Here is a 115,343-nt window from a genome sequence, read left to right as displayed (position 1 = left end):
AGGGCGGCGCCCGGTTCCGGTTCGGCCGGGAGGGGCAGCTCGCGCAGGTCGAGAGGGGCGTGGTGGCCGGTGAGGACGGCGGCGTCGGTGTGGGTGGGCAGCGCCATCTTTTTAGTCTACAGTCGTGGAAGAAAAAGTCCAGGGCGGGAGGAAACCATGACGGCACACCGCATCCGCCCGGCGGACCTGGTGGTCCACGGGGGTCTGGTCCGCACGTTCGACGCCGCGGGCACGGTGGCGGACGGCCTGGCCGTGCGGGACGGCCGCATCGCCGCGGCGGGGGACGTCACCGGCCACATCGGACCCGGCACCGAGGTCGTCGACCTCGCCGGCCGCACGGTGCTGCCCGGCATCAACGACGCGCACCTGCACGCCACCTGGCTCGGCGCGCGCTGGCCGCACCCGCTGCTCGGCGCTCCGCACGAGGAAACCCCGGTGGTCACCGCCGAAGACCGCCGGGCCGCCATCCTGCGCGCCGGGGACGTCTGCGCGGCGCTCGGCATCACCAGCTACACCGAGCCCGGCCTCGGTCCGGGGGAAACCGGGTGCTTCTCGGCGGAAGTCCTCGACGAGTACGCGGCGCTGCAGCGTGAAGGCCGGCTGCGGGCACGCGTCACCGTGCTGCGCCTGTTCGGCCTCCTGGACGGCGCCAGTTCTCCGGCGGACTTCGAGCGCGGCCTGGCGACTTCCGTGCCGGAGGCGGATCCGGAGTGGCTCGCCGTGCCGGGAGTCAAGATCTTCGCCGACGGGATCCCGCCGATGCACACGGCGTGGACGCACCACTGCTACGCCGACGGGACGCACGGCGCGCTGCTCGTCGACGGCCTCGATGACGAAGAACGGGCGAACTCGCTGACGGCGATGATCACCCTCGCGCACGAAGCCGGTCTGGTCGTCGGCGTCCACGCGACCGGCGAACGCAGCATCGAAGCCGCCCTCGAGCACTTGCGCGGCGGCGACCACGTCGTGCACGGCGATCTCGTCACGCCCGCGCAGCTGCGGCGGATGGCCGCGCGAGGGGTCGGCCTGACCACGCAGCCCGCGATCGCCACCGCGATGCGGCCGATGGTCGCCACGGCGCTCGGCCGCGACGTCGCGGCGAAAGCCTGGCCGCTGCGGGAGATCCTGGACCTCGGCGTGCAGCTCACGCTGAGCAGTGACGCGCCGGTCGTCACCCCCGACTGGCGCGTCCACCTCGCCGCGGCGGGGGAGCTGCTGGGCGCGCGCGGCGTCACGCCCGGGCTGACCACGCGGCTGCTGCGGTGTTACACGACCGACGCGGCGCTGCAGGACGGCTCGGCAGCGTGGAAGGGGACTCTGGAACCGGGCAAGGTGGCCGACTTCTGCGTCCTGGCCGCCGATCCCGTCGGCACCGCGCTCGCCGACCTGCCGTCGGTCGCGGTCGAGCTGACCGTGACCGGCGGCCGGATCGTCCACAAGGGATAGTCAGGTGAGCAGCTGTCCGCCGTCGACCGCGAGGCTCACGCCGGTGATGTGCGCCGCGCCCGCCAGGAACACCACGGCGGGCACCACGTCCTCGACCGCGGCGATCCGGCCCAGGGGGATCCGGGCCTCCCAGGCCGCGCGGGCCGCGGGGTCGGCGGCGAACCCGGCGGTCATCGGCGTGAGCACCGGCCCGGGCGCGACGGCGTTGACCCGGATCCCGCGCGGTGCCAGCTCCAGGGCCGCGGACCGGGTCAGCGCGTCCACGGCCGCCTTCGTGGCCTCGTAGTGGCCGAGCCCGGGTGTCGGCTGCCGGGCGCCGATCGAGGAGACGTTGACGATCGCGCCGCCCGCGGTCATCCGCGCGCCGACCGCCCGGGTCATCAGGAACGTGCCGCGGAAGTTGACCCGCACGCACCGGTCGAAGACCTCGACGTCCAGCTCGGTTATCGGCCCGCCGCCCCCGGCCAGCCCGGCGTTGTTGACCAGGACGTCGATGGGGCCGAACCGGCCGGTGACGAGCGAGACGGCCGCGTCGACCGACGCCGGGTCCGCGATGTCCAGTTCGACGTGTCCGGCGCCGATCTCCCGGGCGGCGTCGTGCGCCGCGCGGGCGTCCACATCGGCGACGACCACCCGGTCGCCATGGGCGAGAAACGCTTCGGCGGCACCCCGGCCGATTCCCCCGGCGCCGCCGGTGACCACCACGATCCGTGATTTCATTCTACAATCGTAGACGAAAGAAGTGCTGGGACGAAAGGAAAACCCGTGAGCGTGCTCGGAAACTCGGTCTTCGGCCTCGGTTCGTGGAACACCTGGGACCGGATGGACTTCGGAGACGCGGTGCGGCTCGTGCGGACCGCCGTCGACGCCGGCGTCACGCTGTTCGACGTCGCCCACTACGACTTCGGCCCGCATGCCGAGAACTCGCGCACCGACGTCCTCTTCGGCGAGGCGGTCCGGGAAGCCGGGATCGCCCGCGACGACTACGTGCTCTGCGGGAAGCTGTGGCTCTGGGACTACCCGCGCAGCGGCTTCGCCGAGCAGCTCGAGACGTCGCTGGGCCGGATCGGCACCGACCACGCGGACCTCGTCGTCGTGGGGGACTACCGGGAGCGCCCGGACATCCCGCGGGTCGTCACGGAAGTGGCCGAGCAGGTGCGGGCGGGGCGGATCGGCGGCTGGGGCGTCAACAACTGGCTCGCCGCCGACCTCGACCTCGCGTACGCGTTCGCCGCCCGCGAAGGCCTGCCGGCTCCGGAGTTCGCGCAGCTCAAGTACTCCATCGCCCGCCGCTCGATGGCCGAAGGCGAGTACTACGGCAAGCACATCGCGAGCGGACGTCTGGTCCTGCAGGCTTCGGACGTCTTCGAAGGCGGCGTACTGCTGGGGAACGCGGCGCCGGCCCGGAAGATCGGTGCCGACGTCGGCGGGATCCGCCAGTCCATCGTGGACGCCGCCGCCGAACTGGGCACGATCGCGGCGGATTTCGGCGCGACCCGGGCGCAACTGGCGTTGGCGTTCTGCCTGGCGTACGCGCCGGTGGCGAACGTCCTGTTCGGAGTGAGCCGCGAGTCCCAGCTGGCCGACAACCTGGGCGCCCTCGAACTGGCGCGCGAGCACGGCTCGGAGATCCGCACGGCGGCCGACCACCTCTGGCTGGACCGCGAGGTCGACCCCGCCGGCACCTGGTGACGGCGAGGGGCGGCACTTTCACGTGAAAGTGCCGCCCCTCGCCGTCAGGGGGTGTCGAGGAAGGTGAGGGCGGCCGTGCGGAAGGGGAAGCCGCGCAGGGCGCCGCCGTGGTCGCCCGGGACCAGCACCAGGTCGCTGCCCGGCACCAGGGGGACCAGGGTTTCGATGCCCTGGCTGACCGGGTCGTCCCGGCCGGCGACGAACCGGGTCGGCACCGTGATCGTCCCGGCGCTCGGCGCGAACGGCTCCCGGCGCAGACCCTCGACGCAGTGCGCGAGGGCGACCGGGTCACGGCCCGGCGCGGTGATCATCCGCGCGATCGCGGCGGTCAGCGGGTCAGCCGGGAGCTTGCCGCCACCGGCGAACGCCAGCGCCGCTTCGACGTCGACCGCGGCGAACGGTTCGTGCGGGCTGAGCCCGGCCAGCACCAGCCGCCGGACCGGCAGCAGCGCGGGCAGTTCCCACGCCAGCCGTGCGCCGAGCGAATAGCCGACGACGTCCACCTCGGACACCTCGCCGACCGCCGAAGCCAGTTCCTTCACCACCGCCTGCGGGGTCGCGTCGGCGGGCGCCGGGCTCGAGCCGTGCCCGGGCAGGTCGGGTACCACGACCGCGCGGCCGGACGCGGTGAGGGCGGCCGGCCAGCCCGTGCTGACCCAGTCGGTGTGCCCGTCGGAGGCGAACCCGTGCAGCAACAGCACCGGTGGCCCGGCGGGCGGGCCGCTGGGGGAGAACCGGCGCACGGCCGGGGAAGTCGGGAGCGTCAAGGAAGTCCTTCCGGCTAGGAACGGCGGAGCCGCTGCAGCTCGCCGAGCGTCCGCGCGCGGGCGTCGACGGCGAGCCGCAGCGCGGAGCCTGCGAGGTTGAGCAGGAACACGCAGACCATGATCGTCACGCCCGGCACCACGACCAGCCACGGCGCGGTGACCAGGTACGACCGCCCCTCGGCGATCATGTTCCCCCAGGTCGGGGTGGGCGGGGCGATGCCCAGACCGAGGAAGCTCATCGCGCCGTCGACCAGCATCGCGGCCGCCGCCAGGATGACGACCTGCACCAGCGCCAGGGGCAGCACGTTGGGGAACACGTGCACCAGCAGGATCTTCCGGCGGCTCATCCCGGACACGCGCGCGGCGCCGATGTACTGCCGCCCGGCGACGCCGAGCACGCGGCTGCGGATCACCCGCGCGGTGAACGGCGTGAAGATCACCGTGAGCGCGATCAGCTCGGTCCAGATGCTCGCGCCGAGCGAGATGGCCAGCGCCATCGCGAGGATGATCGCCGGGAACGACATCCACGCGTCCATCAGTCGCATCAGCACCGCGTCCGCCGCCCGGTAGAAGCCGCTGACCAGGCCGATCACCATGCCGGTGACCGCGGCGCACAGCGTGATCAGCGCGGACAGCCCGAGCGACGCGCGGCCGCCGGACACCAGCCGGGCGAACACGTCCCGGCCGAACGAGTCGGTGCCGAGCGGGTGGGCGGCCGACGGCGGCAGCAACCGGTGCACCGGATCGGTCGCGCTGACGCTCGGCAGGAAGAACGGCAGCACCACGACGGCCAGCACGATCAGGCCGAGCAGCACGGAGACGACGAGCAGCGTGCGGTTCCTCATGCGACCCGCACCTTCGGGTCGAGCAGCGCGTACGACAGGTCGACCAGCAGGTTGACCACGACGAACAGCACCGCGACGAACAACGTCACGCCCTGGATCAGCGGGAAGTCGCGAGTGGACACCGCACCCATCAGCAGGTGACCCAGCCCCGGCACGACGAAGATCGACTCGATGATCACGATCCCGCCGACGAGCATCGCGAAGTTGCTGCCCAGCTGCGTCACCAGCGGCATCAGCGCGTTCGGCAGGACGTGCTTCAGCAGCACGCGCCGCTCGGGCAGGCCCTTGACACGCGCGGTGCGCAGGTAGGCCAGCGGCAGCTCGCCGAGCACGCTCTCGCGCAAGGTGAGCACGAACAACGCCGTCTGCCCGATCACCAGCACGGTGACCGGCAGCACCAGCGCGGGCACTGCGGCCACCGGGTCGGTCAGCAGGTCGTGGTAGCCGCTGGAGGGGAACCACCGCAGCGTCACCGAGAAGACGAGCACGAGCACCAGCGAGATCCAGAAGTCCGGCATCGCCATGCCGAGCGCCGAGAGCCGGTCGAGCGCGCGGACCACCGGGTTGCGCGGTGACACCGCCTGCCACGCCGTGATCGCCACCGACAGGAAGAAGCTGATGACCGTCGACAGCACGGCCAGTGTCAGCGTCGGCACGATGTGGGCGGCGACCACGTCGAGCACCGGCCGGTGGTAGGTGATCGACGTCCCGAAGTCGCCGCGCAGCACGTGCCCGGCCCAGCTCAGGTACTGCTGCCCGAGCGAGCCGTCGAGGCCCAGGCTCGACCGCAGCGCGGCGACGTCGGCCGGGCGCGCGGTCGGGCCGAGGATGGCCTGGGCCGGGTCACCCGGGATGAGCCGGATGACGAAGAACATCATCGTGCCGACGATGACCAGGATGATCGCCAGGTCGCGCAGCCGGCGCAGCAGCACGGCGGTCATGCGGCCAGCCAGGAGTTCCAGAAGACGCGGTAGAAGTCGCCGTAGCCCTTGAGCCGCGGGGTGTAGGCCGCGTAGAGCTTCGACTGGCTCAGCGTGATCACCGACAGCTGCTGCCACGTGAAAGCCTGCAGCTTGTCGATGACGGCCTTCGCCTGCTCCGGCGTCGTCGAGGCGGTGAACTCGGTCATCAGCCCGTCCAGCTCCGGCGACGAGGAGCCGTTCAGCGTGCCGAGGGTGAGCGCGGGCATCTGGGCGGGCGAGGTCAGCGACGAGTCGAAGAACAGCGTCGTGATGTCCCAGCCGCCCGGGTCCTTGGTGAGCGTGCCGAGCATGGTGGCGAAGTCGTAGGTGTCGATCTTCGCCTGGAGCCCGATCTTGCCCAGCTCGTCCTGGATGAGCACGGCCCACTTGCCGAACTCGGGGTAGGAGTTCGTGGTGACGATGTGGATCGTCGCCCCGGCGGTGATCCCGGCCTCGGCCAGCAGCTGCTTCGCGCGGGCCGGGTCGTGTTGCCGGTAGACGTCCTCGCCGGCGGTCGAGTACGAAGCCTTGTTGTCGGGCGAGGCGAAGGCGCCGGTCTCGATCGTCAGGTCCTTGCTGCCGCCGGTCGCGGCGTTGATGGCGGGCTTGTCCAGCAGCAGGTTGAGCGCCTGGCGGGCCCGCGGGTCGGCGAACTTCGAGCCGGGGGTGAAGTTGGGGATGATGACGTTCTCGTTGCCGCCGGGCAGGTTGTGCACGACGAGGTTGGGGTTGGCCTTGAGCTGGTCGTACTGGTCGTTGGCCGGCATCGCGTGGTCCCACTGGCCGGTCTGCAGGCCGTTGACCAGCGCGTCCTGGTCGCCGACGATCTTGTAGGCGACCGTGTCGAGGTAGGCGTGCTTGGCGCCGGCCTGCCCGCCCCAGTCCTCTTCGGACCGCGACTTGTAGCCGTCGTAGCGCTCCAGGACGAGCTGCTGGCCGATGTCCCAGCTCTTCAGCTTGTACGGGCCGGTGCCGATCGCCTTGTCCTGGCCGAACCCGGTCGCGGGCAGGCCCACCAGGTTCTTGGCCTCGTAGATTTCGGTGCCCGCACCGGCCAGCTCGTCGATCAGGGAGTAGCGCAGCCGCTTGAGCTTGATCGCCACCGTCGCCGGGTCCGGCGCGGTGATCGCGTCGATGTCCGGGGTGACCAGCTGGCCGGTGCGGTGGCTCTTCTGCCACCGCCGCAGGCTCGCGACGACGTCGTTCGCGGTCAGCGGGTTGCCGTCCTGGAACGTGACGCCCTGGCGGAGCTTGAAGGTGTAGCCGAGCCGGTCGGCGCTCGTGTCGTAGGTGTCGACCAGCATCGGCCGGGCGATGAAGTGCTGGTCGACCTCGAACAGCTTCTCGTACATCATGTTGCCGATCTGCGCGGTCACCTGGCCGGGGTTGGCCACCATGTCGAGCGACTGCGGATCGGTGGGGACGGCGACGGTCAGGGTGCCGCCGCGGACCGGCGGCCCGTCGGCGGCCGCCGTGGTGCCGGCGCTCCCCATGCAGCCGGCGAGCAGGGTGAGCGTGGCGGCGAAGGCGGCGAACAGGGGAGTTCTCTTCATGGGCGCGTCGATCCTGTGTGGGGGAGGGCGGGCAGGTCGGGGTTGGCGGCGAGCAGCCGCCGGGTGTAGTCGTGCCGCGGGGCGAGCCGGATCTCCTCGGGCGTGCCCGTCTCGATCAGCTCACCGCGGTACATCACGCCGACGCGGTCGGCGACCGCCAGCACGAGGCTGAGGTTGTGGGTGATGAACAGCAGGCTGAGCGTCCGGGTGCGGCGCAGGTCCAGCAGCAGGTTCATGACCTGGCCCTGTACCGAGACGTCGAGGGCGGACGTGGGTTCGTCGGCGACGATCAGCTCGGGTCCCGCGGCGATCGCGCGGGCGATGGAGACGCGCTGGCGCAGCCCGCCGGACAGCTGTGAAGGCAGTTTCCCGGCGGTGTCCCTCGGCAGGCCGACTTCGTCGATCAAGTCGGCGACGCGCCGGTCGAGTTCGGCGCCGCGCAACGGAGTCAGCTCCTTCAGCGGCTCGGCGATGATCCGCGCGGCGGTGTGGCGCGGGTCCAGGGAACTCTGCGGATCCTGGAAGATCAGCTGGACGCGGCGGCGGAACGCGCGTTCGTCGCCGCTCAGCCCGGCGGGCGTGATCCCGTGCGCTCCGAAGGCGATCGTGCCCGACGTCGGCGGTTCGAGGGCGGTCACCAGCCGGCCGAGGGTGGACTTGCCGGATCCCGATTCCCCGACCAGGCCGAAGAACTCGCCCGCCGGGATCTCCAGGGACACCTCCCGCACGGCGTGCACGCGTCCTTTTCGGCCGTACACTTTGGACGCCGCGGTGATCGTCAGTGGTGGCCCTTCGACCACTCGGTCCGGCCGGGGTTTCAGCGCACGGGTCTCGACGGCTTCGGTCGCGCCGCCGGCCATCGCGGCTTCGAGCAGGGTGGGGGAGATGGTCGGGAAGCCGTCGCGGCGGCTGACGCCGAGCTGCGGTACGCAGCCGAGCAGCGCGCGGGTGTAGGGGTGCCGGGGCCGGGTCAGGACTTCGTCGCGGGAGCCGGTCTCGACCAGGCGGCCGCGGTACATCACCGCGATCCGGTCGGCGACCTGCGCGGCGACCCCCATGTCGTGGGTGATGAACACGCAGGCGGTGCCGTGGTCGCGGCGGACCCGGTCGAAGAGCGTGAGGATCTCCGCCTGCGTGGTGACGTCCAGCGCCGTGGTCGGCTCGTCGGCGATGAGCAGGTCCGGGTCGGCCATCAACGCGAGCGCGATCATCACCCGCTGCTGCATGCCGCCGGAGAGCTGGTGCGGGTACTGCCGCAGGATCCGGTCGGTGTCGGCGAGCCCGACCTCGGTCAGCAGCCGGCGTGCCTTCGCCTCGGCGCGCTTGCGCAGCGGGCTGCCGCGCCGGGCAGCCTGGCCCGGGAGCGACCCGGCTTCGCGGTAGGCCTCGACCAGTTGCCCGCCCACCCGCCGGCCCGGGTTCAGGGAGTCGAGGGCCTCCTGGAAGATCATGCCGATCCGCGGGCCGCGGTAGGCGCGCATCGCGTCGGCCGGCAGCTTCGTGACGTCCACGCCGTCGATCGCGATCTCGCCGCGGGTGCGGACCGGGGCGACGAACTCGAGCAGGCGGATGATCGACAGGGCGGTGACGGTCTTGCCGCTGCCGGATTCGCCGACGACGCAGAGCGTCCGCCCCTGCGCGAGGTCGAGGGACAGCTCCCGCACGAGTTCGCGCTCGGTGCCGCCGGCGACCACACCCACGGTGAAGTCCCGGATTTCGAGCAGCGTCATGGATTCCCCTTCCTCGTGCCCGCCACGACGGGGCGGGCCGGACTGCCGGGCTCCGGCAGGGGTAGTTCTACGCATGTTGACACTCGGCCTGTACGGTGTCAATGGTTTTATTCTACAAACGTAGGAAGTTGAAACATCACGAGTTTTTGTTGCTGTGCGGGCGAAATCGGCACTGGACTCGTTTATCTACGCATGTAGAGTGTCCGCGTCGAACAGAAGGAGGACGACGTGACGACGACCCCAGCCACGCCGGAACGGATCGTGGACATCGCGGTGGGCCACATGGCCGCGCAGCAGCTCTTCGCCGCCAACCGGATCGGCCTGTTCCCGGCCCTCGCCGACGGCCCGGCGACCGCCGCGGACCTCGCCGGGCGCACCGGCCGGCCGGAGAAGATCACCCGCATCCTCGCCGACACCATGGCTTCCCTGGGCCTGCTGTCCCGTGTGGACGGTCACTACACGCTCACCGCCGACACCGCCGAACACCTCGGGGGCGGAGGCCTGGACCTCGCGCCGTTCCTGACGTTCCTCGAGACGATCAGCTACCCCCACTGGCAGCAGTTCGCCCACACCACCGACACCGGCGAACCGGGCGAGCTCGACCTCACCGGCGACCGCTGGGACACCTTCCTCGGCGGGGTCATGGTGTATAACGCCCTACACGCTCGGCAATTGGCGCACGCCTTCGACTTCGGAGGCTTCGAGAACCTCCTCGACCTGGGCGGCCTGTCGGCCGAGTTCGCCCTCGGCGCGTTGCGGGCCAACGACGTCCTGCGCGCGACGTTCGTCTACGACCCGCGGTCGGTGCCGTCGGTGACCTCCGCGGTGGCGGCGTTCGCCGAGCGTACGACGGTCGTCGGCGCCCCCACGCCGGACGCCGAACCCGAAGGCGAGTTCGACCTGGTCATGGTGAACCACGTGGTGCACCGGTTCTCCGCCGCGGAGAACCGCGCCATCCTGCGGCACGCGCGGGCCGCGGCCGCGCCGGGCGCGCGGCTGCTGCTGCTCGACTTCTTCCTGGACGACGACGCCGAGCCGCGGGCGCTCGACGCGCTGCACGCGGGGGAGTACCTGGTCATCGACGGCACGGTCGTGTACCCGGAGGCCGACGTCCGCGGCTGGCTGGCCGATGCACGGTGGCGGCCGGTGGACCGGCTGACGCTGCCGGGCTCGCCGCGGGTGCTCGTCGCGGAAGCGGTGTGAGCATGAGCCTCGACCCCGCCGTCCGCGAGCTGCTCGCTCGAAGCCCGGAGGCGCCGGACCGGCCGTTGACGGCTGTGGAGCTGCGCGCCGCCTTCGCTGCGTCCCGGCCGCGTCCGGGCGTGGTGGCGCCGGTCGCGTCGGTGACCGAGCACCGGCTTCCGAGCGGCCTGCGAGTGCGGCTGTACCTGCCGGAAGCGGCCGGCCCGGTGCCGGTGTTCCTCTGGATCCACGGTGGTGGCTGGACGATCGGCTCGATCGACGAGAACGAGGTGGCCTCGCGGGCGGTGTGCGCGGCCGCGTCGGTCGCGGTGGCCGCTGTCGAGTACCGGCTCGCGCCGGAAGACCCGTACCCCGCGGCGCCTTCCGACTGCTACGAGGTGCTGGACTGGCTGGCCGCCGGTGGGGCGGGACCCGCGGTGGCCGCCGGGGCGATCGCGGTCGGCGGGGAGAGCGCGGGCGGCAACCTGTCCACAGTGGTCTCGCTGATGGCGCGGGACCGCGGTGGCCCGGCGATCGCGGCGCAGGTGCTGATCTGCCCGGTCTTCGGTCACCCGGACGACGGGTTCGCCTCCTACGCGGATTTCGCGACCGGCTACGGCATGACGGCCGACGCGATGCGGTTCTTCTTCGCGCAGTACGTGCCCGATCCGTCCGCGTTGGACGATCCGTACCTGCTGCCTTCGCGGTCGGCCGATCTGTCGGGACTGCCGCCGGCGCTGGTGCTGACGGCGGAGTACGACGTCCTGCGCGACGAGGGCGAGGCGTTCGCGGCCCGGCTCGCCGACGCGGGGGTCGCGGTCGACGTCCACCGGTACGCCGGGCAGATCCACGGGTTCTACGGGCTGTACACGGACTTGCCGTCGTCACCGCGGTCGCACGCCGAAGTGGCGGCCTACCTGCGGCGGATCTTCGCCTGAGGGGTCAAGGGCGGGTGAGCCGCTCCAGGAGGGACTCCAGGTGCCGGTGCTGGAGCTCGACCGTGGAGAACTCACCCGCCACCAGGCTCATCACGTTCGCTCCGGCGTTGAGCAGGACGATTTCGTCGACGATCTGCTCGTCCGGGGTCTCGGTGACGACGTCGCCGTCTTCGCGACCCTCCGCCAGGAAGCGGTGCAGGAGGCCGCGCCACTCGCGGACGTGCTCGAGGTACTTGTCGTGCATCCGCCGGTTGGACAGCGACATCTGCCAGAAGATCATGAGCACGCGCCCGGCGGTGATGCGCTCCTCGTCGATGGGCATCGAGGACACGCAGATCTCGCGGAGCGCGCCGAGGCCGCGCAGGCCGTCGAGGTCGACGTACTGCCGCATCATGTCGAGGGCGCGTTCGTAGGTGGCCGCGATGATGTCTTCCTTGCCGGGGAAGTACAGCTTGAGCGCCCCGTTGGCGAACCCGGCGGCGGCGGCGATCTCGCGCATGGTCGCGGCTTCGATCCCGCCGCGCACGATGAGGTCCCAGGTGACGTCGACGATGTCCCTGCGCCGCTGGTCGTGGTCGATGATCTTGGGCACCCGGCACCTCCCGCACTGGTTTCTCTACCAGTGTAGGAGAAACTGCCGGCGGCGACCGACCCGGGCTACCGGGCGAACACGCGCCGCCCCGCGAACCACGTCTCGACGACCTGCGTCCCGGCGACCTCGGCGGTCCGGAAAGGATCGCGGTCCAGCACCACGAAGTCGGCGGACCGGCCCGGTGTCAACGACCCTGTCACGTCGTCCAGGCCGCACGCCCGCGCTCCGCCGAGGGTGAAGACCTCGATCGCCTCGGCCAGGGTGATCGCCTGCTCCGGCCACAGCGCGCCCGGCCGCCGTCCGTGCGGGTCTTCGCGCGTCACCAGGCCCGCGATGCCTTCCCACGCGTTCGGGGACTCGCTGACCGGCCAGTCCGAGCCGCCGGCGACCGAGGCGCCGGTGTCCAGCAGCGTCCGGTTCGGCTGCATGCGGGACGCCCGCTCGGCGGGCAGCACTTCCGCGATCGCGTCGGGGATCACGCCCGGCACCCACAGGAACGGCGAGATGTCCGCCGCCACGCCGAGGGCCGCGAAGCGCGGGAGGTCGTCGGGGTGCACGAACTGCCCGTGCGCCACCTGGAACCGCGTGCTCGCGTACCCGGCCGCGCGCACCTGCTCGACCGCGTCGAGGAACTGCCGCACCGACGCGTCCCCGGTACAGTGCACCTTCGCCGAGAAGCCCGCGGCGGCCGCCGTGAGCAGCCACCCGGTCAGCTCCTGCGGCGGCATCGTCGTCGCACCGCGGAAGCAGCCGCCGTGGACCTCGTCCGGCAGGTACGGCTCGAGGAACGCAGCCGTGCGGGTCGGCGGGACGCCGTCGAGGAAGATCTTCACGAAGTCCGGGCGGTGGTGTTTGGTGCGGTAGCGCCCGGCGACCTCCAGCAGCGGCGCGCCGACCGGGTCGAACCCGAAGATCGGGTCGTTGACCAGCAGCGACGACACGACCCAGGCGGCCAGGTCGCCGGCGTCGTCGAGGGCCTTGAGCGCGTCGAGGATGTCGGTCGAGACCCCGGCGTCCTGGAAGGCGGTCACGCCGAAGCCGTGCAGGATCTCGATCGCCCGCTGTGACGCGCGCCGGTGCTGTTGCGGGGTCAGCTCGCCGGTCACCCGCTCGACGAGCACGCCCGCGGCTTCCAGCAGGAGGCCGCTGGGCTCGGCGCCGTCCCGGCCGATGACGCCCCCGGACGGGTCCGGCGTCGCCGCGGTGATCCCGGCCAGTTCCAGTGCGCGGCTGCTCACCCAGCGGTTGTGGCGGCTGTCGTCGGCCAGCGACACCGGCCGCCCGCCCGCGGCGTCGTCGAGCGCGCGTCGAGCGGCCACCGTGGACAGCTTCGCGACCAGCGTGGACGCCCAGGCGCCGCCGGTCAGCCACTCGTCCGGGCCGAGGGCGGCGGCCCGGGCGCGGACGGCGTCGAGGATGTCGTCGAACGCCGCGTCGGCGCCGAAGGTGAGTTCGAACAGGTCCGCGCGGCCGGCCATCGCGTGGTGGTTGTGCACGTCGACCAGCCCCGGCATGACGAACGCGCCACCGAGGTCGCGCACTTCGGTGTCCGGGCCGACCTCCTCGTCGGCGGTGAGCTTACCGCCGGAGACGGCCACAGTGGACGCCCACGGCCGTGCGGCGTCCACTGTGTACACGACGGCGTTGGTGAGGACGAGGTCGGCGGCCACGCCTCAGCCCGCCGCCGGGTCGTACGGTCCGGGGTGGACGGTGGTGCTCAGCAGCCGTCCGTGCGCGCCGAAGGTGAAGTGCGTCGGCCGTTCGCCGGTGGCGTCGAGTCCGAAGAGGACGCCGTGGGAACGCAGGTTCCGGGCGTCGCGGTGGTCGGCGACGGTCACCGACGCGCACGGGATGACCTTCTCGCGCCAGGTGAAGACGTGGATGCCGGGCCGCACCCGGTAGACGGTGTTCTCGTCGGTGTCGGCCAGCCCGCGCTCGGGCCCGGCCAGGCACTGCCAGGTGTACCAGTGCGGGCTGAGGTAGACGTGTTCGTAGGCGTGTTCGGCGCTGTAGACCCACAGCACGCGGCGGCCGATCAGCGCGGTGCTCGGCGCCATCGCCTCGCCGCGGACCTCGTGACCGTCGATGGTCGCGGGCCGGAACTGCTGGGTGACGCGCGGGGTGCCGTGGTCGCCGATCGTCGTGGTGACGACGAGCGCGCGGCCGTCGCGCAGGTCCAGGAAGAGCGAGACCGCCTCGCGTTCCGCCGGCTGGATCTGGACGTAGTAGAGGTCGTCGTCGACCAGGAACGTTTCGCCGGAGCCGGGCCAGGTGAAGACCGGCCCGTCGTCGTCGCGCAGGACGAACTCGCGGCCGCGCAGGTCGTCGACGGCCGGCGCCTTGTTCGCGTCGAAGCCGGGCGCGAGGCCGTCGAGGGGGAGCCAGGTCGAAGTGTCGGAGAGAGTCATCGTTCCTCAGTGGTCGCAGTGGTCGCCCGACGGCAGGTCGAGCGCGGGGTTGCGGTCGCAGAAGCCGTACGGCCGGAACAGGAAGCCGGACTTGTCCACCGGCATCACCGGCCAGTCCTCCGGCCGCGGGACGTGGGTGGGCCCGAAGACGTGCCAGAGCACGAGGTCGGCGTCGACCAGGTCGCGGTCCGCGGCGGTCCAGGCGGGCAGGCCCGCGCCACCCGGGTGGGCGCCCGGCCGCTCGCCGGCCGGGTAGCGCTCGTCTTCGCGGTACGGCGTCGCCCACAGGTGCCGCGTCGCGAAGGTGGCCCGCGCGTGCACGGACGCTCCGGGCTGGGCCATCAGCGTCGCCGACGGCCGGGGGACGAGCTGGTAGGCGGTCGGCCTGCCCAGCCGGTTCACCCGCTCCGCGCTGCGGACCTCCCAGACGCGGGCGTGGGCCGGGTCGGCGAGGCGCTGGGCCTGGCTTTCGGTCCGCAGCGGCGTGCTGCGCCAGGTGAACGCGTTGCCGTACGGGTTGCCCGGGCCGGTCGGCACGCCCACGACGTCGACCTCGTGCAGGCTGGTGCGCTCGCCGTCGACCTCGACGTCGAGCCGGGCGCAGAAGAGGTGCTGGTGCACCGGCGCGAACAGGCCGGGAGCGAGTTCGGTGGCGTGCGGCTGCTCCCGCCCCGGGGTGCCGGCACCGCAGAAGACGACGCCGGTGGCCTTCGCCTCGAATTCGATGGACCCGTCGAGGTGGAAGTACCAGTAGTGGCCGTAGTCGTAGTTGCCGATGGTCGAGATCGAGGAGACGACCAGCCGCCGCGAGCGGCGCACCTCCGGTGTCCCGGCGAGGTCGGTGTGCTTCCAGAGGATGCCGTCGTCCTCCTCGTGCAGGCAGATCGCACGCGGGATTTCGACGGGTTCGCCGTGGTCGTCGGCGACCCAGGCTGGGAGGTAGCGGATCTCGCCGACGCAGTCGCAGCCGAGGCGCAGGTCGTTGCCGTTCTTGCCGAACTGGTACTCGCCGGCGTCGAAGTAGCTGATCCAGAACCGGCCGGGCGCGACGTCCCCGTACGGGACCACCATCTCCGGGACCGAGGCCCGGTAGAGGACCGGCCGGTCCTGGAAGCTCACCTGGTGCAGGGTCAGGCCTTCGCGGGAGTTGAAGCCGACGCGCAGGCGCCAGCCCTCCCAGGTCACCTCGGTGCCGTCGACGGCAAAGCTCGGTCCGGCGGGCTGGGTGATCTCGATCGGCCGCTGCGTCGTCCGGGCCGGGACGCCGGTGTAGCGCCCGTGCTCGGCCGGCACCGGGACGTCGCCCTCGTCTTCGACGCGCAATACGTCCCGCCTGGTGAGGTCGAGGTGCACGATCAGGCCTTCGACCGGGTGGGCCCACGGGCTGTCGCCGTCGTCTTCGCGCAGGAAGGTCAGCGACCGCATGACGCGGCCGGTCTCGTCCTCGCGGCCGAAGTGGCCGGGCGCGAGGGGCGCGCAGAAGGCGTGGTCGATCCGGCCGCCGAGGCCGCGGCGGGCCATCGCGGCCTGCCAGCCCGCCGAGGCCTTCGTCAGCTGCTCGGCGAGTTCGTACTCCTCGAAGAGGTAGGACGGCTGGCCGGGCCCGGCCGTCCAGCCGGCCCAGCCGACCTCGTTCTTGGTGACGTCGACGGTGGCTTCGCCCGATTCGCCGGTGGCGGTGTCGAGGAGGGTGTAGCGGATCCGCCGGGTGCCGGTGCCGGCCCGGACGTCGGCCTTGGCCGGTTCGAGGGGCACGACCTGGGGGAACCGGACGGTGCCGGTGACGAGCCCGGCGTCGGCGAGGAGGCCGCGCCCGGCGGAGAGTTCGGCGGCGGTCAGCGGGTCGAGGGGGTGCGGCGTGCTCACCCTGGGCAGTCTCGCGCGCTTCGCGGTCGCGCGGAATCACCCGTGCGGCGGCGGACAACAAGGGTGCGCCCGAGGCCAACCACGGGCGGGTCACCGGCGGCGAGGATGGGCGCATGGGATGGGAACTGGCCGGCAAGGCGGTGCTGGTGACCGGCGGGGCGTCCGGCATCGGGCTGGCGTGCGCGCGGGCGTTCCAGGCCGAGGACGCGCGGGTGGCGGTGATCGACCGGGACGCGGGCCCTCCGGAGCCCGGTGTCGTCTTCGCCCGCGCCGACGTCACCGATGAGCCCGGCTTCGCCGCCGCCGTCCGCACGGTGGCCGCGCGGCTCGGCGGCCTCGATGTCGTCGTCGGCTGTGCCGGGATCTCCGGGCCGGTCGGCAAGCCGCTCGCCGCGACCACCGCCGCCGAGGTCGCCGCCGTGCTCGCCGTCAACGTCACCGGCCCGTTCCTGCTGGTCAAACACGCCCTCCCGCACCTGACCGAGGGTGGTTCGGTCGTCCTCCTCGGCAGCGACTCGGCCTTTGCCGCCGCGCCCGGGATGGTGCCCTACTGCGCCTCCAAGGGCGCCGTCGTCGCCATGACCCGGGCCCTGGCGGTCGAGGTCCCCGGCGTCCGCGTCAACTGCGTCTGCCCGTCGGTCGTCGACACCCCGATGGCGCGCGGCGACCTGGGGGACCTCCTCGACGACCCCGCCTTCCCCGTCCAGGCCGCCGGCGACGTCGCCCGGCAGGTGCTCTTCCTCGCTTCTCCCGCGTCCCGGCCGGTCAACGGCCAAGCCCTGCTGGCCGACTTCGGGATGTCGGCCCGCTCGGCCTTCCCCGCCTAGGAAAGGATCCACAGTGGACACCACGACCAGGGTCGTCGCCGTCACCGGCGGCGGCACCGGCATCGGCGCGGCCGTCGCGCGGCGCTACTCGGACGAGGGCGCGCACGTCGTCGTGCTGGGACGGCGCCGCGAACCCCTCGAGAAGGTCGCCGCGGAGACCGGCGCGCACGTCATCGCCTGCGACGCGAGCGTCCGCGACGACGCCGAAACCGCGATCGCCGCGATCATCGGCGAGTACGGGCGGCTCGACGTCGTCGTCGCCAACGCCGGCGGGCACGGCCTGTCCTCGGTCGTCGACACCGGCGACGACGAGTGGGAGCTGGCCCTGCGCTCGAACCTCTCCAGCGCGTTCGTGTTCTGCCGGGCCGCGCTGCCGTCGCTGGTGGAGACCGGCGGGCAGGTCGTCGTCGTGTCGTCGCTGGCGGGACTGTTCGCCGGGCCGAACGTCGCCGGGTACACCGTCGCCAAGCACGCGCTGATCGGCCTCACCCGCTCGATCGCCCGCGACTTCGGGCCACGCGGGGTGCGCGCCAACGCGGTCTGCCCGGGCTGGGTGCGCACACCGATGGCCGACGGCGAGATGGACCAGTTCGCCGCCGCGGCCGGCTTCACCGGCGGCCACGACGAGGGCTACCGGCGCGTGACGGCGGAGGTCCCGCTGCGCCGCCCGGCCGAGCCGGCGGAGATCGCGGCGGTGGTCCGGTTCCTGGGCTCGCCGGAGTCGTCCTACATCACGGGCGCGGTCCTCGTCGCCGACGGCGGCGCCCACGCGGTCGACCTGCCGACGCTGGCCTTCGAACGCGCCGGCATGTGAATCAGGACCCCAGGTAAGCGGTGTGCAACGTCGCGGGGGAGTCCAGCAGCGTCCGGGCGTCCCCCGCGTACGTCACCCGGCCCGAGGAGACCACCAGCGCCTCCTGCGCGACGCCCAGCGCCAGGTGCGTGAACTGCTCCACCAGCAGGATCGCCGCTCCTTCGGCGGCGAACCGCGTCACCACCGGCAGCAGCCGCGTGAACACCACCGGCGCCAGGCCGAGGGACATCTCGTCGATCAGCAGGAACGCCGGGCGCGCCGCGAACGCCCGCGCCAGCACCACCATCTGCTGTTCGCCGCCCGACAGCAGCGCCGCGGGGGAGTCCCGGCGCTTCTCCAGTTCCGGGAACAGTTCCAGGACTTCGTCCACGCGCGCCGGGGTGCGCGCGGTCAGGCGCAGGTTCTCCAGCACCGTCAGCCCCGGGAACACCGCCCGGCCCTGCTCGACGTGCGCCAGGCCGAGCCGCGCCCGCGCCACCCGCGAGTGCCGGGTGACGTTCACGGCACCCACGTGGACACTGCCCGCCGACGGCGTCACGACCCCGGACACCGCCTCCAGGAGACTCGTCTTGCCGGCTCCGTTGGGCCCGACCAGCGCGGTGATCCGGCCCGGCTCCAGCGTGAACGCGACCTCGCGGATGACCGGGCCGGCGCCGCGCTCGACCGTCAGCCCGTGGACTCGCAACGCCGTCACAGCAACTCCGTTTCGCCCATGTACGCCTTGAGGACCGCCGGGTCGGCCAGCACGTCCGCCTGCGGCCCGCTCGCCAGTACCTCGCCGAAGTCGAGCACCGTCAGCCGGTCGCACACCGACCGCACGAGGTCGAGGTCGTGCTCGATGAGCAGCACCGACACCCCGAACCGGGCCGGGACACCCCGCAGCCGCCGCCCGAACGCCATGTGCTCCTCGTGCGGCAGGCCGGCGGCCGGCTCGTCGAGCAGCAGCACCCGCGGCCGCGCCAGCAGGTGCCCGACGACTTCGACGAGCCGCCGCGCGCCCGCGTCCATCCGCGACAGCGGCGTCCGGGCCGGCGGACAGCCGAAGAACCCGAGCGCGTCGGCGACTTCGCGGCCGGTGACCCGGCGCCGGGCGACGAACCGGACGTAGGCGCCCACCGTCAGCCCGGGCGGGACGCGGTCCTGCTGGAACGTCCGCCGCAGCCCGCGCCGGGCCCGCCGGGCGGGCGAGCCGGTCAGCGGACGGCCGTCCAGCGTGACGGTTCCGGTGGCCCGCGGCAGGAAGCCGCTGACGACGTCCACCAAAGTGGACTTCCCGGCGCCGTTGGGCCCGATCACGCCGAGGATGCCGTGCTCCGGCACCGAGATGTCCACTTCGGACAAGGCCTGGACGTGCCCGAAGCGGACACTCAGCCCGCGCACCTCCAGCACCGGATCGCCGGGAGGAAGCGGCTCGGCCTCCCCGACGGCGGCGAGTTCGATGCCGGTCGGCACGCGGGACCGGTACCAGAGGGTGCGCACGGCCGTGCCGAGGTTGCCGCGCCCGGCCAGCGCCTGGATCCCGAGCACGCCGAAGACGACGAAGCCCCAGTCCTGCGGCACGCCCCAGCGCTTGAGCAGTTCCGGCACCGCGACCCAGAGCAGCGCGCCGAACACCGCCATGTCGATCAGGTGCGCGCCGGACATGATCGCCAGCACGTACAGCGCGAGCGACTGGATCGCGGTGAAGCTGGCCGGGAAGGCGAGCCCGACCTGGCCGGTGAGCAGGCCACCGCTGATCCCGCCGAGCGCGGCGCCGACCGCGAACGCCGTCAGCTTCGACGTCCGCACCCCGGCGCCGACCGCGGCGGTGCCCCGCTCGGAGAAGGCGACGAGGTGCCAGCTGCTGCCCCAGCGGCCGCGGCGCAGGAAGTGCACGGCCAGCCCGCAGGCGACCAGGACGAGGACGGCGAACAGGAAGTACGACCGGTCGTCGGAGAACGCCTCCGGCCGCTCGACCGGGAGTCCCTCGGTCGCACCGGGGAACTGGATCTGCACCAGCGTCAGGTCCGCGGCCGCGGCGAGGCCGAGGGTGACCACGGCCAGGGTGATGCCGCGCAGCCGCAGCGCGGGCAGCCCGACGAGCACCCCCGCCATCGCCGCGGCCAGGCCACCGAGGAGGAGCCAGACCACGAACCCGCCGGGCACGCCGGCGACGTTGCACGCCGAGACGACGAAAGCGCCGACGGCGGCGAAGGTCAGCTGGCACAGCGAGATCATCCCGGCGGTCCCGGTGACGACGCCGAGCCCGAGCAGCGCGATCGCCGCGACGACGGCGCTGACGCCGAGGTAGACGAAGTAGCCGGCGAGGCCGACGCTCAGCCCGTAGCCGGCGCCGACCGCCGCGGCCGCGACGGCGATCGGGAGGGCCGCCCGGGCGAGCGGGCGTTCAGCGAGCCGCATCCCACACCTCCTTGCGCTGTGTCCACAGCAGCAGCGCCACGATGACCAGGAACGGGAGGAAGTACCGCAGCACCGACAGCTCGTCCGACTGGGCGACGGCGCCCTGCGCCATGCCCAGCGCCAGCCCGCCCGCCACGGCCAGGTCCAGCCGCCGGAAGCCGCCGAGCAACGCCGCCGCGGCCGCCGGGACCACGAGCATCGCCAGCGAGGTCGGGTCGTTCGACTGCGACGGCGCGACGATCGAGACCGCGAGCGTCGCGATCACCCCGGTCGCCGTCCACACGCCGACCGACAGCGGCCGGGCCGGGATGCCCAGCAGTTCCGCCGTCGTGGGCCGCTCGGACAGCGCGCGGAGGCGGACGCCGAGCGTCGTGCGGGCCAGCACCACCCGGCAGCCCAGCGCCACCAGCACGGCCAGCACGACCGTCACCACGGTCACCTGGCTGACCACCACACCGCCGGCCGTGAACGCCGGCCCGGCCAGCAGCGGGTGGAACGGCTGCGGCTTGTTCCCGAACAGGATGAACGCGAGCGAGATCAGCAGCAGGAGCACCGCGACCGTCACCGCCGAGCGCGTCCCGGTGTCGGCCTCGGCGAGCCACGTCGAGACGATCCAGCCGAGGACCGCGCTCAGCGCGCCGCCGAGCACGATCCCCGTGAGCGTCGCCAGCCACTCCGGGAGTCCCCAGTGGACGGCCAGGAACACCGCGACGTAACAGCCGGACATCCCGGTGGCCGACTGCGCGAAGTTGACCACGCGCACCAGGCGCGACATCAGCGTCAGGCACACCGCGAGCACCGCGTACAGGCCACCGGCGGCGAGACCGGCGAGAGCGCCCTGCAGCATGACCGTCCTCCTAGGACCGGGGGATGCGGAGCCAGTCCTGCGCGGCCAGCTCCCACTTGTTCGTGCCGGAGGCGAGCTTGATCGGCCAGCCGGCGGTGTTGTCGTGGTGCGTCGGCGCGGGCCCGAACACGTACGGCGTGCCGACCATCGGGTCGCTGACCGGCTTCATCTCCCGCAGCGCCCTGGTCACCGACTCCCGGGTGACGTCGCCCTTGATCCCGCGCACGACGTCGAGGAAGTACCTGGCCGCCAGGTAACCGCCCTGGCTGAACGACGTCAGCGGGATCCCGTTCTTCGTCATCAGGTCCCGCCACTCCTTGGTCTGCGGGCTGCCGGCGTCGGTGAACGGGTAGAACTCGGCCGGCACGTACACCCCGGCGCCGGCGTTCGAAATCGCCTTCGCGTAGTTTTCGCTGTAGACGCTGGTCAGCAGCAGCCAGGTCACGTCGTTCCAGCCCTGCGCCTGTGCGGCCTTGAGCTGGCCGATCGAGTCGGGCTCGACCGGGTTGACGGTGATCGCCTTGCAGCCGGCGGCCCGCGCCTTGACGATGGCGGACGTGTAGTCCGACCCTCCATAAGGGACGGTCGCGTCGACGTACTTGAGCTTCTTGCCGGTGATCTTCGTCCACTCGTCGATCGCGGCCCGGTAGGCCGGCAGCGTGTTGCCCGCGATCTCCAGCAGCGCGCAGATGTCGGTCAGCTTCAGCGTTTCCGAGCCGTACAGCAGGGTGAGCGTCATGTCGTGGAACGGGCCGACGTTGACCGGGGCGATGTTCGGGCTGGAGAAGCACGCCGGGTCGACGCCGATGCCCTGCAGCGAAAGGATCTTCTGCTGCTCGTAGTACTTCGCGTTGATCTCGCACTCGATGAGGCTGGACGACCCGACGAGCGCGACGGCGGCGTCGCCGCCGACCACCTCGCGGGCGGCCGCGGCGGCGGCCGCGGGGTCGCCCTTGTCGTCGATCGCCTTGTACTCGATCTGCCGCCCGTTGACGCCGCCGGCCGCGTCGGCCGCGTCGAACACGGCCTTGGCCGCGCGGGAGGCCTCGGGGAACGTGGCCGCCCCGCTCAGCGCGTTGACCGACCCGACGACGATCGGGCCGGAGCCGCCGGCGTCGGACCCGGCGCAGCCCGCGGTGACGAGGAGCGCGGCCGTCAGGACGGGAAGGATCTTTCTCATGACTGCTCCCGGGCCGCGGCCACGACGGGCGCGGAGTCGACGATCTGCTCGAAGGAGAGGAGTTCGCCGCCGTCGAAGCGCCAGAGGTGCGCGACGCGGGCGGTGAAGGACCGGCCGGTCCGGCGGTGGGTGCCGGTGTAGGTGCCGACGCCGACGACGCTGTCCCCGGCGTCGAGGAGCTCGGCGAGGGCGAAGGTGTAGCCGTCCCAGTCCCGGCCGATCGCCTCGAAGACGTGTGAACGGACCTCGTCGGGGCCGGTGTAGGTACCGGCGTAGGGGAAACCGGCGGCTTCCGTCCACGTCGTTTCCGGGCCGAGCGGGGCGAGCATGCCGGCCAGGTCGCCGGCGTCGCTGGCGGCGTAGTGCGCGCGGATGACGTCCACAGTGGACACGGGGGCTCCTTCAGACGGGCTGGGCGTCGGGATAGGCCACCGAGCCCAGCGGGTAGACGTGCCCGCCGGCGCGGGAGTGTTCGGACCGGCCGTCGCCGGTCAGGCCGAGGAAGACGCCGGTGGTGCGCAGTGCGTAGCCGAGGTCGTGCAGCCACACGCTCGCGACGGCGATCCGGAACTCGCGGAAGCAGAACAGGTAGAGGCCGTCGGCGAACCGCCAGACGGTCGAGAGGTCCACGTCGCCGTGGCCGCGCTGGACCCCTTCGAGGCACTGCCAGGCGTAGCGCTCCGAGGAGAGGTAGACGTGCTCGTAGAGGTGGTCCGGGCTGTAGCGGTAGACGTTGCGCTTGCCGATGAGGTCGCGTGACGGTCCGGGCGCCAGGCCGGAGGGGGTGCCGCCGCCGGTGACCCCGGACCGGAAGCTCTGGGACACCCGGGGGACGACGTCCTCCGCGCCGATCACCGAGCGCACGGCGAGCGCGCGGTGGGTCGTCGTCGAGTACACGACGGTCAGCGCTTCGCCGTCGACGCTGGTCAGCGGCAGGTTCACGAAGAACACGTCGTCGCGCACGGCGACCGCGTCGTACGGGTCCTCGACGCCGTTGCACACCACGTGTCCGGCGTCCTTGAAGCTCAGCGCGAGGACTTCGCCGTCGTCGAGGGTGAGCGTGACGTCCCGGCCGGTGAGGTCGGCGTTCGGCAGGCGGTAGGTGGCGATCCCGGCGGCGAACTCGTCGTAGGTGCGCCAGCCGTCGGTGGGGGCTTCGGGCATGGCCTCATCGTCGGGCGGCACCGGAGCCGGGGCGAGCGGTCAGGCGCTGCGGGGCAACTACCGGTCGCTGACGGTCAACTCGCGCCGCAGCTCGCTCGGCGCGCGGCCGAACGCGCTCTTGAAGACCCGGCTGAAGTGGGCGGCGTCGACGAACCCCCAGCGCGCGGCGATGGTCGCGACCGGGCGGCCGGCGTGCACCGGGTCGAGCAGGTCGCGGCGGCAGTGCTCGAGCCGCCGGGTGCGGATCCAGCCCGCCACCGTGGTGCCCTGCTCCTGGAAGAGGCCGTGCAGGTGCCGGGTGGAGATGAAGTGCTCGGCGGCGATCCGCGCGGGGGTGAGGTCGGCCGAGGGCAGGTTCGCGTCGATGTGCGCGCGGATCCGGCGCATCAGCTCGTGGTGCGGGTCGGCGGTCGCCAGGTCGAGTTCGGTGGCGACGAGCGTGGACAGCAGGTCGACGGCACTGTGCGCGAGGCGGGCGCCGGCCGGGCCGGCCAGCTGGTCCAGGTTCCCGCCGAGCTGGGCGAGGAAGGGGACGACGACGTTGCCGACGCCCTCCTTGCCGGACATGCGCACGGCGGTGAGCCTGCCGACGAGCTCGGCGGGCAGGTCGATCAGCCGCTGCGGGAACATCACGACCAGGGTGCGGAAGTCCTCTTCGAAGACCAGCGAGTAGGGCCGCTGGGTGTCGTAGAGGGCGACGTCGCCGGGGCGCAGGACGGCTTGGCGGTCGTCCTGCACGAGCAGCCCGGTGCCGGCGAGGATCAGGCTCAGCTTGTAGTAGCGCCGGTCGCCGCGTGCGATGAGCTCGGGCGTGCGTTCGACGACGTGCGGGGACGCGGTGACCTCGGAAACCTGCACCTCGTCGGCGCCCGAGGAGCGGATCCGGCCCCGGAAGCCGTCACCGCCGGCGGTCACGTGCAGGGGGACGAAGGACTGCGAGACGGCGGCGCGGAACTCGGTGAAGTCCCGGGCGATCAGGGTCGTGGGGGCGGGCACGGGTCACCTCGCGGAGTCGGGAGGGAACAGTGTCGTATACGATAAGCGATACGATCTTCGGCGACAATCCTCGGTCGCTGGCGCCCGGCCGGGCCCGCGTGTGATCCTCCTTGCGGGGAGGAGGGCGGGGATGGATTCGTTCGGCACGCGGTTGCGCCGGCTGCGCCGCGCCGCGGGGCTCACCCAGGAGGCGCTCGCCGAGAAGTCCGGGCTCAGCGGCCAGGCCGTCGGCGCGCTCGAACGCGGCGACCGGCGGTTCCCGCACCGCGACACCCTCGACCGGCTCGCCGACGCCCTCGGCCTCACCGGCACCGCCCGCGAAGAGTTCGCCGAAGCGGCCGCGCGTCCCGCGAAACCCGCCGCCGCGAAGGTCGTCCCGCGGGAGCTGCCCGGCGGCATCGCCGTCTTCACCGGCCGGGACGCCGAACTCGGCCGGGTCCTCGCCCTCTTCGAGTCCCGCGACAGCGTCGTCGTCGCGATCGGCGGGATGGCCGGCGCCGGCAAGACCGCGCTCGCCCTCGAAGCGGGCCACCGGCTCGCCCGGCGCTTCCCCGACGGCTCGCTCCACCTCGACCTGCGCGGCCACGCCGCGGACCCGCCCGACCCCCTGGACCTGCTCGACCGGCTCATCCGCGAACTCGGCGGCGAACCGCCGAAGCCGCTGTCGCTCGAGTCCGCGTCCGCCCGTTTCCGGACGCTGCTCGCCTCGAAACGCGTCCTGCTCCTGCTCGACAACGCCCGCGACGCCGCGCACGTCGCGCCGCTGCTGCCCGGCGCCGGTGGCTCCGGTGCCATCGTCACCAGCCGGGCCGCCCTGCCGGACCTGCCGCAGGCGCACCAGGTCCTGCTGGACGTCCTGCCCGAGGCGGACGCGCTCCGCCTGCTCGCGGCCGAGATCGGCGCCGCGCGCGTCGCGGCCGAGCCCGCCGCCGCGCGCCGGGTCGCGCGCCTGTGCGGATACCTGCCGCTGGCCCTGCACCTCGTCGGCGCGCGGCTCGCGACGCGGCCGCGCTGGCCCGTCGCCCACCTCGCGCACCGGCTCGACGACGAGCGCCGCCGGCTCGACGAAACGGGCGTCCGCGCCGGCTTCGCCCTGGCCTTCGGCGCGCTGGACGAGACCGCCGCGCGTGCCTACCCGCTGCTGTCGCTGCTCGACGTCCCGGAGCTGTCGGTGCCCGTCGCGAGCCGGCTGCTCGACGCCCCCGAAGCCGAGACGGAGGAGCTGCTCGACCGGCTCACCGACGAGCACCTGCTGACCACGCCCGCCCCGGGGTGGTACCGGCTGCACGACCTGCTCCGGCTCTACGGCCGGGAGCAGGCGCCGCCGGGCGAGCGGGCCGCGGCGATCACCCGCGTCGTCGAACTCTGCGCGGCGATGGCCTGGCGGAGCATGGCGCTCGTCTCGGCGGCCTCGCACCGCCACGACTGGGCGGCCGGGCGGTGGGGCGCGGGCGGCCCCGCGTCGGCCGACGAGGTGTTCGCCTGGCTCGACCGGCACCAGGCCCACCTCGTCACCGTCGTGCGGCAGGCCGCCGCCACCCCCGGCGTGCCGCCCGAGGCGATCGCCGCCGTCGGGCTCGGCCTCTACGAGTACCACCGCGCGCGGGCCCGGTGGCGGGACGCCATCCAGGTCGACGAGGTCGCGCTGGAGCTCGTCGACGGTGTCGACCCGGTCGCGGCCGCGACCCTGCGCAACGACCTCGGCGTCGCCGAAGCGGAGCTCGCCGGCGGTGGCGAGGCGGCCGGCTTCCGGCGCTCGCACGCGCTGCTGCGCCGCAGCCTCGCCGACTGGGAGGCGATCGGCGACCAGCGTCAGCTGGCGGGCACCCTCAACAACCTCTGCTTCGTCTACGGTCTCGGCGACGACGTCGAGGCGGCCATCGGCTTCGGGGAGCGGAGCCTGGCCCTCAACCGGTCGCTCGGGCTGCGCCACGTCGAGACGCTGAACCTGGTCAACCTGGCGGTGCTGTACGGACGCCAGGGCGACCGCGAGCGCGAACTGGCGTACGCGAGCGAAGCGGTGGCGGTCGGCTCGGAGACCGGAGACGTCCGCGGCATGGCGTACGGCCGGATGCGGATCGGGACCGTGCACCGCGAGCTGGGCCGGTTCGACGTCGCGGTCGACGAGCTGAGCCGCAGCGTCGCGCTCTGGCGCGAGGCCGGGGTGCGGCTGTACGAGGCGATGACGCTGGCCGAGCTGGGCCGCGCCCACGTGGGCCGGGACGAGCGCGACCGGGCCCGGGAAGTGTTCACGAAAGCCCTGGAGCTGCTGGGGGAGTACGGCGGAGCGGAGCGCGCGGCCGCGGTCCGGACGGAGCTGGCGCGGTTGTGAAGGCGACGACCAGGTAGGGCCGCGCCCGGTGCACCGGGCGGCAGGCGACTGTGCCGGCGTGTTCGGCGCAGACGACGGTGACGGTGTCGCGGACCCGCGCCACGAGCAGGAGCCGCGCTCGGGCCTCGGCGGTGGCGGGAACGCCGGCGAGCAGGGCCGCGGCGGCGAGCGCGGCGACAAGGGTTCTGCGGGCGGCTCTCACCGGTGCCTTTCGCGTCGGGAGTGGCGGGAGCACCGATCTTCGCGGCCGCCGGCGGCGGGCAACAGCGACAACCTCTACGAAGGACCTCCACAAACGTGGATGTGCGGGGTCCGCCGAACCCCGCGCGGGTCAGGCGACCGTGTCCTCCGCCAACCCCCTCAGCAGCGCCGCCAAGCCGTCCGGGGCCCGGCCGACCAGCCGCGCGCTCGTCACCACCGGTGCCCCCGGCTCGTAGCACCGCCGGAACCCCGCCTGCCCGAGCCGGCGCCACAAGTCGTGGTCCTCGCCCGTCGCCCGCGCCCCGAAGCCGCCCACCGTGTCGAACGCGTCCGCGCGCACGCCCAGGTTCGCCCCGTACACCGACCCGTGCCCCTCCGCCGTCCGCGCGCGGTCCAGGACGTGGTCGTAGCGCGCCAGCGCCCGCGCCGACGCGCTGAACGGCTCCGCGAGCTCGGCTGTCCCCGCGATCGCGTGGTAACCCTGCCGGGCCCGGGCCAGGTGCGCCCGCACCCAGCCCGGCGTCACCCGCGTGTCGGCGTCGGTGCACAGCAGCAGCGTCCGCGCCGGCGCCGGGGAGCCGAGGGCCGCGCGGACCCGCGCCACGCCCTGGTCGCGGACCTCGCCCACCGTCCGCGCCGACCGGGTGGCCACCACCACGCCGGGCACCTCACCGAACGCCGCGCGCGCCACGTCCGCCGTCGCGTCGCCGCAGCGGTCGGCGACCACGCACACCGCGCGCGCGATCCCGGCCGGCAGCCGCCGCAGCGCGAGGTCGAGCGCGCGCACGCAGGTACCCACCAGGGAAGCCTCGTCGCGCGCGGGAACGACGACGCCGACGGCCGTGATCACCGGCGCCTCAGCACGTGCAGCAGGAACTGCTCGTCGGTGTGCTCGACCAGCGGCTCGAACGCGGGGTGCGCGAGCAGCCGCGCGTGCGCGTCCCGGCCGTCGCGCGGGGCCTCGGGAGCCCACGGGAGCCAGTGCACGGCCAGCAGGTGCCCGCCGGGGCGCAGCACCGCCGCCGACGCCTCGATCGTCGCCTCGAGCGCGTCGTCGTCCAGGTAGTACAGCAGCTCGCTGTACACCAGCAGGTCGGCCGGGCCGGCCGGCAGCGCGGCCGGGACCGCTCCGATGTGGACGTCCACATGGGACAGATCGGCGACGGCCGCGCGCGTGCGCTCCACCGCCGCGGGCACCGGGTCGAACGCGACCACGCGCTCGGCCCGTGCCGCGAGGTCCCGGGTCAGCGCCCCGACCCCGCACGCGGGTTCCATGACCGTGGCGTAGCGCTCGTCGGGCAGGCACGCCAGCACCATCGCCCGCTTCCGCCGCTCGTACCACTTCGTCGCGACCGACCACGGGTCGTCCGCGGCCGCGTACAGCGAAGCGAACCGGCTCACCGGCGCCGACGTCCGCGGCGGCTCGCGGAAGAACACCTCGGTGCCGCCGGAGAAGTGGGCCAGCACCTCCTCCGGCAGGATCGGCTCTTCCCCTCGCGGACCGGGCTTGAGCTGCGAGGTGAACGTCGCGATCGCGGCCGCCTTCGCCTCGCGTTCCGCCCCGGTGAGCCGCAGCGACCGCGCCCGGGGCCACGGGATGACCGGATCGTCGCGACGCAGGCGGTGCCACAGCCAGATCGGGTAGGACCAGCACTGCGCGGCCACCGGCGCCACGGCGAGCGCGGCCCGCGCGACCGCCTGGTGGTCGGGGTGCGGGTCGTCCGGCCACGGCAGCAGGCACAGGTCGTGCCCGTCCGCGTGCGGGCGCAGCGCCGCGGTCAGCTCGCCGGCGCGATCGGCCAGGCCGGAATCCGGCAGCCCGAGCCACACCGGGTCCACTTCGGACAACCCTTGCGCCCGCAGGGAATCCCGCAGCTCCCGGCGCCGGGTGCGGCCCAGCTCACGGCGTTCCGCGGGACCGGCGGCGGGGAAGGCCGCTTCGCCGTCGGTCGCCACGACGAGCGTCACCGCGGTGCCGGCCGAGTGCAGCCGCTGCAGGAGACCGCTCGCCCCGAGCGTCTCGTCGTCCGGGTGCGCGGCGACCACGAGAGCGCGCTCGACCGGCTCGTCCGCCCAGTCCGGGATCACGCCGCGCCCAGTACCGCGCGGCCGAGGGCGGCGAGATCGCGCTCGGCGTGGTGCTGCCGGACGTACACCGGCAGGTCGGCGACGCGCTGGGCGAAGCGCCGGTCCCGGCACGCGGGCGTCGGGCCGGTCACCTTGAGCGCGCGTTCCAGCACCTCGACCGCGGTCCGTTCCGCCGCGGCCCGGCAGGTCGCCGCGGCCCGCTCGTCGAACTCCGGCCCGGCCGCCCGCGCCAGTACGGCGTCGGTGCCGCTCAGCGCGGTGTGCATCGCGCCGACGTGCGCCAGCTGGTGTTCGTCGGCGCCGCCGCGTTCGCGCAGGGAGGCGAGGACGCCGTCGAAAACGCCCGCGGCACCGCCGAGCCAGACGGCCGCGACGCCGGCCCCGCCGAGCGCGAACCCGGGCCGGCCCACGTACCAGCCGGGCGGTCCGACGAGCGTGCCGGGCACGCCGTCGAACACGACGTCGCCGCTGTCGGAGGCGTCCATCCCCACGGCCTGCCAGGCGTCCGGGTGCCGCCGCACGCGCGGGTCGGCGAGGTCCACTTCGACCAGCCGGTCGCCGGCCGCGACCAGGGCACGCTCCAGCAGGGACAGCCCGGAGCAGAACCGGACGGTCCCGGTGAGCCGGCCGTCTTCCAGGACCGCGCCGGTGCCGCCGGACTTCGCCGCCCACACGCCGTAGAGCGCGCCCGGCGCGGAGGAGCGGCCGGCCTCGGCGAGGATCGCCACGGCGTCGGTGTGGCCCTCGGCCAGCCGGGCCAGGGCCAGGTCGCGGCGGCCGAACGCGGCGAGGGCGGCCCACCGCTGCCCGGTCCGGCCGGGACCGGGCAGCGGCAGGTCGAGCCCGCCCGCCGCGTGCAGCGTGCGCAGTTCCGCGGCGACCACGGCGGTGGTGCGTGGCGACGGCAGGGGTTTCGGCGGGGTCGCCGCCAGCAGGACGTTCACAAGATCGGCGAGTACCCCGTTTCTCCCGGGTTACGCGGGCGCGCGCCGGGGCACCCGGAAGGCATGACGAAGACCCGGGCCTACCGCGACGGCGCACTGCTCAAGGAAGACTTCCCGCTGGCGGACGTCTCGGACTTCCTGGGCGAAGCGGACACCGCCGTCTGGGTCGACCTCCGCGAACCGTCCGAAGCGGACCTCGCCGAGCTCGCCGGCGAGCTCGGCCTGCACCGGCTCGCCGTCGAAGACGCCGCCGGCGAACACCAGCGGCCCAAGCTCGACCGCTACGACGGTCACGCCTTCCTCACCGCCTACGCCGTCCGGTTCGACGCCGCGAGCCAACGCACGACGACCCACGAGCTCGCCGTGTTCATCACGCCCCGCGCGCTGGTGACCGTCCGCAAGGACGACGGGTTCGACATCGACGCGGTCACGCGCCGCTGGGACCAGGCACCGGATCTCGCGGGGTCCGGGGTGCCCTTCCTGCTGCACGGCCTGCTCGACTTCGTCGTCGACGGTCACTTCGAGGCCGTCCAGGCACTCGACGACGAAGTCGAGGACCTCGAGGACCTGGTGTTCGACGACCGCCCGGACACCGCCGAGCTGCAGCGGCGCTCATTCCGGCTGCGCAAGAACCTGACCGCGCTGCGCCGGGTCGTGGCCCCGGTGCCCGACGTCGTCGGCTCGCTGATGCGGCGGGACCTGCGGCTGGCCGACGACACCACCCGCCCGTACTTCGAGGACGTCCACGACCACGCGCGACAGGCCGCCGACCACGCCGAGGCGCTGCGCGAGCGCCTCACGACGGTCCGGGAGACGCAGCTGAACCTGCAGAGCGACCGGCTGAACCTGATCATGAAGAAGGTCACCGGGTGGGCCGCGGTGATCGCGGTGCCCACCGCGGTGACCGGCTTCTACGGCCAGAACGTCGCTTATCCGGGCAACGGCACCACGACCGGGTTCTGGGTGTCGACGATCGTGATGCTGGTGCTCTCGGTGGGGTTGTACGCGCTCTTCAAGAAGCGCGACTGGCTATGACTCCGGCACCGGCGCGCCCCGCCGCACGAGGTCCTGGCCCCGCTCGTAGTCCTCGTCGGCTTCGTGGGTGAGCACGCCGACGGCCTTGCCGTCGCGTTCGTACCAGATGGTGAAGCCGCCGTCGTCGCGGGGAAAGGGTCGGGTGCGGTCGAAGCCGTCGCCCCAGGCCGCGTACTTGAGCACCCGGTCGCCGATGACCGACCAGAAGCCGGGCACTTCGTCCCACACGGCGTCGTGGCCGGCCGCGGTCCGCCCGGCCACCTCGCCCATCGCCAGGCCTTCGCCCCAGTGCTCCACGGCCAGCGCGCGGCCCGCTGCCGGGTTGTGGGCGAGGGCGACGTCGCCGGCCGCGAGCACGCCGGGTGCGCTCGTGCGCAGGTGCTCGTCGGTGCGGATCCGGCCGTTCTCGACGGCGAGCCCGGCGGCCTCGGCCAGCCCGATCCGGGGCCGGACGCCGGTGGCGAGCACGACGAGGCCGGCGTCGAGGACCGGCACCAGGTCGGTGCGGACGCGGTAGCCGTCTTCGACCGACAGCAGCTTCGTGCCCCGCAGGACGCTCACGCCCTCGGAGTTGAGCCAGCGCAGCAGGAATCCGCCCGCTTCGCGGCCGAGCCGTTTCTCCTGCGGGACGTCGTCGGGGCAGACGACGGTCACCTGCAGCCCGAGGCGCGCCAGCGAAACCGCGGCTTCGCAGCCGATGAACCCCGCCCCGACGACGATCGCGCTGCGCACGCCCGAGGCGGCCGCGTGCAGCTCACGGGAGTCCGCGGCCGAGCGGAGGGTCCGGACGTCCGGGTGATCGGCACCCGGGAGGTCCGGCCGGGCGGGGTGCGCGCCGGTGGCGAGCACGCAGCTGGTGAACGGGTGGACCGCGCCGGCGGCGGTCCGGACTCCGCGGTCGCCCAGTTCGGTGACCGGGTCGCCCAGCGTGACGGTGATGTCGTGCTTGTCCGCGAAGCCTTCGTCCAGCGGGGAGAGTCCGGCTTCGCCGCGGAGGAACTCCTTCGACAGCGGCGGGCGTTCGTAGGGCGGATCGGTGTCGGCGGTGAGCAGGTGGACTCCTCCGGTGCCGCCCGCTTCCCGGTAGGCGCGGGCCGCCGACACGCCCGCCGGTCCGCTTCCGATGACGACCAGGTTCTCGGCATCCATGCCCACGGGGTACCCGGCGGGCGCGCCGGTACACGGGGCCGTCCGGCTTCCGCGCGCGGGCAGCTTTCGATCCACAGTGGAGTGTCCACTGTGGAGGTTCGACGGCGGGCACGCCGAGAGCCGGCGGGCCGCGTCGAGCGGGGGTCGCCGGGTGGCGGGGAGTCCGTTCAGCCGAACGGGTCAATGCGGCCGAATGGCCTGCGGGGAAACGGAAAGCTGTCGAGCACCGCCTGGGAGCGCGCTGGGGCACGGGGCGCGGCTGGTTGCTCAACCGTTGCCCTTCAGCATAGTGCAGCTGCACTATGCTGGGCCATCCGGTGTGCTCGCCGGAACGGCGCCCCGGCGCCGACAAGCGAAGAAACGGGTGGCGGATGGGTGGGGCAATGGTCGAGGGGACGCGCCCGGGTGCGGGCGCGAACGCTTCGGGCGTCGGCGAGGCGGGGGAGCAGGAACTGCGCCGCCTGCTGGCGGGCCTGACCGCGGTCCGCGACGGCGACTTCGGCATCCGGCTGCCGGGCGGCACCGACGGGCTGCTCGGTGAGATCGCGACGGTCTTCAACGGCATGGCCGACCAGCTGTCGCTGTTCACCTCCGAGGTCACCCGCGTCGCCCGCGAGGTCGGCAGCGAGGGGCAGCTGGGCGGTCAGGCGAAGGTGCCGGGCGTGTCCGGCACCTGGAAGGACCTCACCGACTCGGTGAACGCCATGGCCGGCAACCTGACCACCCAGGTCCGCGACATCGCCCAGGTGGCGACCGCGGTGGCCAAGGGCGACCTGTCGCAGAAGATCGACGTCGACGCCCGCGGCGAGATCCTCGAGCTCAAGGACACCGTCAACACGATGGTGGACCAGCTGTCCTCCTTCGCGGACGAGGTCACCCGCGTGGCGCGCGAGGTCGGCAGCGAAGGCCGGCTCGGCGGCCAGGCCCAGGTGCCCGGCGTCGGCGGCGTCTGGCGCGACCTCACCGACTCGGTGAACTTCATGGCCGGGAACCTGACCGACCAGGTCCGCAACGTCGCCCAGGTGACCACGGCGGTCGCGAAGGGCGACCTGTCGCAGAAGATCACGGTCGACGCCCGGGGCGAGATCCTCGAGCTCAAGAGCACGATCAACACGATGGTGGACCAGCTGTCCTCCTTCGCGGACGAGGTCACCCGCGTCGCCCGCGAGGTGGGTACCGAAGGCCGGCTCGGCGGTCAGGCGGACGTCAAGGGCGTCTCGGGGACCTGGCGCGACCTCACCGACTCGGTGAACTTCATGGCGGGCAACCTGACCGACCAGGTCCGCAACATCGCCCAGGTCGCGACCGCGGTGGCCAAGGGCGACCTGTCCCAGAAGATCAACGTGACCGCCCGCGGCGAGGTCCTGGAGCTCAAGGACACGCTGAACACGATGGTGGACCAGCTGTCCGCGTTCGCCGACGAGGTCACCCGGGTGGCGCGCGAGGTGGGTACCGAGGGCCGGCTGGGCGGCCAGGCCGACGTCAAGGGCGTCTCCGGCACCTGGAAGGACCTCACCGAGTCGGTCAACGTCATGGCCGACAACCTCACCGCGCAGGTCCGCTCGATCGCCCAGGTCACCACCGCCGTCGCGCGCGGTGACCTCTCGCAGAAGATCCGGGTCGACGCCCGCGGCGAGATCCTCGAGCTGAAGGACACCATCAACACGATGGTCGACCAGCTGTCGGCGTTCGCCGACGAGGTCACCCGCGTGGCCCGCGAGGTCGGCACCGAGGGCAACCTCGGTGGCCAGGCCACCGTCCGCGGCGTGTCCGGGACCTGGAAGAACCTCACCGACAACGTCAACGTGATGGCGTCCAACCTGACCGGCCAGGTCCGCTCGATCGCCCAGGTCGCGACGGCGGTCGCCCGCGGCGACCTGTCCGGCAAGATCACCGTCGAGGCCAAGGGCGAGGTCGCGGCGCTGGCCGACGTCATCAACACGATGGTCGACACGCTCTCGGCGTTCGCGGACGAGGTCACCCGCGTGGCCCGCGAGGTGGGCACCGAGGGCATGCTCGGCGGCCAGGCCCGCGTGCCGAACGTCGCCGGCACCTGGAAGGACCTGACCGACAACGTCAACTCGATGGCGAACAACCTCACCGGGCAGGTCCGCAACATCGCCCAGGTGACCACCGCCGTCGCCCAAGGCGACCTGACCCGCAAGATCGACGTCGACGCCCGCGGTGAGATCCTGGAGCTCAAGACCACGATCAACACGATGGTCGACCAGCTCTCGGCCTTCGCCGCCGAGGTCACGCGCGTGGCGCGCGAGGTCGGCAGCGAAGGCCGCCTCGGCGGCCAGGCCGAGGTCGAAGGCGTCTCGGGCACCTGGAAGCGGCTGACGGAGAACGTCAACGAGCTGGCCGGGAACCTCACCCGGCAGGTCCGCGCGATCGCCGAGGTGACCAGCGCGGTCGCCGAGGGCGACCTGACCCGCTCGATCACCGTCGACGCCTCCGGCGAGGTCGCCGAGCTCAAGGACAACATCAACTCGATGGTGGAGTCGCTGCGCGAGACGACGCGGGCGAACCAGGAGCAGGACTGGCTGAAGTCCAACCTGGCCACCATCACCGGGCTGATGCAGGGCCGCCGCGACCTCGCCGTCGTCGCGGCCGCGGTGATGGACGAGCTGGTCCCGCTGGTCAAGGCCCAGTACGGCGCGTTCTACCTGGCCGACGACACGACCGAGGTGCCCGAGCTGCGGCTGGTCGGCGCCTACGGCCACCCGGACGGCGACGGCCCCGCGACCCGGTTCCGGGTCGGCCAGTCGCTGGTCGGGCAGGCCGCGCGCAGCCGCCGCCCGATCGTCGTCGACGACGTGCCGCCCGGCTACGCCACCATCTCCTCCGGGCTCGGCAGCACCGCCCCCGCCGGCCTGATCGTGCTGCCGATCGTGGTCGAGGACCAGGTGCTCGGCGTGCTCGAGCTGGCGTCGGTGCACGGCTTCACCGCGGTGCACCGCTCGTTCCTCGAGCTGCTGATGGAGCAGATCGGCGTCAACGTCAACAGCATCGTCGCCAACGCCCGCACCGACGAGCTGCTCGGCGAGTCGCAGCGGCTGACCGCGGAGCTGCAGGCCCGCTCCGAGGAACTCCAGGCGCGGCAGGAAGAACTCCAGTCGTCCAACGCCGAGCTGGAGGAGAAGGCGGCGCTGCTGGTCACGCAGAACCGCGACATCGAGACGAAGAACCTGGAGATCGAGCAGGCCCGCCAGGAGCTGGAGGCCCGCGCCCAGCAGCTGACGCTGGCGTCGAAGTACAAGTCGGAGTTCCTGGCCAACATGAGCCACGAGTTGCGCACCCCGCTCAACAGCCTGCTGATCCTGGCCCAGCTGCTCGCGCAGAACCCGACCCGCAACCTGACCGCCAAGCAGGTCGAGTACGCGGGCATCATCCACTCCGCCGGATCGGACCTGCTACAGCTGATCAACGACATCCTCGACCTGTCGAAGGTCGAGGCCGGGAAGATGGACGTCACCCCGGAGCAGGTGTCGCTGCGCGGCCTGCTGGACTACGTCGAGGCGACGTTCCGCCCGATGACCTCGCAGCGCAACCTCGACTTCCGGATCACCGTCGCCCCCGGCTCGCCCACCGAGCTGCTCACCGACGACTCGCGGCTGCGGCAGGTCCTGCGGAACCTGCTGTCCAACGCGGTGAAGTTCACCGAGGTCGGCGGGATCGAGCTGCACATCGAGCCGGTCGACCCCGAGACGCTGCCCCGGCCGCTGCGCGCGCACGGACCCGCCGTCGCCTTCCGGGTCACCGACACCGGGATCGGCATCGCCGAGCACCAGCTGGAGTCGATCTTCGGCGCGTTCCAGCAGGCCGACGGCACCACCAGCCGCAAGTACGGCGGCACCGGGCTCGGCCTGTCGATCAGCCGCGAGATCGCCCAGCTGCTCGGCGGCGTCATCACCGCCGAGAGCACGCCCGGCGAGGGCAGTTCGTTCACGTTCTCGCTGCCGGTCGCGCGGCCGGACTTCGCGCCGCTGCCCGCGGGCGAGCACCCCGGCACCGTCGTCACGGCCGGCGACACCGGCACCGGCGTCACGACGTCGGCGCCGCGGTCCTACCGGCGGCTGCTGGTCGTGGAGGAGCGCCAGCACGGGCTGCTGACGCTGGTCGCCGAAAGCGCCGCCGCGGACCTGGCCGACAGCCGGGACATCGGCATCTCGCCGGCCGACGTCGAAGTCGTCACCGCCGTCGGCACCCAGGAGGCCGCGGCCGCGCTCGCCACCGACGCTTACCACTGCGTCGTGCTGGACCTGGACCTGCCCGAGCGCGCGGCGTTCGGCTTCCTCGACGCGATGCAGGGCGACAGCGCGCTGCGGCTGGTGCCGGTGCTCGCCCACAACAGCCGCCGCCTCGACGGCGAGCTGGAGCAGCTGGTGCAGTCCCGCGCGAGCATGCAGTCGCTGGAAGTGCTGTCCGGATTGGACGAACTGCGCGAACGGATCGCGCTGCACCTGTCGGCGGAGGAGCCCGGCGCGGTGCTGCCGCTGGTCCGCCCGGACGAGCCGGCCGCGCCGGTGCGGGCCGCCGACGTCGACACGACACTGGCCGGGCGCACGGTGCTGATCGTCGACGACGACCCGCGCAACGTCTACGCGCTGACCGGCATCCTCGAACTGCACGGGATGCAGGTGCTGCACGCCGAAGACGGCCGCAAGGGCGTCGAGACGGTGGCTTCGCACCCGGGCATCGACCTGATCCTGATGGACGTGATGATGCCGGAGATGGACGGCTACACCGCGACCGCGAAGATCCGCGCGATGCCCGAGCACGCCGCGATCCCGATCGTCGCGGTGACGGCGAAGGCGATGCCCGGCGACCGCGAGAAGAGCCTCGCCTCGGGCGCGACCGACTACGTGACCAAGCCGGTCGACGCGGACGACCTGATCGCCCGCATCAAGCGGCACGTGACGGCGTGATCGGGTGACCGCCGAAGAGGAAACGCTCCCGGTGCTGGCGCCGCCGGCCGAGGTGTCCGCCAACCTGGCCCGGCTCGCCGACACCGTCGCCCGTCTGCGCGGCGAGGTCGACCACGCGCACGCGGTCGCCGACGGCCGCGCGCTGATCGAGCTGGCCAAGGGCGTGCTGATGGAACGCCTGCACTGCACGCCCGCCGACGCCGCGCGGCAGCTGGACACCCTCGCCGAACGAGCGGGCCTGACCCCGCTGGAGTTCGCCGCGGACGTCGTCGGCGAGGCCGCCGAGGACCGGATCAGCGAGGTGACGCGGGAGTTCCTGGCCCGCGCGGAGGACGAGGATTCCGTCGCCGTCCGGTTGCGCACCGCCGAAAGCGGCGTCCTCGCGGCGGGCGACACCCAGCGTGTCGCGGAGTCCATTTTGGAGCACGCGTTGCGGCCGCTCGGCGCGACGGCGGTCGCGGTGTGGCTCGCCGGGCCCGACGGATCGCTGACCCTCGCCGGGTCGGCCGGGTTCTCCGCCGAGGAAGCCGCGCGCTGGCGGTACGTCCCACCCGGTGTCGCCACCCCCGCCCGCAACGCGCTGATCGAGCGCGACACGGTCTGGTATCCGACGCTGGCCGGCGGGGGGCTGCCGTCGATCGGGCAGCACACGCTGGGCGAAGGCGGCCGGGTCGCGGTGCCCACCGGTACCGGCGGCCGGATCATCGGCGTCGTCGAGATGTGCTGGCCCGAGCCCCTGCCCCCGGAACCGGGGCGGCTGCGCCGTCAGCTGGAGGCACTGGCCGAGCTGTGCGCGCACACGCTCGACACCTGGGACGGCGTGATCGCCCCGGTGGCGGCCGACGGTTCGGGCGACTTCCTCGGCGAGCTGGTGGACTTCGTCGACGGGCTGCACGACCCGGCCGTGCTGCTCTCGCCGTGCCTGGAAGGCGGCCGGCTGAGCGACTTCCGGATCCACCACGCCAACGTCCGGTTCGCCGACCCCGGTGGGCGGCCCCGCAGCCGGATCGTCGGCACCCGGCTGCTGGAGACCTACCCGCTGGCCGCCGAGGAGAGCGGCCTGCTCGACATGATCCAGCGCGTCTACGCCACCGGCGAGCCGTTCCGCGCCGACAGCATGGCGATCACCACCCTGGTCGACAAGGTGCCGCTGACGGTGCTGACCGACATCAGCCTGACCCGGTTCGCCGGCAACGTGCTGCTGATCCTGCGCATCCAGGACGACGCGGCGAAGCTGGCCGTGCTGCTGCAGCACGCCCAGCGGCTCGGCCGCATCGGCGGGTTCGAAGAGAACGTCGTCACCGGCGCGATCACCTGGAACACCGAGCTGTTCTCGCTGTACGGCCTGCCCGCCACGGCGACCCCGCTGTCGCTGCACGAGCTGGCCGCGCACGCCCACCCGGACGACGCCCAGGCGATCGGCCGGTTCCTGCGCGCGGTGCTGCACCACCGGCGCCCGTCGTCGACGGCGTTCCGGCTGCAGCGCTCCGACGGCGTCGCCCGGCACATCCGGGTGGTCGCCGAGCCGGTCGTGGACGGCCGCGGCGAGCTGGTCGCGGTCCGCGGGGCCTACCAGGACGTCTCGGCGCAGCACTGGACCGAGGTGGCGCTGGCGGCGACGCGCGACCGGCTGGCCGAGACCGAGCAGCAGGCGATCGAGCGCAACCGGCTGGCGCTGCAGCTGCAGCACGCGATCATGCCGCCGGCGAAGGGCCCGATCGACATGCCGGGCCTGCGCGCGGCGGTCCGCTACCGGCCGGCCGAGAAGGAGCACCTGGTCGGCGGCGACTGGTACGACGCGGTGGCGCTGCCGACGGGCGAGGTCCTGCTGTGCGTCGGGGACGTCGCCGGCCACGGCATCGACGCGGCGACCGGCATGGTCAGCCTGCGGAACGCGCTGCGCGGCCTGGCGGCGACGGGCGCGGGGCCGGCGCAGCTGCTGGCCTGGCTGAACCTGGTGGCCTACCACCTGACCGACCACGTGACGGCGACGGCGGTGGCGGCGGTGTACGACCCGGCGCACCGCAAGCTCCGCTGGGCCCGCGCGGGGCACCTGCCCCCGATCGTCCGCGACCGCGACGGCGGCGCGACGACGCTGCCCCTGATCCGCGGCCCGCTGCTGGGCGCGGTCCGCGACGTCACGTACGAGGAGTCGGAGGTCCAGCTCGACGAGGGCGACATCCTGCTGATCTACACGGACGGGCTGATCGAGCGGCGGGACCGCCCGGTCCAGGAGACGGTGGCCCGGCTGGTGACACTGGTCAAGGGCCACGACGGCGGGCTGGAGCACCAGCTGGACACGCTGCTGACGTACAGCACGGCCGACACCGACGACGACACGTGCGTGGTGGGGATCGAGGTCCGGACCACGTCGGCCTGAGCTTCCCGGGAAGCTCGGCAGCCTGCCGTCATGCGGTCGGCGGCAGCCGGCGGGCCTCGGGCGGTTCGTCGCCGCGCAGGACCGCGGCCAGGATCTCCGCGCCGTCCACCACCCGCGGGCCGGGCCGGTTGTAGTACGCCGGCCCGTCGAGCACCCACACCTGCCCCGCCCGCACCGCCGGCAGGTCCGCCCACCCGGGCAGCTCCGCCAAGCCGGGTGCCTCCGCGAGCGTCCGCTCCGGCGCGAACCCGCACGGCATCAGCAGCAGCACGTCCGGACGGGCCTCGACCACCGCTTCCCACGGCACCGGCCGCGTGTGCTCGCCCGCCGAGGCCAGCACCGGCGAGCCACCCGCCAGCGCGATCTGCTCCGGCACCCAATGGCCCGACGGCCAAACGGGGTCCAGCCACTCCAAAGCCACCACCCGCGGCCGGGCCTCGGCCCGGGGGAGCGCGGCGAGGCGGTCCCGCAGCGCCCGGAGTTCGGCCTCGGCGCGCTTGGGTACCCCCAGCACCTCGCCGACCCGACGGAGGCAGTCGAGGACACCGTCGACGGTGGCCGGTTCGAGGCTCACCACCAGCGGTCCCGTGTCGAGCGTGCGCACCGCCTCGGACACCTGCCGGTACGACACCGCGCAGACCTCGCACAGGTCCTGCGTGAGCACGACGTCCGGCGCCAGCTCGGCGAGCAGCGCGCTGTCGAGCGTGTACAGCCCCGATCCGCGGTGCGTCGCCTCGGAGATCTCCCGGCTGGACAACGCCTCCGGGGCGAACTCCGCCCGCGTGACCACCGGGACGTCCTCGACGAGTCCGGGCGGCCAGTCGCACTCGTGGGTCCGGCCGACGAGCTCGGGCAGCCGCCCGAGCACCGCGACGATGTCCGTCGCGGCGGGCAGCAGCGAGACGATCCGCATCAGGGGTTGACCGCCAGCACCAGGAACCCGGCCAGCAGCACCAGGTGCACGCCGCCCTGCAGGCGGGTCGCCCGGCCGGGGACCACCGTCAGCACGCTCACCACCACCGTCAGCGCCAGCAGCACGATCTGCGTCGACCCCAGGCCCAGCAGCAGCTGGACCGGCAGCCACACCGACGCCAGCGCGATCGCCGGGATCGTCAGGCCGATGCTCGCGATCGCCGAGCCGTAGGCCAGGTTGAGGCTGATCTGCATCCGGTCGCGCTGGGCCGCCCGGGTCGCCGCCAGGGTCTCCGGCAGCAGCACCAGCAACGCGATCACCACACCGACGAACGACTGCGGGAACCCGGCCGCGCGCACGCCCGCCTCGATCGCCGGGGACTCCACCTTCGCCAGCCCGACCACCGCGACCAGCGCCACCAGCAGCAGCGCGAGGCTGCCCAGCGCCGCCCGGTTCGACGGCGGTTCCGCGTGCTCGTCCTCCTTGACCTCGCCGTCGGCCGCCACCGGGAGGAAGAAGTCGCGGTGGCGCACGGTCTGGGTCAGCACGAACGTCCCGTACAGCGCCAGGGACGCGAGCGCGGCGAACGTCAGCTGCGCCGGGGAGAACGCGGGGCCCGGCGTGCTGGAGGTGAACGTCGGCAGCACCAGGCTCAGCGACGCCAGGGTCGCGACCGTGGCCAGCGCGGCCCCGCTGCCTTCGGGGTTGAACAGCGTCGAGCCGTAGCGCCGGGCGCCGACGAGCAGGGAGATGCCGACGATGCCGTTGGTCGTGATCATCACCGCGGCGAACACCGTGTCCCGCGCCAGCGAACCGGCCTCCGGCCCGCCGGAGACCATCATCGTGACGATCAGCGCGACCTCGATGACGGTGACCGCGACCGCGAGCACCAGCGACCCGAACGGCTCACCGACGCGGTGCGCGACGACTTCGGCGTGGTGCACCGCCGCCAGCACGGTCGCGCCCAGCGCGACCGCGACGATCGCCACGAAGACCGGGCCGAGGTCGCGGCCCCAGGCCAGCGCCAGCACGACCACGCCGAGCACCGGCGTGACGGAGGTCCAGGACGTCAGGAAGGATCTCAGCGCGGCCATGCCTCCACCCTGGCACACCCGGAGTGAAACCGCCTGGTCCTACGGCGGTTCTCACATTGTCCCTTGTGGACGGTCGAGGCCGGCGGCGAGGACGTACCGGCGGAAGGTTTCGCTCAGCGGCGGGAGAGTCCGCCCGGCCGCCCAGGCCAGTCCGATGTCGCGGGCAGCGTCCACATCGGTCAGTGCGAGGTGCGGCGCCGGGAACGTCGCGGTGTGCGGCAGCGGCAGCACCGACACCCCGAGCCCGGCGGTGACGAGCCCGCGCAGCGTCTCGACTTCGTCGCCTTCGAACCCGATCCGCGGCGCGAACCCGGCTTCGGCGCACAGCCGCTCGGTCGTCTCGCGCAGGGCGTAGCCGGGCCGCAGGAGGATGAACGTCTCGTCGGCGAGGTCGGCGAGGCGGACCCGGCGGCGCCCGGCGAACCGGTGGTGCGGCGGGACCGCGAGCCGCAGCGGCTCGACGAGCAGGCGTTCCCACCGCAGCTGGGCGTGCCCCGGGTCGCCGCTGGTGATGACGAGGTCCGCGGTGCCGTCGAGGAGCTCGGCCTCCAAGCCGGCTTCGCCGTGCTGCCGCAGTTCGAAGCGGGCGCCGGCGTGCTCGCGCAGGAAGCCGCTCAGCACCGAGGGGACCAGCCAGGTGCCGAACGTGTGCAGGAAGGCCAGCGGCACCACGCCGGTGCCCGGGTCGACGATCTCGGCGACCTCGCGCAGCCCCAGGTCCAGCTGGTCGAGCGCGAGGCCGACGTGCCGCAGGAACGCGTGCCCGGCCGGGGTCGGCCGCAGCACCCGCCCGGACCGGCGGAACAGCTCGGCGCCGGCCTCCTGCTCCAGCCGCCGCAGGGCGCGCGACAGCGCGGGCTGGGTGAGGTGCCCGCGCGCGGCGGTCTCCGTGACCGTGGCGCCGCCGGCGACCTCGCGGAACAGGCGCAGCGTCTGGACGTCCATGCCATCAGTGTATGGATTTTCAGCCAATCAGGCATTGGACGCATCGGTTCCGGCGGGCCACGCTGGAGGTATGGCAACCGTGGCGGAACAACTGGTCAGGACCCTGCGAGACGCGGGTGTCGAACGCATCTACGGCATCGTCGGCGACAGCCTCAACCCGATCGTCGACGCGGTCCGCCGCACCGACGGCATCGACTGGGTGCACGTCCGGCACGAAGAGACCGCCGCCTTCGCCGCGGCGGCCGAAGCCCAGGTCACCGGCAAGCTCGCCGTGTGCGCCGGCAGCTGCGGGCCGGGCAACCTGCACCTGATCAACGGCCTGTTCGACGCCCACCGGTCGGGCGCGCCGGTGCTCGCGATCGCGTCGCACATCCCCTCGAACCAGATCGGCACCGGCTTCTTCCAGGAGACCCACCCGGACCGCCTCTTCGCCGAGTGCAGCCACTTCAGCGAGGTCGTGGCCGACCCGGCGCAGCTGCCGCGGCTGCTGCGCATCGCCACCCAGGCCGCCGTCGGCAAGGGCGGCGTCGCGGTGCTGACCATCCCGGGCGACCTCGCCGACCGCAAAGCCACCGGCCCGCTGACCGAGCGCCTCCCGCTGGTCACGCCGTCGCCCGCGGTGCCTTCCCCGGAGACCGTCCAGGAGCTCGCCGACCTGCTGAACTCGGGCGAGAAGGTGATGCTGTTCGCCGGCGCGGGCGTCCGCGGCGCGCACGACGAGGTCATGGCGCTGGCGGAGAAGCTCGCGGCGCCGGTCGGGCACTCGCTCGGCGGCAAGGAGTGGATCCAGTTCGACAACCCGTTCGACGTCGGTATGAGCGGCCTGCTCGGCTACGGCGCCTGCTACGACGCGATGCACGAGGCCGACCGGATCGTGTTGCTGGGCACGGACTTCCCGTACGACAACTTCCTCCCGCAGGCCCGCACGATCCAGCTCGACCACGACGCCTCGCGCCTCGGCCGGCGCACCCCGCTGGACCTGGCGGTGCACGGCGACGTGCGCGAGACGCTGGCCGCGCTGCTCCCGCTGCTGCGGCCCCGCACCGACCGGGCGTTCCTCGACCGGATGCTGCGCGAACACGTGCGGAAGCTGGAAAAGGTCGTCGGCGCCTACACGGGGAAGATCGAGCAGCGCCGGCCGATCCACCCGGAGTACGTCGCCTCGGTGCTCGACGAGGTCGCCGCCGACGACGCGGTGTTCACCGTCGACACGGGCATGGGCAACGTCTGGGCCGCCCGCTACCTGACCCCGAACGGCCGCCGCCGCGTGCTCGGCTCGTTCCGCCACGGCAGCATGGCCAACGCGCTGCCGCACGCGATCGGCGCACAGCTGTCCCAGCCGGGCCGCCAGGTCGTGTCGCTGTCGGGCGACGGCGGGCTCGCCATGCTGATGGGCGACCTGCTGACGCTGCCCGCCTACGACGTCCCGGTCAAGGTGGTGGTGTTCAACAACGCCACGCTGGGCATGGTGAAGCTGGAGATGCTCGTCGACGGGCTCCCGGACTTCGGCACCGACCACGCACCGGTGAACTTCGCGGCGATCGCGGCCGCGTGCGGGGTGTTCTCGGTCCGGGTCGAGGACCCCGCCGACGTCCGCGGCGCGCTGGAGAAGGCGTTCGCCCACCCCGGCCCGGCGGTGGTCGAGGTGGTGACCGACCCGAACGCGCTGTCGATCCCGCCGCGCATCACCGGCGAGATGGTGCGCGGATTCGCCTTGGGCGCGACGAAGACGGTGCTCAACGGCGGCGTTGGCAAGATGGTCGACCTCGCGCGCGCCAACCTCCGCAACGCCCCGCGGCCGTGAGCCGCGGGTGGCCACCACGCCGTTGTGGTGGCCACCCGCCGGTTCACGGGTCGGTGACGATGATCCCGGCGGCGGCCAGCCGCTCCAGCGCCGCCACCACCCTCGCCCGGCTGGTTTCGGCGAGTTCGGCGGCGTCGAGCGCGTCGCGGGCCGTCGCGTGCATCGCCAGGGCGCGGGCGAAGCGGAGCACGTCCGGGGTGCTGAAGGGACACCCGCCCCGGTACTGGTGGACGAGCGCGTCGAGGGACGCCAGCGGGTTCAGCCGGTACGGCGCGTCGAGGTCCACTGTGGACTCCAGCGGGCTACTCGTGGACGATGACGCCGCGGATGTTCTTGCCGTCGCGCAGGTCCTGGTAGCCCTCGTTCACCTGCTCGAGGGTGTACTTGCGGGTCACCAGCTCGTCCAGCTTGAGCTTCCCGGCGTCGTAGAGGCGCAGCAGCCGGACGATGTCGTACTGCGGGTTCGCCGAGCCGAACAGCGTGCCCTTGACCGTCTTCTCGAACAGCGTGAGCACGCCGCCGGACAGGTGCACGGTGAGCTTCTCGGGGTTGGCCAGGCCGGTGATGACGACGGTGCCGCCCTTGCCGACGACGTTGAACGCCTCGGTGACGACGTCCTCGTCCACCGTGCCGACGGTGATCAGCGCCTGGTCGGCCAGCTGACCCCAGGTGAGCTCGGTGACCTTCTCCGCGGCTTCGGCCGCGGTGGCGAACGCGTGGGTGGCGCCGAACTTGAGCGCGGTCTCCCGCTTGAACTCGACGGGGTCGACCGCGACAACGTACTTCGCGCCGGCGTGCGCGGCGCCCTGCACGGCGTTGATGCCGATGCCGCCGATGCCGTAGACGACGGTGGTGTCCCCGGCCCGGACGCCGCCGGCGTAGTTGGCGGTGGCCCAGCCGGTCGGGACGCCGCAGCCGACCAGGACGGCGGTTTCCAGCGGCAGCCAGTCGTCGACCTTGACCACGGAGTGCTGCGAGATGGTGGCGCGCTCGGAGAACGTGCCGAGCATGCACATCGCGCCGAAGTCCTGCCCGCCGCCGTGGAAGCGGAAGGTGCCGTCCGGCATGTGGCCGTCGAGGATGGTGGCGCCCATGTCGCAGAGGTTCTGGCGGCCGGTCGAGCAGTAGCGGCAGGTGCCGCAGTTGGGGATGAAGCTGCAGACGACGTGGTCGCCCGGGGCCACCTTGGTGACGCCCGCGCCGACCTCCTCGACGATCCCGGCGCCCTCGTGGCCGCCGATGATCGGGAAGCGCGGCACGAGGTCGTTGTCGATCAGGTGCAGGTCCGAGTGGCACAACCCGGCGGCGGTGTACTTGATGAGCACCTCGCCGGGGCCCGGGCCGTCGAGGTCCAGCTCCATGATCTCGAACGGCTTACCGGCATCGAACAGTACGGCTGCCTTGGTCTTCACGGCCATCTCCTCCACGTGCGGCGCTGGTGACGTCGATTGTGTGGAGCGGAGGAGCCGGCGGAGTGTCCAAATCCCGGACACTCCGAGGTCAGCGGACCCGCAGGGCGCGCATCCGGTTGTAGAGCGTCGAGCGGCTGATGCCGAGCTGCTTGGCCGCCCGCACCTTGTTGCCGTCGCACGCCCGCAGCGTCCGGACGATCACGTCGTACTCCGCCTGCTCCCAGCCGCTCAGCGCGCCGCCCGGAGCCGTCTCCGCGCAGCCCGGTGCCACGTCCTCCGCCGTCACGTCGCCCGCCGAACGGCGGTCGGCCGCGCCCGCCAGTACCCCCGCCAGCTCGCGGAGGTTGCCCGGCCACCGCTGCGAGCCCAGCAGCTCCAGCGCGCCCGGGGTCAGCCGGAGGGAGTCGCCGAACCCGCGCAGCAGCGCGCGGGCGATCGCCGGGATCTCGTCGCGGCGCTCGCGCAGCGGGGGCAGCTCGATCCGCCGGTGCATGCGCGCCGCCAGGGTCGCCTGCTCGCCGCGCAGCTCCGACGGCGGGCCGCTGAGCAGGGCGAACCACGCCGTCGTCGTGTCCAGCAGGCGGGCGAGGCGGGCCACCGCCAGCGGCGGCAGCAGCTGGATGCCGTCGACCACCAGCAGGCCGCTCAGCGACGCCGCCGCCTCGACCCGGGCGCACCACCCGGCCTCGCCCGCGACGACGTCGGACGCGTCGAACTCGTGCAGCGGCTCGTCCCCGGCGACGACCCGCGCCGCTGTCGTCCGGCCCGCGCCCGGCTCGCCGGAGATCAGCACGCGCCGCCGGGCCCGGCCCGCGCCGCGGAGGCGCTCGTCGATCTGGGCGGGGAACAGTCCCCGCGCGGCCCGCGGGCGCGACACGACCGGGCTCGCCGTCCGCACCGGCGCCAGCTCGAACAGCAGCCCGGCGTTCGCCGAGACCGCCTCCACGCGCACCTCGACCGGCGTGCCCGACGTCAGCCGGAGCCGCCGGAGGCCGCGCCGGGTGCGGCCCAGCTCGCGCAGCAGCCGGTGGTCGGCGGTGTCGACCAGCTCGGTCGCCGCCGTGTTGGCCAGCACGACGTCCTGGCCGAGCGCCAGCACCGCGCACGCCCGGTGCTGCGCCGACTGGAACGCGGCCAGCAGCTGCTGCTCGGCGAGCTTGGCGCCGTCGAGCAGCCGCCGTTCGATGTCGGCGACCGCGCGGCGCAGGAACGGGCCCAGCAGCGGGTTCGCGTCGCCGGCCGGGCCGGTGATGTCGAGGACGCCGGCGAGCCGCCGCGTCGCCGGGTGCACCACGGGGTGGCCGTAGCAGGTGAACTGCTTCATGGCGTCGAGGAAGTGCTCGTCGCCGTCGACGGAGACGCCGCGGCGCGTCTCGAACGGCGTCGCGAGGGAGTTCGTCCCGGTCCGTTCCTCGAGGAACTGGCAGCCGGGCACCGCGCTGATGGTCTCCAGCGCCACCTCGACCGACCGCTCGCTGAACCGGCGGGCCACGATCCGGCACTCGTCGTCGGCGAGGATGACGCAGAAGCGCGTGCCGGCCAGCTGCCGGGCCAGCTCGTCCAGCACCGGCGAGGCGGCCCGCAGCAGCCGGCTGCGGCTGTCGACGTCGGCGACGTCCAGGCGCTCGACCGACGACGCCGGCGAGAGCCCGGACAGCTCCGCCCGCCGCCACGACTGCGCGATCTCGGTCCGCAGGTCCACTCGCACTCCTCGTCGAGCCGGTCGGTGTCCCCGGACTGCCATCATCACACGCGGCGCAAGCGAGGTGAACCGTCCCGGCGGATTCCGTTGCGGCGCAACCGTTAGGCGCCCCACTCCGGCAGCCGGACGCCGTGCAGGCCGCGGTAGGCCGCGCGCTCCGGGGTGCGCCGGCCGTCGAGCAGGCCGTCGCGCGGCTTGAACACCTCGACGCCGATCGGGTGGCAGACGTCGATCGGGTCGCGTGCGCCCGGTCCCCAGAGCGGAACCGACAGGTCGCCGCCGGGACAGGTCGACAGCGCGCACAGCAGGTCCAGCTCGGCGAAGAACTCGAAGTGGTCGCCGGGACGGGCGGGGCAGGCCTTCATGAAGTACCGGTCCTCGTCGTTGAGCCCGGTGCACTGGAAGACGTTCAGGACGTCGTGCACGTCGAATTCGGTGAGCCCGAACGGGGCGACCGCGCGCACCAGGTTCGAGTGGCAGTGGAAGTCGAAGTCCTCGCCGGTGAGCATCCGGTTGACGTAGGGGTCGCAGCGGGTGCCGAGCAGGTCGTGCACGCGGCCGCCCTCGGCGTCTTCGCCGTAGTGCTCGAGGGTGTCGGCGGTGATCGTCGCGAGCGGGCGGAGGAAGGGGAGCGTCGACCAGAGCCGGTCGAACGTGCTGACGTGGGCGCGCTGGAGCTGGCGCGTGCGCGCGGCCCAGAAGCGTTCGCGGGGGTCGGCGGCGTTCCACAGGTTGAGGTCGCCGACCTGCGGGCCGTCGACGGTCTTGAGGCGGCAGAGGTGGCCCTCGGGCACCCGCCACGCGCGGCCGGAGCGGATGGGGACCTCGAAGGCGTCGACGAGTTCCCGGCCGTCGTCCTCGGCGAGCCGCCGGTAGAACTCCCGGTCGACGTCAAGCGCGCGGCCCTGGTAGGCGGCTGGGGGCATCGGGTCTCCCTCGTGCGGTGTGGGTGCGCTCCAGCATGCCCCGGCTACGCACGGTGGTGTTCGACCACTCGTTCGGCTGCTGGGGCGCCGACCGGTCCGCTCCTACCGTCGAGGGAGCTCTACTCGTGGGAGGAGTGACCGGCGGTGCTCGTGGCCTTCCAGCGCACCGGTGACGAGCGGCGCCTGCCCGCCGCGGCGGAGCACCTGGTGGAGTTGCTGCGTTCGTGGGGGCGGGGCCCGGACCACTTGCCGGGGCTGGCGCTGGCCGGGATCACGGTCCCGAGCCGGCACGGGCCCCGGCTCGTGGACGCGCTGGTGTTCACCCGGTCGGGAGTGGTCGTGATCGCGGCGCACGAGCCGGGGGCGGCGGTCTCGCCCGGGCCGCAGGAGCGGGCCGGGGCGGGGGTCGCGGCGGCGAAGGGGGCGCTGGCCGCGCACGACGGTGGGCGGTACGTGACGGGGCTGGTCGCGGTCGTGCCGCCGGTCGCGGGCGGGGAAGTGGTGACCAGGCTGGCCGAGCCGGGCACGCCCGAGGTCGGGACGGCGGAAGAGCCGGCCGGGACCGGCACGGGTTCGCCGGATCGAGGCCGGGTCGACGACCCGGCGGCCACCGGGCGGGATCCGCGCGAGGAAAGGCCGCCCGACCCACGAGAGCCGGGGGTGACCCGTTCCGGGGAACCGCCGGCGGCCACCCGGGCCGAGCACCCCGGACCGGAGACCCCCGCCCCACGAGAGCCGGCGGCGACCCGGTCCGGGGAACCGCCGGCGGCCACCCGGGCCGGGGAACCGCCCGCGGCCACCCGGGCCGAGCACCCCGGACCGGAGACCGTTCCGCACCCCCGCGAACCCGAGTCCGTTCCTGGCGTGGCCGTCGTCCTCGCCGATCCGCGGAGCCTTCGGCGGATCATCGGGCAGCACAACCGCTGGCGCACCGTCTGGTCCGCCGACGACGTCCTCGACGCCTGCTACGCCCTTTCCCTGGCCCACCTCGCCCCGCCGCGGTCCGCCCTCCTCGCCGACGGCTTCCCGGCCCGCATCCCCAGCCGGTCGCCGCTGCCCGTGCTCCCCGCCGTGGTCGACGTCCCGCCCGAGCCGGCCCCACCACCGGAGGAGGACCCGCCCCGCCCGCGGATCCCGGCCCAGCGCGGTCAGGCCGTCTTCCCGCGGCAACGGCCGATCCGGCTCGTGCCGTGGGCTCTGCTGTTCGTGCTCACCGTGCTCGTCGCGGCGGGCGTCGTCGCCGCGGTTTTCGTCGCGCAGGTCTTCCATGGCTCGTGAAGTTCGCGCCAACTAGGCCATCTGCACCGTTTCCCCGCATCGCCGTCTGGGCACCTCCCGGTAGACGTGAAAGGGGTTCACGATGCCGCGCACCCGAGCGCTCGTCCTGCTGGCCGTCCTCACCGGTGCTTCCCTCGCCGGCTGCAAGGTGCCGAACGACCTGGCCGCCGGGAGCCAGCCGTCCGGCACGCAGCAGGCTCCGCCCATCGCGCCGGCCGAGGCGCGCGCCCAGCTGGCGAAGCTGCAGATCGCCGTGCGCGGCACCATGGACGGCTACAGCCGTGACAAGTTCCCGCACTGGGACAAGGTCGACGGCGCCTGCGACACCCGGGAACAGGTCCTCAAGCGCGACGGCAAGGACGTCACCACGAACGCCGACTGCGCCCCGAAGTCCGGCACCTGGGTCAGCGCCTACGACGGCGAGACCTGGCACAAAGCGTCCGATGTGGACATCGACCACATGGTCCCGCTCGGGCAGGCCTGGGTCAGCGGCGCGAAGAAGTGGACCCAGGAACGCCGCGAGCAGTTCGCGAACGACCTGATCCGCCCGCAGCTGCACGCCGTCACCGACAACCTCAACGAGCAGAAGAGCGACAAGGCCCCCGACCAGTGGAAGCCGCCGCTCGTCTCGTACTGGTGCACCTACGCCACGGACTGGATCGTGGTCAAGAGCAACTACGGCCTGACGATCACGGTCCCGGAGAAGACGGCTCTCGAAACGATGCTGCAGCGCTGCTAGAACGACCGCGCCGCCGCGCGCGCCCGGCCGGCGTACGACTGTCCGAACAGGACCGTGTGCACCAGGAGCGGGAACAGCTGGTGCAGCCCGATCCGGTCGCGCCAGCCGTCGGCCAGCGGCGCGGCCTCGTCGTAGGCGGCGAGGACGCGGTCGAGGTGCGGGCAGCCGAACAAGTGCAGCATCGCCAGGTCCGTCTCGCGGTGCCCGCCGTGCGCGGCGGGGTCGATGACCCATGCCGAGCGCCCGTCCCACAGGACGTTGCCGGTCCACAGGTCGCCGTGCAGCCGCGCCGGCGGCTCGGCCGACGGCGGGATCCGGGCGCACGCGCGCTCGAACAGCGCCGCGTCGGCAGCGTCGAACGTCCCCGCGTCGACGGCCCGCCGGACGTACGGCAGCACCCGGTCCGCCGCGTACCACGACGCCCAGTCGCCGGCCGCGACGTTCTTCATCGGCGCGAGCCCGATCCACGCGTCGGCGGGCCCGCCCGGGGGAGGCGAGCCGAACGCGGGCGCGCCGGCCGCGTGCAGTCCCGCCAGCCCGCGACCGAACCCCTCCGCCGCGGCCGCGGACGGACGCCCGGCCGGGACGCGGTCGATGACCAGCGTGTCCTCGTCCTGGCCGCGCACCTCCGGCACCGGCACGGTGCCCGCGGATGCCAGCCAGCGCAGGCCCGCGGCCTCCGCGGCGGTCGCGCCGGGCGCGTGTCCCCGCTTGACCACGACGTCACGCGGATCGCTCATGTCCCGCACGGTACCGGCGCGCTACGGTGGTCGCCGGAGACAGGGGAGCGACAGGTGACGGTCACGGTCCGGAAACTCGAACTGCTGCTCGGCCGGCTGGCCGAGGTCCAGCGGTCGGAGGCGCGCGACTACTCGTCGTTCGGCGTGCGGGGCAAGCGGTTCGGCTACTTCTGGCCGCGCACCCGGACCGTCGGGCTCAAGCAGGAGATCTCCGAACAGCTCGCCCTGGTCGCGGAGCGGCCCGACGTCTTCGAGGTCCAGTTCACCGCCGGCGGCTTCGGCTGGGTCGTCGTGTACCTCGACAAGATCGACGCCGACGAGCTGGCCGAACTGCTCTACGAGGCGTGGCGGCTGTCGGCGCCGGAAGAGCTCGTCGAGGAGACGCCCTTCACCAGGATCGCCCGCGCGTAGAGCAGGTCGAACCCCTGCCGCTGGACGTTCTGCTGCGACTTCGACCCCGGCTGCGTGGTGACGACCGCGATGTCGCACCCGACGGCGGCGGCCGCCGCGAGCCGGGCGCGCACCAGCGCCGTCTGCACGCCCCGGCGGCGGTGCGCGGGCAGGGTCGCCGCGCTGGACAGCTGCGCGATCCCGCCGGTGAACCGCAGCCCGGCACCCCCGGCGAGCTCGCCGTCGCGTTCGGCGGCGAACCGCAGCATGCCGGGCATGTCGCGCAGCGCGTTGACGATGGTCTCGCGGGGGAAGTCCTCGTGCGAGGGCAGGCCGTCGGTGTCGGCGACGGCGGAGGCGTCGGTCACGACGGACAGCCACGTCTCGAACTCGTCGTCCCCGGAGTGGCGGACGTCCTCGGGGAAGGCGGTCTCGCCGACCCGGCGGCCGAGCACGTTCTCGTAGTTCTCCAGCCGGTACCCCCGGCCGGTCAGGAAGCGGCCGACCGAGGCGTCCGCCAGCTGGGACAGTTCGATCTGCACCGGTGCGCCGAGCTCGGCGAAGGCCTGCTCGACCTCGTCCAGCGCGTCCGGCAGGCCGTCGAAGCCGAGCCCGGCGATCTTGTTGAACGGCGAATCCGCCTCGGCGAAGCTCGCGACGCCGCCGGCGAGCGGCCACGCGAACCCGGCCGAGTCCCCGCGCCGCGCGCGGGCGGCGTCGCTGCTTTCGGTGACCAACCGCGCTTCCGCGCGCTCGATGCGCGCGGCGAGTGCGGTGTCGCAGAAGAGCCGTTCCCCGTTCACGTCCCCAGACTGGCGGACGCGGACGGGGAACGTCATCCGGTTTTCAGCCTTCCACGCGGTGCGAGGCCCAGAACGACGTCAGGTCGGTCGACCCGGCCGCCGCCTGCGCCGCGGCCTTGAACTCGGCCGTGGTCGACACGCCGTACCAGTGCGACTGCGCGTACGACTTCAGCAGGTTCGCCATCGCCGTGTCGCCGATCGTCCGCCGCAGGTCGTGCAGGGTGCACTTGCCGTAGTTGTAGACGACCGTCGAGTACCGGGACGAATGCGCGTCCCAGTAGGCCATCGAGTTGGTCAGCTTTTCCGCGCTCGACTGCCACGTGATGCCGCAGCCGCTGCCGGTGATCCCGCGGTAGAGGTCGGTGGCGTAGTCGGTGAAGCTCTCGTCCAGCCACGGGGAGGTGTACTCGTCGTCGCCGACGATCCCGTAGAACCACTGGTGCGCCAGCTCGTGCGGGAGCGCCGTGGTCGACACGAGGTCGAGCACGAAGCCCGGGTACTCCATGCCGCCGAACCAGAAGTTGTTGTCCAGCACCACGTCGACCTCGCCGTACGGGTAGTCGCCGAAGCGGCCCGAGTGGACGTCGATCGAGTCGGCGGCCAGCGTCAGCATCTGGTTGGCGCTGCTGGTGGAGATCCCGCTGACCGAATAGACGTTCACGCGCACGCCCTTGCCGGACGTCGTGGTGATCTTCGCGAACGGGCCCGCGGCCCAAGCGAAGTCACGGACCTTCGACGCCACCGCGTGCGTGGTCGTCGTGCTGCCGCTGGTCGTCTCGGTCGACGTGCCGGTGGCCGGGGTCAGCAGCGACGTCGGGTGCACCAGCGTGACGTCGAAGTCGCCGATCACCGTGTAGAACGACTCGCCGTTGTTGGTGTACGGGTCGAGGTGCCAGCCCGCGCCGTCGCGGACCGCGAGCACCGGCAGCGCGTTGCCGATCATGTTGTACGCGCCGTCGTGGCCGAACCGGTCGGCGCCGCCGGGCACCACGACGCCCAGGTCGAACCCGATCGTCGCCGACTGCCCCTGCGCCAGCGGCGAAGGCAGCGTGATCTTCATGGCCGTGCAGTTCACGCTCAGCGCCGAGGGCGTCCCGCCGGTGACGTTCGTGACCGTGATCGGCGTCGTCGGGCAGCTGCCGTGGTAGTTGTCCCAAAGCCGCAGGTAGACCTCGGGCAGCGCGGTCGCCGAGCCGTTGGTGAAGGTGACGCTCTGGTGGCCGGTCCACGTGTCGCCCGCGGTGTTGGACGTCAGGGTGACCGTGTAGGCGGGGTTGATCGGGGTGCGGGTGGAGTCCGCGGGGGCCGCGGTGATCGTCCACGCGAAGGTGGCGCTGCCGCTGTTGCCCGCCGGGTCCTTGGCGGTGACGGTCACCGACGACGTCCCGGCGGTGGTCGGGGTGCCGGTGATCTTGCCCGTGCTCGCGCCGATGGCGAGCCCCGCGGGCAGCCCGGTCGCGCTGTAGGTGAGCGCGTCACCCTGCGGGTCGCTCGCCTGGACCTGCAGCGACACGGCCTGGCCGACGGCGCCGGACTGGGCACCCGGCGACGTCACGACCGGCGACTGCGGGTTCTGCGAGCCGGTGGTGGTCAGCGAGAAGTCGTCGAGGAGGAAGTTCGTCGCCAGGCTCGAGTCCTCGGTCCCGGTGACCTTGAGCGTGACGGTCTGGCCCAGGTAGCGCGACACGTCGACCGTGCGCTGGACGTACCCGGTGTTCTTGTCGAGGTTGGAGTAGCTCGCGAGGGTGTCGGTGCCCGCCTGCACCACCAGCTTGTCGTAGGCGGTGCCGGTCGTCGTTTCCTTGGTGTCGACGTGCGCCCACCAGGACAGCGACGCCGACGCGCAGCCGGCGGGCAGCGTCAGCGACTGGGACAGGGTGTCGGTGTGCGTGCTGCCGTAGCCGTCCAGCCAGGCGTCCATCGTCCCGCCGTGCGCGGGCTCCGCCGAGGTGGCGGCGGAGATCACGCCACTGGTCTGGGTCCACGGCGCGGTGCCGCTCTCGAACCCGCCGTTGCCGACGACCTGGTCACCGCAGGCCGCGGCGGCCTGGGCCGGCGTGGCGACGACGACCGTGCCCAGCAGGCACACGGCCGCACCGAGCGCAGCAGAAAGCACCCTCGATCTCATGGGGGGAGTCCTTTCCCGGCCCCGCCCGTCGGGGCCAGGGAAAGCGTGCGCTGCCGCCGGGTCGGCAACAACCCGCCATGAGTCGGGTTCCGCGTCAGGCCTGCTGGAGCACGTTCAGCAGGATGAAGAGCAGGACGAGGGCACCGGCGACCGCGACCAGGGCCGACACGCCGGAGCGGATCATCTCCCCGAAGCCCTTCGCGGTCCGGGCCCGGTAGGCGGAGTAGTTGGCGCGGGCCTCGCGGGCGCTGTGGACGCGGCTGCCGACGAGCAGACCGGCGCCCAGGGCGAGCAGGACGGCGAGTAAGACGGACACGGGAGATCCTTTCGCGGTTCGGGAACGGGGAACGGCCTCATTACTAGACCCGACGGACGCCGCGCGCCATGGCTTTCGGGTATCTCGTTTCCGGGCCGGTCGGCCCTGGTGGGACGGCCGGCCCGCGTTCCTCGGAAAGGGCAGGCCGGCAGCCGACGGTATCCGCGGTGTTCCCTGCCGCGCAAGGAGTTTTCGGTGGTTCAGCCCTCGGCCGCGAGTCCTTTGTGTCGTTCCCGCAATTCTCGCTTGACGATCTTTCCGCTGGGATTCTTGGGAAGCCGGTCCGCGAAGACGACGTACTTGGGACATTTGTAACCGGCGAGGTGTGTCTTTGCGTGGTCGATCACTTGCGCAGCGTCGAAAGTGACGCCCTCGCGCGGTACGACGACCGCGGTCACCGCTTCGATCCAGTGTGGATGCGCGATCCCGAACACGGCGACCTCGGCGACGCCGTCGAGCAGGTACAGCGCCTCTTCGACCTCCCGGCTCGCGACGTTCTCGCCGCCGGTCTTGATCATGTCCTTCTTGCGGTCCACGACGGACAGGTAGCCGTCCTCGTCGACGACGCCGAGGTCGCCGGAGTGGAACCAGCCGGCGCGGAACGCTTCGGCGGTCTTGTCGTCGTCGCGGTAGTAGCCGAGGGTGGCGTGCGGGCTCCGGTGCACGATCTCGCCGATTTCGCCGGGAGCCACCGGGTTGTCCTCGTCGTCGACGATCCGCGTCTCGACGTTCAGCGACGCCCGCCCGGCCGACCCGGCGCGCGCCAGCTGTTCGTGCGGGCGCAGGATCGTCGCGAGCGGCGCCATTTCGGTCTGGCCGTAGAAGTTCCACAGCTCGACCCCGGGCAGGCGCCGGCGCAGCTCGCGCAGCACCTCGACCGGCATCGCCGACGCGCCGTAGTACCCCTTGCGCAGACTGGACAGGTCGGTCCGGTCGAAGTTTTCGTGGCGCAGCAACGAAATCCACACCGTGGGCGGTGCGAACAGCTTCGTCGCGCGCTCCCGTTCGACGGCGGCGAGCAGCGCGGCCGGGTCCGGGCCGGGCAGGATCACGCTCGTCGCGCCGAGGTAGACGTCGACGGAGAAGAAGCAGTCCAGCTGGGCGCAGTGGTACAGCGGCAGCGAGTGCACCTCGACGTCGTCGGCGCTCATGCCGCCGTCGATCACGCACGAGACGTACTGCGCGATGAGCGACCGGCTCGACAGCAGCACGCCCTTGGGCCGCGACTCGGTGCCGGAGGTGTACATGATCCGCAGCGGGTCGTCGTCGGCGACGAGGACGTCGGGTGCTTCGGCGTCCCCTTCGGACAGCCAGCCGGTCACGTCCTCCCACTCGCCGCCGCCGCTGTTCGGGATGCGGCCGCGGACGACGTCGGTGCGTTCCGCAAGTTCGAGGGCCTTGGCGGCGGTCGGCTCGAGGGCGTCTTCGGTGACGAACGCGGCGACCTCGGCGTGCCGGAGGATGTAGGCGATCTCGTCGGCGCCGAGCATGAAGTTGACCGGCACGAGCAGAACGCCGAGCTTGGCGGTGGCGAAGGCGAGCGCGCCGTACTGCCACGAGTTGTGGCTCAGCACCGCGAGCCGGTCGCCCTTGCGCAGACCGCGGGCGGCGAGGGCGTGGGCACACCGGTTGGCGGCGGCCTCGAACCCGGCGAAGGTGAGCCGGGTGTCCCCGTCGACGACGGCGAGCTTGTCCGGCAGCCGCAGGGCGGTCCGGCGGAGCAGGTCGCCGACGGAGTGCTGCCGGGCGCGGTCGACGAGGTGCTGATCCATCCGCGCAGTCTCACCTCGCGCCGGGCGATCCCGCAACTGTCCCGTTCGTCGTGTATGCGGCGGAGTGTCCGGGTGTAGGGATCTTTTACGGCGGGTCGCGAGCTTGGGGTGACCGACAGGGGCGGCCGCGTGCGCGGTCGTGGCACCGTCCGGCGGCATGGCCGCGAACGCCGCGGCGGACTGCTCAGCCCGGGAGGTTCGCGAGGGCGCGGGCGGCCGGGTTCCGAGCGGGCGGTAGCCGGCCTGGGCCGCGAGCTGGGGTGGCCCTTCGTCCGTTCAGCGGGCGCTGTCGTCGATCTGCACGCGGTAACCGGCGCGCAGCACGGCGATCGTGGCCGGTGGGGTGAGGACCGGGACGGTCCCTGCCCGGGGCAGCCGCTGCCGCCGGCCGTAGCCCTCGGTCGTCCACCCGGTGAGGTGGCCGTCGACCTTGAGCTCGGGGTGGTCGCCGCGGAGCACGAAGACGCCGTCCGGGAGCCCGGCCCAGTCCAGTTCGTGGAGACGCCGGGTGCGGGTGCCGCGGACCAGGCGTTCGGCGTGCAACCGCCGGTTCATCTCGCCGGCCGACGGGCGTCCGGCCCAGGCGTCGCGGTAGGCGGTGTAGGCGGGACGGCGGCACTCGCCGCAGGGCCGGTGCCCGGCGGCGAAGGAGACGGCTTCGTCGTGGAAGTACAGGTGGGTGTAGCGGTTCGGCAGCCACTGCTCGCGCCACCGGTCCTTGAAGGTCAGCGCGCAGGTGATCCACAGGTCGCCGCCGTGGAACCGGACGATCTCGTGGCCTTCGTGCAGGACGCCCCGGTTGCCTGTCCACGCCCCGCGCAGCGGGACGTCGACGATCTCCCCGGCCGGGGTCACGCGGTTGCGCACCAGGTCACGGCCTTCCTCCGGTGGCGGCGCGCGCGGGCGCACCGCAGAATGCGCGCATGCAGCCGACGGTCGTCCGGGTGGCGCGCCTGGCCGACCCGGCCGGGCCCGCCGATGGCGTCCGCGTGCTCGTGGAGCGGCTCTGGCCGCGCGGCACGGCCCGCACGGCGGTCGTCCTGGACGGCTGGTACCGCGGGCTGGCGCCCTCGGACGAGCTGCGCACCTGGTACGGCCACGATCCGGCGCGGTTCGGCGAATTCGCCGAGCGGTACCGCGCGGAGCTGCGGGAGCCCGATCGGCTGGCGGCCCTGGACCGGCTGCGCGCACTGGCGGCGGGCGGCCCGGTGACGCTGCTGACGGCGAGCGGCTCGCCGGAGATCAGCCAGGCCGCCGTGCTCGCCGAAGTGCTCGCCGGCGCCGGCTGACCTCACGAGCGCGGCCCGCCTTCGGAGCCGCCGGCGCTCACCGTCGCGGTGGCCGTGCCCAGCGAGTCGTGCTTCGCCGTCAGCGCCAGCACGCCGGGCGGTCCCGCGAACGGCCGCAGCCACACCGCCGCCGCGCCACCGGTCGCGCCCAGGTCCAGCACCGGGTCCCCGACCAGCTCGCCCGGCCCGGTCAGCGCCAGCGTCACCTTGCCCGTCGCCCCCGCGCGCACCGTCCCGAAGCGGTCCATCGCCGACACCACCACCCGGGTCGCGTCGGCGCCGTCCGCGCGCAGCCGCGCGTCGTCCGGGACGCACCCCAGCACGTCGCGGCTCCGGTCGCCGCTGAAGCGCCGGGAGAGCACCAGCCGGTCACCGACGTAGCCGTCGATCCGCAGCTGGGGCCGCTGCCCGCGCGGCACGACCAGGTCGGTGGCGAACGGCGGGTACCGCAGGTGCGGGAAGTCCGCCCGGCGGCTGCGCGCCGCCCCGGCCGGGCGGTCGTCGAGGAACAGCAGGAGCCGGTCGCAGTTGGACCAGATCGTCACGTCCCGGCCGGGCCCGGCCGGCGACGCCGTGAAGTCCCACGCGAACCCCGGTTCGACCACCGCCCGCGCCCGCGGATCGCCCTGCGAGGCGTAGAACGCGGCCGCGGGCTTCGGGATCCGGAAGATGTCCGAGACCCCGGCGAACTTCGAGCCGCCGACCGACCGCTGCCAGCCCGACGGGTAGTCGAACGCGCACCAGGCGAGCAGCCCGCAGTAGCGGTCGTCGGCGGCGGCCAGGTCGTGGGCCTTCGCGTGCAACTCGGCCTGCAGCTGCTGGGTCGCAGCCGGATCCGTGCGGCGGTAGGCGCGGGCGCCCGACAGGGTGCCGATCGTTTCGCTCACCAGGTACGGGAGACCCGCGCGCGGCGGGCGTAGCTGAAAGGGAGCGCCGCGGCGGGCGGTGTAGTCGTTGTAGGCGAGGACCTCGACGTCGCTGCCGGCGAAGCGTGTCCCCGTCCAGGTGGCCAGCGCGCCGCTCGTCGGCCGGGACGGGTCGAGGCGGCGCGCGAGCCGTCCGGTCCGGCCGTACATCGCCGTCGTGCCGTTGGCCTCGTTCACGCGGGTGCCCCAGACGACGATGCTGGGGTGGTTGCGGTCGCGGGTGATCATGCCCGCGACGTCCCGGAGGTTCTGCTGCTGCCAGGCGTCGTCGCCGATCCGGCCCCAGCCGGGGATCTCCTCCCAGACCAGCAGGCCCAGCTCGTCGCAGGCGTCGAGGAACGCGCTCGACTGCGGGTAGTGCGAGCACCGGACCATGGTGCAGTTGAGCTCGCGCCGCAGGATTTCGGCGTCGCGGCGCTGGACGCGGTCGGGCATGGCGCCGCCCGCGAACGGGTACCACTGGTGCCGGTTGAGGCCGGTCAGCTTGAGGCGGCGGCCGTTGAGGAAGAAGCCGTCCGGGGTGAACCGCGCCTCGCGGAACCCGATCCGGACCGTCCGCTGGTCGAGCAGCACCGGCCCGGACCGGGCGGTGACCACGACGTCGCACAACGCCGGATCGTCGACGTCCCACAGCCGGACCGCGCCGAGCCCGCGCACGTCGAACTCGGCGGTGGTGCCGGCCACCGTGGCGGTGCCGTGGGCCAGCTCGCGGCCGGCCTGGCGGACCGACGCGGTCACCTGGGCCGCGACCGGCGCGTCGAGCGTGCAGGTGAGGTGCAGCGACCGGCCGGGGGAGAGGACGTCGGCGGGCCGGGCGAAGACGTCGGTCAGCCGGATCCGCGGCACCGGGCCGATCGCGGCCGGGCGGTAGATCCCGGCCGGCTGGTAGAAGTCGATCACCGACGGCCCCGCGCTGTGCGGCAGGTTCGGCGGGACGTCCAGCGCCCACCGCCCGTCGACGACCACGGCGAGCACGTTGTCGCCCGGCACCACCCCGGGCAGCGCCACCTCGAAGGGGAGGTAGCCGCCTTCGTGGGTCGCGACGGGGACGCCGTTGAGGAACACCGACGCGTTCGTCATGACGCCGTCGAACCGGGCGGTGAAGCGTTCGGCCGCGGCCACCGTGAAGTGCTTGCGGTAGATCCACCGGTCCTGCCAGGTCGCCGGGTCCCAGCCGGTCCACGACAGCGGCGTCACGCAATGGGGCAGCTGCACCGGCGAGAGGTCGATTTCGTCGAAGCCGAGCTCGGTGCAGCCCTCGTCGTACCGCCCGAACAGCCAGAAATCGCCCAGCCGCGCGGAGTCCGGCCCGGGTGCGGCGTGCCCGGCCGACCCGGCGACGGCGGCGCCGAGCAGCGCGGCCCCGCTCGCGGCCAGGAACCCGCGCCGGGTCAGCCGCGGGTGCGAGTCGGCCATCGACGACCTCCGTGCTCGGGCTCCCCTGGGATATCGCTCGTGCCCGGTAGGACGTCACAAACGATCAGCGGGTTGCTCAGCGCAGGGTCGAGGCGCGGACCACCAGCTCGGGGGTGAAGACGACCTGCCGGTGTTCGTGCCCGGGCTCGGCCTCCGCCAGCAGCAGTTCCGCCGCCGTGCGCCCGAGGCGGCGCCGGGGCTGGCGGACCGACGTCAGCGGGACCGCGGCCGCCGCGGCGAACTCGATGTCGTCGTACCCGACGATCGCCAGGTCCCGCGGGACGCGCATGCGCAGGTTCGCGCACGTCTGGAGCAGGCCGAGGGCGACCAGGTCGTTGGCGCAGAACGCGGCGGTCGGGCGGATCGACGCCGGGAGCCCGGCCAGCCGTTCGCCCGCGCCGCGGCCGTCGGCCACGGTCAGCGCCGTCGTGGTCAGGTCGACCAGGTGGCCGGGTCCGAGCCCGGCCGCCGCCAGCGCCCGCAACGCACCCAGCCGCCGGTCGCGGACCTGCCCGACCGTGGTGTGGTTGCCGATGAACGCGATCCGGTCGTGGCCCTGCTCGATCAGGTGCCGCACGGCGATTTCGCCGCCGTAGACGTCGTCGACCGCGACCGAGCAGTGGGTCGTGCCGCCCGGGGTGCGGTCGACGACCACCACCGGCGTGCCGCGGCGCGCGATCTCGCCCAGCAGCGGGGCGTCCGGGTCGACCGGCGTGATGAGGATGCCCTGCACGCGCTGCTGTTCGAGGCGGCCGAGGTAGGCCGCTTCCCGGGACGGCTGGTGCGCGCTGTTGCAGAGGAACAGCGAGAGGTCACCGGCGTCGGCGGCGTCTTCCATGCCGGCGGCGACGTCGGTGAAGAACGGGTTGCTGCCGTCGAGCATCACGTAGGCCAGCACGCGGCTGCGCCCGGCCCGCAGCTGGCGCGCGGATTCGTTGCGCACGAACCGGAGCTCGGCCATCGCGGCTTCGACCTTGGCGCGCGTCGCGGGGCTGACGCGGTCGGGCCGGTTGAGCACGTTGGACACCGTCCCGAGGGAGACGCCGGCGGCCGCGGCGACGTCCTTCATGCCCGCCGTTTTCGGCTCGGCACCGGACTCCTGGACGGTCATGTGCGCCCCCCTTTGAAACGTAACATCATCACGAGCTGGCCGGTCTGGAAGCCGTTTGGCCACGGTTGCGCGGATTCATTGACTTGTTCTCCAGCCGCATAGTAGCGTCACCGCGCCAGGTTTGTGAAACCTTTCAATCCGGAGGTCGCGATGACGCGCCCACACCCGGGCCGGGCCCCTCTGCTGGAGGTGCGCGGCGTGACGAAGTCGTTCGGCGCGGTCGCCGCGGTGGCCGGCGTGAGCTTCGGTCTGCACGCGGGGGAAGCCCACGCACTGGTCGGGGAGAACGGCGCCGGCAAGTCCACGATCGTGAAGATGCTCGCCGGGGTGCACAAACCCGACGACGGCACGCTGCTGCTCGACGGCGAGCCGGTGGAGTTCGGCTCGCCCGCCGACGCGAAGGCCGCCGGAATCGCGGTGATCTACCAGGAACCCACGCTGTTCCCCGACCTGAGCGTCGCCGAGAACATCGTGATGGGCCGCCACCCCCGCAAGAGCCTGGGCCGGATCGACCGGGCGGCGATCCGCGAAGAGGCCGACCGGCTCTTCACCCGCCTCGGCGTCCGGATCGACCCCGCCCGCCCCGCGCGTGGCCTGTCGATCGCCGACCAGCAGATCGTCGAGATCGCCAAGGCGCTCAGCGCCGACGCCCGCGTCCTCGTGATGGACGAGCCGACCGCCGCGCTGAGCCGCGTCGAGGTCGACCGGCTCTTCGCCGTCGCGCGGACACTGCGCCAGGAAGGCGCGGCGATCATGTTCATCTCCCACCGCTTCGAGGAGATCACCGAGCTCTGCCAGCGCGTGACGATCATGCGCGACGGCAGGCACGTCTCCACCGACCCACTCGACGACGTCACGGTCGACGACATGGTCAAGCGCATGGTCGGCCGAGACCTCGACGCGCTGTTCCCCAAGCAGGAGGTCGAACCGGGCGCGGTCGTGCTCGAAGTCGAAGGCCTGGCCCGCGAAGGCGTGTTCCGCGACATCTCCTTCTCGGTGCGCGCGGGGGAGATCGTCGCGTTCGCCGGGCTCGTCGGTTCCGGGCGGTCCGAAGTGGTCCAGGCGGTGTTCGGGGTGGACGAACGGGACGCCGGTGTCGTCAAGGTCGGCGGGAAGAAGCTGAAAGCGCATTCGTCGCGGGCGGCGATGGCCGCCGGGATGGCCCTGGTTCCGGAAGACCGCCGTCAGCAGGGCCTGATCATGGACCTGTCGATCGAGCGGAACGTGACGCTGCCGCGGTCGCGCGCGCTCGCCAAGCTCGGCTTCCTCACCGGCGCGGGCGAACGGCGGGAAGCCGGGCACTGGACCGAGCGCCTGCGCACCAAGTACCGCCGCCTCACCGACCCGGTCGGCACGCTGTCGGGCGGCAACCAGCAGAAGGTCGTGCTGGCCAAGTGGCTCGCGATGGCGCCGAAGGTGCTGATCGTCGACGAGCCGACGCGCGGCATCGACGTCGGCACGAAGGCCGAGGTGCACCGGCTGATGTCGGCACTGGCGGCCGAAGGCGTCGCGATCGTCATGGTGTCCTCGGAACTGCCCGAGGTGCTCGGCATGGCCGACCGCGTGCTCGTCATGCGGGAGGGCCGGCTCGTCACCGAGCTTTCCCGCGCCGACGCCACCGAGGACGCCGTCATGTACGCCGCGATGGGGCAGGGAGCCGCCGCATGACCGTCACGAAGGAGGCTCCCGTGACCGGCGCGTCGACCGTCCACTCCGGACGCTCGTGGACCGCGAACGTGGTCAAGGCCCGCGAATCCGGCATCGTGCTGGCGCTGATCGTCCTGGTCGCGTTCACCGCGACGCAGAACTCCCGGTTCCTGTCCGGGCAGAGCATCCGCGACATCCTGCTCGGCACGGCCATCCTCGCGGTGCTCGCCGTCGGGCAGGCGATCGTGATGATCACCCGCAACATCGACCTGTCGGTCGGCTCGGTGCTCGGCCTCGCCGCCTTCGCCGTCGGGACGCTGATGCGCGACAACCCCGGCCTGCCGGTGATCGTCGCCGTGCTGGCCGGCCTCGGCGTCGGCGCGGTCTGCGGGCTCGTCAACGGCGCGCTGGTGCGGTTCGGGCAGGTGCCCGCGCTGGTCGTCACGCTCGGCACGCTCTACGCCTACCGTGGCGTCAGCTACTTCTGGGCCGGCGGGCAGCAGATCAACGCCGACAAGCTTCCGGCGTCCTTTTTGGACTTCGGGACGGCGTCGCTGCTCGGCGTGCCGTGGCTGGTCCTGATCGCGGTGCTCGTCCTGGTCGTCGCCGGGATCGTGCTCCGCAGCTACCCGGCCGGGCGCGAGCTGTACGCGATGGGGTCGAGCCCGCAGGCCGCGCGGCTGGCCGGGATCCGGGTCGGCCGCAACACCACCGCCGCCTTCCTGGTCAGCGGTGCGCTCGCCGGCCTGGCCGGAGTGCTGTTCGCCGCGCGGTTCGGCACCGTCGACGCGGCCGCGGGCACCGGCTACGAGCTGAACGTCGTGGCCGCGGCCGTCGTCGGCGGGGTCGCGGTGTTCGGCGGCAGCGGCTCGGTCTGGGGTGCCGGCCTCGGTGCGCTGCTGCTGACCGTCATCGGCAGCGCCCTGGCCGTGCTCGACATCAACCAGTTCTGGCAGCAGGCGATCGTCGGCGCGCTGATCCTGCTGGCCATCGGCGCCGACCGGCTGGTCGCGGTCCGGGTGGCCAAGGCACTGAAGAAGAGGGACGCCCATGTCTGACCGAGGGAACCGGTTCTCCCGGCTGCTCAGCTGGGACGCCGCCGTCGTACTCGTGACGGTGGTCGTGCTGATCATCGCCTCCGGTGCCGTCGAGAACTTCGGCACCAGCCGCAACTTCACCTTCCTGCTGCTCGACCTGCTCCCGATCGCGCTGGTCGCGCTGCCGATGACGTTCGTCATCGTCACCGGCGAGATCGACCTCTCGGTCGCGAGCACGCTCGGGCTGACGTCGGCGGTGATGGGCTCGCTGTGGGACGCGGGGATGTCGATCGAGACGATCATCCCGCTGTGCATCGTGCTCGGCGCGGTCCTCGGCGCGCTCAACGGCTTCTTCGTCACCGTGCTGAAGCTGCCGTCCCTCGCGGTCACGATCGGCACCCTGGCCCTCTACCGCGGCCTGGCGTTCGTGGTCCTCGGCGACGGTGCCGTCGCCGACTTCCCGCGGGACTACACGAGCTGGGTCACCGGGACCATCGGTGCCGGCCCGATCCCGAACGTCCTGCTCCCGCTGGCCGTGGTCGCCCTGATCTTCGGCGTCGTGCTGCACGCGACGCCGGTCGGCCGCGGTGTGTTCGCAGCCGGTGCGGGCGAACAGGCGGCCCGGTTCGCCGGGATCCGCACCGGCCGGCTCAAGTTCTGGCTCTACGTCGTCAGCGGCGCGGTCGCCGGCCTCGCGGGGATCCTGTGGACCCTGCGCTACTCCAGCGCCCGCGCCGACAACGGCTACGGCCTCGAACTGGCCGTCGTGGCCGCCGTGCTCCTCGGCGGCGTGTCCATCTTCGGCGGCAAGGGCACGCTCCCCGGCGTGCTCGCCGGGGTGGTCCTGCTGGCGTCGCTGCAGAACGCGCTGCGCCTGCAGGACGTGTCGAACGAAGCGCTCAACATCGTGACCGGCGTGCTGCTCATCGTGTCGGTCCTGCTGCCCAACATCGTGTCCTCGGCCCGCACGGCGCTCCGGCGCCGGCACCGAGCGACCGCTCCGGTATCCCCAGAAAGGTGACGAAGATGTCCCGACGGTTCCTCACCGGCGCGGTGTCGGCCGGGCTGGTGCTCGTGCTGGCCGCCTGCGGTGGCACGACCAAGAACGACTCCGCGAGCTCCGGCGCGAGTCAGTCCACGGCCACGGCGAACCCGAACGCCACCGCCGCGACCGGCGTCAAGATGGCGTTCCTGCCCAAGCAGCTCAACAACCCCTACAGCGACATCGAGGTCAGCGGCGGCAAGGAGGCGCTGGCCGAGCTGAAGGGCGAGTACAAGCTGGTCGGGCCGAACGACGCCAGCGCCTCCTCGCAGGTCAGCTACATCAACACGCTGATCCAGCAGCAGCAGGACGTCATCGGCATCGCCGCGAACGACCCGAACGCCGTGTGCCCGTCGCTCAACCAGGCCCGCGGCGCCGGCATCAAGGTCGTCGCCTTCGACTCCGATGCGGCGAAGGACTGCCGGGACGTCTTCATCAACCAGGCCACCACCCAGGGCATCGGCGAGGCGCTGGCCAAGCAGGCCAAGGACCTCTCCGGCGGGTCCGGCGAGATCGCGGTCCTGTCCGCGACGCCGAACGCCACCAACCAGAACGCCTGGATCGACGTCCTCAAGAAGGAGCTGGCCAAGCCGGAGTACGCCGGCCTGAAGCTGGACAAGATCGCCTACGGCAACGACGACGACCAGAAGTCGTTCCAGGAGGCCCAGGGCCTGCTGCAGTCGTTCCCGAACCTCAAGGTGATCGTCTCGCCGACCACAGTCGGCATCGCGGCCGCCGCGCGGTACGTCAGCACGTCCAGCTACAAGGGCAAGGTCGCGGTGACCGGCCTCGGCACGCCGAACCAGATGCGCGCCTTCGTCAAGGACGGCACGGTCAAGCAGTTCGCGCTGTGGAACCCGGCCGACATCGGCTACCTGGCCGCCTACGCGGGCGTCGCGCTCAAGTCCGGCCAGATCACCGGCAAGGAGGGCGAGACGTTCAAGGCGGGCAAGCTCGGCGACTACAAGATCGGCGCGAGCGGCGAGATCGTGCTCGGCCCGCCGACGACGTTCGACGCGAACAACATCGACAAGTTCAATTTCTGATGCCCCGGTACTGCTTCTGCCTCCAGGTGAAGCCCGAGCGGCGTGCCGAGTACGCCGAGCGGCACCGGGCGGTGTGGCCCGAGATGCGGAAGGCCCTGCACGACACCGGCTGGCGCAACTATTCGCTGTTCCTGCGCGACGACGGCCTGCTGGTCGGCTACGTCGAGGCCGACGACCTCGCGGTCGCGCAGGCGGCGATGGCCCGCACCGAGGTCAACGGCCGCTGGCAAGCGGAGATGGCGGAGTTCTTCACCGGCCTCGACTCCCGCCGGCCGGATGAGGGGTTCCGGCTGCTCGACGAGGTCTTCCACCTCGACGTCCGGGAAGGACAGTGATCCCTGTGGATGTCAAAGCGGCCCTGCGGGCCCAGCGCATCGAGACGCCGTCGTGGGCGTACGCGAACTCGGGCACCCGGTTCAAGGTGTTCCCCCAGCCCGGCGTCCCGCGCACGCCCGAGGAGAAGATCGCCGACGCGGCGACCGTGCACCGCTTCACCGGGGTCGCGCCGAGCGTGGCGCTGCACATCCCGTGGGACGAGGTCGGCGACTACGGCGCCCTGACGGCGTACGCGCGGGACCAGGGCATCGAGATCGGCGCGATCAACACCAACGTCTTCCAGGACGAGGACTACAAGCTCGGCTCGGTCACCAACCCCGACCCCGGGATCCGCCGCAAGGCCACCGACCACCTCCTCGAGGCGATCTCCATCATGGACGCCACGGGCTCGCGCGACCTCAAGCTGTGGTTCTCCGACGGCATCAACTACCCGGGCCAGGACGACCTCCGTGACCGCCAGGACCGGCTGGCCGCGGCCCTTCGCGAAACGTACGACCGGCTGGGGCCGGACCAGCGGATGCTGCTGGAGTACAAGCTCTTCGAGCCCGCCTTCTACGCCACGGACGTCCCGGACTGGGGAACGTCCTACGCGCACTGCGTGGAGCTGGGGGAGAAGGCGGCCGTCTGCATCGACACCGGCCACCACGCACCCGGCACGAACATCGAGTTCATCGTCGCGTTCCTGCTGCGGGCCGGGAAGCTCGGCGCGTTCGACTTCAACTCCCGCTTCTACGCCGACGACGACCTGATGGTGGGCGCGGCGGACCCGTTCCAGCTGTTCCGGATCATGTACGAGATCGTCCGCGGCGACGCCCTCGACCCGGCCTACGGCATCGCCTTCATGCTCGACCAGTGCCACAACATCGAGGCCAAGATCCCGGCGATCATCCGGTCGGTGATGAACGTCCAGGAGGCCACGGCCAAGGCGCTGCTCGTCGACCGGTCCGCGCTGCGGGCGGCCCAGCAGGCGGGTGACGTCCTCGCCGCGAACGCCGTCCTGATGGACGCCTACAACACCGACGTGCGGCCGCTGCTGGCCGAGCTGCGCGAGGACGCCGGGCTGGACCCGGACCCCGTCGCGGCGTATGCCCGCAGCGGGTACCAGGAGAAGATCGTGGCCGAGCGCGCCGGCGGCACGCAGGCCGGATGGGGAGCATGAGCATGACCGTGCCGGAGCAGCTCATCGTGCGCAGCAACGCGCTCGGGGCCGACCCGCGCAACACCAACTACGCCGGCGGCAACACCTCGGCGAAGGGGTCGGTGACCGACCCGGTCACCGGCTCGCCCACCGACGTCCTGTGGGTCAAGGGCTCCGGCGGCGACCTCGGGACGCTGACCGAGGCCGGGCTCGCCGTGCTGCGGCTGGACCGGCTGCGCTCCCTCGTGGACGTCTACCCGGGTGTCGAGCGCGAGGACGAGATGGTCGCCGCGTTCGACTACTGCCTGCACGGCCGGGGTGGTGCGGCGCCGTCGATCGACACCGCGATGCACGGTCTCGTGGAGGCCCCGCACGTCGACCACCTGCACCCGGACTCGGGTATCGCGCTGGCCACCGCGGCCGACGGCGCGGCGCTGACGAAGGAGTGCTTCGGCGACCGCGTCGCCTGGGTGGACTGGCGGCGGCCGGGGTTCCAGCTGGGCCTGGACATCGCGGCGGTCAAGGCGGCCAACCCGCAGGCCATCGGCGTCATCCTCGGCGGCCACGGCATCACGGCGTGGGGCGCGACGTCGGAGGAGTGCGAGCGCAACTCCCTCGACATCATCCGGACCGCCGAGGAGTTCCTGGCTTCCCGGGGCGCGCGGGAGCCGTTCGGACCGGTCGTCCCGGGCTTCGAAGCCTTGCCCGAAACCGAGCGGCGCGCCCGGGCCGCGGTGCTGGCGCCGGTGATCCGCGGGCTCGCCTCGACCGACCAGCGGGTGGTCGGCCACTACACCGACAGCGACGTCGTCCTCGAGTTCCTCAGCCGCGAGAAGCTCGCCGCCTTGGCGGCGCTGGGTACGTCCTGCCCGGACCACTTCCTGCGCACCAAGGTCCGCCCGCTGGTCGTGGACCTGCCCGCGACCGCACCGGTGGACGATGTGGTGGCGCGGCTGAAGGAACTGCACGGCGAATACCGGGACGCCTACCGCGCCTACTACGAGCGGCACGCGACGCCCGATTCGCCGGCGATGCGCGGCGCCGACCCGGCGATCGTGCTCGTCCCGGGCGTCGGGATGTTCTCCTTCGGCAAGGACAAGCAGACCGCGCGGGTGGCGGGCGAGTTCTACGTCAACGCGATCAACGTCATGCGTGGCGCGGAAGCGGTTTCCACGTACTCGCCGATCCCCGAGAGCGAGAAGTTCCGGATCGAGTACTGGGCCCTCGAAGAGGCGAAGCTGCGGCGGATGCCGGAGCCCAAGCCCCTGGCCGGGCGGATCGCCCTGGTCACCGGGGCCGGGTCGGGCATCGGCAAGGCCATCGCGGTGCGGCTCGCCGCCGAAGGCGCGTGCGTGGCCATCGCCGACCTGAACGGCGACGCGGCGTCCGAAGCCGCCGCGGAGACCGGCGGGATCGCGGTCACCGCGGACGTCACCGACGCGGCCGCCGTGCAGGCCGCGGTCGACGCCACCGTGCTGGCCTTCGGCGGGGTCGACCTGGTCGTCAACAACGCCGGGCTGTCGATCTCGAAGCCGTTGCTGGAGACCACCGAACGCGACTGGGACCTGCAGCACGACGTCATGGCCAAGGGCTCGTTCCTGGTCGCCCGCGCGGCGGCCAAGGCGATGATCGACCAGGGCATCGGCGGCGACCTCGTCTACATCTCGTCGAAGAACTCGGTGTTCGCCGGCCCGGACAACGTCGCCTACGGCGCCGCCAAGGCCGACCAGGCCCACCAGGTCCGGCTCCTGGCCGCCGAGCTGGGCGGCCACGGCATCCGCGTCAACGGCGTGAACCCCGACGGCGTCGTCCAGGGCTCCGGCATCTTCGCCGGCGGCTGGGGCGCCCAGCGTGCCGCGGTCTATGGCGTCGAAGAGGCGAAGCTCGGCGAGTTCTACGCCCAGCGGACCATCCTCAAGCGCGAGGTGCTGCCCGAGCACGTCGCCGCCGCGGTGTTCGCCCTCACCGGCGGCGACCTCACCCACACCACCGGCCTGCACGTCCCCGTGGACGCCGGGGTGGCCGCCGCGTTCCTGCGTTAGGAGTTCCGATGACCCTCGACCGGATCACGCCGCGCAAGACCCGCGTCGGGCTCGTCGCGGGCGGCCTCGGCGCGTACTGGCCGCAGTTCCCCGCGCTGCTGCCCCAGCTGGAGGCGTCCGCCCGGCGAGTCTCCGCACGGCTGTCCGAACTGGACTGCGAGGTCGTCGACGCCGGGTTCGTCTCGGACGCGGCCGAAGGGGCGGCCGCGGCGGAGAAGCTGCGCGTGGCCGGGTGCGACCTGATCGTCGGGTTCCTCACGACGTACCTGACGTCCAGCATGCTGGCGCCGGTCGCGCAGCGGTCGGGCGCGCCGGTGCTGCTGCTCAACCTGCAGCCGACCGAGGCGATGGACCACGACTCCTTCGACACCGGCGCGTGGCTGGCCTACTGCGGGGCCTGCCCGCTGCCGGAGATGGCCAACGCGTTCCGCCGCCTGGGCGTCGAGTTCCGCTCGGTGTCCGGCTACCTCGAGGACCCCCGCGCGTGGACGAAGATCGAACGCTGGATCAAGGCGGCCGGCGTCCGGGCGGCGCTGCGGCACGGGCGCCACGGCCTGCTCGGGCACCTCTACCCGGGCATGATGGACGTCTCCACCGACCCGACCCTGGTGTCCGGGCAGCTCGGCGGGCACGTCGAGGTCCTGGAGGTCGACGACCTGCGGGTGCGGGTGGAGAAGGTCTCCGAGGAGGAGACGGCGGCACGCGTCGCACTGGCCCGCGAAGTGTTCACTGTGGACGAGTCCGTAGTGGACGAAGACTTCGCCTGGGGCGCCCGGGTTTCGGTGGCCCTCGACCGGCTCGTCGAAGACGTCTCGCTCGACTCCCTGGCCTACTACCACCGCGGCCTCGACGGCGAGACCCACGAACGTGTCGGCGCCGGGTTCATCCTCGGCGCGTCCCTGCTCACCGCGCGCGGCATCCCGGCCGTCGGCGAGTACGAGCTGCGGACGTCCCTGGCCATGCTGGTCATGGACCGGCTCGGCGCGGGCGGCTCGTTCACCGAGCTGCAGGCGCTGAACTTCCGCGACAACGTCGTCGAGATGGGGCACGACGGCCCGGCGCACCTCGGCATCAGCGCGCGCAAGCCGCTGCTGCGCGGCCTCGGCGTCTACCACGGAAAGCGCGGCTGGGGCGTGTCGGTCGAGTTCGACGTCAAGCACGGCCCGGTGACGCTGTGCGGGCTCGGGCAGCGCCGCGACGGGACGTTCACGCTCATCGCCTCCGAAGGCACGGTGGTGCCCGGGCCGCTGCTGCGGATCGGCAACACGACGTCCCGCGTCGACTTCGGCTGCGACCCGGGGGAGTGGACCGACGCGTGGTCGGCCGGCGGTGTCGCGCACCACTGGGCCCTCGGCACCGGCCACCGCGTGGGCGAGCTGACGGCCGTCGCGGACCTGCTCGGCCTGGAGCTGACCGTGGTGAACCCGTGAAACGGGTGGCGGCCGTCGACCTGGGCGCGTCCAGCGGGCGGGTGGTGGCCGGGACCGTCGGATCGTCGGTGCTGGAGGTCGCGGAGGTACGGAGGTTCGCCAACGGCGGGGTCCGGGCGGGACCGGTGCTGTACTGGGACGTCCTGGGGCTCTACCGCGAGACGCTGGCCGGGATCCGGGAAGCCGGCGCCCTCGACGGCGTCGGCGTCGACTCGTGGGCCGTCGACTACGGGCTGCTGGACGAGCGGGGAGCGCTGCTCGGCACCCCCGTCCACTACCGCGACCGGCGCACGGACGGGATCACCGTGCCGGTGCCCGACCGGGAGCTCTACGACGTCACGGGGGTGCAGCGGCTGCCGTTCAACACGCTGTACCAGCTGGTGGCCGAAGGCGACCGGCTCGACGCGGCGCGGACGATGCTGCTCATCCCGGACCTGCTGAACTACTGGCTGACCGGCGAGATCGGCGCCGAGCGGACGAACGCGTCGACCACACAGCTCTACGACGTGCGCGCCCGGAACTGGGCGCTCTCGGTGGCGTCGCGAGCCGGGATCCCGCCCCGGCTGCTCCCGCCGTTGCGGGACCCGGGCACGATCGTGGGCGAGGCCCGCGAACTGTCCGGCTCGCCGGTGATCGCGGTGGGCTCCCACGACACGGCGTCGGCGGTGGTCGCGGTGCCCGCGTCGCCGGGGACGAACTTCGCGTACATCTCCTCGGGCACGTGGTCCTTGGCCGGGCTGGAGCTGCCCGCGCCGGAGCTGAGCGACGCGGCGCTGGCCGCGAACTTCACCAACGAGGGCGGCGTCGACGGCACGATCCGGTTCCTGCGCAACGTGATGGGCCTGTGGGTGCTGTCCGAGACGCTGCGCACGTGGTCCACTTCGGACCTTCCCGGCCTGCTCGCGGCCGCGGCCACCGCGCCGGCGCTGGCCGCGGTGGTGGACATCGACGCCCCGGAGTTCCTGCCACCGGGGGACATGCCCGCACGGATCGCCGCGGCGTGCGAGGCGACGGGACAGCGCCCGCCGTCTTCGCGAGGTGCGATGGTCCGGTGCGTCCTGGACAGCCTGGCGCTGGCGTACCGCCGCACGCTCCGGGCGGCGGCATCGATCACGGGCCGCCCGATCGACGTGGTCCACATCGTCGGCGGCGGCGCGCGCAACGAGCTGTTGTGCGAGTTGACGGCGGACGCGTGCGGGGTCCCGGTCCTGGCGGGCCCGGTCGAGGCGGCGGCACTGGGGAACGTGCTGGTCCAGGCCCGGGCGCTCGGGGAGGACCTGCCGGACCTGACGGCGATGCGGGCGCTGGTCCGGGAGACCCAGGAGGTCAAGCGCTACGAGCCCGCGGGCGCCGGTGACTGGGACGCGGCGGAGGCCCGGCTGCGACGCTGACCGACGGCGTCTCGTGCGAGACCGGCTCCTTGGCGCGGTGGAGACGCAGCACGCGCGCGGGAACCCCAGCGCTCGTCGAGCCGGCCGCGGTCCGGACTTCGCGGACGGCCTCCGCCTCCAGCAGCCACCGCACCGGAGCGGGCCGATCAGAGCCAGCCGCGGTCGTCGGCGATCCGCACCGCCTCGACGCGGTTGCGCGCGCCGGTCTTGGTGATCGCCGCGGAGACGTAGTTCCGGACGGTGCCTTCGGACAGGTACAGCCGGGACGCGATCTCGGCGATCGTGGCGCCCGTCCGGGCGGTGACGAGCACGTCCCGCTCCCGCGCGGTCAGCGGCGACTCGCCCGCGGCGAGCGTGGCGACCGCCAGCGCCGGGTCGACCACCCGCTCGCCGGCCCGCACGCGGCGGATCGCGTCGGCGAGGACGTCGGCCGGGGCGTCCTTGACCACGAACCCGGCCGCGCCCGCCTCCATCGCGCGGCGCAGGTACCCGGCGCGGCCGAACGTCGTGAGCATGACGACGCGGCAGCCCGGCACCTGCGCGGCGAGCACCGCCGCGGCGGAAAGGCCGTCCAGCCCCGGCATCTCGATGTCCAGCAGCGCCACGTCGGGCCGGTGCTCGCGGGCGGCGTCGACGACCTCGTCGCCGCGGCCCACGGAGGCGACCACCTCGAAGTCGTCCTCGAGCGCGAGCAGCGCGCACAGCGCCTGGCGGACCAGCTCCTGGTCGTCGGCGAGCAGCAGGCGGATGGTCACACCGTCACCCGCAGCCGCCAGCCGCGCGGGCGCACCGGCCCGGCCCGGAACTGCCCGCCCGCGGCCTTGACCCGCTCGCGGAGCCCGGCCAGCCCGGAGCCCTCCTCGGGAGAACCGCCCACGCCGTCGTCGACAACCTCCACAGTGGACTCGGACACGGTGACCGTGCAGCGGGTCGCGCGGGCGTGCCGTGCCACGTTGGTCAGGCCCTCCCGCACCACCCACCCGAACAGTTCCTGGTGCGCCGGGCCGACGACGTCGGTCGCGGTCGGGAGGTCGGCGGCGACACCGCACGCGCGCAGCAGCTCGCGGCCGCGGGCGAGCTCGCCGGCCAAGGTGACTTCGCGGTAGCCGGACACCGCCGCCCGCACGTCGGTCAGCGCCTGGCGGGCCAGCGTCTCCACGGCGGTCATCTCCTCGCCCGCGCGGGCGGTGTCGGCGTCCACGAGCCGCCGGGCCAGGGTGCTCTTGACGGTGATCGCGGTGAGCGAGTGGCCCAGCAGGTCGTGCAGGTCCCGCGCGATGCGGGTGCGTTCGGCCTCCGAGGCCAGCCGCGCGACCTCGGCGCGCGCCTCGACGAGGGCGGCGTTGGCCCGGACGGCTTCGGCGAAGGCGTAGACCACCAGGACGGTGAAGACGAGCGCGACGGCCTGCGTCCACCCCGCGGTGCCCCAGGCGGCCCACGGGACCACCAGCGCGGCGAGAGCGCTGACGACCACGAGCGCGCCGCCGTGGCGCGGCAGCCGCGGCACGGCCAGGGAGACGACGACGATCGCGAGGAAGAACGCCTCGGCGTGGGCGAAGGGGAGCGTGGCGCCGAAGAGAACGGCCAGGACGCCCACCAGCAGCCAGAACCGGCGTACCGCCCGCCGCGCCGCGGCGCGCGCCGCGAGGAGGTAGCAGCCGGCGAAGACGGCGACGAGCGCGTACCCGGCGGCCGCGGCGCGGCCCGCCGAGTGCTGCACGACGCCGGACACGGTCACGGCCGGGTAGACGAGCATGCCCGCGTCGAGCACCATCACCCGCCAGCCGCGCACCCAGCGCTGCACGTCGGCCGGTTCCGCACTGTCCACCACCGGAACGCTACCGGGCCCGCGCGCGCCGGCCGTGGGCGAGCACCACGACCCCGAGCAGCAGCAGCCCGCAGACGGCTTGCTCGATCCGCAGCCACACCGGGAACAACCCGGGCAGGGCGACGATGACGGCGATCGCCACGAGCATCACCGCGGAGACGATCCGCAGCCGCAGCAGGCCCTTGCGCGACCCGCGGGCCGCGCTGCGGGCGAAGGCGAACGTCAGCAGCGAACTGGCGACGACGAGGGTGGCGCGCACCCAGACGGCGTCGGTCACCAGCGCGTGGTCGTTCCGCAGCAGCACGATCGCGCCGAGCGTGAGCACGCTGAGCACGGCGTAGGCGCCGGTGAGCAGGAGGACGGGCCGGAAGCCGGCCGGATTTCCCGTGGTGGTGGTCATGCCGGAAATGCTCGTCCGGCGGCAGCCGGTGGGGCAGTGCCGTCCCGCACCGGCCCGTCGTGACATTTGTCAGCGGCGCGGTGCTGGGAGAGCGCTCTCACAGCATGCTACAAAGAAGGGGTGACGACGCACCCGCCCTCGGCGCCGCCGACCCTGGAGGACGTCGCGCGGGTCGCCGGCGTCTCGCGGGCCACGGTGTCCCGCGTGGTCAACAGCGTGCGCAACGTCGACCCGAAGCTGCGGGAGACCGTCGAACGCGCGATCGCCGCCACCGGGTACGTGCCCAACCGCGCGGCCCGGTCGCTGGTCACCCGCCGCACCGGCGGCGTCGCGCTGGTGGTGTCCGAACCCGAACGGCACATCGAAGCCTTCGGCGGGGTGTTCGGCGACCCGTTCTTCGGACGGGTGGTCGAGGGGGTCGTCGCGCACCTGCGCCCGCAGGGGCTGCACCCGCTCCTGATGCTCGTCGACAGCGACGAAGAGCGCGAGAAGCTCGTGCCGAAGCTGCGGCAGGAGCAGGTGAGCGGGGTGCTGCTGATCTCGCTGCACCCGGCGGCGGACCCGCTGCCGCGGATGCTGACCGACGCCGGGGTCCCGACGGCGTTGTTCGCCCGGCCCGGCCGTCCGGCGCCGGTGAGCTACGTCGACGTCGCCCACCAGGACGGCGCCCGGCTGGCCGCGGACCGCCTGGTGTCCCGCGGGTGCCACCGGGTCGCGACGATCGCGGGCCCGGCGGGGACGCCGGCGGGCCACGACCGGCTCGCCGGGTTCCGCGACGCGATGGCCCGCCACGGCCACGCGTACGTGGCGGTGGCGGAGGGCGACTTCACCGAGCACGGCGGCGAGCGCGCGATGGAGCGGCTGCTGGCCGAGGAACCGGAGCTGGACGGGCTGTTCGTGGCCAACGACCTGATGGCCTACGGCGCGTTGACGGTGCTGCGCGAAGCCGGACGTCGGGTCCCGGACGACGTCGCGGTGATCGGTTTCGACGACAGCCGGGTGGCGCTGAGCTGCCGTCCCCGGCTGACGACGGTCCGCCAGCCGGTGGAGGAGATGGGCGCGGCGATGGCCCGGATGGTGCTGGAACGCATGGCCGACCCCGGGCGGCGCGCCGAGTCGGTGATCTTCGACCCGGAGCTGGTGGTCCGCGACTCGGCCTGACCGAGCGCGATCCGCCCCGTACCACCCCGGCCACCGGTTCGCCCCGATACTCCGCCCGCGTGGCCTGCCGGGCACCGGCTCCGGCCTGTCCGGACAGTTCCGCTCACCGGTCTGGACACGTGCCCGCCCGCTGTGATCAGATCGGAAACGCCTTTTCCAACGTTGTAAAAGTGGTCCCCTGACCGGAACGGAGTTCCGCCGTGCGGCCGAGAGCAGTCAGATCCCTCCCCCTGGTGAGCGTCCTGGCGGTCGCCGCCGGGATCGTCACCGTCGCGGCACCCGCCGATGCCGGGCCGGCCGCGCGCCAGACCGTCACCGCCGGGAACGCGCGCTTCCAGGTCCTGTCCCCGACCCTGATCCGCACGGAGTACGCGGGCGACGGCCGGTTCACCGACGCCGCCACCTTCAACGCCGTCGGCCGTGGCTCGTTCACGCCCCCGCCGTTCACCACCACGACGGCGAACGGCGTGCTGACCATCCGCACGAGCGCGACGACCCTGACCTACAAGCTGGACTCCGGCCCGTTCGACTCCGGCAACCTCCAGATCCGCACCACGGCGGGCGCACCGGTGACCGCGGCGCCGTGGCGGCACCTGACCTGCGCGACCGGCGCGCTCTGCGAAGCCGAAGACCTGACCGCCGACGGGCTGGGCGTGGCCACCGACCACACCGGCTACACCGGCGAGGGCTTCCTCGCCGGGTTCGAAAGCACCGGCACCTCGGCCACCGCCGACGTCGCGGCCGCCGCGGCCGGGACGTACACCCTGACCGCCCGCTACGCCAACGGAACCGGCGGCGACGGCCAGCACGTCACGCGCACGCTGAGCGTGCGTGTCGACGGCGGGGCGGCGCAGAAGCTCACCCTGCCCACGACGGCCGACTGGAACAGCTGGGCCACCGCGTCGGTCCCGGTCACCCTCGGCGCCGGCCGCCACAGCGTCCGCCTCGAGCGGACCGCGAGCGACTCCGGCAACGTCAACGTCGACGCCATCGCGGTGCTGTCCGCCGGGGCGCCCTTCCCGCCGTCGACGGCCCGCGCGTTCACCGGCTGCGCCCTCGACGTCAGCTGTGAAGCCGAATCCGGCCTGCGCACCGGCTCGGCGGTCGTCGCGACCGACCACGCCGGGTACGCCGGCCGCGGGTTCGTCGCCGAGCTGAACCGCGGCTCGTCGCTGACCCACCGCGTCGTCGACGCCCCCGCCGCCGGCACCTACCAGCTGGACGTCCGGTACGCCAACGGCACCGGCGGCGACGGCCTGCACCAGACGCGGACCGCCACCGTCGGCTCGGCCGGCGTGACGCGCACGCTGTCGATGCCGGCCACCGCGAACTGGGACACCTGGGGGACCGCGTCGGTCCCGGTCGACCTGCGGGCGGGTGCGAACGACATCGTCCTCGGCTGTCCCGACGACGCGAGCTGCCACGTCAACCTCGACACGGTCGCGGTGACGCGCGCCGGGGCGGCGGTCCCGCAGCCGCACCTCACCCTCGGCGGCTACCGGCGCGGCCTCGACGGCGTCAACGGCGACAACGGCACGCCGTCGCTCACCGAAGGTCTCCTGCACGCCGACGGCTGGTACCTGCTCGACGACACCCCGTCCGCGCTGTACGACACCGCCACCGAGAAGGTGACGCAGCGGCCCTCGCACGGCGGAAACCCCTACCAGGACGGGTACGCCTTCACCTTCGGCCACGACTACAAGGCGGGGCTGCGGGACCTGGCGACCCTGACCGGGCCGTCGGAGCTGCTGCCGCGCTGGGCCTACGGCGTCTGGTACTCCGAGTACATCGACCGCACCGCGGCCGACTACCGCGACAGGATCCTGCCGCGCTTCCGCAGCGAAGGCGTCCCGCTGGACGTCCTGGTGACCGACACCGACTTCAAGGCGCCGGACACGTGGAACGGCTGGCAGTTCGACACCGCCAAGTTCCCCGACCCGGCGGCGTTCTTCGCCTGGTCGCATTCGCAGGGCCTGCACAACACGCTGAACATCCACCCGAGCATCATGGGTTCGGACCCGCAGTTCGCCCGCGCGCAGGCGACGGCGAAGGGCAAGCTGGCGAAGTCGAACTGCGGCACGGACTGCTACGTCTTCGACTGGGGCGACCCCGACCAGCTCAAGGCGTACCTGGACCTGCACGGCCAGATGACGAACCAGGGCAACGACTTCTGGTGGCTCGACTGGTGCTGCGACGCGGCGAAGTCCAGCCTGCCGGGCGTCACGCCGGACTCGTTCATCAACCAGAAGTACGCCGACCTGTCCGCGCCGGCGATCGAGCGGGGCTTCGCGACTTCGCGGGCGTACGGCTCGCTGCAGGCCGGCGGGTACGGCGGCCCGGTGGGCCTCTCGACCGGGCCGTGGGCGGACAAGCGCAGCACCGTCCACTTCACCGGGGACACGTCCTCGACGTGGGGCACGCTGCGGATGGAGGTCGGGATCACCCCGGCCGAGTCGGCCGCGACGGGCCTGTCGCCGATCAGCCACGACATCGGCGGGCACAACGACACGACCGGGTTGCGCGGCAGCGAGACCTACACCTCGGGCGGGCAGCAGCACCAGACGTTCAAGCTGCCCGACGACCTGTACGCGCGGTGGGTCCAGCTCGGCACGTTCCAGCCGATCGACCGGCTGCACAGCAACCACAGCGACCGGTTGCCCTGGCAGTACGGGGACACGGCGAAGGCGTCGGCGACGAAGTTCCTGAACCTGCGCGAAAACCTCGTGCCGTACACCTACACGCTGGCCCAGCAGGCGGCGACGACCGGCGTCCCGGTGGTCCGGCCGACGTACGTGGAGTACCCGGACGACCCGGCGGCGTACGCGGCGGCGGCGAGCGAGTACTTCTACGGGCCGGACATGCTGGTGGCGCCGGTGACGTCACCGGGCACCTCGGCGGCGACGTCGGTCTGGTTCCCGCCGGGGCAGTGGACGGACTACTTCAGCGGCAAGGTCTACCAGGGCGGGTCGACCCAGCAGGTGACGTCCGACCTCGGGACGATGCCGGTGTTCGTCCGGGCCGGCGGCATCACGGTGACCCGCACGGCGGACGTGACCAACGACGTCCAGAACCCGCTGAACCGCGCGACGGTCACGGTGGCGCCCGGGGCGTCGGGGTCGTTCTCGCTGTACGAGGACGACGGGAGCTCGTCGAAGCACAGCTCGACGACCCGGATCACGTACTCGGAGCGGCGTGGCGCCCACACGGTGACGGTCGAGCCGACGCGAGGCCGGTCCCAGGTCGCTTCGCGGGAGTGGACGGTCAAGTTCCTCGGGGTGACCTCCGCGCCGTCGCGGGTCCGGGTCGGCGAGGGCTGGGCGCCGTCGCGGAGCTGGCAGTGGGACGCGGCAACGCAGACGTTGACGGTGACGGCCCAGGCGGGAAGGGGCCCGGTGACCGTGACGTACTGAGAGCAGCCGGCGGGCGGAGCCGGTGAACTGCCGTCGGGGTCACCACGTGGGGTGGTGGCCCCGACGGCGCCGGCCCGGCCACCCTGTGGGATGAGTGGCCTCCACGGCCCGGCCCGCGGTCGGCGTGACCGCGGGCCGGGCCGCTGCTCTGCGGAGGACGACCGGCTCAGTCCAGGCCGGTCAGCGCCTTCTCCTGCCGCGCCCCTTCGGCACCGACCTCGCCGGCCAGTTCCCGGGTTTCCGCGTCCCCGCCCGAGGTCTGCTCGCCCTTCGCCAGCACGACGAGCTGCGCCGCGTGCGCCCGCAGCAACGCGACCAGGCGCCGGTCGAAGTCCGGCCCTGTCCCGGTCCGCAGCGCGACCAGGTCCGCCTCGGTGACCATCCCCGGCATCCGGTGTCCACTGTGGACATCCGCGGCCGGCAGCCCGGCCCGCTCGCGGGTCGTCGTCAGGCGGCTCAGGAGCCGCTGCGACGGTGCCGCGACCGAGTCCGCGGCCGCGCGCACCGCCGGGCTCGCCGCGTGCGACGGCGCCAGCCGGGCGGCCGCCAGCGCGTGCTCGGTCATCGGCACCACCAGCTGCAGCCACGCGACATCGGTCGGGTTGAAGGGCGATGCGGTGGGGGCGGGGCCGGTGGTGGCGCACCCGCCCAAGGTCAGCGCCACCACCGCCGCCCCCAGGAGCGGCCGTCTCACGGACGGCCGGGCAGCCGGTAGTTCGGCCCGAGCACCGTGCCGCGGTCCGGCTTGTAGAGGTCGAACCCGCGCGGGTCGCACTGCAGGCCGCCGTTGATGCAGTGCTTCACCAGGGCGTCCAGCGTCGGCGGGTCCCACGCGTTGAAGAAGTCGTAGTGCCACGAGTACCCGCGTCCGCTGGCCAGGTGCACGCCGGACATGTCGCCGCTGACCGGGAACGCCATCTTGAACTCCAGCATCGGCACCGGGACCGGGTGGTCGGCCGGGCACGTCAGCGTCGCCCGGTCCGGGTACGCCATGTGGCTCTTGTGGTCGGCGGAGTCCAGGTGGACGCCGTCCCAGCAGCTCGGCGCCTGGTAGCGGATGTTGAGCTGGCTGCCCTCGACGCACCGGACCGGGATGTCCCAGTTGTGGAAGCTGTCGCCGCATTCCCAGCCCTCGATCGCGCCGGGCGCGTGCTGGAACTCGTCCTGCGTCGCCGTGACGCTCCCGGCGACGTAGCGCAGGCCGGGCGGGAACGGCACGACCTTCGTGTAGTCGAGGATGCCGGACTTGTAGTAGACGACCTGCGCGAAGTTCGGCAGCACCACCTGACTGCCGTTGTAGACCGTCGGGAACCAGTACGCCGAGAGGTCGTCCGGTGCCAGGCACGTCGTGTTGCCGACGCCCGCGGCCTGCAGCGACTGCAGGGTCGTGGCCGCGTTGGTGGTCTTGTTGCCGAGGAACGTGTGGTCGTGCGACGCGCCGGGCAGCCCGGGGAAGACGATCGGGTCGTCGGGCTGGTGGTGGCTGGGGGAGCAGTTGACCTGGAATTCGTGGTGAGTCACCAGGTCGTCCGCCCCGGCGGGCGACGAGGTGGCCGCGGACAGGAAGGCGCCTGCCAGCACGGTGGCGGCGGTGCAGGCGAAGAGCGCGATTTTCGATGCCAAGGGTCCTCCACGGTGAGGTGCCAAGGATGGGAGAGCGCTCTCCCACAGCATGCGCAGCCCGCCCTCGCCCTGTCAAGGAGCACCCGGATCACCGGCTGGACAGTCATTGTCGGGTTCGCCGGTGAATCTTGACAACGCGGGGGCGCGTGCCGAACGATCGAGCGCGTTGGAGAGCGCTCTCCCTCTCTGTTCCCCTTGTCGTACGGGAGTCATCGTGGACCGACCGTCGCTCCTCCGTGCCGTCCCGGCGCTGGTGGCCCTGCTGGTGCTGGGCCTGCTCGCCGGACCCTCCCCGGCGCACGCCGCCACGCTGCTGTCCCAAGGCAGACCCGCGACCGCGTCGAGCAGCGAGGGCGCCGGCACGCCGGCGTCGGCCGCCGTCGACGGTGACGCCGGAACGCGCTGGGCGAGCGCCTGGAGCGACCCGCAGTGGCTGCAGGTCGACCTGGGTGCGCCCGCCGACATCACCCAGGTCACCTTGAACTGGGAGGCGGCCTACGCGACCGCATACGAAATCCAGGTTTCGGACGACGCCGGTACTTGGCGGACGGTATACAGCACTACGACGGCGGTAGGCGGTATCCAGAACCTCGCCGTCACCGGCCACGGCCGTTACGTGCGCTTCTACGGCACCCACCGCGTCGGCGGCTACGGCTACTCGCTGTGGGAATTCCAGGTCAGCGGCACCCCGGGGACCCCGACGCAGGACGGCCCCGGCGTCACGCGGGTGACCGGGTCGCAGGGCAACTGGCAGCTGACGGTCGACGGGATACCGTGGACCGTCAAGGGGCTGACGTGGGGCCCGCCGGTGAGCGAAGCGGCAACGCGGATGCCGGAGCTGCACTCGATCGGCGTCAACACCGTCCGCACCTGGGGCACCGACGGCACGAGCCAGCCGCTGTTCGACGCCGCCGCGGCCAACGGCATCAAGGTCGTCGCCGGCTTCTGGCTGCAGCCCGGCGGCGGCCCGGGCAGCGGCGGCTGTGTCGACTACACAACGGACACCGCGTACAAGAACACGATGCTGGCCGAGATCCAGAAATGGGTCACCGCCTACCGGACACACCCCGGTGTGCTGATGTGGAACGTCGGCAACGAATCCATCCTCGGCATGCAGAACTGCTACTCCGGCACGCAGCTGGAGCAGAACCGGATCGCCTACACGCGGTTCGTCGACCAGGCCGCGCAGGCGATCCACGCCCTCGACGCGAACCACCCGGTGACCTCGACCGACGCCTGGACCGGCGCGTGGCCGTACTACAAGGCGTACGCGCCGAACCTCGACCTCTACTCGGTCAACTCCTACGCCCAGGTCTGCCAGGTGAAGCAGGACTGGCTCGCCGGCGGGTACACGAAGCCCTACATCATCACCGAAACCGGCCCGGCCGGCGAGTGGGAGGTGCCGAACGACGTCAACGGCGTGCCGGCCGAACCGACCGACCAGCAGAAGCGCGACGGGTACGTGAACGCCTGGAACTGCGTGCTCGCCCACCCGGGCGTGGCGCTCGGCGCGACGCTGTTCCACTACGGCACCGAGGGTGACTTCGGCGGCGTCTGGTTCAACATCACCACCGGCAACGAGAAGCGGCTCTCCTGGTACGCCGTCCGCAAGCTCTACAGTGGACAGACGAGCGGCAACCAGCCGCCGGTGATCTCGTCGATGAACCTCAGCCGTGTCACCGACGTCCCGGCCGGGTCGACGTTCACCCTCACGGCGAACGTGTCCGATCCGGACGGTGACCCCCTCGCCTACACCATGGGCTACAACAGCAAGTACATCAACAACGCCTCGGGCCTGATCCCGGCGCAGTTCACCGGGAGCGGCACGTTCACCGTCACCGCGCCGCAGCAGCTGGGCGTCTGGAAGATCTACCTCTACGCCCGGGACGGCCACGGCAACGTCGGCATCGAGACGCGGTCGCTGCGCGTGGTCGCCCCGCCGGTGCCGGGCACGAACCTGGCCCGCGGCAAGCCGACCACGGCGTCGACCTACCAGGCCGACGGCCCCGGCGCGCCCTACCCGCCGCAGGCCGCCACCGACGGCGACACCGCGACGCGCTGGGCGAGCGCGTGGGCCGATCCGCAGTGGCTGCAGGTGGACCTCGGCAGCCGGCAGGCGTTCGACCACGTCCAGCTGGTCTGGGAGGCCGCGTTCGGGAAGGCCTACGAGATCCAGGTCAGCGATGACGCGGCGAACTGGCGGACGGTGTACGCGACGACGTCGGGCGACGGCGGGGCCGACGACCTCGCGATCGACGGCACCGCCCGGTACATCCGGGTGTCGGCGACCCAGCGCGGCACCGCGTACGGCTATTCGCTGTACGAGTTCGGCGTCTACCGCCGGTGAATCACCCCGGGATCAGGCAGCAGAGGTGACCTTCGGGGTCGGCGAGCACGACCCAGTCGGCGCCACCGGGCTGGAAGTCCGGCTTGGTGGCGCCGAGCGCCTCGAACTCCGCGACGGCGCTCGCGAGGTCGTGGACGCGCAGGTCGAGATGGGCGTGCTTGGCGTCGTCCGGCCACGACGGGCCCCGGTAGCCGGCGACCCGCTGGAAACCGAGGAGGCCGAGCTGGACGGTGTCGTCGTCGGAGTACGTCACCTCCAGGCCGAGGGCCTTGGCGTAGAAGGCGGCGAGCGCGGCCGGGTCGGCGCAGTCGAGGACGATCGTGGTGAGTTCCGCGGGCATTTCCCTGCTCCTTTCGTTCTGCGGTCACTCTTCCCGGAGGGCCGGGCCGCGGTCTTGAAGATCCTTGCGGAAACTGTCGTACCCCGGGCGTAGCGTCGGCGACCGTGTTGGAGGCAGTGGAAGTCGCGGCCCGCCCGGGGTACGCGGTGAGCGTGGTGACGTGCGCGGAGGACCACCCGGGCTGGTCCCCGCCCGAGGTGGCGGACGGCCACCGGATGGTGCTCGTCCGCCGTGGCCGGTTCCGCCGCCACGCGCGCGGGATCGCCGCGGACACCGACCCGGCGGTGGGGTACGTCGCGGCGCCGGGGGACGAGGAGCGGTTCGCCCACCCGGCGGGCGGGGACGTCTGCACGTCGGTGACGTTCGGGGAACACCGCTGGCACCAGCTGGCCGGGCACGCGGTGCCCGGGCCGGCGGTGTACGTCGACGCCCGGCTCGACCTGGCGCACCGGCGGGTGGTGGCGTCGGTGGCCGACCCGGACTACGCGCTGGCGGAGGGCTTGATTGAGCTGGTGGGCCGCGCGATCACCCAGGCGGCCGGGAAAGCCACGCCCGCGGCCGGCGGCCGGGGCGACGACGGTGCGCTGGTGGCCGACGCCCGCGAGGCGATCGCGGCGGACGTGCCCGCCGCGGTGGGACTGTTCCCCCTGGCGGAGCTGCTGGCAGTGTCGCCGTACCGGTTGAGCCGGGCTTTCCCGCGTGCTCTGGGGGTTTCGCTGACGCGGTACCGCAACCGGATCCGGGTCGGCCGGGCGCTCGACCGGCTGGAAGCGGGGGAGCGGCAGCTGGCGGCGCTGGCCGCGGAGCTGGGCTTCGCCGACCAGGCCCATTTGACGAGGACGGTCCGCGAGCACACGGGAGCGACCCCGGCCGCCCTGCGGCGGCTGCTCGCGGTGGAGCGGAAAGGAGACGCCTGACGCGACGTTGCCGCCGCCGGAGTCCGTTGCGACGGCGGTACTTTTGCCGGACTGGCTCACCTGCGCGCCCCGCTACCCTCCGGCCATGGTGGACACGAGGACCCGGATGGTCCCGCTCTCCCGCGCCCGCCGCTGGACGTGGGTCCTCATAGTGGTCGCCGTCGCCTTCGCCGCTTGGCACGGCTACGGCATCACCGTCGCGCCCCAGCGGCCCTTCTTCTGGATCGGCGTGGCGCTCGACGTCCTCGTCGCCGTCGTCGCCTGGTCCCTCGGCCGCGCCTGGCCACCCGAGGCGGCTTTCGGCGCGGAGACCCTCGCCTTCGGGCGGGCGCGCGTCCCGTACGGCTTGATCACCGACGTCCGGCGCGGGGCGGTGTCGGCCAAGCCGTTCTGGCTCGCCTTCTGGATCCCGACGTCCCTGGTGGTCGGCCTGATCGTCGCGCTGCGCCCGGCAGGCGACTTCGACCGCGAGGTCGTCGAATTCCGCGCCGGCCAGGGCCGCGTGCGCACCCGCTGGCGCGACCACCGGGCCGCCGAAGACTTCCTCGCCGCCCTGCGCGAGAAGCTGCCCGACCTCGAAGTCCGGTACGGCGTCGATCCCGCCGCCCACGCGTGGGACCACGCACCGCGTCTCGGCGCCGGCGGCGGGGTCCTCGCCTTCGGGCTCGGGATCTGGCTGTTCTTCGGTACCTGGTTCGGGCTGCAGCTGCTGGACCGGTCCCTGGACCGCGGGCCCTTCCCGCCCGGACCGACGTCGGCGGCGATCACCGGCCTCACCGCCGGGCTGTCCGGCTCCGCGCCGCTGCCGGGCGTCACCCGCGAGTTCACCGAATGGCCCTGCGACCGCACCAACGACCTCGTCCTCGGCCCGGACCCCGGCGCCGCGGACCTGCACCTCAAGCTGGTGGGCCGGACCCCGGCGGCGGACGAGGCCGAAGCGCGGCTCCGGCAGGCGGCCGGGATGGACCACGGCCAGTACCTCGAGCGGCTCGGCCCGGACGACATCGACTTCGAGGTCGACATCCCCGCGGACGACGACCTCTACGTCGAGTTCTCCACCGGGTGCGTCGGCGACGACGCCGTCCCGGGCCTGCGTGACGACCTGGGGAAACTGGCGGCGGCCATGGGAGTGGCTTGAGGTGGGGTGGCGCGGCGGGAACACGGTGCGGCGCGTGGCCACCCCCAGCGACCACGTGACATCACCCTGCGGCCGCGGCGCCACCCCGGGATCCGGCGTCCTGTTTTCGAAACACCGAACAGGAGTATCGTAGTCTTTACGGGACAGTCTGTGTCAAGTTTCCTGGACAGCTAGGCTGATGGTTGTCACGTTTCCTGACCGAAGGTGGTGTGTGGTGAGCGACGAGCGCAGTTTCGCGGAACGGCTGGCGCACTTGATCGCGACCGTGCACCCGCCGGACCGCAAGCCGTACTCGTACCGCGAGATCGCGCACGGCGTCGCCGAGCAGACCGGCGTGACGATGTCGGCGACCCACGTCCAGCAGCTGGCCGTCGGCGCGCGCAAGGACCCCAAGCGCTCGCACATCCAGGCCCTCGCCCAGTTCTTCGGCGTGCCGGTGACGTACTTCTTCGACGACGAGGTCGCCGGGCAGGTCGACCGCCAGGTCGAGGACGTCGTGGCGTGGCGCGACGACGAGGCGCGCAACCTGGCGCAGCGGGCCATGCGGCTCTCGCCGCGCGACCGCGAAACCGTGACGGCCCTGCTCGACCAGCTCGCCGGTTACGACGAAACCCGGCACCGCGAGGGCCGCCGCCGGAAGCCGGAGTGACCGCGCGCGGTCGGCTACGATGACCTCGTCCGTGATCGCGCCCCGGTGCACCCGGCTGGCGCCCGGTGACCGGGGAGGACCCATCGACGAGCGCGGCTTGACCGACCTCCGGGCCGGCGCCCGGGAGCGGGTGCGCGCGCTGCTCGCCGCCGTGCCGGTGCCCCGGCCGTGGTCGATGAACACCTGGGTCGACCGGCTCGAAGCGTGGCGCGGGCGCGAAATCGACCTCGTCCCGGTCGAATACCGGCCCGGCCGCCCGTCCGGCGCGTGGCAGGCCCGCCCGGACTACGACCTGATCGCCTACGTCGAGCACACGTCGGCGCTGCACCAGGACCACATCATCGCCCACGAGCTCGCCCACATGCTGTGCGCGCACACGGGCACATGCCAGATGTCGGAGTCCGAAGCCGCCCGGCTCGCCCCGGACCTCGCGCCGCAGGCGTTGTCCCACCTGCTGACCCGCGTGACGACCGGCACCGACGAGTACGAGGCCGAGCTGATCGCCGTGCTGCTGATGAGCGCCGCGACGAGCGACCCGCCCGCCGTTCGGCCGGGCGCGTCCGGCCGGGCGGGGGATCAAGCTAGGCGGCTGGCGGCGCTCCTGGGATAGTGCGGTCTCGTGATCGACATTCTGTTCGTCGGGGTCGGGCTCTTCGCGTTGGCGGTCGGGATCTGGCGCGCGGTCCGCGCCCGGCGCACCGGCGCGGGGGCCGGGCTGGCCGTCTCGCTCATCGCGCTGGGGGCGGCGTTCTGCTTTCTGTCCAACCGCGCGCAGCTGTTCGAGAGCGAGATCTACCCGAGCCTCGGCCGGCTGCTGTCGAACCTCGCGACGATGGTCGCCGCCTACGGCATCGGCCTGACGGTCGCGGAGATCAGCGGCACGCGCGACCGCGGCGCGCGCCTCCGGCTGGGTGCGCTCGTCGTCGCGCTGGTCCTGCTGACGGTGATGTTCTTCAGCACGCCGGACCTGCCGCGCGGCATCGGCGTGTTCGACGAGCTGTACCGCACGCACCCGACACTGGTCGTGTACGTCTTCGTGTACACGGTCTACCTCGGGTTCGCGGTGATCGACATCGGCGTGGTGTCGGCGGTGACGATCCGCGCGAGCGGCGGCGCGCTGCGCGCGGGGCTGACCTTGCTGCTGCTGGCCTCGGCGTTCGCGGTCGCGTACCTCGCGGGCAAGGTCGTCGCGACGATCGGTGCCCTGCAGACCGACCACCCGGTGAAGGCGTTGTGCCGCGGGCCGTTCTCGACGCTGCCGTGCACGCTCGACGTGGGCTTCCCGGCGGTGTCGGTGCTGCTGATCGTCGTGGGCCTGACGATCCCGTCGGTCCCTGGCCTGGTGGCCGGCCGCCGCGACGCGAAGACGCTTCGCCTGCTTCGGCCGTTGCGGACGCACTTGACGCGGCGGTTCCCGGAGATCGTCCGCATCGACCCGGGCGGGCCGTCCCGCCGCGAGCGGCTGCTGACGGCGATGAGCGAGACGAACGACGGACTGATCCTGGCGGGCGTGACGCCGGAGCTGCCGGCCCCGGCGGCGGCGCGGCTCGTGCGCGATCTGCCGGACGAGCCGGGGGAGGAGGAGCCGCCGGTCGCGCCGGCGGAGCCGTTCGCCGCCGACGTCGCGCGGTTGCGGGCGATCGCGCGGGCCTACCGGAAGCTGGACGGTGCCGCGGCCGACGAGGTGACCAGCCCGGCGCGGTGAGCCGGGGGCTCGTCACCCGCCGAACGGTGCATCCAGCCTCGGTTCCCACCCGCGGCCGGTCAACGCGACCAGTTGCAGCGCTTCGACCCGGCCGGTCACCGGCAGCAGCGGCCGCACGTCGGCGGCCACGCGCGCGAGGGTCTCGTCGTCCCCGCCCATCGCGACGGTCACGTGCGCCGGCGGTCGGGGGCCGAACCGCCCGCCGTAGGGCGGAACGTCCGGCCAGCGGGCGCACACCGCGTCGGTGATCGCCTGGAGCGACGGAGCCGGGAGCGCCACGAAGCCGGGCGCCACCAGGACCTCGGTCAGCTCGACGGGGCCGGGGGAGACACCCGCGGCCAGGCAACGCACCGCCGCCAAGACGTCGTCGTCCAGCGAGGCGTCGGGCAGGAACGGGTACAACGCGGTCACGTGCGCGGGCAACCCGGGCCGGACCAGGCCGGGGTCGATCCGCCGGGCCGCGGCGAGCGCGGGTTCGGCGGCGGGCAGCAGGAGCACCAGCGCGGTGGTTCCGGGTTCGGGCACCTCCGCATCATGGCAGTCACGCGGCGGCGGTCTCCGGGAACCGTCCCGAGCGGGCCAGCGCCAGGCTCCGCCGGCACAGCGCCACCAGTTCCAGGTTGACCCGGCTGTGCGGGCTGCGGCCGCAGAGCCCGCAGTGGATCGTCACCTCGCCGGTCAGCTCGTCGACCGCGACCAGTGCCTGGTGGTCGCAGCGGCGGCACCAGCGGTAGCCGATCGCCGGGTTCGTGTGCACCGGGGACGCGACGCAGTCGTGCAGCCAGCGGCGGTGCGTCCGGCAGGTGACGCGGTCGGTCGGGTCGAGCCGGCCGGCGTCTTCGTCGCGGTCTTCGCCGGCCAGCGTCGAGGCCAGCAGCGGCTGCCGCGCCGCCGCCGGGCGGTCTTCGGGATTCGGGCTGGCCCACGCGTGGTGGTCGCCGCATCGGCACTTCTCGGACATGTCGCCCCCAGTGGTCGGGTCATTCGATCCGTCGAGTGTGACCGGGGCTACAGAGCGCCGACAACCGGGAAAACGCTCAGTTTCGGCCGACGGCAGGGGTTCCGCGGCGGGCGGACGTGCGGACTTTGGCCCGGCTTTATGCGAACATATGTTCTATGACCGTCCCCGAGGGGCCCATCCTGCACGCCGACCTCGACTCGTTCTACGCGTCGGTCGAACAGCGCGACGACCCGGCGCTGAAGGGGCGCCCGGTGATCGTTGGCGGCGGGGTCGTCCTGGCCGCGAGTTACGAGGCCAAGGCCTATGGCGTGCGGACCGCGATGGGTGGCGCGCAGGCCCGGCGCCTGTGCCCGCACGCCGTCGTCGTGCCGCCGCGGATGTCGGCCTACTCGGCCGCGAGCAAGGTCGTCTTCGACGTCTTCCACGACACCACGCCGTGGGTGGAAGGCCTCTCGATCGACGAAGCCTTCTTGGACGTCGGGGGGTTGACGAGGATCGGCGGACGGCCCAGTCACATCGCCGAACGGCTGCGCGCGACCGTCGCCGAGCGCGCCGGGTTGCCGATCACGGTAGGGGTTGCGCGGACGAAGTTCCTCGCGAAGGTCGCCAGCCGCGTCGCGAAACCGGACGGTCTGCTCGTCGTCCCGCACGACGGGGAGCTGGAGTTCCTGCACCCGCTGCCGGTCGGCGCGCTGTGGGGCGTCGGCAAGGTCACCGCCGAGAAGCTGCGCGCGCGGGGCATCACGACGGTGGGTCAGCTGGCCGCGTCCGAGCCGGTCGACCTGGTGGGCATGCTGGGCCGCGCGGCCGGCGGGCACCTGCACGACCTGGCGCACAACCGGGACCCCCGCCGCGTCGAGGTCGGCCGGCGCCGCCGGTCGATCGGCGCCCAGCGGGCTCTCGGGCGCGGCAGGCGGACCACGGCGGAGCTCGACGTGGTGCTGGTGGCGCTGATCGACCGGATCGCCCGCCGGCTGCGCGCCGCCCGCCGCGTCTGCCGGACGGTGACGATCCGCCTGCGCTTCGCCGATTTCACCAGGGTCACGCGCTCGCACACGCTCACCGACCCGACCGCGGGCACCGGCGTGCTGCTCGCCGCGGCGCGCGAGCTGCTCGTGGCCGCGCTGCCGATGATCGCCGATCGCGGCCTCACGCTGCTCGGGGCGACGCTGTCGAACCTGGCCGACGAAAACCCGTTCCAGCCGGCGCTGCCGTTCGAGCGCCAGCGGGCGACGCAGCTCGACACGGCACTGGACGCGGTGCGGGACCGTTTCGGCAAGGCGGCGGTCACCCGGGCGATCCTGCTGGGCCGCCCGGACGACCTCGAAGTGCCGCTGCTGCCGGATTGACGCCGGAAACCGGCCGGATTCACGGCCGCCCGGGAATGCGGGCGTGGGCCAGTGCGGAAAGCGCGGCGGGGCGCAGCGCGTCGGTGCGGTTCCACAGCCGCGCGGGCACGCTCTCGCGCTGGCCCGCCTGTTCGACGACTTCGAAGCCGGCGTCGCGCAGCAGGCCGGCCATGGCCGCGGGGGAGAGGAACGTGCGCCACGGCTCGCCCTGTTCCGCGGCGACCGGCGCGACGGCTTCGGCGTAGCCGTTTCCCGCCGCGTCCCGCAGTTCCGCGGGAACCAGGTGATCGGTCACGATTTCCGATCCGGGTGCGAAACCGCCGAGATCCGTCAATGTGGCGAGAATCGCCTCCCGGGTCAGGTAGACGGTGACACCGAGCCAGCTCACGAACACGGGGCGAAACGGGTCCAGTCCACTCTGGACGAGCCGTTCCCGGAGCGGATCGGCTTCGAAGTCGACCGGGACGAAGGTGACCGAAGCGGGTACGGCGACGCCGGCCCGCTCGAGCAGTTCCCGTTTGACGGCCTGGGTCGCCGCCGTGTCGACCTCGAACACCCGGAATCGTCCGGGTACGCTCCGATAGGCGAACGAATCCAGCCCGGCGCCGAGAATCACATACTGGTCTATACCGGAATTGCCGCGGAGTAGCCGCTCTTCGGTGAACCGGCTGCGGCACACCGCCTGCCCGCGGGCGCCGGCCAGGACGGGATGCGAGCCGTGGTCGTGGTGATAAGCCAGGAGTTCTGCCGCGCGGTCGCCGAGGAGCGACGCGGCGAGGGTGTCGGAGAAGATGACAGGCGCGGCGTCGACGAGCAAATGTGCCGCGCGCGCGGCGGCCGCCGTGAAGGCGGTGCGGCTGGCGCGGGGAGCAATACCGGGAAAGTCGGTGGTGGTCATGCGGCTACGGTACCGATTTGATTTCAAGCATATCACAAAAACAAATATTCGACAAGACGGCGCGCATTCCGGCTCGGTTGCGGTCACTCTGGACGGGGGCGACGCGGTCGCCCGGGCGGCCATTGTGGACGCTTCACGGGTGTCGCGCGTGCCGGACGGGATTCGACAGGTTAGGGTCTGTCCGACCGTGTTCTGGAGAAGATGAGGAACGACGAACCATGGCGCAACGGGTGCACGTCGAGATGGTGGACGACCTCGACGGGAGCGAGGCTTCGCAGACCGTCCCCTTCAGCCTCGACGGGGTGACGTACGAAATCGACCTGTCCGAGGACAACGCTTCGGCGCTGCGTGACGAACTCGCCCGCTACGTCGCCGCGGCGCGGCGGACCGGCGGCCGCAAGGTGCGCCTCGCGACCGGCCAGTCGCTGTCGGGCTCTTCCGGCTCGGGCACGGACCGCGAGCGCAACCGCCAGATCCGCGAGTGGGCCCAGGCGAACGGCTACGAGGTGGCCGAGCGAGGCCGCCTGTCGAGCGAGATCATCGCGGGCTTCGAAGCCGACCAGGCGGCGGCCGCGGAGCCGGCCGAGGCGAAGCCGGCCCGCAAGCGCGCGACGCGCAAGAAGTCCTGACGCCGGGAACCGGTTGCCGGAGAAGGAGCAGCCCCGCGGTCCCGCCGCGCGTAAGCGCGTGAAGTGGGCTGGTGGGGTCCGGCCGGTTTCGCGCGCCCGGAGCAGGGGAGCTCCCGGCGCGCGAAATGGGGCCATCAGGCCGGGTCCGCGGTGGGGCACGCGGCCAAGCTGACCGGAAGCCGCGCTGGCGCAGGGCCACGCCGGCGCGCTCAAAATTGGCGTGCGGCTGGGCTGGCGCGTTGCGATCTGGTGTGCGGCTGGGCCCGCGCGCGGCGAAACCGGTGCAAGGCCAAAGCCGGCGCGGATCAAGGTGGCGCGCGGCTGTGTCGGCGCGAGGCAAAGCCCGCGCGAGACGAAACCAGCGTGCGGCTGAGTCGGCGCGAAGCTGAAACGGCGCAAGGTCAAGGCCGTGCAAGGCTCACCTGCCGCCGGACGGGCCGCACGGTCGCAGGTGACATGACCCTCCGGCCACGACCGTCCCACCCGGTCTGATCCGACACCCGGCTGCCTCCGTCGCGTGTGGATCTTCGCCCGATCCCGGACCGCTGCGTAGCCGGAAGTCACACGCCGTTGCCCCCGTGCGAAAAAGCCACGGCACGCCGACATTTCCCCGCCGGTAAAGCTTGTCGGAGGGTGGCTCCGATCGCCAGACTGTCAGGTGCTCCGCGCGGCCGGTACCGCGTCGGAGCACGGCCCGGTGGCCGCCTCCTCCCTCGATGGCCACCGGGCCGCCTTCCGGCCTGCGAACCGGCCTTCAGGTCAGCTTCGAGCTGGCCGCCTTCCGAACCGGCCGTCGCGCCGGCTTCGAGCTGGCCGCCTTCAAGTCCGCCTTGCGAACCGGCCTTCACGCCGGCTTCGAACTGGCCGCCATCAGGTCCGCCCCCGAACCGGCAACCTCAGCCCACCTTCGCCGCGAAGCGCTTTCCCAGCCCGATCAGGCGCAACCTGTAGACAATCGACCACAACGAGCGCACACTCGGACTACTCCATACTGCATACAATCGTCAGTCGAGAGTTCCGAGGAGGCGGTCACGATGGCCGAGGTCCGTGAGCTCCGGGACGTCTACGGACGGCGGTACCGCGTCGGCGAGTCCGACCGGGAGCTGCTCGGCCGGCCGCGGACCTGGATCACCTGGCTGGCCGGCGCGGCGATGCTGGCCGCCGGGGTGCAGCAGTACGGCTTCGGCGCGCTCGTCCCCACCCTGACCCGGGCGCACGGCTGGACGTTCGGCGTCATCGCGCTCTCGCTCGCGGGGTGGGCGATCTGCCAGGCCGGGGCCGCATTTCCGACGGCGTGGCTGCGCGAACGCGGCCTGCTCCCCGCGCCCGCGGCGATGGCCGCGGGCGCCGTGCTCTGCGCCGCCGGGCTCGTGACGCTCGGCCACGCGACCAGCCTGCTCACCGTCTTCCTCGGCTACTCCGTCCTCGGCGGCCTCGGCACCGGCCTGGTCTACGCGACCTGCGTCGGAGCGGTCCTCGCCTGGTTCCCGGACCGCACCGCGCCCAGCGCGGGCATCGTCAGCGGCGCGTTCGCCTACGGCAGCGTGCCCTTCGTCGTCCTCGCCGTCGCCCTGCCGGCCGCGCGTCCGGTGCTCCTCGACGTCACCGCGGCCGTCGTCCTCGTCGTGATCGCCGGCTGCGCCCTGCTCCTGCGGTACCCGCCGCGGCACTGGTGGCCCGCGACGACCGAGCCGCGCGCGTGGGCCCTCGACCGGGCGCACAACCGGCGCCCGGCCGTCCGGCACTACCGGCCCGCGGAACTGTTCCGGTGCGGGACGACCCCCGCGCTGTACCTCGTCGTCGTGCTCGCGGCCGCGGTGCTGCTGTTCGACCTCGCCTACCTCGCGACGTTCGTCGCCGAGCGCAGCGGGCCCGGGCTCGCCGCGGCCGCGCTGGCGCTGCTCGCCGCGGCGACCGGCAGCGGCCGGGTGTCGATCGGCAGGCTCGCCGACCGGCTCGGCCGGCACCGGATCCTGCGGTTCGCGCTGCTCGCGGGCGGGGTCGCGCAGTTCGTCCTCTTCTATTCGGGCGAACACCGGCACGCTGCCGGGTTGTTGCTGGGCGTCGCGCTCGCCGGGCTCGGCAACGGCTGCTGCTACACCCTGCTCGTCGGCCTGGTTCGCGAGTACTTCGGCGAGGAGTCGGCCGCGCAGAACTTCGGGATCCTCTACTCGGCCAAGGCCGTCGGCGCGGTGGTCGGGATCGGGCTCGCGGCGTTCGTCGTGACGTCGCACGGCTTCGTCGGCGCCTTCTCCGCGGCGGGAGTGCTGAGCCTGACCGGCGCGGTGCTGTCCGGGCGGCTGACCCAGCCGGGCCGGCCCAAGTCGCTGCTGCCGGCGGCCTGACGTGGGGCGGATGACGAGCCGGCGCCGCGTGGTGCGCGTCCACGACGGCGGGCACACCGCGCGGCCGGACACGCTGACCGTCGAAGAACCCCTGGAAATCCGGGTGGCCGGGAAAGCGCTGTCCATCACGATGCGGACCCCCGGTGACGACTTCGACCTCGCCGCCGGGTTCCTGGTCGGCGAGGGCGTGGTGCGGGCCGCCGCGGACATCCACTCGATCCGCTACTGCGCCGGCGCCACGGCCGGCGGCGGCAACACCTACAACGTCCTGGACGTCGTGCTCGCGCCGGGCGTCGCGCCGCCGGACGCGTCGCTGGAGCGCAACTTCTACACGACGTCCTCGTGCGGGCTCTGCGGCAAGGCGAGCCTGGACGCCGTCCGGACGACGGTGACGTGGCCGGTGGCCGCGGACCCGTTCGGCACCGACCCGGCGACGCTCGCCGGGCTGCCGGACGAACTCCGCGCGGCGCAACGGGTCTTCGACCGGACCGGCGGGCTCCACGCCGCGGGGCTCTTCGACGCCGACGGCAAGCTGCTGTGCCTGCGCGAGGACGTCGGCCGGCACAACGCGGTCGACAAGGTGGTCGGCTGGGCGACCCGTGAAGGCAGGCTGCCGCTGTCGGGGACGGCGCTGATGGTGAGCGGGCGGGCGTCGTTCGAGCTGGTGCAGAAGGCGGTGATGGCCGGGATCCCGTTGCTGGCGGCCGTTTCCGCGCCGTCGTCGCTGGCGGTGGACCTGGCGGCCGAACTGGGGCTGACGCTGGTGGGGTTCCTGCGCGGGACGTCGATGAACGTCTACACGCGACCCGACCGGCTCGGTCTTCAGCCGAGCTGAGCGAGCACCGCGGCGACCGCGGGGGAGAGGTCGCTCCGGTGCACGACGCCCAGCTGCCAATCCGGCGGCCGGTCGAACCGCCGGACGGTCAGGTCGGGAAACCGCGCGGCGGCCGAGGCGGGCAGCACGCACGCGGCGAGCCCGGCTCGGACCAGTCCGGCGGCGACGGCGAGATCGTCGGTTTCGAGCGAATGCCGGCGGCGGGGGAAGGCGCGGTCGACGGCCTCGCGGACGGCCCAGCCGGCCGGGAAGTCCACGAGGGACAGCTCGGACAGATCGGCGGGCGCCGAGGGCGACCCGCCGGGCGCGGTGGCGAGGACGAGTTCTTCGCACGCGAAGGGGGTGACGGCCAGTCCCGGCTCGACGTCGCGCGTCGCCGGGACGGTGCTCGAAGGGGTGGAATCGTCCGACCGGCGGTCGCACGCGACCGCCGCGGCACTCGAACGAGGGGCATCGTCCGATGGCGGGACGCTCGGGCGGAGGCCCGGAGCGACCAACGTCAGCACCGCGTCCACAGTGGACTCCGCCACGGCTTCCGGCCCGGCGCAGGCCGGAACCTGCCGGACCTCCACCGCGAGCCCCGGGTGCACGTGCCGCAGCGTGGCCAAGACCCGGTGCCAGTCCGCCAGCAGCCCCGGGCACACGCCCAGCCGGACGTGCCCGCATACCGGTGCCACGGCCGCCCGCGCGCGGGCGGCCGCCTCCAGCGCCGCGCGCGCGGCGGGCAGGAACGCCTCGCCGGCGGGCGTCAGCTCCACCCGGTGCGTCGTGCGGTGGAACAACGGTGCCCCCAGGTCTCGCTCCAGCGCGCGGACCACTGTGGACACCGTCGACTGGACCGTCCGCAACCGGTGCGCGGCCGCGGTGAAGCCGCCCTCCTCCGCGACCGCGACCACCACCGCCAGCTGGCGCAGCTCCATCACGGCACCTCTTCGAGCGCCCCGGTCCGGTCGTCCCGGACCGGGGCGGTGACCGTCGCCGAGGTCATCCCAGTGCCTCGCGGGCCAGCGCCGCCGTCTCGCTCGGGGTGCGCCCGACCCGGATGCCCGCCGCTTCCAGCGCTTCCTTCTTCGCCGCCGCCGTCCCCGCGGAACCGGAGACGATCGCGCCCGCGTGGCCCATCGTCTTGCCTTCCGGCGCCGTGAAGCCCGCGACGTACCCGACGACCGGCTTCGACACGGTGGCCCGCACGAACTCCGCGGCGCGCTCCTCCGCGTCGCCGCCGATTTCGCCGATCAGCACGATCAGGTCCGTCTCCGGGTCCTTTTCGAACGCTTCGACGGCGTCGATGTGCGTCGTGCCGATGATCGGGTCGCCACCGATGCCGACGCACGTCGAGAACCCGATGTCGCGCAGTTCGTGCATGAGCTGGTAGGTCAGCGTGCCGGACTTGGACACCAGCCCGATCCGGCCCGGGCCGGTGATGTCGGCCGGGATGATGCCCGCGTTCGACTTGCCGGGGGAGATGATGCCCGGGCAGTTCGGCCCGATGATCCGGGTGCGGCCGCCCGCCGCGACGGCGTGGGACCACAGCCGGGCGGTGTCGTGCACCGGGACGCCCTCGGTGATCACCACCGCGAGCCCGATGCCGGCGTCGACCGCTTCGACCACGGCGTCGGCGGCGAACGGTGGCGGCACGAACAGCACGCAGACGTCGGCTCCGGTCGACGCCATCGATTCCGCGACGCTGCCGAACACGGGAAGGTCGGCCGAGCCGATCGAGACGTGCTGCCCGGCTTTGCGCGGGTTGACGCCGCCGACGACGTTCGTGCCCGCCGCCAGCATCCGCCGCGTGTGCTTGGCCCCTTCGGAGCCGGTGATGCCGGAAACGACGACCCGGCTGTTCTCGTCCAGGAAGATGGCCACGGTTCAGACCTCCGCGATCGCGAGCTTCGCCGCCTCGCGGGCGGCGTCGTCCATGGTGGCCACCACGGTGACCAGGGGATGGGCGGCGTCGGCGAGGATCCGCCTGCCTTCGGTGACGTTGTTGCCGTCGAGCCGGACGACCAGCGGCTTGGTGGCCCGGGAGCCCAGGATCTCCAGCGACCGGACGATCCCGGTCGCGACGGCGTCGCACGCGGTGATGCCGCCGAAGACGTTGACGAACACGCTGCGCACCTGCGGGTCGCCGAGGATCACCGTCAGCCCGTCGGCCATCACCTGCGCCGACGCCCCGCCGCCGATGTCGAGGAAGTTCGCCGGGCCGCGCGCGCCCGCCTCCGCGGCGGCCGCCGCCACGACGTCCAAAGTGGACATCACCAGACCGGCGCCGTTGCCGATGACGCCGATGTCGCCGTCGAGCTTCACGTAGTTGAGGCCCTTCGACCGCGCTTCCCGCTCCAGGGGATGGCCGTCCGAAGTATCGTCGAAGGTCACGGACCGGCGGAACAACGCGTTGTCGTCCAGGGTGATCTTGCCGTCCAGGGCGAGGATCCCGGTCGAGGTGCCGGCCAGCGGGTTCACTTCGACCAGCGTGCAGTCCTCGGCGACGAACACGTCCCACAGCTTTTCGACGACGCCGGCGACCTCGTCGCGGACGTCGGCGGGGAACGCGGCGGCGACAGCCGCGGCGTCGACTCCGACCAGGGGGTCGACCGGAACGCGGACGAGGGCGTCCGGCCGGGACGCCGCGACCTCCTCGATCTCCATCCCGCCTTCGGTCGACGCCATGGCGAGGAACGTGCGCCCGGCGCGGTCCAGCAAGAAGGACAAGTAGTACTCCTCGGCGATTTCGCTCGCTTCGGTCACCAGGACGCGGTGCACGGTGTGGCCCTTGATGTCCATGCCGAGGATGTCGTCGGCGGCCTGTTCGGCGTCGTCGGCGGTCCGCACCACGCGGACACCGCCCGCCTTGCCGCGGCCGCCGGTCTTCACCTGGGCCTTGACCACGACGGGGCCGTCCAGGGACGCGGCCGCGGCCCGGGCCGACGCGGGGTCGGCGGCGACCCGGCCGCGGGGGACCGGCACACCGTGCTTCTCGAAGAGCTCGCGGGCTTCGTGTTCGAAGAGGTCCATGCGGGGGCGTCCTTTCCGCGGCGGGGCAGGGCGAAGGGCGTGGAGTGGTGGTCCGCGGGGGCCGGCTCCGAGTGCCGGAAAAACCCTGCGGATGGCCCTGGACACGGGCTGCTTGAAGAGTGACTATATGCCTACCCCATACGGTATGCAATCTACAGTCTGCCGTGAAGAGGCCGCTGACCTCGATGGACGCGAGCGGCGGCACCGAGCGGACCGGAGTACGGACCGCCGGACAAGAGAGATCCGGCGGCGGACCAGAGGAGTTGAGCAATGGCGCTGACAACGACCGGCACCACCGCGGGGGAGAGTGCCGCGGCGACGAACGGCGCCGAGCCCGCGCCCGCCGAGATCTCGGGTGGCCACCTCGTGGCGAAGGCGCTGAAGGCCGAAGGGGTCGACACGATCTTCACCCTCTGCGGCGGCCACATCATCGACATCTACGACGGCTGCGTCGACGAGGGCATCCAGGTCATCGACGTCCGGCACGAGCAGGTCGCGGCCCACGCGGCCGACGGCTACGCGCGGATCACCGGTAAGCCCGGCTGCGCGGTGGTCACCGCCGGGCCCGGCACCACCGACGCCGTCACCGGCGTGGCGAACGCGTTGCGCGCGGAGAGCCCGATGCTGCTCATCGGCGGCCAGGGCGCGCTCACGCAGCACAAGATGGGGTCGCTGCAGGACCTCCCGCACGTGGACATGATGACGCCGATCACCAAGTTCGCCGCCACCGTGCCGCACACCGCGCGCGTCGCCGACCTCGTGAGCATGGCGTTCCGCGAGGCCTACGCCGGCGCGCCCGGCCCGTCGTTCCTGGAGATCCCGCGCGACGTCCTCGACGCGCGCGTGCCCCTGGCGCAGGCACGCATCCCCGAAGCCGGCCGCTACCGCGCGTCGACGAAGAACGCCGGCGACCCCGCCGACGTCGAGAAGCTCGCGGACCTGCTGGTGCACGCGAAGAAGCCGGCCATCCTGCTCGGCAGCCAGGTCTGGACGACGCGCGCGACCGAACCGGCCGTGGACCTGGTGCGCACACTCAACATCCCGGCGTACATGAACGGTGCCGGCCGCGGCACGCTCCCGCCGGGCGATCCGCACCACTTCCAGCTCTCCCGCCGCTACGCCTTCGACAACGCCGACGTCATCGTCATCGTCGGGACCCCGTTCGACTTCCGGATGGGCTACGGCAAGCGGCTGTCCCAGGACGCCACCGTCGTCCAGATCGACCTCGACTACCGCACGGTCGGCAAGAACCGGGACGTCGACCTCGGCATCGTCGGCGACGCCGGCCAGGTGCTGGCCGCGGTGGCCGAGGCCGCGTCCGGCCGCGGCGACAACGGCGCTGTCGGTCGCAAAACCTGGCTCGAAGAACTCCAGGCCGTGGAGGAGAAGGCGAAGCGGAAGCGGCTGCCGCTGCAGCACTCGGACGCGAGCCCGATCCACCCGTACCGGCTGGTCCACGAGATCAACGAGTTCCTCACCGAGGACTCGATCTACATCGGCGACGGCGGCGACATCGTCACCTTCTCCGGCCAGGTCGTGCAGCCCAAGTCGCCCGGCCACTGGATGGACCCCGGTCCACTCGGGACGCTCGGCGTCGGCATCCCCTTCGTCCTGGCCGCCAAGCACGCGCGCCCGGACAAGGAGGTCGTCGCCCTCTTCGGCGACGGCGCCTTCAGCCTCACCGGCTGGGACTTCGAAACCCTCGTGCGGTTCGACCTGCCGTTCGTCGGGATCGTCGGCAACAACTCCTCGATGAACCAGATCCGCTACGGGCAGGCCGCGAAGTACGGCCTGCCGCGCGAGCGCGTCGGCAACACCCTCGGCGACGTCCGCTACGACGAGTTCGCGCGGATGCTCGGCGGCCACGGCGAAGAAGTCCGCGACCCGGCGGACATCGGGCCGGCGCTGCGGCGCGCGCGGGAGTCCGGCAAGCCGTCGCTGATCAACGTCTGGGTCGATCCCGACGTGTACGCCCCCGGAACCATGAACCAGACCATGTACAAGTGAGCGGAGGCCAAGGCATGGGTAAGGCACTGGAGGGCGTCCGCGTCCTCGACATGACGCACGTGCAGTCCGGACCGTCCTCGACGCAGCTGCTCGCCTGGCTCGGCGCGGACGTGATCAAGCTCGAAACCCCCGGCCGGGGTGACATCACACGCGGGCAGCTGCGCGATCTCCCCGGTGTCGACAGCCTCTACTTCACGATGCTGAACGCCAACAAGCGCAGCATCACGCTCAACATGAAGAGCGACGAGGGCAAGGAGGTCTTCGAGAAGCTCGTGTCCGGAGTGGACGTCCTGGTCGAGAACTTCGGCCCGGGTGTGGTCGATCGGTTCGGCTACCCATGGGAGAAGCTCGCGGCGCTCAACCCCCGGCTGATCTACGCCTCCATCAAGGGCTTCGGCCCGGGCCGCTACGCCGGCTTCAAGGCCTACGAGGTGATCGCGCAGGCCATGGGCGGCGCGATGAGCACCACCGGGTTCGAAGACGGCCCGCCGACCGCGACGGGCGCGCAGATCGGCGACTCCGGCACCGGCATCCACCTCGTGGCCGCGATCCTCGCCGCGCTGTACCAGCGGACCTCCACCGGCCGCGGCCAGCGGGTCGCGGTCGCCATGCAGGACGCCGTGCTCAACCTGTGCCGCGTCAAGCTGCGCGACCAGCAGCGGCTGGCGCACGGCCCGCTCGGGGAGTACCCGAACGACCAGTTCGGCGACGAGGTCCCGCGGTCGGGCAACGCCTCCGGCGGCGGCCAGCCCGGCTGGGCGGTGAAGTGCGCGCCCGGCGGGCCGAACGACTACATCTACGTGATCGTCCAGCCACCCGGCTGGGCCCCGCTCGCCCGGCTGATCGGCAAGGAGGAGCTGGCCGAGGATCCGGCCTGGGCCACCCCGGAGGTCCGGCTGTCCAAACTGGACAAGATGTTCGCCCTCGTGGAGGAGTGGACCGAGAAGCACACCAAGTGGGAGGTGATGGAGAAGCTGAACGCCCACAACATTCCCTGCGGCCCGATCCTGTCCACCAGGGAGCTGATCGAGGACGAGACCCTGGCCGAGCTCGGCTCGGTCGTCGAGGTCGCGCACCCCGAACGCGGCAGCTTCAAGACCGTCGGCTGCCCGCTGAAGCTGTCCGACTCGCCGGTCGAGATCGAACGGTCGCCGCTGCTCGGCGAGCACAACGACGAGGTACTGGCCGAACTCGGCTACAGCGAAGCCGAGCTGGACAAGTTCCGCGCCGCGGGGGTGATCTGAGTGGGGGATCGCGCGGCGGTCGAGAAGATCCTCGCCGAGGCGGCGGCCGAAGGCCGGTCCTCGCTGACCGCGCCCGAGGGGCGTGCGGTCTGCGAGGCCTACGGCATCCCGACCCCGGCCGAGCGGCTGGCGACCACGGCCGCCGAAGCCGTGACGCACGCGGAAGCCATCGGGCTGCCGGTGGTGCTCAAGATCGTCTCGCCGGACATCCTGCACAAGACCGAGGCCGGCGGCGTGCTCGTCGGTCTGCGGGACGCGGAGGCGGTCAAGGCGGGGTTCACGACGATCGTCGAGAACGCGAAGGCCTACAACGCCGACGCGCGCGTGCTCGGCGTCCAGGTGCAGCAGATGCTCACCGAAGGGCAGGAGGTGATCATCGGCTCGGTCACCGACCCGACCTTCGGCAAGGTCGTCGCCTTCGGCCTCGGCGGTGTCCTGGTCGAAGTGCTCAAGGACGTCACCTTCCGGCTCGCGCCGACGTCCACCGAGGAAGCGCTGTCGATGGTCGACGGTATCCAGGCGGCGGAAATCCTGAAGGGTGTCCGCGGATCGGATCCGGTCGACCGGGACGCCCTCGCCGCCGTGATCACCGGCCTGGGGGACCTGGTCACCGACTTCCCGCAGCTGTCCGAAGTGGACCTCAATCCGGTGCTCGCCACGGCGTCCGGCGCCACGGCGGTCGACGTCCGGATCCTGGTCGACCCGGACGCGGCGAAGGAGCCGCACCGGTTCACCCAGGAGGAGATCCTCGCGTCGATGAACCGGATCATGAAACCGGCGTCGGTCGCGGTGATCGGCGCCTCGGCCGAGGCCGGCAAGATCGGCAACTCGGTGATGAAGAACCTGGTCGACGGCGGCTACGCGGGGGAGATCCACCCGATCAACCCCAAGGCCGCCGAGATCCTCGACCGCAAGGCCTACGCCAGCATCACCGATGTCCCCGGCGACGTCGACGTCGCGGTCTTCGCCATCCCGGCGAAGTTCGTCCCCGCGGCGCTGGAGGAGGCCGGCCGCAAGGGCGTGGCGGGCGCGATCCTCATCCCGTCCGGCTTCGGCGAGACCGGCAACATCGAGCTGCAGGACGAGGTCGTCGCGATCGCTCGCGAGCACGGCGTCCGGATCCTGGGGCCGAACATCTACGGCTACTACTACACGCCGGAACACCTGTCGGCGACGTTCTGCACGCCGTACGACGTCAAGGGCGGCGTGGCGCTGTCGTCGCAGAGCGGCGGAATCGGGATGGCGATCCTCGGCTTCAGCCGCTCGGCGAAGATGGGCGTGTCCTCGATCGTCGGCGTCGGCAACAAGGCCGACCTCGACGAGGACGACCTGCTGACCTTCTTCGAGCAGGACGACAACACCCAGCTCGTCGCGATGCACCTCGAAGACCTCAAGGACGGCCGGTCGTTCGCGGAGACGGCCCAGCGGGTCTCGAAGCGCAAGCCCGTCGTGGTCCTGAAGGCCGGGCGGACGGCGCAGGGCGCCAAGGCGGCCGGCTCGCACACCGGCGCGCTGGCCGGCGACGACAAGGTCTACGACGACATCCTCCGCCAGAGCGGCGTGATCCGGGCGCCCGGGCTGAACGACATGCTCGAGTACGCCCGCGGCATCCCGCTGCTGCCCACGCCGAAGGGCGAGAACGTCGTCATCATCACCGGCGCCGGCGGCTCGGGCGTGCTGCTGTCGGACGCCTGCGTCGACAACGGCCTGAGCCTGATGGAGATCCCGCCGGACCTCGACACCGCGTTCCGGAAGTTCATTCCGCCCTTCGGCGCGGCGGGCAACCCCGTCGACATCACCGGCGGCGAGCCGCCCTCGACCTACCGCAACACCATCGCGCTGGGCCTCGAGGACGACCGCATCCACGCCCTGATCCTGGGCTACTGGCACACCATCGTCACTCCGCCGATGGTGTTCGCCGAACTGGTGTCCGAAGTGGTCGAAGAGTATCGCGCCAAAGGGATCCGTAAGCCCGTTGTCGCGTCCCTGTCCGGTGACGTCGAAGTCGAGGAGGCGAGTGACTACTTGTACGACCGCGGCGTCGTCGCGTACCCGTACACCACCGAGAAGCCCGTGGCAGTGCTCGGCGCGAAGTATCGTTGGGCGCGGGCCGCGGGTCTGCTTTCGAACCTGAGTCAACGGTGACGAAGGAGAACTTTCATGACCGCAGCCACATACCAGGAGATAGTCGACGAGAACGGAAGAATCTACCGGGTAGGCGAGTCGCCGCAGGACATCATGGGGCGCTCACGCAGCTGGATGGTCTGGCTGCCCTGGATCGCCATGATGGCGGTCAGCGTGTTCGAGTACGGCTGGGGCGCCGTCGAGGGCACCCTCGAAGAGAAGTACGGCTGGACGCTCTCCGACGCGTTCTGGCTCGCGAGCATCTGGGCGGTGTTCCAGGCCGGGGTGGCGTTCCCGGCCGGGCGCCTCCGGGAACGCAACGTCGTCTCGGCGAAGACGGCGATGCTGCTCGGCGCGGTGTTCAGCGGCATCGGCTACTTCACCATCGCCCACAGCGGGAACCTCACGCTGGCGTTCATCGGGTACTCGGTGCTCGGCGGCACCGGCGCCGGGCTCGTGTACGCGACCTGCATCAACATGGTCGGCAAGTGGTACCCGGAGAAGCGCGGCGCGCGGACCGGGTTCGTGAACGGCGGCTTCGCCTACGGCTCGGTGCCGTTCATCTACCTGTTCAGCGCGTTCCTCGGGCACGAAAACGTCACCGGGGTGCTCGACGGCATCGGCCTGTACATGCTGGTCGTCGTCGGCGTCTGCGGGTTCCTCTTCAAGGACCCGCCGAAGAGCTGGTGGCCGAAGGAGGTCGACCCGATCTCCTGGGCGAAGGGCAAGACCGGGGTCAAGAGCCTGGCGAAGAACCCGCCCGCCGTCCGCCAGTTCACGCCGATGGAGGCGATCCGGACCGGCATGCTCCCGCTGATGTGGGTGTGCCTGGTGATCATCGGCGGGGTTTCGCTGTTCGGCATCAACTTCCAGGTGCCCTTCGCGAAGGAAAGCCACTTCGGCGCGTTCGTCGCCGCGTCCTCGGCCGGCGTGCTCGCCATCGTGAACGGCACCGGCCGCGCGGTCGTCGGCTGGGCGTCGGACAAGCTCGGCCGACGGCAGACGCTCACGCTGGTGCTGGTGATCGCGGCCGGCGCGCAGTTCGGCGTGCTGTACGCCGGCAACACGCACAACCTGGTGCTGTTCATGGTGTTCGCGTTCCTGACCGGGTTCGGTGGCGGCGCGTTCTACCCGCTGTTCGCCGCGCTCGTGCCGGACTACTTCGGCGAGAACAACAACGCGTCGAACTACGGCCTGGTCTACAGCGCGAAACTGGTCGGCGGCGTCGGCGGCGGCGGGCTCGCCGCGGGCGTCATCAGCGCGTGGGGCTACACCGGCGCGTACATCCTCGCCGGGTGCATCGCGCTCCTGTCCGCGGTGCTGACGCTGTTCCTGCGCCAGCCCGGCCGGACACGCCACCAGCTCGCCGAAACCGAGCTGGTGGCGCGGCCTTCCGCCGCGGCGGGCGGCTGATCCGGTACCCGCTCCCCGGTCCTGCTGCCATCAGGATCGGGGAGCCTCCGGACGTTCGTGGTAGGCCTGGCGGGTCCGTTCGGTGTGGTTGGCCATGATCTTCTCCGCGGCCTCGGCGTTTCCCCGCGAGATCGCGTTGATCAGCTCGTCGTGCTCGTTCCACGCGTCCTTTCCGCGAGGCCGGGCAATCGGCGTGTAGTACCAACGGACCCGCCGGTCGACGAGACCGATCAGCTCCGCCAGCACGGCGTTCCCCGACAGCTGCGTGATGAACGCGTGGAGCGCGGCGTTGGCCGCGACCAGGCCCTCGGTGTCCTCGGCCCTCAGGGCCGTGATGCCCGCTTTCTGCAGCTCCCAGAGCTGTTCGACGTCGTCGGCCGTCGCGTTTCCGGCGGCGAGCTTCGCCGAATGCGTCTCCAGCACGCTGCGGACGCTCAGCAGCTGGTCGGCCTCCTCGTCGGTCGGCAGGTGCACGAACGCGCCCTGGGCGGGCCGGAGGTCGACCCAGCCTTCGCTCTGCAGGCGCTGCAGGGCTTCGCGCACCGGCTGCCGGCTCACGCCGAGGTACTCGGCCAGATCGGCTTCGACCAGGTGCTGCCCAGGTTCGAGGGTGCGGTTGATGATCAGCTCGGCGAGGGCCTCGTAGACGACCTGCCGCAGCGGCGCGGGCCGTTCGACGCGCTTGGCGGCGGTCGAGCTGAGCGAGCCCTTGGCCGTGCGGCGACCGGTCGGGCCGCGGTCGGGGAGGGGAGAAGCGGGCTGGCTCATGGGACACCTCGAAAGGGAGAGGAACGCGACGACCGCTGTCCAGGATACAGGTTTTGGTATGCAAAATCCCAGAGGCTCACCCTGCAGGGAGTTTCACGTCGGCTCCGGACTCAAAAACCTGGTCTCCAAACCGGATCCAGGATACTGTATGCAATCACGTGTTGGACCGAACTCGGAGGCACATCATGAAGGTGGCTGTTCTCGGGGCCGGGGCGATCGGTGCCTACGTCGGGGCCGCGCTGCACCGCGGCGGGACCGAGGTGCACCTGATCGCGCGGCGCGCGCACCTCGCCGCGATGCGCGAGCACGGCGTCCGCGTGCTCAGCCCCCGCGGCGACTTCACCGCGCACCCGCACGTCACGGACGACCCGGCCGACGTCGGCCCGGCCGACTTCGTGTTCCTGGGCCTGAAAGCCAACTCCTACGCTTCGTGCGGGCCGCTGCTCGCGCCGCTGCTCGGCCCGGACACCGCGATCGTCGCGGCGCAGAACGGCATCCCGTGGTGGTACTTCCACGGCCTGGCGGGACATCCGCTCGAGGGCAGGCGGGTCGAGACCGTCGACCCGGGCGGCTCGGTGACCGCCGTGCTCGAGCTGCGGCGCGCGATCGGCTGCGTCGTCTACTGCTCCACGGTCGTCGAGGAACCGGGCGTGATCCGGCACCTGGAAGGCACCCGCTTCTCCCTCGGCGAGCCGGACGGCGAGATCTCCGCGCGCTGCAAGGTGCTGAGCGCGGCGATGATCGCCGGCGGGCTGAAGGCCCCCGTCGAACCCCGGCTGCGCGACGACATCTGGATCAAGCTGATGGGCAACGTCGCCTTCAACCCGCTCTCGGCGCTGACCCGGGCAACCATGGCCCAGATGTGCGAGCACGACGACACGCGCGCGCTCGTCGCCACGATGATGACCGAGACCCTCGAAATCGCCCGTGCGGCGGGCAGCGACCCCGGCGTCTCGGTCGAGAAGCGCATCGACGGCGCCTGGCGCGTCGGCCACCACAAGACGTCGATGCTGCAGGACCTCGAAGCGGGCAAGCCCCTCGAGATCGACGCCATCATCGGCGCGGTCGTCGAGCTGGCGGGCCTCACCGGCGTGCCCGCGCCGGCCCTGCGGCACGTCCACGCCGCCATCTCGCTGCTCGACCACACCAGCAAAGTCCCCGTTGGGGCGCACTGAACCGGAGGTGCCCGTGAAGCGCAGGAACACCGAGCCGTACGTCCGGCTCACCCAGCCCCTGGTGCGCGACTCCGGTGTGCTGCGGCCGGCCACCTGGGAGGAAGCCCTCGACCGGGCCGCCGCCGGGATCCGCCGCACCCTGGAGACCCAGGGACCCGAGGCGTTCGGGATGTTCTCGTGCGCCCGGGCGACCAACGAGCTGAACTTCGTCGCCCAGAAGTTCACCCGTGCGGTGATCGGCACGAACAACGTCGACTCGTGCAACCGCACCTGCCACGCGCCGAGCGTCGCCGGGCTGGCCCGGGTGTTCGACAGCGGCGGCGGGACCTCGTCGTACCAGGAGATCGAGGACGCCGACGTCATCGTCATCTGGGGCGGCAACCCCCGCGAAGCGCACCCGATCTTCTTCCAGCACGTGCTGAAGGCCGTCCACAAGGGAGCGAAGCTGTTCGTCGTGGACCCGCGGCGGACGAGCACCGCGAGCTGGGCGCACCGGCAGCTGCAGCTGGAAGTCGGCACCGACATCCCGCTGGCCCACGCGATCGCCCGGGAGATCATCCATTCCGGGCTCGCCAACACGACGTTCGTCGAGCGCGCCACCGAGGGGTTCGCCGAGTTCGCCGCCTCGGTCGAACCGTGGACCCTGGAGGTCGCCGAGAAGACCACCGGCGTGCCGGCCGAGCTGATCCGCGAACTGGCCCACGCCTACGCCCGCGCCGACCGCGCGCAGCTGTCGTGGACCCTGGGCATCACCGAGCACCACAACGGCACCGACAACGTCCTTTCCCTGATCAACCTCGCGCTGCTGGCCGGGCAGGTCGGCCGCTACGGAGCCGGCCTGAACCCGCTGCGCGGCCAGAACAACGTCCAGGGCGGCGGCGACATGGGCGCCATCCCGGACCGGCTGCCGGGCTTCCAGGACGTCCTCGACGCCGGCGTCCGGGCGAAGTTCGACGCGGCGTGGGGCTCGGCGATCCCGCCGCACCAGGGCCTCAATCTCACCCAGATGCTCGAAGCGATGGAACGCGGCGACCTGACGTGCGTGTACATCATCGGCGAGAACCCCGTCCAGTCCGAAGCGGACTGCGAGCACACGGTCGACCGGCTGTCCACCGTGGACCACCTGGTCGTCCAGGACATCTTCCTGACCAAGACCGCGCAGCTGGCCGACGTCGTGCTGCCCGCCTCGGCGGCCTGGTGCGAAAGCGACGGCACGTTCACCAACTCCGAACGCCGGGTCCAGCGCGTTCGCAAGGCCCTCGAGCCGCCGGAGGGCGCGCGCGACGACATCGAGCTGCTGTCGGAACTGGCCCGCCGGCTCGGCCACGACTGGCACTACACCGGCGGCCAAGACGTCTGGGACGAGCTGCGTTCGCTGTCGCCGATGCACGCCGGGATGTCCTACGCGCGGCTGGAAGAACTCGGCGGCATCCAGTGGCCGTGCTACTCCGAGGACACCCTCGAACCGACGTTCCTGCACGGCCGGCTGTGGGCCGGCGACCCGGCCGAGCGCGGCCGCCCGGCGCCGTTCACGGTCATCGAGCACAGCCCGCCGGTCGACCTGCTCACCGAGGAGTTCCCCATCCGGCTCACCACCGGACGGCGCCTGGACTCCTACAACACCGGCGTCCAGTCCGGCGGGTTCCCGTCGCCGCTGCGGCGGGGCGAGACCCTCGACCTCTGCCCGGAGGACGCCCGCTCGCTCGGCGTCGAACCCGACGAACTGGTCCGGATCTCCTCGCGGCGCGGCGAGATCGTCGCACCGGTCCGGCTCGACAAGGGCCTGAAACCGGGGCTGGCGTTCATGACCTTCCACTTCCCGGACGAGGTCGACGTCAACGTCATCACCATCGAAGCGACCTGCCCGATCGCCGGGACCGCCGAATACAAGGCCGCGGCCATCCGGGTCGAGAAGCTCGCGGAGGTCTGAAGTGGACCTCAAGCTCCTGGACGCCGTCGCGTCACGCGAGGAGCGGGAGGCGGTCGCCGGCTTCGAAGGTGGTGGCCGCGACCAGCTGCTGCCCGCGCTGCACGCGGTCAACGACCGGGTCGGCTGGATCAGCCAGGGCGCGCTCAACCTCATCTGCGAGGCGCTGCACGTGCCACCCGCCGAAGCCTACGGCGTGGCCAGCTTCTACTCGCTGTTCGCGCTGGAGGAGCGCCCGGAACGCGTGGTGCACGTGTGCACCGACCTCGCGTGCCGGCTCAAGGGCGCGGACACCGTGTGCGACGTCCTCACCGAGCACGTCGGCGCCGCGGGGAAGGCGCGCGGCGGGGTCACGTGGCTGCGCAGCCCGTGCCTCGGCGTCTGCGAACGAGCCCCCGCGGCGCTGACGTTCCAGGCCGGCGCGCCGGCCACCACCGAACTGCTCGCGCCGGCGACCGGCGCGGCGGCGGTGCTGGCCGCCCACCGGGAACCCGCGGGCGACGGGCCGCCGCCGGTCGTCCACCAGACGGCGGGACTGCGGCTGCTGCGCCGGGTCGGCGTGGTCGATCCGTCCAGTTTGGACGACTACCGCGCGGCCGGCGGCTACGCGGCCCTGCGCACCGCGCTGCGCATGGGCGAGGCCGCGGTGATCCGCGAGGTCACCGACTCCGGCCTGCTCGGCCGCGGGGGCGCGGCGTTCCCGACCGGGCGCAAGTGGGCGGCCACCGCCGCGCAGCCCGCCGGGCCGCACTACCTGGTGTGCAACGCCGACGAGAGCGAACCGGGGACCTTCAAGGACCGGGTGCTGCTCGAAGGCGACCCGTTCGCGCTGGTCGAGGCGATGACGATCGCCGCGTTCGCCATCGGTGCCCGGCAGGGGTACATCTACCTGCGCGGCGAGTACCCCCGTGCGCTTCGTCTGCTGCGGAACGCGCTGGACGTGGCTCGTGAACGCGGGTTCCTCGGCGTGGACATCATGGGGCACCGCGGTTTCTCGTTCGACATCGAGATCCGGCGGGGCGCGGGGGCGTACATCTGCGGCGAGGAGACTGCGATCTTCAACTCCATCGAGGGCTTCCGCGGCGAGCCGCGCAGCAAACCGCCGTTCCCGGTGGAGCGGGGTCTGTTCGGCAAGCCGACGGTGGTGAACAACGTCGAGACTCTGGTCAACGTGCCGCTGATCCTCGCCGAAGGCGCGGCGGCCTACCGGGCGATCGGCACCGAAGGCTCGGCCGGGCCGAAACTGTTCTGTCTGTCCGGCAACGTCGAGCGGCCGGGTGTCTACGAGGTGCCGTTCGGCACGACGCTGCGTTCGCTGCTCGAGCTGGCCGGGGGAGTACCCGAGGGCCGCTCGCTTCGCGCGATCCTGCTGGGCGGCGCGGCGGGCGGGTTCGTCCGGCCGGACGAGCTGGACCTGCCGCTCACCTTCGAGGACGCGCGGGCGGCGAAGACGACGCTGGGCTCGGGGGTCGTCCTGGTGCTGGACGACCTGGCCGACCTCGGCGGGTTCCTGCTGCGGATCGCGGAGTTCTTCCGTGACGAGTCGTGCGGCCAGTGCGTGCCGTGCCGGATCGGGACCGTCCGGCAGGAGGAGGCGATCCGCCGCGTCCTCGCGTCCGGTTCGGAGGAGCGGCCGCTGCTGCGGGAAGTGGGCGGGGTGATGCGGGACTCGTCGATCTGCGGCCTCGGCCAGACGGCGTGGAACGCCATCGAGTCCGCCATCGACCGGTTGGGAGCACTGCAGTGACCATTGTGGACATCGGGATCCCGAAGCGGCTGGTCGAGTTCACTGTGGATGGTGAGACGGTCCGCGTGCCCGAAGGCTCGACCATCCTCGACGCGTGCACGGCGGCGGGCAAGGAGATCCCGACGCTGTGCTACGGCGACACCCTGGAACCGGCGAACGCCTGCCGGGTCTGCATGGTCGAGGTCGAGGGCTCCCGGACACTGGTGCCGTCCTGCTCACGCAAGGCCGAGCCGGGGATGGTGGTGCACACCGATTCGGAGCGGACACGCACGAGCCGCAAGGTGGTCCTCGAACTGCTGGCCTCGGCGACGGACCTGTCGACGACGCCGGGCGTGGCGGAGTGGCTCGCGGAGACCGGAGCCGACCCGGACCGCTTCGGCCCGGACGCGGCCACGGTGGCGCAACCGGCCATTGTGGACAACGAGCTGTACGTCCGGGACTACGCGAAGTGCATCCTCTGCTACAAGTGCGTCGACGCGTGCGGCGACCAGTGGCAGAACTCGTTCGCGATCAGCGTGGCCGGCCGCGGGTTCGACGCGCGGATCTCGACGGAGTTCTCGAACCCGTTGCCCGACAGCGCGTGCGTGTACTGCGGCAACTGCGTCGAGGTCTGCCCGACCGGGGCGCTGAGCTTCAAGCGCGAGTACGACAAGCGCGAGGACGGCACCTGGGACGAATCCCGCCAGACCGAGACGACGACGGTGTGCACGTTCTGCGGGGTGGGCTGCACTTTGACGCTGCACGTCCAGGACAACGAGATCGTCAAGGTGACCTCGCCGCACGACAGCTCGGTGACGCACGGGAACCTCTGCATCAAGGGCCGCTTCGGCTGGCAGCACGTCCAGAACCGGTAGCGGCACCCCGTCCGCCCGAAGGCGCCGTGGCTCGACGAGTCGCGGCGCCTTCGCCGTCCGGGCGTTGACCGCGCCGCAGGTCAGCAGCTATTCTCGATATGCGAAAGAAAAATTCCGGATAGCGAAATTCGAGGATGCGATGCCCGAAGAAGGTCACTCCCTGCCGTACGTCGCCAACCTGTCGATCCTGTTCAAGGAGGTACCGCTGCTCGACCGGGCGGCCGCCGCGCGGGAGGCCGGGTTCACCGACGTCGAGTACTGGTGGCCGTTCGACACCGCGGTCCCCGCGCGCGACGAGGTCGACGCCTTCGTGCGAAGCCTCGACGGTGTCCGCCTGCGCGGGCTGAACTTCTACGCCGGCGACATGGCGGCGGGGGAGCGCGGCCTGGTGTCGTGGATCGGCCGGGAGGCCGAGTTCGCCGACAGCCTCGTCGTCGCCCTCGGCATCGCCGAACGGACCGGGTGCCGCAGCTTCAACGCGCTCTACGGCAACCGGCTCGACGGCGAAGACCCCGCCAAGCAGGACGACCTGGCGCTGGTCCACCTCGCGACGGCCGCCGAGGCCGCCGCGAAGCTCGGCGCGCAGCTGGTCCTCGAACCGCTCTCCGGCGCGGACCGCTACCCGCTCAAGACCGCCGCGGACGCCGTGACCGTGCTCGACGACCTCGGGCGCGACAACGTGCGGCTGCTGGCCGACCTGTACCACCTGGCAGTCAACGGCGACGACCTCGACGCCTTGGCGACACGGCACACCTCCCGGATCGGGCACGTGCAGATCGCCGACGCACCCGGGCGCCACCAGCCCGGCACCGGCTCGCTGGACATCGAGGGACACCTCGCGAAGCTGCAGAACGCGGGCTACGCCGGGTTCGTCGGGATCGAGTACGTCCCGGAACCCGACACCCTCACGTCGCTGGCCTGGCTGCCGAAGACCCGAAGGGGACGAGCATGAAACTGGGATTCATCGGACTGGGCGTGATGGGCGCCCCGATGGCCGCGCACCTCGTGGCGGCCGGGCACGACGTCAGCGGCTACGACGTCACCCCGGCCGCGGGGGAGAAGCTCGCGGCCGCGGGCGGGCGCGCCGCGACCGGCGTGGCCGACGCGGTCGCGGGGGCGGACGTCGTCATCACGATGCTGCCGAACCACCCGCAGGTCGAGGAGGTCGTGCTGGCCGCGGGCGGGGTCCTGGACTCCGCCGAGCCCGGCGCGCTCCTGATCGACATGAGCACGATCCGGCCCGAGACGTCGATCGCGGTCGCGGAAGCCGCGCGGGACCGGAAGATCCGCGTGCTCGACGCGCCGGTGTCGGGCGGTCAGGCCGGGGCCGAACAGGCGTCACTGTCCATCATGGTCGGTGGTTCCGAAGCGGACTTCGAGGCCGCGAAGCCGGTGTTCGACGCGCTCGGCAAGACGATCGTGCACGTCGGCCCGCACGGCGCCGGCCAGGTCGTGAAGGCCGCCAACCAGCTCGTCGTCGGCGGCATCTACGGGCTCGTCGCCGAGGCGATCGTGCTGCTCGAAGCGTCCGGTGTGGACGCCGCCGTCGGCTTGGACGTGCTCGCCGGTGGCCTCGCGGGCAGCCGGATCCTCGAGCTCAAGCGCCAGTCCATGGTGGAGCGCCGGTTCGCCCCCGGCTTCCGGATCGACCTGCACCACAAGGACATGGGGATCGCGCTCGCCGCCGCCCGGCAGGCCGACGTCGCGCTCCCGCTCACCGGGCTGGTCGCCCAGCTCGTCGCCGCCGGCCGCGCCATGGGGTACGGCGCCGAAGACCACTCGGCCTTGCTGAAGGTCGCCGAACAGTTGTCGGGCCGCGTCCCGGCGGAGGTGTGACATGCCCCGGATCCCCGCGATGCAGGCGGTCGTCGACGTCCTCGAGAGCGAAGGCGTCGACACCGTCTTCGGCTGCCCGGGCGCCGCGATCCTCCCGCTGTATAACGCCCTACAAGGCCGGGCGATCGAGCATTTGATCGTCCGTCACGAAGAGGGCGCGACGCACATGGCCGACGGCTGGGCGAGGACGAACGGCAACGTCGGCGTCGCCATCGGCACGTCCGGCCCGGCCGGGACGAACATGATCACCGGGCTCTACACCGCGCACGCGGACTCGATCCCGATGATCTGCATCACCGGCCAGGCGGCGACGACCAAGCTGCACCAGGAAGCCTTCCAGGCCGTCGACATCGTCGAGATCGCCAAGCCGGTGACGAAGTGGGCGGTGCAGGTCAAGGAGGCCGCGCAGCTGCCGTGGATCTTCCGTGAGGCGTTCCGGGTCGCCCGCTCGGGCCGGCCCGGCCCGGTGCTCATCGACCTGCCGATCGACGTCCAGAAGCAGGACATCGAGTGGGACTCCTCGATCGATTCGCCGCTGCCGGTCACGGCCGTCAAGCCCGCGCCGGCACGGGTCGAGCGGGCCCTCGACCTGCTGCTGGCGGCCGAACGGCCGATCATCCTGGCCGGAGGCGGGGTCGTCCTCGGCGAGGCGAGCGAGCGGCTGCGGGCCGCCGCCGAACGCCTCGACGTCCCGGTGCAGGTGACGTTGATGGGCAAGGGGAGCTTCCCCGAGGACCACGAGCTGTTCGCCGGGATGGCCGGCATCCAGACGTCGCAGCGCTGGGCCAACGCGGCCTTCCTGGAGTCGGACCTGGTGCTCGCGCTGGGCGCGCGGTTCGGCGACCGGCACACCGGCGAGCTGTCGGTGTACCGCGGCGACCGCAAGTTCATCCACGTCGACATCGAACCCACCCAGCTGGGCAAGGTGTTCGGGCCCGACCTCGGGATCGTCTCGGACACGCGCGAGTTCCTCGACGCGCTGCTGGCGGCGTTGGAGAAGCGGGAAACCACGCCGAGGCGCGAGTGGGTCGGCCGGATCGCGGAGCTGAAGGAAGCGCTTCCCCGCCGCGAGGACTTCGACTCGCTGCCGATCAAGGCGCCGCGGGTCTTCAAGGAGATCAACGAAACCTTCGGCGAGGACACGTACTTCGTCACCGCGATCGGGCTCTACCAGATCTGGTCGGGCCAGTTCCAGAAGGCGCACAAGCCGCGGCACTACCAGGTGTGCGGCCAGGCCGGCCCGCTCGGCTGGGAGATCCCCGCCGCGATCGGCGTCAAGAAGGCGCGACCGGAGGCCGAAGTCGTCGGCGTGGTGGGGGACTACTCGTTCCAGTTCCTCGTCGAGGAGCTGGCGGTGGCCGCCCAGTACGACGTCGGATTCGTGCTGATCATGCTCAACAACGAGTACCTCGGCCTGATCCGCCAGGCCGAGACCGGCTACGACATGAACTTCGAGGTCGACATCCACTACGACTCGAACGGCACGGACAACGTCAAGATCATGGAAGCCTACGGCTGCTCGGGCACCCGCGTGCTCGAGCCCGGGGAGATCCGGACGTCCCTGGAGTGGGCCCGCAAGGAAGCCGAGCGCACCAGCCGCCCGGTGCTGGTGGAGATCATGATCGAGCGCGAGGGCAACGCCGCGATGGGTGCCGCCCTCGACGCCGTGAAGGAGTTCGAGCCCGCGTAACACCCGCGTGACCACGGCCGCCGCACGAGACCCCGGCCTCGTGCGGCGGCCTTTCCGCGTCCGCGGTCGGGGTGTTGTCGGAAAGTACAAACCGGGGCCCTAAATTCACCCGTCTTTCAGGGGTTTTGCCGTGGTCCCGGCCACACCCGAGCGTGTGTACTCCTTGACGAAGCACCCCCGAAAGGACGTCCACAGTGGAATTCCTCCGACCCGCCTCGCTGGCCGACGCGCTCGCCGCGCGTGCCGCGAACCCCGGTGCGGTCCCGATCGCCGGCGGCACGGACGTGATGGTCGAGCTCAACTTCGACCACCGCCGCCCCGGCGCCCTGCTCGACCTCGGCCGCGTCGCCGAGCTGCACGAGCACGGCACCGACGGCGGCCGGATCCGGATCGGCGCGGCCGTGCCCTACGCCCGGATCATCGCCGAACTGGGCCCGAAGCTGCCCGGTCTGGCGATGGCCGCGCGGACCGTCGGGTCCCCGCAGATCCGCAACCGCGGTTCCGTGGGCGGCAACCTCGGCGCGGCTTCGCCGGCGGGCGACTCCCACCCGGCGCTGCTGGCCGCCGGCGCCGAGGTCGAGATCGCTTCGGTCCGCGGCACCCGGGTCGTCGCCGCGAAGGACTTCTACACCGGCGTCAAGCGCAACGTCCTGGAGCCGGACGAGCTGATCACCGCGGTGCTGCTGGCACCCGCCACCGGACCCCAGCAGTTCAGCAAGATCGGCACCCGCAACGCCATGGTCATCGCGGTCGCCGCGTTGGGCCTGGCGCTGCACCCCGAGAAACGCCGGGTCGGCACAGGCGTCGGCTCGGCCGCCCCCACCCCGCGCCGGGCCGTCGAAGCCGAAGACTTCCTGGCCGCCGAGCTGGACTGGGACGCCCCGAAGGCCCTGAACGACTCGGTCAAGCGCCGCTTCGGCGACCTG

General features: G+C 72.5%; 98 protein-coding genes (2 of these 98 cut by a window edge). 48 read left to right on the top strand and 50 right to left on the bottom strand.

Translation table 11 applies throughout. From position 1 onward, the window contains the following. A protein-coding gene (locus ACWEVP_RS34235; protein WP_452066716.1) for a zinc-binding dehydrogenase crosses the window boundary here: on the bottom strand, positions 1 to 107 show its 5' end (the start). It extends 1,003 nt beyond the left edge of the window; 107 of the gene's 1,110 nt are visible here — the first part of the coding sequence; it begins with the start codon at positions 105 to 107; its stop codon lies off the left edge, out of view. Positions 108 to 156: 49 nt separating this feature from the next. Here ACWEVP_RS34235 and ACWEVP_RS34230 point away from each other — a divergent pair, with 49 nt between their 5' ends. Then, positions 157 to 1,446, top strand: coding sequence for an amidohydrolase (locus ACWEVP_RS34230; RefSeq protein WP_452066715.1), 1,290 nt, complete (start codon positions 157 to 159; stop codon positions 1,444 to 1,446). Here ACWEVP_RS34230 and ACWEVP_RS34225 read toward each other — a convergent pair whose 3' ends face one another. Further along, positions 1,447 to 2,166 carry an SDR family NAD(P)-dependent oxidoreductase gene (locus ACWEVP_RS34225; protein WP_452066714.1) on the bottom strand — a complete coding sequence of 240 codons (720 nt, stop codon included), beginning with the start codon at positions 2,164 to 2,166 and terminating at the stop codon, positions 1,447 to 1,449. Between the two features lie 45 nt (positions 2,167 to 2,211). On the opposite strand from ACWEVP_RS34225, the gene ACWEVP_RS34220 reads away from it, so the two are divergent. Then, positions 2,212 to 3,138, top strand: coding sequence for an aldo/keto reductase (locus tag ACWEVP_RS34220; RefSeq protein ID WP_452066713.1), 927 nt, complete (start codon positions 2,212 to 2,214; stop codon positions 3,136 to 3,138). 44 nt (positions 3,139 to 3,182) lie between these two features. Here ACWEVP_RS34220 and ACWEVP_RS34215 read toward each other — a convergent pair whose 3' ends face one another. From ACWEVP_RS34215 to ACWEVP_RS34195, 5 genes are read right to left on the bottom strand one after another with little or no spacing between them, the layout of a single operon-like run. After that, positions 3,183 to 3,905 (bottom strand): alpha/beta fold hydrolase, encoded by a 723-nt coding sequence (locus ACWEVP_RS34215; protein WP_452066712.1) that lies wholly within the window; start codon positions 3,903 to 3,905, stop codon positions 3,183 to 3,185. Between the two features lie 14 nt (positions 3,906 to 3,919). Further along, positions 3,920 to 4,750: an ABC transporter permease gene (locus ACWEVP_RS34210; protein WP_452066711.1), complete on the bottom strand. Its 831-nt coding sequence runs from the start codon at positions 4,748 to 4,750 to the stop codon at positions 3,920 to 3,922. Next, a complete protein-coding gene (locus tag ACWEVP_RS34205) occupies positions 4,747 to 5,691 on the bottom strand; it encodes an ABC transporter permease (protein ID WP_452066710.1) in 945 nt (314 codons plus the stop codon). The genes ACWEVP_RS34210 and ACWEVP_RS34205 overlap by 4 nt, the downstream gene beginning before the upstream one ends. Then, a complete protein-coding gene (locus ACWEVP_RS34200) occupies positions 5,688 to 7,265 on the bottom strand; it encodes an ABC transporter substrate-binding protein (protein ID WP_452066709.1) in 1,578 nt (525 codons plus the stop codon). Before ACWEVP_RS34200 ends, ACWEVP_RS34205 begins: the two co-directional genes overlap by 4 nt. Further along, the gene (locus ACWEVP_RS34195; RefSeq protein WP_452066708.1) at positions 7,262 to 8,995 is read right to left on the bottom strand and encodes a dipeptide ABC transporter ATP-binding protein; all 1,734 of its coding nucleotides are present in this window, start codon (positions 8,993 to 8,995) and stop codon (positions 7,262 to 7,264) included. Before ACWEVP_RS34195 ends, ACWEVP_RS34200 begins: the two co-directional genes overlap by 4 nt. Positions 8,996 to 9,223: 228 nt before the next feature. Here ACWEVP_RS34195 and ACWEVP_RS34190 point away from each other — a divergent pair, with 228 nt between their 5' ends. Both ACWEVP_RS34190 and ACWEVP_RS34185 read left to right on the top strand, forming a co-directional pair. After that, positions 9,224 to 10,198: a methyltransferase family protein gene (locus ACWEVP_RS34190; RefSeq protein WP_452066707.1), complete on the top strand. Its 975-nt coding sequence runs from the start codon at positions 9,224 to 9,226 to the stop codon at positions 10,196 to 10,198. Between the two features lie 2 nt (positions 10,199 to 10,200). After that, complete coding sequence (locus ACWEVP_RS34185) at positions 10,201 to 11,115, top strand: alpha/beta hydrolase (protein ID WP_452066706.1); 915 nt, start codon at positions 10,201 to 10,203, stop codon at positions 11,113 to 11,115. Positions 11,116 to 11,119: 4 nt separating this feature from the next. On the opposite strand, the gene ACWEVP_RS34180 is transcribed toward ACWEVP_RS34185, so the two are convergent. The 4 genes from ACWEVP_RS34180 to ACWEVP_RS34165 all read right to left on the bottom strand — a co-directional run bounded on the left by ACWEVP_RS34180 (position 11,120) and on the right by ACWEVP_RS34165 (position 15,981). Next, complete coding sequence (locus ACWEVP_RS34180) at positions 11,120 to 11,707, bottom strand: TetR/AcrR family transcriptional regulator (protein ID WP_452066705.1); 588 nt, start codon at positions 11,705 to 11,707, stop codon at positions 11,120 to 11,122. A 65-nt stretch (positions 11,708 to 11,772) separates the two neighbouring features. Next, the gene (locus ACWEVP_RS34175; RefSeq protein ID WP_452066704.1) at positions 11,773 to 13,377 is read right to left on the bottom strand and encodes an amidohydrolase; all 1,605 of its coding nucleotides are present in this window, start codon (positions 13,375 to 13,377) and stop codon (positions 11,773 to 11,775) included. A gap of 3 nt (positions 13,378 to 13,380) precedes the next feature. Continuing rightward, positions 13,381 to 14,115 (bottom strand): MoaF C-terminal domain-containing protein, encoded by a 735-nt coding sequence (locus tag ACWEVP_RS34170; protein ID WP_452066703.1) that lies wholly within the window; start codon positions 14,113 to 14,115, stop codon positions 13,381 to 13,383. Positions 14,116 to 14,121: 6 nt separating this feature from the next. Further along, complete coding sequence (locus ACWEVP_RS34165; protein WP_452066702.1) at positions 14,122 to 15,981, bottom strand: primary-amine oxidase; 1,860 nt, start codon at positions 15,979 to 15,981, stop codon at positions 14,122 to 14,124. Positions 15,982 to 16,094: 113 nt separating this feature from the next. Between ACWEVP_RS34165 and ACWEVP_RS34160 the strand changes: the two genes are divergently transcribed. Further along, positions 16,095 to 16,808 carry an SDR family NAD(P)-dependent oxidoreductase gene (locus ACWEVP_RS34160; RefSeq protein WP_452066701.1) on the top strand — a complete coding sequence of 238 codons (714 nt, stop codon included), beginning with the start codon at positions 16,095 to 16,097 and terminating at the stop codon, positions 16,806 to 16,808. Positions 16,809 to 16,821: 13 nt separating this feature from the next. Next, the gene (locus tag ACWEVP_RS34155; RefSeq protein WP_452066700.1) at positions 16,822 to 17,622 is read left to right on the top strand and encodes an SDR family NAD(P)-dependent oxidoreductase; all 801 of its coding nucleotides are present in this window, start codon (positions 16,822 to 16,824) and stop codon (positions 17,620 to 17,622) included. 1 nt (position 17,623) lies between these two features. Here the strand turns inward: ACWEVP_RS34155 and ACWEVP_RS34150 are convergent, their stop codons facing one another. Genes ACWEVP_RS34150 through ACWEVP_RS34120 form a run of 7 tightly spaced genes read right to left on the bottom strand, consistent with a single transcriptional unit; the run spans position 17,624 to position 24,209 of the window. Further along, positions 17,624 to 18,316, bottom strand: coding sequence for an ABC transporter ATP-binding protein (locus ACWEVP_RS34150; protein ID WP_452066699.1), 693 nt, complete (start codon positions 18,314 to 18,316; stop codon positions 17,624 to 17,626). Next, the gene (locus tag ACWEVP_RS34145; RefSeq protein WP_452066698.1) at positions 18,313 to 20,022 is read right to left on the bottom strand and encodes a branched-chain amino acid ABC transporter ATP-binding protein/permease; all 1,710 of its coding nucleotides are present in this window, start codon (positions 20,020 to 20,022) and stop codon (positions 18,313 to 18,315) included. The genes ACWEVP_RS34150 and ACWEVP_RS34145 overlap by 4 nt, the downstream gene beginning before the upstream one ends. Further along, a complete protein-coding gene (locus ACWEVP_RS34140) occupies positions 20,009 to 20,869 on the bottom strand; it encodes a branched-chain amino acid ABC transporter permease (RefSeq protein WP_452066697.1) in 861 nt (286 codons plus the stop codon). Before ACWEVP_RS34140 ends, ACWEVP_RS34145 begins: the two co-directional genes overlap by 14 nt. Before the next feature lie 10 nt (positions 20,870 to 20,879). Continuing rightward, positions 20,880 to 22,049 carry an ABC transporter substrate-binding protein gene (locus ACWEVP_RS34135; protein WP_452066696.1) on the bottom strand — a complete coding sequence of 390 codons (1,170 nt, stop codon included), beginning with the start codon at positions 22,047 to 22,049 and terminating at the stop codon, positions 20,880 to 20,882. Further along, complete coding sequence (locus tag ACWEVP_RS34130; RefSeq protein WP_452066695.1) at positions 22,046 to 22,441, bottom strand: nuclear transport factor 2 family protein; 396 nt, start codon at positions 22,439 to 22,441, stop codon at positions 22,046 to 22,048. Before ACWEVP_RS34130 ends, ACWEVP_RS34135 begins: the two co-directional genes overlap by 4 nt. Before the next feature lie 10 nt (positions 22,442 to 22,451). Next, entirely contained in the window at positions 22,452 to 23,213 is a 762-nt protein-coding gene (locus ACWEVP_RS34125) for a MoaF C-terminal domain-containing protein (RefSeq protein ID WP_452066694.1), read from the bottom strand. 57 nt (positions 23,214 to 23,270) lie between these two features. Further along, a complete protein-coding gene (locus ACWEVP_RS34120) occupies positions 23,271 to 24,209 on the bottom strand; it encodes an AraC-like ligand-binding domain-containing protein (protein ID WP_452066693.1) in 939 nt (312 codons plus the stop codon). Between the two features lie 130 nt (positions 24,210 to 24,339). Here ACWEVP_RS34120 and ACWEVP_RS34115 point away from each other — a divergent pair, with 130 nt between their 5' ends. Further along, complete coding sequence (locus tag ACWEVP_RS34115; protein WP_452066692.1) at positions 24,340 to 26,541, top strand: tetratricopeptide repeat protein; 2,202 nt, start codon at positions 24,340 to 24,342, stop codon at positions 26,539 to 26,541. Positions 26,542 to 26,872: 331 nt separating this feature from the next. Here the strand turns inward: ACWEVP_RS34115 and ACWEVP_RS34110 are convergent, their stop codons facing one another. The 3 genes from ACWEVP_RS34110 to ACWEVP_RS34100 are packed head-to-tail and all read right to left on the bottom strand — an operon-like array spanning position 26,873 to position 29,774. Next, the gene (locus tag ACWEVP_RS34110) at positions 26,873 to 27,592 is read right to left on the bottom strand and encodes a glycosyltransferase (protein WP_452066691.1); all 720 of its coding nucleotides are present in this window, start codon (positions 27,590 to 27,592) and stop codon (positions 26,873 to 26,875) included. Further along, positions 27,589 to 28,830 (bottom strand): bifunctional PIG-L family deacetylase/class I SAM-dependent methyltransferase, encoded by a 1,242-nt coding sequence (locus ACWEVP_RS34105; protein WP_452066690.1) that lies wholly within the window; start codon positions 28,828 to 28,830, stop codon positions 27,589 to 27,591. Before ACWEVP_RS34105 ends, ACWEVP_RS34110 begins: the two co-directional genes overlap by 4 nt. After that, positions 28,827 to 29,774: an acyl-CoA dehydrogenase family protein gene (locus tag ACWEVP_RS34100; protein WP_452066689.1), complete on the bottom strand. Its 948-nt coding sequence runs from the start codon at positions 29,772 to 29,774 to the stop codon at positions 28,827 to 28,829. Before ACWEVP_RS34100 ends, ACWEVP_RS34105 begins: the two co-directional genes overlap by 4 nt. A 63-nt stretch (positions 29,775 to 29,837) precedes the next feature. On the opposite strand from ACWEVP_RS34100, the gene ACWEVP_RS34095 reads away from it, so the two are divergent. Beyond that, entirely contained in the window at positions 29,838 to 30,809 is a 972-nt protein-coding gene (locus tag ACWEVP_RS34095) for a magnesium transporter CorA family protein (RefSeq protein ID WP_452066688.1), read from the top strand. On the opposite strand, the gene ACWEVP_RS34090 is transcribed toward ACWEVP_RS34095, so the two are convergent. Continuing rightward, positions 30,804 to 31,958: an NAD(P)/FAD-dependent oxidoreductase gene (locus ACWEVP_RS34090; RefSeq protein WP_452066687.1), complete on the bottom strand. Its 1,155-nt coding sequence runs from the start codon at positions 31,956 to 31,958 to the stop codon at positions 30,804 to 30,806. The two genes, ACWEVP_RS34095 and ACWEVP_RS34090, sit on opposite strands and share 6 nt — an antisense overlap. A 383-nt stretch (positions 31,959 to 32,341) precedes the next feature. On the opposite strand from ACWEVP_RS34090, the gene ACWEVP_RS34085 reads away from it, so the two are divergent. After that, positions 32,342 to 36,889: a HAMP domain-containing protein gene (locus ACWEVP_RS34085; RefSeq protein ID WP_452066686.1), complete on the top strand. Its 4,548-nt coding sequence runs from the start codon at positions 32,342 to 32,344 to the stop codon at positions 36,887 to 36,889. A 4-nt stretch (positions 36,890 to 36,893) separates the two neighbouring features. Then, positions 36,894 to 39,269: a SpoIIE family protein phosphatase gene (locus ACWEVP_RS34080; RefSeq protein WP_452066685.1), complete on the top strand. Its 2,376-nt coding sequence runs from the start codon at positions 36,894 to 36,896 to the stop codon at positions 39,267 to 39,269. A gap of 28 nt (positions 39,270 to 39,297) precedes the next feature. Here the strand turns inward: ACWEVP_RS34080 and ACWEVP_RS34075 are convergent, their stop codons facing one another. Genes ACWEVP_RS34075 through ACWEVP_RS34065 form a run of 3 tightly spaced genes read right to left on the bottom strand, consistent with a single transcriptional unit; the run spans position 39,298 to position 42,221 of the window. Beyond that, positions 39,298 to 40,182 (bottom strand): cobalamin-binding protein, encoded by an 885-nt coding sequence (locus ACWEVP_RS34075; protein WP_452066684.1) that lies wholly within the window; start codon positions 40,180 to 40,182, stop codon positions 39,298 to 39,300. Next, a complete protein-coding gene (locus tag ACWEVP_RS34070) occupies positions 40,182 to 41,276 on the bottom strand; it encodes a calcium:proton antiporter (protein WP_452066683.1) in 1,095 nt (364 codons plus the stop codon). Before ACWEVP_RS34070 ends, ACWEVP_RS34075 begins: the two co-directional genes overlap by 1 nt. Positions 41,277 to 41,327: 51 nt before the next feature. Further along, positions 41,328 to 42,221 carry a LysR family transcriptional regulator gene (locus ACWEVP_RS34065; protein ID WP_452066682.1) on the bottom strand — a complete coding sequence of 298 codons (894 nt, stop codon included), beginning with the start codon at positions 42,219 to 42,221 and terminating at the stop codon, positions 41,328 to 41,330. 70 nt (positions 42,222 to 42,291) lie between these two features. On the opposite strand from ACWEVP_RS34065, the gene ACWEVP_RS34060 reads away from it, so the two are divergent. After that, a complete protein-coding gene (locus tag ACWEVP_RS34060) occupies positions 42,292 to 44,025 on the top strand; it encodes a pyruvate dehydrogenase (protein ID WP_452066681.1) in 1,734 nt (577 codons plus the stop codon). Between the two features lie 43 nt (positions 44,026 to 44,068). Here ACWEVP_RS34060 and ACWEVP_RS34055 read toward each other — a convergent pair whose 3' ends face one another. The 4 genes from ACWEVP_RS34055 to ACWEVP_RS34040 all read right to left on the bottom strand — a co-directional run bounded on the left by ACWEVP_RS34055 (position 44,069) and on the right by ACWEVP_RS34040 (position 48,065). Continuing rightward, on the bottom strand, positions 44,069 to 44,311 hold the full coding sequence (locus ACWEVP_RS34055) for a hypothetical protein (RefSeq protein WP_452066680.1): 243 nt from the start codon (positions 44,309 to 44,311) through the stop codon (positions 44,069 to 44,071). A 16-nt stretch (positions 44,312 to 44,327) separates the two neighbouring features. Then, entirely contained in the window at positions 44,328 to 45,437 is a 1,110-nt protein-coding gene (locus ACWEVP_RS34050) for an NDMA-dependent alcohol dehydrogenase (RefSeq protein WP_452066679.1), read from the bottom strand. Positions 45,438 to 45,525: 88 nt separating this feature from the next. Next, positions 45,526 to 47,139 (bottom strand): sigma-54-dependent Fis family transcriptional regulator, encoded by a 1,614-nt coding sequence (locus ACWEVP_RS34045; RefSeq protein ID WP_452066678.1) that lies wholly within the window; start codon positions 47,137 to 47,139, stop codon positions 45,526 to 45,528. A 101-nt stretch (positions 47,140 to 47,240) separates the two neighbouring features. Next, positions 47,241 to 48,065, bottom strand: coding sequence for an urea carboxylase-associated family protein (locus tag ACWEVP_RS34040; protein ID WP_452066677.1), 825 nt, complete (start codon positions 48,063 to 48,065; stop codon positions 47,241 to 47,243). A 144-nt stretch (positions 48,066 to 48,209) separates the two neighbouring features. Between ACWEVP_RS34040 and ACWEVP_RS34035 the strand changes: the two genes are divergently transcribed. Both ACWEVP_RS34035 and ACWEVP_RS34030 read left to right on the top strand, forming a co-directional pair. After that, positions 48,210 to 49,343: a hypothetical protein gene (locus ACWEVP_RS34035; RefSeq protein ID WP_452066676.1), complete on the top strand. Its 1,134-nt coding sequence runs from the start codon at positions 48,210 to 48,212 to the stop codon at positions 49,341 to 49,343. An 82-nt stretch (positions 49,344 to 49,425) separates the two neighbouring features. Next, a complete protein-coding gene (locus tag ACWEVP_RS34030) occupies positions 49,426 to 50,082 on the top strand; it encodes an HNH endonuclease family protein (RefSeq protein ID WP_452066675.1) in 657 nt (218 codons plus the stop codon). Here the strand turns inward: ACWEVP_RS34030 and ACWEVP_RS34025 are convergent. Next, positions 50,079 to 50,822, bottom strand: coding sequence for a fructosamine kinase family protein (locus ACWEVP_RS34025; RefSeq protein ID WP_452066674.1), 744 nt, complete (start codon positions 50,820 to 50,822; stop codon positions 50,079 to 50,081). The two genes, ACWEVP_RS34030 and ACWEVP_RS34025, sit on opposite strands and share 4 nt — an antisense overlap. A gap of 54 nt (positions 50,823 to 50,876) precedes the next feature. Here ACWEVP_RS34025 and ACWEVP_RS34020 point away from each other — a divergent pair, with 54 nt between their 5' ends. Next, positions 50,877 to 51,233, top strand: coding sequence for an MmcQ/YjbR family DNA-binding protein (locus tag ACWEVP_RS34020; protein ID WP_452066673.1), 357 nt, complete (start codon positions 50,877 to 50,879; stop codon positions 51,231 to 51,233). Here ACWEVP_RS34020 and ACWEVP_RS34015 read toward each other — a convergent pair. From ACWEVP_RS34015 to ACWEVP_RS33995, 5 genes are all read right to left on the bottom strand, one after another. After that, positions 51,158 to 52,051, bottom strand: coding sequence for a GNAT family N-acetyltransferase (locus ACWEVP_RS34015; RefSeq protein ID WP_452066672.1), 894 nt, complete (start codon positions 52,049 to 52,051; stop codon positions 51,158 to 51,160). The two genes, ACWEVP_RS34020 and ACWEVP_RS34015, sit on opposite strands and share 76 nt — an antisense overlap. A 7-nt stretch (positions 52,052 to 52,058) precedes the next feature. After that, positions 52,059 to 54,131: a putative Ig domain-containing protein gene (locus ACWEVP_RS34010; RefSeq protein ID WP_452066775.1), complete on the bottom strand. Its 2,073-nt coding sequence runs from the start codon at positions 54,129 to 54,131 to the stop codon at positions 52,059 to 52,061. Positions 54,132 to 54,237: 106 nt separating this feature from the next. Continuing rightward, a complete protein-coding gene (locus ACWEVP_RS34005; RefSeq protein WP_452066671.1) occupies positions 54,238 to 54,459 on the bottom strand; it encodes a hypothetical protein in 222 nt (73 codons plus the stop codon). 200 nt (positions 54,460 to 54,659) lie between these two features. Next, complete coding sequence (locus ACWEVP_RS34000; RefSeq protein ID WP_452066670.1) at positions 54,660 to 56,231, bottom strand: acyl-CoA synthetase; 1,572 nt, start codon at positions 56,229 to 56,231, stop codon at positions 54,660 to 54,662. 276 nt (positions 56,232 to 56,507) lie between these two features. After that, positions 56,508 to 57,098, bottom strand: coding sequence for a hypothetical protein (locus tag ACWEVP_RS33995; protein WP_452066669.1), 591 nt, complete (start codon positions 57,096 to 57,098; stop codon positions 56,508 to 56,510). Between the two features lie 56 nt (positions 57,099 to 57,154). Between ACWEVP_RS33995 and ACWEVP_RS33990 the strand changes: the two genes are divergently transcribed. Next, complete coding sequence (locus ACWEVP_RS33990) at positions 57,155 to 57,520, top strand: DUF488 domain-containing protein (RefSeq protein WP_452066668.1); 366 nt, start codon at positions 57,155 to 57,157, stop codon at positions 57,518 to 57,520. A gap of 2 nt (positions 57,521 to 57,522) precedes the next feature. Here the strand turns inward: ACWEVP_RS33990 and ACWEVP_RS33985 are convergent, their stop codons facing one another. Next, entirely contained in the window at positions 57,523 to 59,862 is a 2,340-nt protein-coding gene (locus ACWEVP_RS33985) for a glycoside hydrolase family 2 TIM barrel-domain containing protein (protein WP_452066667.1), read from the bottom strand. Between the two features lie 76 nt (positions 59,863 to 59,938). Continuing rightward, positions 59,939 to 60,973, bottom strand: coding sequence for a LacI family DNA-binding transcriptional regulator (locus ACWEVP_RS33980; RefSeq protein WP_452066666.1), 1,035 nt, complete (start codon positions 60,971 to 60,973; stop codon positions 59,939 to 59,941). A gap of 150 nt (positions 60,974 to 61,123) precedes the next feature. Between ACWEVP_RS33980 and ACWEVP_RS33975 the strand changes: the two genes are divergently transcribed. Genes ACWEVP_RS33975 through ACWEVP_RS33935 form a run of 9 tightly spaced genes read left to right on the top strand, consistent with a single transcriptional unit; the run spans position 61,124 to position 72,082 of the window. Continuing rightward, positions 61,124 to 62,641 carry a sugar ABC transporter ATP-binding protein gene (locus tag ACWEVP_RS33975; RefSeq protein ID WP_452066665.1) on the top strand — a complete coding sequence of 506 codons (1,518 nt, stop codon included), beginning with the start codon at positions 61,124 to 61,126 and terminating at the stop codon, positions 62,639 to 62,641. After that, positions 62,638 to 63,678 (top strand): ABC transporter permease, encoded by a 1,041-nt coding sequence (locus tag ACWEVP_RS33970; RefSeq protein ID WP_452066664.1) that lies wholly within the window; start codon positions 62,638 to 62,640, stop codon positions 63,676 to 63,678. The genes ACWEVP_RS33975 and ACWEVP_RS33970 overlap by 4 nt, the downstream gene beginning before the upstream one ends. Then, positions 63,671 to 64,678 (top strand): ABC transporter permease, encoded by a 1,008-nt coding sequence (locus ACWEVP_RS33965; protein WP_452066663.1) that lies wholly within the window; start codon positions 63,671 to 63,673, stop codon positions 64,676 to 64,678. The genes ACWEVP_RS33970 and ACWEVP_RS33965 overlap by 8 nt, the downstream gene beginning before the upstream one ends. A 5-nt stretch (positions 64,679 to 64,683) precedes the next feature. After that, entirely contained in the window at positions 64,684 to 65,745 is a 1,062-nt protein-coding gene (gene rhaS, locus ACWEVP_RS33960; RefSeq protein WP_452066662.1) for a rhamnose ABC transporter substrate-binding protein, read from the top strand. Then, positions 65,745 to 66,080, top strand: coding sequence for an L-rhamnose mutarotase (locus ACWEVP_RS33955; protein WP_452066661.1), 336 nt, complete (start codon positions 65,745 to 65,747; stop codon positions 66,078 to 66,080). Before rhaS ends, ACWEVP_RS33955 begins: the two co-directional genes overlap by 1 nt. Further along, entirely contained in the window at positions 66,077 to 67,240 is a 1,164-nt protein-coding gene (gene rhaI, locus ACWEVP_RS33950; RefSeq protein ID WP_452066660.1) for an L-rhamnose isomerase, read from the top strand. Before ACWEVP_RS33955 ends, rhaI begins: the two co-directional genes overlap by 4 nt. Before the next feature lie 2 nt (positions 67,241 to 67,242). Beyond that, positions 67,243 to 69,261, top strand: coding sequence for a bifunctional aldolase/short-chain dehydrogenase (locus ACWEVP_RS33945; protein ID WP_452066659.1), 2,019 nt, complete (start codon positions 67,243 to 67,245; stop codon positions 69,259 to 69,261). An 8-nt stretch (positions 69,262 to 69,269) separates the two neighbouring features. Beyond that, a complete protein-coding gene (locus ACWEVP_RS33940; protein WP_452066658.1) occupies positions 69,270 to 70,691 on the top strand; it encodes an arabinose isomerase in 1,422 nt (473 codons plus the stop codon). A 5-nt stretch (positions 70,692 to 70,696) separates the two neighbouring features. Further along, positions 70,697 to 72,082, top strand: a complete 1,386-nt coding sequence (locus ACWEVP_RS33935) for a rhamnulokinase (protein WP_452066774.1) — start codon at positions 70,697 to 70,699, stop codon at positions 72,080 to 72,082. 146 nt (positions 72,083 to 72,228) lie between these two features. Here ACWEVP_RS33935 and ACWEVP_RS33930 read toward each other — a convergent pair whose 3' ends face one another. From ACWEVP_RS33930 to ACWEVP_RS33920, 3 genes are read right to left on the bottom strand one after another with little or no spacing between them, the layout of a single operon-like run. Continuing rightward, positions 72,229 to 72,837 carry a response regulator gene (locus ACWEVP_RS33930; protein WP_452066657.1) on the bottom strand — a complete coding sequence of 203 codons (609 nt, stop codon included), beginning with the start codon at positions 72,835 to 72,837 and terminating at the stop codon, positions 72,229 to 72,231. Beyond that, on the bottom strand, positions 72,834 to 73,910 hold the full coding sequence (locus tag ACWEVP_RS33925) for a sensor histidine kinase (RefSeq protein ID WP_452066656.1): 1,077 nt from the start codon (positions 73,908 to 73,910) through the stop codon (positions 72,834 to 72,836). Before ACWEVP_RS33925 ends, ACWEVP_RS33930 begins: the two co-directional genes overlap by 4 nt. 10 nt (positions 73,911 to 73,920) lie before the next feature. Then, positions 73,921 to 74,310, bottom strand: a complete 390-nt coding sequence (locus tag ACWEVP_RS33920) for a hypothetical protein (protein ID WP_452066655.1) — start codon at positions 74,308 to 74,310, stop codon at positions 73,921 to 73,923. Positions 74,311 to 74,430: 120 nt separating this feature from the next. Here ACWEVP_RS33920 and ACWEVP_RS33915 point away from each other — a divergent pair, with 120 nt between their 5' ends. Together ACWEVP_RS33915 and ACWEVP_RS33910 are read left to right on the top strand one after the other, a co-directional pair. Further along, positions 74,431 to 75,471 (top strand): LacI family DNA-binding transcriptional regulator, encoded by a 1,041-nt coding sequence (locus ACWEVP_RS33915; protein WP_452066654.1) that lies wholly within the window; start codon positions 74,431 to 74,433, stop codon positions 75,469 to 75,471. A gap of 233 nt (positions 75,472 to 75,704) precedes the next feature. Next, positions 75,705 to 78,881 (top strand): TIM-barrel domain-containing protein, encoded by a 3,177-nt coding sequence (locus ACWEVP_RS33910; RefSeq protein ID WP_452066653.1) that lies wholly within the window; start codon positions 75,705 to 75,707, stop codon positions 78,879 to 78,881. Between the two features lie 166 nt (positions 78,882 to 79,047). Here the strand turns inward: ACWEVP_RS33910 and ACWEVP_RS33905 are convergent, their stop codons facing one another. Together ACWEVP_RS33905 and ACWEVP_RS33900 are read right to left on the bottom strand one after the other, a co-directional pair. Next, positions 79,048 to 79,575, bottom strand: coding sequence for a DUF305 domain-containing protein (locus ACWEVP_RS33905; protein ID WP_452066652.1), 528 nt, complete (start codon positions 79,573 to 79,575; stop codon positions 79,048 to 79,050). Further along, positions 79,572 to 80,504, bottom strand: coding sequence for a DUF1996 domain-containing protein (locus tag ACWEVP_RS33900; protein WP_452066651.1), 933 nt, complete (start codon positions 80,502 to 80,504; stop codon positions 79,572 to 79,574). Before ACWEVP_RS33900 ends, ACWEVP_RS33905 begins: the two co-directional genes overlap by 4 nt. 214 nt (positions 80,505 to 80,718) lie before the next feature. Between ACWEVP_RS33900 and ACWEVP_RS33895 the strand changes: the two genes are divergently transcribed. Further along, positions 80,719 to 82,851 carry a discoidin domain-containing protein gene (locus ACWEVP_RS33895; protein WP_452066650.1) on the top strand — a complete coding sequence of 711 codons (2,133 nt, stop codon included), beginning with the start codon at positions 80,719 to 80,721 and terminating at the stop codon, positions 82,849 to 82,851. A gap of 1 nt (position 82,852) precedes the next feature. On the opposite strand, the gene ACWEVP_RS33890 is transcribed toward ACWEVP_RS33895, so the two are convergent. Beyond that, complete coding sequence (locus tag ACWEVP_RS33890; RefSeq protein ID WP_452066649.1) at positions 82,853 to 83,191, bottom strand: VOC family protein; 339 nt, start codon at positions 83,189 to 83,191, stop codon at positions 82,853 to 82,855. 104 nt (positions 83,192 to 83,295) lie between these two features. Here ACWEVP_RS33890 and ACWEVP_RS33885 point away from each other — a divergent pair, with 104 nt between their 5' ends. From ACWEVP_RS33885 to ACWEVP_RS33865, 5 genes are all read left to right on the top strand, one after another. After that, positions 83,296 to 84,108, top strand: coding sequence for a helix-turn-helix domain-containing protein (locus ACWEVP_RS33885; protein WP_452066648.1), 813 nt, complete (start codon positions 83,296 to 83,298; stop codon positions 84,106 to 84,108). A gap of 85 nt (positions 84,109 to 84,193) precedes the next feature. Further along, entirely contained in the window at positions 84,194 to 85,246 is a 1,053-nt protein-coding gene (locus ACWEVP_RS33880) for a hypothetical protein (RefSeq protein WP_452066647.1), read from the top strand. Positions 85,247 to 85,460: 214 nt separating this feature from the next. After that, positions 85,461 to 85,895, top strand: a complete 435-nt coding sequence (locus ACWEVP_RS33875; protein WP_452066646.1) for an XRE family transcriptional regulator — start codon at positions 85,461 to 85,463, stop codon at positions 85,893 to 85,895. Between the two features lie 19 nt (positions 85,896 to 85,914). Beyond that, positions 85,915 to 86,505 (top strand): hypothetical protein, encoded by a 591-nt coding sequence (locus ACWEVP_RS33870; RefSeq protein WP_452066645.1) that lies wholly within the window; start codon positions 85,915 to 85,917, stop codon positions 86,503 to 86,505. 9 nt (positions 86,506 to 86,514) lie between these two features. Beyond that, positions 86,515 to 87,600: a hypothetical protein gene (locus tag ACWEVP_RS33865; RefSeq protein ID WP_452066644.1), complete on the top strand. Its 1,086-nt coding sequence runs from the start codon at positions 86,515 to 86,517 to the stop codon at positions 87,598 to 87,600. A gap of 12 nt (positions 87,601 to 87,612) precedes the next feature. Here the strand turns inward: ACWEVP_RS33865 and ACWEVP_RS33860 are convergent, their stop codons facing one another. Both ACWEVP_RS33860 and ACWEVP_RS33855 read right to left on the bottom strand, forming a co-directional pair. Beyond that, complete coding sequence (locus tag ACWEVP_RS33860) at positions 87,613 to 88,125, bottom strand: 2'-5' RNA ligase family protein (protein ID WP_452066643.1); 513 nt, start codon at positions 88,123 to 88,125, stop codon at positions 87,613 to 87,615. 16 nt (positions 88,126 to 88,141) lie between these two features. Then, positions 88,142 to 88,561 (bottom strand): hypothetical protein, encoded by a 420-nt coding sequence (locus ACWEVP_RS33855; protein WP_452066642.1) that lies wholly within the window; start codon positions 88,559 to 88,561, stop codon positions 88,142 to 88,144. 155 nt (positions 88,562 to 88,716) lie between these two features. Between ACWEVP_RS33855 and dinB the strand changes: the two genes are divergently transcribed. Next, entirely contained in the window at positions 88,717 to 89,910 is a 1,194-nt protein-coding gene (dinB, locus tag ACWEVP_RS33850; protein WP_452066641.1) for a DNA polymerase IV, read from the top strand. A gap of 19 nt (positions 89,911 to 89,929) precedes the next feature. On the opposite strand, the gene ACWEVP_RS33845 is transcribed toward dinB, so the two are convergent. Continuing rightward, positions 89,930 to 90,808: a class I SAM-dependent methyltransferase gene (locus ACWEVP_RS33845; RefSeq protein WP_452066640.1), complete on the bottom strand. Its 879-nt coding sequence runs from the start codon at positions 90,806 to 90,808 to the stop codon at positions 89,930 to 89,932. Positions 90,809 to 91,026: 218 nt separating this feature from the next. On the opposite strand from ACWEVP_RS33845, the gene ACWEVP_RS33840 reads away from it, so the two are divergent. The 3 genes from ACWEVP_RS33840 (at position 91,027) to fdhD (ending at position 94,617) form a co-directional block, all read left to right on the top strand. Beyond that, the gene (locus ACWEVP_RS33840; protein ID WP_452066639.1) at positions 91,027 to 91,437 is read left to right on the top strand and encodes a histone-like nucleoid-structuring protein Lsr2; all 411 of its coding nucleotides are present in this window, start codon (positions 91,027 to 91,029) and stop codon (positions 91,435 to 91,437) included. Between the two features lie 1,034 nt (positions 91,438 to 92,471). Continuing rightward, positions 92,472 to 93,782, top strand: coding sequence for an OFA family MFS transporter (locus ACWEVP_RS33835; RefSeq protein ID WP_452066638.1), 1,311 nt, complete (start codon positions 92,472 to 92,474; stop codon positions 93,780 to 93,782). Position 93,783: 1 nt separating this feature from the next. Continuing rightward, positions 93,784 to 94,617, top strand: coding sequence for a formate dehydrogenase accessory sulfurtransferase FdhD (fdhD, locus tag ACWEVP_RS33830; protein WP_452066637.1), 834 nt, complete (start codon positions 93,784 to 93,786; stop codon positions 94,615 to 94,617). Here fdhD and ACWEVP_RS33825 read toward each other — a convergent pair. The 3 genes from ACWEVP_RS33825 to sucC all read right to left on the bottom strand — a co-directional run bounded on the left by ACWEVP_RS33825 (position 94,605) and on the right by sucC (position 97,632). Next, entirely contained in the window at positions 94,605 to 95,537 is a 933-nt protein-coding gene (locus ACWEVP_RS33825) for a LysR family transcriptional regulator (RefSeq protein WP_452066636.1), read from the bottom strand. The two genes, fdhD and ACWEVP_RS33825, sit on opposite strands and share 13 nt — an antisense overlap. Positions 95,538 to 95,601: 64 nt before the next feature. Continuing rightward, the gene (gene sucD, locus ACWEVP_RS33820; protein WP_452066635.1) at positions 95,602 to 96,483 is read right to left on the bottom strand and encodes a succinate--CoA ligase subunit alpha; all 882 of its coding nucleotides are present in this window, start codon (positions 96,481 to 96,483) and stop codon (positions 95,602 to 95,604) included. A gap of 3 nt (positions 96,484 to 96,486) precedes the next feature. Then, positions 96,487 to 97,632: an ADP-forming succinate--CoA ligase subunit beta gene (gene sucC, locus ACWEVP_RS33815; protein ID WP_452066634.1), complete on the bottom strand. Its 1,146-nt coding sequence runs from the start codon at positions 97,630 to 97,632 to the stop codon at positions 96,487 to 96,489. 270 nt (positions 97,633 to 97,902) lie between these two features. Between sucC and ACWEVP_RS33810 the strand changes: the two genes are divergently transcribed. From ACWEVP_RS33810 to ACWEVP_RS33795, 4 genes are read left to right on the top strand one after another with little or no spacing between them, the layout of a single operon-like run. Continuing rightward, a complete protein-coding gene (locus ACWEVP_RS33810) occupies positions 97,903 to 99,639 on the top strand; it encodes a thiamine pyrophosphate-binding protein (protein ID WP_452066633.1) in 1,737 nt (578 codons plus the stop codon). Between the two features lie 14 nt (positions 99,640 to 99,653). Further along, positions 99,654 to 100,883, top strand: coding sequence for a formyl-CoA transferase (gene frc / locus ACWEVP_RS33805; protein ID WP_452066632.1), 1,230 nt, complete (start codon positions 99,654 to 99,656; stop codon positions 100,881 to 100,883). After that, complete coding sequence (locus tag ACWEVP_RS33800; protein ID WP_452066631.1) at positions 100,884 to 103,028, top strand: acetate--CoA ligase family protein; 2,145 nt, start codon at positions 100,884 to 100,886, stop codon at positions 103,026 to 103,028. Positions 103,029 to 103,043: 15 nt separating this feature from the next. Then, complete coding sequence (locus ACWEVP_RS33795) at positions 103,044 to 104,420, top strand: OFA family MFS transporter (RefSeq protein ID WP_452066630.1); 1,377 nt, start codon at positions 103,044 to 103,046, stop codon at positions 104,418 to 104,420. 30 nt (positions 104,421 to 104,450) lie between these two features. Here ACWEVP_RS33795 and ACWEVP_RS33790 read toward each other — a convergent pair whose 3' ends face one another. After that, on the bottom strand, positions 104,451 to 105,188 hold the full coding sequence (locus ACWEVP_RS33790) for a GntR family transcriptional regulator (protein ID WP_452066629.1): 738 nt from the start codon (positions 105,186 to 105,188) through the stop codon (positions 104,451 to 104,453). 185 nt (positions 105,189 to 105,373) lie between these two features. On the opposite strand from ACWEVP_RS33790, the gene ACWEVP_RS33785 reads away from it, so the two are divergent. The 8 genes from ACWEVP_RS33785 to ACWEVP_RS33750 all read left to right on the top strand — a co-directional run. Then, entirely contained in the window at positions 105,374 to 106,363 is a 990-nt protein-coding gene (locus ACWEVP_RS33785; RefSeq protein ID WP_452066628.1) for a 2-dehydropantoate 2-reductase, read from the top strand. Between the two features lie 13 nt (positions 106,364 to 106,376). Further along, the gene (locus tag ACWEVP_RS33780; protein ID WP_452066627.1) at positions 106,377 to 108,293 is read left to right on the top strand and encodes a molybdopterin oxidoreductase family protein; all 1,917 of its coding nucleotides are present in this window, start codon (positions 106,377 to 106,379) and stop codon (positions 108,291 to 108,293) included. 1 nt (position 108,294) lies between these two features. Next, entirely contained in the window at positions 108,295 to 110,037 is a 1,743-nt protein-coding gene (locus ACWEVP_RS33775; protein WP_452066626.1) for an NAD(P)H-dependent oxidoreductase subunit E, read from the top strand. Then, a complete protein-coding gene (locus ACWEVP_RS33770; protein ID WP_452066625.1) occupies positions 110,034 to 110,891 on the top strand; it encodes a 2Fe-2S iron-sulfur cluster-binding protein in 858 nt (285 codons plus the stop codon). Before ACWEVP_RS33775 ends, ACWEVP_RS33770 begins: the two co-directional genes overlap by 4 nt. Positions 110,892 to 111,030: 139 nt before the next feature. Then, positions 111,031 to 111,843: a hydroxypyruvate isomerase family protein gene (locus tag ACWEVP_RS33765; RefSeq protein ID WP_452066624.1), complete on the top strand. Its 813-nt coding sequence runs from the start codon at positions 111,031 to 111,033 to the stop codon at positions 111,841 to 111,843. Beyond that, positions 111,840 to 112,727, top strand: a complete 888-nt coding sequence (locus ACWEVP_RS33760) for a 2-hydroxy-3-oxopropionate reductase (RefSeq protein WP_452066623.1) — start codon at positions 111,840 to 111,842, stop codon at positions 112,725 to 112,727. The genes ACWEVP_RS33765 and ACWEVP_RS33760 overlap by 4 nt, the downstream gene beginning before the upstream one ends. Position 112,728: 1 nt before the next feature. Next, positions 112,729 to 114,417, top strand: a complete 1,689-nt coding sequence (gene gcl / locus ACWEVP_RS33755; RefSeq protein ID WP_452066622.1) for a glyoxylate carboligase — start codon at positions 112,729 to 112,731, stop codon at positions 114,415 to 114,417. 194 nt (positions 114,418 to 114,611) lie between these two features. Beyond that, a protein-coding gene (locus ACWEVP_RS33750) for an FAD binding domain-containing protein (protein WP_452066621.1) crosses the window boundary here: on the top strand, positions 114,612 to 115,343 show its 5' portion. It continues 138 nt past the right edge of the window; 732 of the gene's 870 nt are visible here — the first part of the coding sequence; its start codon is at positions 114,612 to 114,614; the stop codon falls past the right edge of the window.

The organism is Amycolatopsis sp. NPDC003865, from assembly GCF_053605345.1.
This window is presented reverse-complemented; position numbering and strand designations above follow the sequence as displayed.

Bases quoted from the DNA above. Each gene is read 5' to 3' on its own strand.
- ACWEVP_RS34230 (WP_452066715.1), top strand. From the start codon at position 157: ATGACGGCACACCGCATCCGCCCGGCGGACCTGGTGGTCCACGGGGGT.
- ACWEVP_RS34225 (WP_452066714.1), bottom strand. From the start codon at position 2,166: ATGAAATCACGGATCGTGGTGGTCACCGGCGGCGCCGGGGGAATCGGC.
- ACWEVP_RS34210 (WP_452066711.1), bottom strand. From the start codon at position 4,750: ATGAGGAACCGCACGCTGCTCGTCGTCTCCGTGCTGCTCGGCCTGATC.
- ACWEVP_RS34205 (WP_452066710.1), bottom strand. From the start codon at position 5,691: ATGACCGCCGTGCTGCTGCGCCGGCTGCGCGACCTGGCGATCATCCTG.
- ACWEVP_RS34200 (WP_452066709.1), bottom strand. From the start codon at position 7,265: ATGAAGAGAACTCCCCTGTTCGCCGCCTTCGCCGCCACGCTCACCCTG.
- ACWEVP_RS34195 (WP_452066708.1), bottom strand. From the start codon at position 8,995: ATGACGCTGCTCGAAATCCGGGACTTCACCGTGGGTGTGGTCGCCGGC.
- ACWEVP_RS34185 (WP_452066706.1), top strand. From the start codon at position 10,201: ATGAGCCTCGACCCCGCCGTCCGCGAGCTGCTCGCTCGAAGCCCGGAG.
- ACWEVP_RS34170 (WP_452066703.1), bottom strand. From the start codon at position 14,115: ATGACTCTCTCCGACACTTCGACCTGGCTCCCCCTCGACGGCCTCGCG.
- ACWEVP_RS34160 (WP_452066701.1), top strand. From the start codon at position 16,095: ATGGGATGGGAACTGGCCGGCAAGGCGGTGCTGGTGACCGGCGGGGCG.
- ACWEVP_RS34145 (WP_452066698.1), bottom strand. From the start codon at position 20,022: ATGCGGCTCGCTGAACGCCCGCTCGCCCGGGCGGCCCTCCCGATCGCC.
- ACWEVP_RS34140 (WP_452066697.1), bottom strand. From the start codon at position 20,869: ATGCTGCAGGGCGCTCTCGCCGGTCTCGCCGCCGGTGGCCTGTACGCG.
- ACWEVP_RS34135 (WP_452066696.1), bottom strand. From the start codon at position 22,049: ATGAGAAAGATCCTTCCCGTCCTGACGGCCGCGCTCCTCGTCACCGCG.
- ACWEVP_RS34125 (WP_452066694.1), bottom strand. From the start codon at position 23,213: ATGCCCGAAGCCCCCACCGACGGCTGGCGCACCTACGACGAGTTCGCC.
- ACWEVP_RS34115 (WP_452066692.1), top strand. From the start codon at position 24,340: ATGGATTCGTTCGGCACGCGGTTGCGCCGGCTGCGCCGCGCCGCGGGG.
- ACWEVP_RS34095 (WP_452066688.1), top strand. From the start codon at position 29,838: ATGACGAAGACCCGGGCCTACCGCGACGGCGCACTGCTCAAGGAAGAC.
- ACWEVP_RS34090 (WP_452066687.1), bottom strand. From the start codon at position 31,958: ATGGATGCCGAGAACCTGGTCGTCATCGGAAGCGGACCGGCGGGCGTG.
- ACWEVP_RS34085 (WP_452066686.1), top strand. From the start codon at position 32,342: ATGGTCGAGGGGACGCGCCCGGGTGCGGGCGCGAACGCTTCGGGCGTC.
- ACWEVP_RS34075 (WP_452066684.1), bottom strand. From the start codon at position 40,182: ATGCGGATCGTCTCGCTGCTGCCCGCCGCGACGGACATCGTCGCGGTG.
- ACWEVP_RS34070 (WP_452066683.1), bottom strand. From the start codon at position 41,276: ATGGCCGCGCTGAGATCCTTCCTGACGTCCTGGACCTCCGTCACGCCG.
- ACWEVP_RS34065 (WP_452066682.1), bottom strand. From the start codon at position 42,221: ATGGACGTCCAGACGCTGCGCCTGTTCCGCGAGGTCGCCGGCGGCGCC.
- ACWEVP_RS34060 (WP_452066681.1), top strand. From the start codon at position 42,292: ATGGCAACCGTGGCGGAACAACTGGTCAGGACCCTGCGAGACGCGGGT.
- ACWEVP_RS34040 (WP_452066677.1), bottom strand. From the start codon at position 48,065: ATGCCCCCAGCCGCCTACCAGGGCCGCGCGCTTGACGTCGACCGGGAG.
- ACWEVP_RS34030 (WP_452066675.1), top strand. From the start codon at position 49,426: ATGCCGCGCACCCGAGCGCTCGTCCTGCTGGCCGTCCTCACCGGTGCT.
- ACWEVP_RS34025 (WP_452066674.1), bottom strand. From the start codon at position 50,822: ATGAGCGATCCGCGTGACGTCGTGGTCAAGCGGGGACACGCGCCCGGC.
- ACWEVP_RS34015 (WP_452066672.1), bottom strand. From the start codon at position 52,051: ATGACGTTCCCCGTCCGCGTCCGCCAGTCTGGGGACGTGAACGGGGAA.
- ACWEVP_RS34000 (WP_452066670.1), bottom strand. From the start codon at position 56,231: ATGGATCAGCACCTCGTCGACCGCGCCCGGCAGCACTCCGTCGGCGAC.
- ACWEVP_RS33990 (WP_452066668.1), top strand. From the start codon at position 57,155: ATGCAGCCGACGGTCGTCCGGGTGGCGCGCCTGGCCGACCCGGCCGGG.
- ACWEVP_RS33985 (WP_452066667.1), bottom strand. From the start codon at position 59,862: ATGGCCGACTCGCACCCGCGGCTGACCCGGCGCGGGTTCCTGGCCGCG.
- ACWEVP_RS33980 (WP_452066666.1), bottom strand. From the start codon at position 60,973: ATGACCGTCCAGGAGTCCGGTGCCGAGCCGAAAACGGCGGGCATGAAG.
- ACWEVP_RS33975 (WP_452066665.1), top strand. From the start codon at position 61,124: ATGACGCGCCCACACCCGGGCCGGGCCCCTCTGCTGGAGGTGCGCGGC.
- ACWEVP_RS33970 (WP_452066664.1), top strand. From the start codon at position 62,638: ATGACCGTCACGAAGGAGGCTCCCGTGACCGGCGCGTCGACCGTCCAC.
- ACWEVP_RS33965 (WP_452066663.1), top strand. From the start codon at position 63,671: ATGTCTGACCGAGGGAACCGGTTCTCCCGGCTGCTCAGCTGGGACGCC.
- rhaS (WP_452066662.1), top strand. From the start codon at position 64,684: ATGTCCCGACGGTTCCTCACCGGCGCGGTGTCGGCCGGGCTGGTGCTC.
- ACWEVP_RS33955 (WP_452066661.1), top strand. From the start codon at position 65,745: ATGCCCCGGTACTGCTTCTGCCTCCAGGTGAAGCCCGAGCGGCGTGCC.
- ACWEVP_RS33945 (WP_452066659.1), top strand. From the start codon at position 67,243: ATGACCGTGCCGGAGCAGCTCATCGTGCGCAGCAACGCGCTCGGGGCC.
- ACWEVP_RS33940 (WP_452066658.1), top strand. From the start codon at position 69,270: ATGACCCTCGACCGGATCACGCCGCGCAAGACCCGCGTCGGGCTCGTC.
- ACWEVP_RS33920 (WP_452066655.1), bottom strand. From the start codon at position 74,310: ATGACCACCACCACGGGAAATCCGGCCGGCTTCCGGCCCGTCCTCCTG.
- ACWEVP_RS33890 (WP_452066649.1), bottom strand. From the start codon at position 83,191: ATGCCCGCGGAACTCACCACGATCGTCCTCGACTGCGCCGACCCGGCC.
- ACWEVP_RS33880 (WP_452066647.1), top strand. From the start codon at position 84,194: ATGGTGGACACGAGGACCCGGATGGTCCCGCTCTCCCGCGCCCGCCGC.
- ACWEVP_RS33870 (WP_452066645.1), top strand. From the start codon at position 85,915: ATGACCTCGTCCGTGATCGCGCCCCGGTGCACCCGGCTGGCGCCCGGT.
- ACWEVP_RS33855 (WP_452066642.1), bottom strand. From the start codon at position 88,561: ATGTCCGAGAAGTGCCGATGCGGCGACCACCACGCGTGGGCCAGCCCG.
- dinB (WP_452066641.1), top strand. From the start codon at position 88,717: ATGACCGTCCCCGAGGGGCCCATCCTGCACGCCGACCTCGACTCGTTC.
- ACWEVP_RS33845 (WP_452066640.1), bottom strand. From the start codon at position 90,808: ATGACCACCACCGACTTTCCCGGTATTGCTCCCCGCGCCAGCCGCACC.
- ACWEVP_RS33840 (WP_452066639.1), top strand. From the start codon at position 91,027: ATGGCGCAACGGGTGCACGTCGAGATGGTGGACGACCTCGACGGGAGC.
- ACWEVP_RS33835 (WP_452066638.1), top strand. From the start codon at position 92,472: ATGGCCGAGGTCCGTGAGCTCCGGGACGTCTACGGACGGCGGTACCGC.
- ACWEVP_RS33825 (WP_452066636.1), bottom strand. From the start codon at position 95,537: ATGGAGCTGCGCCAGCTGGCGGTGGTGGTCGCGGTCGCGGAGGAGGGC.
- sucC (WP_452066634.1), bottom strand. From the start codon at position 97,632: ATGGACCTCTTCGAACACGAAGCCCGCGAGCTCTTCGAGAAGCACGGT.
- ACWEVP_RS33810 (WP_452066633.1), top strand. From the start codon at position 97,903: ATGGCGCTGACAACGACCGGCACCACCGCGGGGGAGAGTGCCGCGGCG.
- frc (WP_452066632.1), top strand. From the start codon at position 99,654: ATGGGTAAGGCACTGGAGGGCGTCCGCGTCCTCGACATGACGCACGTG.
- ACWEVP_RS33795 (WP_452066630.1), top strand. From the start codon at position 103,044: ATGACCGCAGCCACATACCAGGAGATAGTCGACGAGAACGGAAGAATC.
- ACWEVP_RS33790 (WP_452066629.1), bottom strand. From the start codon at position 105,188: ATGAGCCAGCCCGCTTCTCCCCTCCCCGACCGCGGCCCGACCGGTCGC.
- ACWEVP_RS33785 (WP_452066628.1), top strand. From the start codon at position 105,374: ATGAAGGTGGCTGTTCTCGGGGCCGGGGCGATCGGTGCCTACGTCGGG.
- ACWEVP_RS33765 (WP_452066624.1), top strand. From the start codon at position 111,031: ATGCCCGAAGAAGGTCACTCCCTGCCGTACGTCGCCAACCTGTCGATC.
- ACWEVP_RS33760 (WP_452066623.1), top strand. From the start codon at position 111,840: ATGAAACTGGGATTCATCGGACTGGGCGTGATGGGCGCCCCGATGGCC.
- gcl (WP_452066622.1), top strand. From the start codon at position 112,729: ATGCCCCGGATCCCCGCGATGCAGGCGGTCGTCGACGTCCTCGAGAGC.